92 protein-coding genes and 2 tRNA genes (1 of these 94 cut by a window edge) are annotated in these 94,201 nt (G+C 65.9%); 38 read left to right on the top strand and 56 right to left on the bottom strand.

Going from position 1 to position 94,201, the window contains the following annotated elements; all coding sequences use genetic code 11:
• Together AB4Z16_RS23355 and AB4Z16_RS23350 are read left to right on the top strand one after the other, a co-directional pair.
• Positions 1-1,009, top strand: a 1,009-nt coding sequence (locus AB4Z16_RS23355) for an ABC transporter permease (RefSeq protein WP_441513704.1), incomplete at its 5' end; no start/stop codon positions are given.
• Positions 1,010-1,099: 90 nt separating this feature from the next.
• Positions 1,100-2,410 (top strand): GGDEF domain-containing response regulator, encoded by a 1,311-nt coding sequence (locus AB4Z16_RS23350; RefSeq protein WP_441513703.1) that lies wholly within the window; start codon positions 1,100-1,102, stop codon positions 2,408-2,410.
• Between the two features lie 196 nt (positions 2,411-2,606).
• On the opposite strand, the gene AB4Z16_RS23345 is transcribed toward AB4Z16_RS23350, so the two are convergent.
• A complete protein-coding gene (locus tag AB4Z16_RS23345; RefSeq protein WP_441513702.1) occupies positions 2,607-3,536 on the bottom strand; it encodes a LysR family transcriptional regulator in 930 nt (309 codons plus the stop codon).
• Between the two features lie 123 nt (positions 3,537-3,659).
• Between AB4Z16_RS23345 and AB4Z16_RS23340 the strand changes: the two genes are divergently transcribed.
• The 7 genes from AB4Z16_RS23340 to AB4Z16_RS23310 all read left to right on the top strand — a co-directional run bounded on the left by AB4Z16_RS23340 (position 3,660) and on the right by AB4Z16_RS23310 (position 10,485).
• Positions 3,660-5,156: a CoA-acylating methylmalonate-semialdehyde dehydrogenase gene (locus tag AB4Z16_RS23340; RefSeq protein ID WP_441513701.1), complete on the top strand. Its 1,497-nt coding sequence runs from the start codon at positions 3,660-3,662 to the stop codon at positions 5,154-5,156.
• 222 nt (positions 5,157-5,378) lie between these two features.
• Positions 5,379-6,533 (top strand): isobutyryl-CoA dehydrogenase, encoded by a 1,155-nt coding sequence (locus tag AB4Z16_RS23335; protein WP_441513700.1) that lies wholly within the window; start codon positions 5,379-5,381, stop codon positions 6,531-6,533.
• A 117-nt stretch (positions 6,534-6,650) separates the two neighbouring features.
• A complete protein-coding gene (gene mmsB, locus AB4Z16_RS23330; RefSeq protein ID WP_441513699.1) occupies positions 6,651-7,538 on the top strand; it encodes a 3-hydroxyisobutyrate dehydrogenase in 888 nt (295 codons plus the stop codon).
• Between the two features lie 43 nt (positions 7,539-7,581).
• The gene (gene nudC, locus AB4Z16_RS23325; RefSeq protein ID WP_441513698.1) at positions 7,582-8,538 is read left to right on the top strand and encodes an NAD(+) diphosphatase; all 957 of its coding nucleotides are present in this window, start codon (positions 7,582-7,584) and stop codon (positions 8,536-8,538) included.
• A gap of 55 nt (positions 8,539-8,593) precedes the next feature.
• The gene (locus tag AB4Z16_RS23320) at positions 8,594-9,766 is read left to right on the top strand and encodes an amidase (RefSeq protein WP_441513697.1); all 1,173 of its coding nucleotides are present in this window, start codon (positions 8,594-8,596) and stop codon (positions 9,764-9,766) included.
• Positions 9,763-10,167 carry an oxalurate catabolism protein HpxZ gene (gene hpxZ, locus AB4Z16_RS23315; RefSeq protein ID WP_441513696.1) on the top strand — a complete coding sequence of 135 codons (405 nt, stop codon included), beginning with the start codon at positions 9,763-9,765 and terminating at the stop codon, positions 10,165-10,167. Before AB4Z16_RS23320 ends, hpxZ begins: the two co-directional genes overlap by 4 nt.
• 90 nt (positions 10,168-10,257) lie before the next feature.
• A complete protein-coding gene (locus AB4Z16_RS23310; protein WP_441513718.1) occupies positions 10,258-10,485 on the top strand; it encodes a helix-turn-helix domain-containing protein in 228 nt (75 codons plus the stop codon).
• A gap of 39 nt (positions 10,486-10,524) precedes the next feature.
• Here the strand turns inward: AB4Z16_RS23310 and AB4Z16_RS23305 are convergent, their stop codons facing one another.
• Together AB4Z16_RS23305 and AB4Z16_RS23300 are read right to left on the bottom strand one after the other, a co-directional pair.
• On the bottom strand, positions 10,525-11,379 hold the full coding sequence (locus AB4Z16_RS23305) for a prephenate dehydratase (protein ID WP_441513695.1): 855 nt from the start codon (positions 11,377-11,379) through the stop codon (positions 10,525-10,527).
• Positions 11,380-11,459: 80 nt separating this feature from the next.
• Positions 11,460-12,194, bottom strand: a complete 735-nt coding sequence (locus AB4Z16_RS23300; protein ID WP_441513694.1) for a 3-deoxy-manno-octulosonate cytidylyltransferase — start codon at positions 12,192-12,194, stop codon at positions 11,460-11,462.
• Positions 12,195-12,396: 202 nt separating this feature from the next.
• Between AB4Z16_RS23300 and AB4Z16_RS23295 the strand changes: the two genes are divergently transcribed.
• The 6 genes from AB4Z16_RS23295 (at position 12,397) to AB4Z16_RS23270 (ending at position 20,112) form a co-directional block, all read left to right on the top strand.
• Positions 12,397-12,939, top strand: coding sequence for a c-type cytochrome (locus AB4Z16_RS23295; protein ID WP_441513693.1), 543 nt, complete (start codon positions 12,397-12,399; stop codon positions 12,937-12,939).
• 188 nt (positions 12,940-13,127) lie between these two features.
• Positions 13,128-14,996, top strand: coding sequence for an extracellular solute-binding protein (locus AB4Z16_RS23290; RefSeq protein ID WP_441513692.1), 1,869 nt, complete (start codon positions 13,128-13,130; stop codon positions 14,994-14,996).
• 7 nt (positions 14,997-15,003) lie between these two features.
• A complete protein-coding gene (locus AB4Z16_RS23285) occupies positions 15,004-16,089 on the top strand; it encodes a microcin C ABC transporter permease YejB (RefSeq protein ID WP_441513691.1) in 1,086 nt (361 codons plus the stop codon).
• Between the two features lie 2 nt (positions 16,090-16,091).
• Positions 16,092-17,267 carry an ABC transporter permease gene (locus tag AB4Z16_RS23280; RefSeq protein WP_441513690.1) on the top strand — a complete coding sequence of 392 codons (1,176 nt, stop codon included), beginning with the start codon at positions 16,092-16,094 and terminating at the stop codon, positions 17,265-17,267.
• Positions 17,264-18,892: an ABC transporter ATP-binding protein gene (locus AB4Z16_RS23275; RefSeq protein ID WP_441513689.1), complete on the top strand. Its 1,629-nt coding sequence runs from the start codon at positions 17,264-17,266 to the stop codon at positions 18,890-18,892. The genes AB4Z16_RS23280 and AB4Z16_RS23275 overlap by 4 nt, the downstream gene beginning before the upstream one ends.
• Positions 18,893-18,894: 2 nt before the next feature.
• Complete coding sequence (locus AB4Z16_RS23270; protein WP_441513688.1) at positions 18,895-20,112, top strand: phosphopentomutase; 1,218 nt, start codon at positions 18,895-18,897, stop codon at positions 20,110-20,112.
• On the opposite strand, the gene AB4Z16_RS23265 is transcribed toward AB4Z16_RS23270, so the two are convergent.
• The 8 genes from AB4Z16_RS23265 to AB4Z16_RS23230 all read right to left on the bottom strand — a co-directional run bounded on the left by AB4Z16_RS23265 (position 20,113) and on the right by AB4Z16_RS23230 (position 26,688).
• Positions 20,113-21,570: a methyl-accepting chemotaxis protein gene (locus AB4Z16_RS23265; protein WP_441513687.1), complete on the bottom strand. Its 1,458-nt coding sequence runs from the start codon at positions 21,568-21,570 to the stop codon at positions 20,113-20,115. It abuts the gene before it with no gap.
• Positions 21,567-21,836: a hypothetical protein gene (locus AB4Z16_RS23260; protein ID WP_441513686.1), complete on the bottom strand. Its 270-nt coding sequence runs from the start codon at positions 21,834-21,836 to the stop codon at positions 21,567-21,569. The genes AB4Z16_RS23265 and AB4Z16_RS23260 overlap by 4 nt, the downstream gene beginning before the upstream one ends.
• Positions 21,837-22,156: 320 nt before the next feature.
• On the bottom strand, positions 22,157-22,561 hold the full coding sequence (locus AB4Z16_RS23255; protein WP_441513717.1) for an arsenate-mycothiol transferase ArsC: 405 nt from the start codon (positions 22,559-22,561) through the stop codon (positions 22,157-22,159).
• A 101-nt stretch (positions 22,562-22,662) separates the two neighbouring features.
• The gene (locus AB4Z16_RS23250; protein WP_441513685.1) at positions 22,663-23,151 is read right to left on the bottom strand and encodes a UPF0262 family protein; all 489 of its coding nucleotides are present in this window, start codon (positions 23,149-23,151) and stop codon (positions 22,663-22,665) included.
• Positions 23,152-23,188: 37 nt separating this feature from the next.
• Positions 23,189-24,481 carry a histidinol dehydrogenase gene (gene hisD / locus AB4Z16_RS23245; RefSeq protein WP_441513684.1) on the bottom strand — a complete coding sequence of 431 codons (1,293 nt, stop codon included), beginning with the start codon at positions 24,479-24,481 and terminating at the stop codon, positions 23,189-23,191.
• A gap of 208 nt (positions 24,482-24,689) precedes the next feature.
• On the bottom strand, positions 24,690-25,136 hold the full coding sequence (locus AB4Z16_RS23240; RefSeq protein ID WP_441513683.1) for a DUF2948 family protein: 447 nt from the start codon (positions 25,134-25,136) through the stop codon (positions 24,690-24,692).
• Between the two features lie 45 nt (positions 25,137-25,181).
• Complete coding sequence (murA, locus tag AB4Z16_RS23235; RefSeq protein WP_441513682.1) at positions 25,182-26,471, bottom strand: UDP-N-acetylglucosamine 1-carboxyvinyltransferase; 1,290 nt, start codon at positions 26,469-26,471, stop codon at positions 25,182-25,184.
• Between the two features lie 55 nt (positions 26,472-26,526).
• The gene (locus AB4Z16_RS23230; RefSeq protein WP_441513681.1) at positions 26,527-26,688 is read right to left on the bottom strand and encodes a hypothetical protein; all 162 of its coding nucleotides are present in this window, start codon (positions 26,686-26,688) and stop codon (positions 26,527-26,529) included.
• A gap of 446 nt (positions 26,689-27,134) precedes the next feature.
• On the opposite strand from AB4Z16_RS23230, the gene AB4Z16_RS23225 reads away from it, so the two are divergent.
• From AB4Z16_RS23225 to AB4Z16_RS23210, 4 genes are all read left to right on the top strand, one after another.
• Entirely contained in the window at positions 27,135-28,076 is a 942-nt protein-coding gene (locus tag AB4Z16_RS23225; RefSeq protein WP_441513680.1) for an enoyl-CoA hydratase-related protein, read from the top strand.
• A gap of 132 nt (positions 28,077-28,208) precedes the next feature.
• On the top strand, positions 28,209-30,539 hold the full coding sequence (locus tag AB4Z16_RS23220; RefSeq protein WP_441513679.1) for a putative bifunctional diguanylate cyclase/phosphodiesterase: 2,331 nt from the start codon (positions 28,209-28,211) through the stop codon (positions 30,537-30,539).
• Positions 30,540-30,641: 102 nt separating this feature from the next.
• Positions 30,642-32,093: an FAD-dependent oxidoreductase gene (locus AB4Z16_RS23215; RefSeq protein WP_441513678.1), complete on the top strand. Its 1,452-nt coding sequence runs from the start codon at positions 30,642-30,644 to the stop codon at positions 32,091-32,093.
• 11 nt (positions 32,094-32,104) lie between these two features.
• Positions 32,105-33,562 (top strand): sensor histidine kinase, encoded by a 1,458-nt coding sequence (locus AB4Z16_RS23210; RefSeq protein WP_441513677.1) that lies wholly within the window; start codon positions 32,105-32,107, stop codon positions 33,560-33,562.
• 20 nt (positions 33,563-33,582) lie between these two features.
• On the opposite strand, the gene AB4Z16_RS23205 is transcribed toward AB4Z16_RS23210, so the two are convergent.
• On the bottom strand, positions 33,583-34,212 hold the full coding sequence (locus tag AB4Z16_RS23205) for a S24 family peptidase (RefSeq protein ID WP_441513676.1): 630 nt from the start codon (positions 34,210-34,212) through the stop codon (positions 33,583-33,585).
• A 166-nt stretch (positions 34,213-34,378) separates the two neighbouring features.
• Between AB4Z16_RS23205 and AB4Z16_RS23200 the strand changes: the two genes are divergently transcribed.
• The gene (locus AB4Z16_RS23200) at positions 34,379-34,723 is read left to right on the top strand and encodes a DUF952 domain-containing protein (protein ID WP_441513716.1); all 345 of its coding nucleotides are present in this window, start codon (positions 34,379-34,381) and stop codon (positions 34,721-34,723) included.
• Positions 34,720-35,808 (top strand): quinone-dependent dihydroorotate dehydrogenase, encoded by a 1,089-nt coding sequence (locus AB4Z16_RS23195; RefSeq protein WP_441513675.1) that lies wholly within the window; start codon positions 34,720-34,722, stop codon positions 35,806-35,808. The genes AB4Z16_RS23200 and AB4Z16_RS23195 overlap by 4 nt, the downstream gene beginning before the upstream one ends.
• A gap of 95 nt (positions 35,809-35,903) precedes the next feature.
• Here AB4Z16_RS23195 and AB4Z16_RS23190 read toward each other — a convergent pair whose 3' ends face one another.
• The 3 genes from AB4Z16_RS23190 to AB4Z16_RS23180 form a co-directional block, all read right to left on the bottom strand.
• Positions 35,904-36,158: a DUF6460 domain-containing protein gene (locus AB4Z16_RS23190; RefSeq protein WP_441513674.1), complete on the bottom strand. Its 255-nt coding sequence runs from the start codon at positions 36,156-36,158 to the stop codon at positions 35,904-35,906.
• A gap of 214 nt (positions 36,159-36,372) precedes the next feature.
• Positions 36,373-37,053: a response regulator gene (locus AB4Z16_RS23185; protein WP_441513673.1), complete on the bottom strand. Its 681-nt coding sequence runs from the start codon at positions 37,051-37,053 to the stop codon at positions 36,373-36,375.
• 148 nt (positions 37,054-37,201) lie between these two features.
• A complete protein-coding gene (locus AB4Z16_RS23180; protein WP_441513672.1) occupies positions 37,202-38,839 on the bottom strand; it encodes a cisplatin damage response ATP-dependent DNA ligase in 1,638 nt (545 codons plus the stop codon).
• A 113-nt stretch (positions 38,840-38,952) separates the two neighbouring features.
• Between AB4Z16_RS23180 and AB4Z16_RS23175 the strand changes: the two genes are divergently transcribed.
• Entirely contained in the window at positions 38,953-39,723 is a 771-nt protein-coding gene (locus AB4Z16_RS23175) for an SGNH/GDSL hydrolase family protein (RefSeq protein WP_441513671.1), read from the top strand.
• A 139-nt stretch (positions 39,724-39,862) separates the two neighbouring features.
• On the opposite strand, the gene AB4Z16_RS23170 is transcribed toward AB4Z16_RS23175, so the two are convergent.
• Complete coding sequence (locus AB4Z16_RS23170; protein WP_441513670.1) at positions 39,863-40,933, bottom strand: ligase-associated DNA damage response exonuclease; 1,071 nt, start codon at positions 40,931-40,933, stop codon at positions 39,863-39,865.
• Between the two features lie 23 nt (positions 40,934-40,956).
• On the opposite strand from AB4Z16_RS23170, the gene AB4Z16_RS23165 reads away from it, so the two are divergent.
• Positions 40,957-41,916 carry a methyltransferase domain-containing protein gene (locus tag AB4Z16_RS23165; protein ID WP_441513669.1) on the top strand — a complete coding sequence of 320 codons (960 nt, stop codon included), beginning with the start codon at positions 40,957-40,959 and terminating at the stop codon, positions 41,914-41,916.
• 101 nt (positions 41,917-42,017) lie between these two features.
• Here AB4Z16_RS23165 and AB4Z16_RS23160 read toward each other — a convergent pair whose 3' ends face one another.
• Positions 42,018-42,566 (bottom strand): YqhA family protein, encoded by a 549-nt coding sequence (locus AB4Z16_RS23160; protein WP_441513668.1) that lies wholly within the window; start codon positions 42,564-42,566, stop codon positions 42,018-42,020.
• Between the two features lie 283 nt (positions 42,567-42,849).
• Positions 42,850-43,170: a hypothetical protein gene (locus AB4Z16_RS23155; RefSeq protein ID WP_441513667.1), complete on the bottom strand. Its 321-nt coding sequence runs from the start codon at positions 43,168-43,170 to the stop codon at positions 42,850-42,852.
• 565 nt (positions 43,171-43,735) lie between these two features.
• Between AB4Z16_RS23155 and AB4Z16_RS23150 the strand changes: the two genes are divergently transcribed.
• The 3 genes from AB4Z16_RS23150 (at position 43,736) to AB4Z16_RS23140 (ending at position 47,122) form a co-directional block, all read left to right on the top strand.
• Entirely contained in the window at positions 43,736-46,222 is a 2,487-nt protein-coding gene (locus AB4Z16_RS23150; protein WP_441513666.1) for a ligase-associated DNA damage response DEXH box helicase, read from the top strand.
• A gap of 53 nt (positions 46,223-46,275) precedes the next feature.
• A complete protein-coding gene (gene pdeM / locus AB4Z16_RS23145; protein ID WP_441513715.1) occupies positions 46,276-46,938 on the top strand; it encodes a ligase-associated DNA damage response endonuclease PdeM in 663 nt (220 codons plus the stop codon).
• 109 nt (positions 46,939-47,047) lie between these two features.
• Positions 47,048-47,122 (top strand) — tRNA-Thr (locus AB4Z16_RS23140).
• Positions 47,123-47,367: 245 nt separating this feature from the next.
• Here AB4Z16_RS23140 and AB4Z16_RS23135 read toward each other — a convergent pair.
• The 5 genes from AB4Z16_RS23135 to AB4Z16_RS23115 all read right to left on the bottom strand — a co-directional run bounded on the left by AB4Z16_RS23135 (position 47,368) and on the right by AB4Z16_RS23115 (position 53,473).
• The gene (locus AB4Z16_RS23135; protein ID WP_441513665.1) at positions 47,368-49,359 is read right to left on the bottom strand and encodes a dipeptide ABC transporter ATP-binding protein; all 1,992 of its coding nucleotides are present in this window, start codon (positions 49,357-49,359) and stop codon (positions 47,368-47,370) included.
• 3 nt (positions 49,360-49,362) lie between these two features.
• Positions 49,363-50,256: an ABC transporter permease gene (locus AB4Z16_RS23130; RefSeq protein WP_441513664.1), complete on the bottom strand. Its 894-nt coding sequence runs from the start codon at positions 50,254-50,256 to the stop codon at positions 49,363-49,365.
• Positions 50,253-51,206, bottom strand: coding sequence for an ABC transporter permease (locus AB4Z16_RS23125; protein ID WP_441513663.1), 954 nt, complete (start codon positions 51,204-51,206; stop codon positions 50,253-50,255). The genes AB4Z16_RS23130 and AB4Z16_RS23125 overlap by 4 nt, the downstream gene beginning before the upstream one ends.
• Complete coding sequence (locus AB4Z16_RS23120) at positions 51,203-51,847, bottom strand: dimethylsulfonioproprionate lyase family protein (RefSeq protein WP_441513662.1); 645 nt, start codon at positions 51,845-51,847, stop codon at positions 51,203-51,205. The genes AB4Z16_RS23125 and AB4Z16_RS23120 overlap by 4 nt, the downstream gene beginning before the upstream one ends.
• Before the next feature lie 99 nt (positions 51,848-51,946).
• The gene (locus tag AB4Z16_RS23115) at positions 51,947-53,473 is read right to left on the bottom strand and encodes an ABC transporter substrate-binding protein (RefSeq protein ID WP_441513661.1); all 1,527 of its coding nucleotides are present in this window, start codon (positions 53,471-53,473) and stop codon (positions 51,947-51,949) included.
• A gap of 80 nt (positions 53,474-53,553) precedes the next feature.
• Here AB4Z16_RS23115 and AB4Z16_RS23110 point away from each other — a divergent pair, with 80 nt between their 5' ends.
• Positions 53,554-54,459, top strand: coding sequence for a LysR substrate-binding domain-containing protein (locus AB4Z16_RS23110; protein WP_441513660.1), 906 nt, complete (start codon positions 53,554-53,556; stop codon positions 54,457-54,459).
• A gap of 108 nt (positions 54,460-54,567) precedes the next feature.
• Here the strand turns inward: AB4Z16_RS23110 and AB4Z16_RS23105 are convergent, their stop codons facing one another.
• From AB4Z16_RS23105 to AB4Z16_RS23095, 3 genes are all read right to left on the bottom strand, one after another.
• Complete coding sequence (locus tag AB4Z16_RS23105; RefSeq protein WP_441513714.1) at positions 54,568-56,169, bottom strand: HAL/PAL/TAL family ammonia-lyase; 1,602 nt, start codon at positions 56,167-56,169, stop codon at positions 54,568-54,570.
• Positions 56,170-56,401: 232 nt separating this feature from the next.
• Positions 56,402-56,698, bottom strand: a complete 297-nt coding sequence (locus AB4Z16_RS23100) for a PilZ domain-containing protein (RefSeq protein WP_441513659.1) — start codon at positions 56,696-56,698, stop codon at positions 56,402-56,404.
• 269 nt (positions 56,699-56,967) lie between these two features.
• Positions 56,968-57,903, bottom strand: coding sequence for a VOC family protein (locus tag AB4Z16_RS23095; RefSeq protein ID WP_441513658.1), 936 nt, complete (start codon positions 57,901-57,903; stop codon positions 56,968-56,970).
• Positions 57,904-58,308: 405 nt separating this feature from the next.
• On the opposite strand from AB4Z16_RS23095, the gene AB4Z16_RS23090 reads away from it, so the two are divergent.
• A tRNA-Gly gene (locus tag AB4Z16_RS23090) sits at positions 58,309-58,383 on the top strand.
• Positions 58,384-58,492: 109 nt separating this feature from the next.
• On the opposite strand, the gene AB4Z16_RS23085 is transcribed toward AB4Z16_RS23090, so the two are convergent.
• The 11 genes from AB4Z16_RS23085 to AB4Z16_RS23035 all read right to left on the bottom strand — a co-directional run bounded on the left by AB4Z16_RS23085 (position 58,493) and on the right by AB4Z16_RS23035 (position 70,082).
• The gene (locus AB4Z16_RS23085; RefSeq protein ID WP_441513713.1) at positions 58,493-58,966 is read right to left on the bottom strand and encodes a nucleoside deaminase; all 474 of its coding nucleotides are present in this window, start codon (positions 58,964-58,966) and stop codon (positions 58,493-58,495) included.
• A gap of 10 nt (positions 58,967-58,976) precedes the next feature.
• Complete coding sequence (locus AB4Z16_RS23080) at positions 58,977-59,570, bottom strand: ankyrin repeat domain-containing protein (protein ID WP_441513657.1); 594 nt, start codon at positions 59,568-59,570, stop codon at positions 58,977-58,979.
• Between the two features lie 244 nt (positions 59,571-59,814).
• On the bottom strand, positions 59,815-60,735 hold the full coding sequence (locus AB4Z16_RS23075) for a DMT family transporter (RefSeq protein WP_441513656.1): 921 nt from the start codon (positions 60,733-60,735) through the stop codon (positions 59,815-59,817).
• Positions 60,736-60,787: 52 nt separating this feature from the next.
• Positions 60,788-62,077 carry an ArgE/DapE family deacylase gene (locus tag AB4Z16_RS23070; RefSeq protein WP_441513655.1) on the bottom strand — a complete coding sequence of 430 codons (1,290 nt, stop codon included), beginning with the start codon at positions 62,075-62,077 and terminating at the stop codon, positions 60,788-60,790.
• A gap of 119 nt (positions 62,078-62,196) precedes the next feature.
• Positions 62,197-63,804, bottom strand: a complete 1,608-nt coding sequence (locus tag AB4Z16_RS23065) for an ABC transporter ATP-binding protein (RefSeq protein WP_441513654.1) — start codon at positions 63,802-63,804, stop codon at positions 62,197-62,199.
• 8 nt (positions 63,805-63,812) lie between these two features.
• Positions 63,813-64,649: an ABC transporter permease gene (locus AB4Z16_RS23060; RefSeq protein ID WP_441513653.1), complete on the bottom strand. Its 837-nt coding sequence runs from the start codon at positions 64,647-64,649 to the stop codon at positions 63,813-63,815.
• Positions 64,650-64,785: 136 nt separating this feature from the next.
• Positions 64,786-65,763, bottom strand: a complete 978-nt coding sequence (locus AB4Z16_RS23055; protein WP_441513652.1) for an ABC transporter permease — start codon at positions 65,761-65,763, stop codon at positions 64,786-64,788.
• A gap of 167 nt (positions 65,764-65,930) precedes the next feature.
• On the bottom strand, positions 65,931-67,487 hold the full coding sequence (locus tag AB4Z16_RS23050) for an ABC transporter substrate-binding protein (RefSeq protein ID WP_441513651.1): 1,557 nt from the start codon (positions 67,485-67,487) through the stop codon (positions 65,931-65,933).
• 141 nt (positions 67,488-67,628) lie between these two features.
• The gene (locus AB4Z16_RS23045; protein ID WP_441513650.1) at positions 67,629-68,423 is read right to left on the bottom strand and encodes a bestrophin-like domain; all 795 of its coding nucleotides are present in this window, start codon (positions 68,421-68,423) and stop codon (positions 67,629-67,631) included.
• Between the two features lie 116 nt (positions 68,424-68,539).
• Positions 68,540-69,145 (bottom strand): helix-turn-helix transcriptional regulator, encoded by a 606-nt coding sequence (locus tag AB4Z16_RS23040; RefSeq protein ID WP_441513649.1) that lies wholly within the window; start codon positions 69,143-69,145, stop codon positions 68,540-68,542.
• Positions 69,146-69,299: 154 nt separating this feature from the next.
• A complete protein-coding gene (locus AB4Z16_RS23035) occupies positions 69,300-70,082 on the bottom strand; it encodes a GntR family transcriptional regulator (protein ID WP_441513648.1) in 783 nt (260 codons plus the stop codon).
• A 50-nt stretch (positions 70,083-70,132) separates the two neighbouring features.
• Here AB4Z16_RS23035 and AB4Z16_RS23030 point away from each other — a divergent pair, with 50 nt between their 5' ends.
• Positions 70,133-71,104, top strand: a complete 972-nt coding sequence (locus tag AB4Z16_RS23030; RefSeq protein ID WP_441513647.1) for a PfkB family carbohydrate kinase — start codon at positions 70,133-70,135, stop codon at positions 71,102-71,104.
• A gap of 97 nt (positions 71,105-71,201) precedes the next feature.
• A complete protein-coding gene (locus AB4Z16_RS23025) occupies positions 71,202-72,341 on the top strand; it encodes a helix-turn-helix transcriptional regulator (RefSeq protein WP_441513646.1) in 1,140 nt (379 codons plus the stop codon).
• Between the two features lie 142 nt (positions 72,342-72,483).
• Here AB4Z16_RS23025 and AB4Z16_RS23020 read toward each other — a convergent pair whose 3' ends face one another.
• The 5 genes from AB4Z16_RS23020 to AB4Z16_RS23000 all read right to left on the bottom strand — a co-directional run bounded on the left by AB4Z16_RS23020 (position 72,484) and on the right by AB4Z16_RS23000 (position 75,432).
• Positions 72,484-73,608 carry an anhydro-N-acetylmuramic acid kinase gene (locus AB4Z16_RS23020; RefSeq protein WP_441513645.1) on the bottom strand — a complete coding sequence of 375 codons (1,125 nt, stop codon included), beginning with the start codon at positions 73,606-73,608 and terminating at the stop codon, positions 72,484-72,486.
• A complete protein-coding gene (locus AB4Z16_RS23015; RefSeq protein WP_441513644.1) occupies positions 73,605-73,916 on the bottom strand; it encodes a DUF1330 domain-containing protein in 312 nt (103 codons plus the stop codon). Before AB4Z16_RS23015 ends, AB4Z16_RS23020 begins: the two co-directional genes overlap by 4 nt.
• A 3-nt stretch (positions 73,917-73,919) precedes the next feature.
• Entirely contained in the window at positions 73,920-74,207 is a 288-nt protein-coding gene (locus tag AB4Z16_RS23010) for a DUF1330 domain-containing protein (RefSeq protein ID WP_441513643.1), read from the bottom strand.
• 38 nt (positions 74,208-74,245) lie between these two features.
• Entirely contained in the window at positions 74,246-74,953 is a 708-nt protein-coding gene (pyrF, locus tag AB4Z16_RS23005; RefSeq protein WP_441513642.1) for an orotidine-5'-phosphate decarboxylase, read from the bottom strand.
• Positions 74,954-75,096: 143 nt separating this feature from the next.
• Positions 75,097-75,432: a hypothetical protein gene (locus AB4Z16_RS23000; protein WP_441513641.1), complete on the bottom strand. Its 336-nt coding sequence runs from the start codon at positions 75,430-75,432 to the stop codon at positions 75,097-75,099.
• 666 nt (positions 75,433-76,098) lie between these two features.
• Between AB4Z16_RS23000 and AB4Z16_RS22995 the strand changes: the two genes are divergently transcribed.
• Positions 76,099-77,886 (top strand): peptide ABC transporter substrate-binding protein, encoded by a 1,788-nt coding sequence (locus tag AB4Z16_RS22995; RefSeq protein WP_441513640.1) that lies wholly within the window; start codon positions 76,099-76,101, stop codon positions 77,884-77,886.
• A gap of 174 nt (positions 77,887-78,060) precedes the next feature.
• Here the strand turns inward: AB4Z16_RS22995 and AB4Z16_RS22990 are convergent, their stop codons facing one another.
• Positions 78,061-78,402: a hypothetical protein gene (locus AB4Z16_RS22990; RefSeq protein WP_441513639.1), complete on the bottom strand. Its 342-nt coding sequence runs from the start codon at positions 78,400-78,402 to the stop codon at positions 78,061-78,063.
• Between the two features lie 274 nt (positions 78,403-78,676).
• Between AB4Z16_RS22990 and AB4Z16_RS22985 the strand changes: the two genes are divergently transcribed.
• The 3 genes from AB4Z16_RS22985 to AB4Z16_RS22975 all read left to right on the top strand — a co-directional run bounded on the left by AB4Z16_RS22985 (position 78,677) and on the right by AB4Z16_RS22975 (position 80,661).
• Positions 78,677-78,892, top strand: coding sequence for a hypothetical protein (locus AB4Z16_RS22985; protein WP_441513638.1), 216 nt, complete (start codon positions 78,677-78,679; stop codon positions 78,890-78,892).
• A 421-nt stretch (positions 78,893-79,313) separates the two neighbouring features.
• Complete coding sequence (locus tag AB4Z16_RS22980) at positions 79,314-79,682, top strand: hypothetical protein (RefSeq protein WP_441513637.1); 369 nt, start codon at positions 79,314-79,316, stop codon at positions 79,680-79,682.
• A gap of 214 nt (positions 79,683-79,896) precedes the next feature.
• Positions 79,897-80,661 carry a TSUP family transporter gene (locus AB4Z16_RS22975; RefSeq protein ID WP_441513636.1) on the top strand — a complete coding sequence of 255 codons (765 nt, stop codon included), beginning with the start codon at positions 79,897-79,899 and terminating at the stop codon, positions 80,659-80,661.
• 28 nt (positions 80,662-80,689) lie between these two features.
• Here the strand turns inward: AB4Z16_RS22975 and AB4Z16_RS22970 are convergent, their stop codons facing one another.
• The 3 genes from AB4Z16_RS22970 to epmA are packed head-to-tail and all read right to left on the bottom strand — an operon-like array spanning position 80,690 to position 83,497.
• Positions 80,690-81,400, bottom strand: a complete 711-nt coding sequence (locus AB4Z16_RS22970) for a DsbA family oxidoreductase (protein ID WP_441513635.1) — start codon at positions 81,398-81,400, stop codon at positions 80,690-80,692.
• On the bottom strand, positions 81,372-82,436 hold the full coding sequence (locus AB4Z16_RS22965) for a lysine-2,3-aminomutase-like protein (RefSeq protein WP_441513634.1): 1,065 nt from the start codon (positions 82,434-82,436) through the stop codon (positions 81,372-81,374). Before AB4Z16_RS22965 ends, AB4Z16_RS22970 begins: the two co-directional genes overlap by 29 nt.
• Entirely contained in the window at positions 82,433-83,497 is a 1,065-nt protein-coding gene (gene epmA / locus AB4Z16_RS22960; protein ID WP_441513633.1) for an EF-P lysine aminoacylase EpmA, read from the bottom strand. The genes AB4Z16_RS22965 and epmA overlap by 4 nt, the downstream gene beginning before the upstream one ends.
• Before the next feature lie 116 nt (positions 83,498-83,613).
• On the opposite strand from epmA, the gene efp reads away from it, so the two are divergent.
• The 4 genes from efp to AB4Z16_RS22940 all read left to right on the top strand — a co-directional run bounded on the left by efp (position 83,614) and on the right by AB4Z16_RS22940 (position 86,052).
• Complete coding sequence (gene efp / locus AB4Z16_RS22955) at positions 83,614-84,183, top strand: elongation factor P (RefSeq protein ID WP_441513632.1); 570 nt, start codon at positions 83,614-83,616, stop codon at positions 84,181-84,183.
• 90 nt (positions 84,184-84,273) lie between these two features.
• Positions 84,274-84,792, top strand: coding sequence for a DUF1993 domain-containing protein (locus AB4Z16_RS22950; protein ID WP_441513631.1), 519 nt, complete (start codon positions 84,274-84,276; stop codon positions 84,790-84,792).
• Between the two features lie 18 nt (positions 84,793-84,810).
• Positions 84,811-85,326, top strand: a complete 516-nt coding sequence (locus AB4Z16_RS22945; RefSeq protein WP_441513630.1) for a GNAT family N-acetyltransferase — start codon at positions 84,811-84,813, stop codon at positions 85,324-85,326.
• 246 nt (positions 85,327-85,572) lie between these two features.
• Positions 85,573-86,052, top strand: a complete 480-nt coding sequence (locus tag AB4Z16_RS22940) for a hypothetical protein (RefSeq protein ID WP_441513629.1) — start codon at positions 85,573-85,575, stop codon at positions 86,050-86,052.
• Here the strand turns inward: AB4Z16_RS22940 and AB4Z16_RS22935 are convergent.
• The 10 genes from AB4Z16_RS22935 to lptC all read right to left on the bottom strand — a co-directional run.
• A complete protein-coding gene (locus AB4Z16_RS22935; protein WP_441513628.1) occupies positions 86,016-86,351 on the bottom strand; it encodes a hypothetical protein in 336 nt (111 codons plus the stop codon). The genes AB4Z16_RS22940 and AB4Z16_RS22935 overlap by 37 nt on opposite strands.
• 143 nt (positions 86,352-86,494) lie before the next feature.
• Entirely contained in the window at positions 86,495-87,151 is a 657-nt protein-coding gene (locus AB4Z16_RS22930) for an MBL fold metallo-hydrolase (RefSeq protein WP_441513627.1), read from the bottom strand.
• Positions 87,152-87,186: 35 nt separating this feature from the next.
• Positions 87,187-87,513, bottom strand: coding sequence for a hypothetical protein (locus tag AB4Z16_RS22925; protein ID WP_441513626.1), 327 nt, complete (start codon positions 87,511-87,513; stop codon positions 87,187-87,189).
• Positions 87,510-89,126: a fumarate hydratase gene (locus AB4Z16_RS22920; protein WP_441513625.1), complete on the bottom strand. Its 1,617-nt coding sequence runs from the start codon at positions 89,124-89,126 to the stop codon at positions 87,510-87,512. The genes AB4Z16_RS22925 and AB4Z16_RS22920 overlap by 4 nt, the downstream gene beginning before the upstream one ends.
• A 167-nt stretch (positions 89,127-89,293) precedes the next feature.
• Complete coding sequence (gene ptsN, locus AB4Z16_RS22915) at positions 89,294-89,761, bottom strand: PTS IIA-like nitrogen regulatory protein PtsN (protein ID WP_441513624.1); 468 nt, start codon at positions 89,759-89,761, stop codon at positions 89,294-89,296.
• An 84-nt stretch (positions 89,762-89,845) separates the two neighbouring features.
• Positions 89,846-90,430, bottom strand: coding sequence for a ribosome hibernation-promoting factor, HPF/YfiA family (hpf, locus tag AB4Z16_RS22910; RefSeq protein WP_441513623.1), 585 nt, complete (start codon positions 90,428-90,430; stop codon positions 89,846-89,848).
• Positions 90,431-90,560: 130 nt separating this feature from the next.
• A complete protein-coding gene (gene rpoN, locus AB4Z16_RS22905) occupies positions 90,561-92,093 on the bottom strand; it encodes an RNA polymerase factor sigma-54 (RefSeq protein ID WP_441513712.1) in 1,533 nt (510 codons plus the stop codon).
• Positions 92,094-92,255: 162 nt separating this feature from the next.
• Positions 92,256-93,104, bottom strand: a complete 849-nt coding sequence (gene lptB / locus AB4Z16_RS22900) for an LPS export ABC transporter ATP-binding protein (RefSeq protein ID WP_441513711.1) — start codon at positions 93,102-93,104, stop codon at positions 92,256-92,258.
• 57 nt (positions 93,105-93,161) lie between these two features.
• Positions 93,162-93,860, bottom strand: a complete 699-nt coding sequence (locus tag AB4Z16_RS22895) for an LptA/OstA family protein (RefSeq protein WP_441513622.1) — start codon at positions 93,858-93,860, stop codon at positions 93,162-93,164.
• A 1-nt stretch (position 93,861) separates the two neighbouring features.
• Positions 93,862-94,201, bottom strand: the 3' end of a protein-coding gene (lptC, locus tag AB4Z16_RS22890) for an LPS export ABC transporter periplasmic protein LptC (RefSeq protein ID WP_441513621.1). The gene runs 437 nt beyond the window's last position; only the last 340 of its 777 coding nucleotides appear in the window; the start codon falls outside the window, past its right edge; the stop codon is at positions 93,862-93,864.

Below are 94,201 nucleotides of genomic sequence, written 5' to 3'. Positions count from 1 at the left end.
GACGCTGCCGACGCTGATCTATCGCCGGTTGTCGAGCTTCGGGCCGTCGAGCCTCGGCGAGACGGCGGCGCTCGCCGTGCTGGTCGGCGTCGTGGCGGCGCTCGGCATCGTCGCGGGCGCGCTGGTCGCCCGCCGCCAGCGCGGCAAGGTCGAGATCGAGCGCCCGCTGGAACCGTTCTGGCACCTCGGTGCCGCCCGGCCCTTCGTTGCGGCCGGACTCTGGCTGCTGCTGGCGCTGAAACTGGGCCTGCCGCTGCTCGCCTTGCTCAGCGAGGCCCTGACGCCGGCGCTCGGCGTCGCGCTGTCCTGGCAGACGCTGACCTTCGACAAATTCAGCGAGGTACTGTTCAGGCAGGCCGTGACGATTCGCGCCTTCCGCAATTCGCTGCTCTTCGCCGGCGCGGCCGCCGTGATCCTGGCCTTCGTCGCAATCGCTTTCGCCTATGCGCTGGAACGGCGAATGGGCAAGCTCAGGCGCCCGATCGAACTCATGATCGAACTGCCCTATGCGCTGCCGGGCGTGGTCCTCGCCATCGCCTGCATCCTGATCTTCCTGAAGCCATTGCCGCTGATCGGCGTGAGCATCTACGGCACGCCCTTCATCATCCTCTTCGCCTATCTCGCGCGCTTCCTGCCGCTGGCGCTGAAGGCGCCGGTCGCAGCCATGGCCCAGATCGAGGCGCATCACGAGGAGGCGGCGAAGCTCGACGGCGCCAGTCTCTGGCAGATGCTGCGCTTCATCGTGGCGCCGATCCTGGCCCCCGCAGCGGCCGTCTCGGCGCTCATGGTCTTCCTCGTCGCCTTCAACGAACTGACCGTCTCGGCGTTGCTTTGGTCCTCCGGCACGGAGACGCTCGGCGTCGTGCTGTTCAGCCTCAAGGAGGCGGGTCTCGCCGGCGAAGCGGCGGCCGTCGCCGTCAGCGCCTCCGCCATCATCCTGATCGCGATGCTGACCCTCGACCTGCTCGGGCGGCACTTGCCCCAAAACATCCTGCCCTGGCGCCTCTAGGACACCGCGGCAGGGCAACGCAGTCGCAGCCTGGCCGTGACGGAAAATTAAACTTGAGGACGCCCTAGATGAAGCATGGGTGCTCTTCCGATGCTTCAGTCCAGACAAGATCCGACCATCGACGACCGCAGGATTCTCGTCATCGAGGACTCCCGGACCTTCTCGCTCGCGCTACGTCAGTTTCTCGAAGCGCAGACCGGGTTGCCCGTCACGACCTGCGGCTCGCTCAAGGAGCTCAGCGAGATCATCGTCGCAGCCCCCGCTGCCTACGCGATCGCGGTCGTCGATCTCAACCTGCCCGATGCCCCCCGCGGCGAGGCGCTCGACTGGACGGTCACCCACGGCATTCCCTCGGTCGTCTTCACCGCCACCTTCGATCTCACCACGCGCGGGCGGATCATGGAGCGGGAGGTGATCGACTACGTCCTGAAAGACAACGAACTTGCCCTTCCCAATCTCGTCAACACGGTCAAAAGGGCGCTGAACAACCGAAACACCCGCATCCTCGTCGTCGACGACACACGCACGACCCGCAAGGTGCTGGCCCGGATGCTCGCGATCCAGCAATATGCGGTGGTCGAGGCCGGCTCCGGACAGGAGGCACTGACGATCCTGGAAGCCAATCCGGACATCCAGCTCGTGGTCAGCGACTACTACATGCCCGATATGGACGGCTTCGAATTGGCGCGCCGCATCCGGCGCCTCCATCCGCATGTGCGGCTTCTCGGCATCTCGTCCTCGACCGACCGCAAGACCTCCGCCGGCTTCCTGAAGGCAGGCGCCCATGATTTCGTCTCGCGCCCCTTCGTGCTCGAGGAATTGCAGTGCCGCATCGCCTCCAATGTCGAGACGCTGACGCAGCTGAGGCAGTTGCAGGACCTTGCCGCGCGCGACTTCCTGACCGGCCTGTTCAATCGCCGTCATTTCTTCGAGCGCGGCCGGACGCTGGTGGACGAGGCGCGCGAGATGGGCCTGCCTGTCTCGATCGCCATCCTCGACATCGACCATTTCAAGCGCCTGAACGACCGCTACGGCCATGATGGCGGCGACAGGGCGCTGGCAACCGTGGCACGTGGCCTGAGCGCCTCCGCCGAGCGCGGCTTCAACCTGCTTGCCCGCATCGGCGGCGAGGAATTCGCCATTCTCTTCCCGGGCGCGGAGCTCGCCGAGGCCACCCGGCTCTGCGACGATATCCGGGAGGCCATCGCTCGCGAGCCCCTCGTCGTCGACAACGAAACACTCGCCCTGACGGTTTCGCTCGGTGTGGCCCAGATCGGTGCCGGGGACGAGCTGGACGCCTGTCTCTGCGTGGCGGACCGGGCGCTCTATCTCGCCAAGCAGAACGGCCGGAACCGGGTCTGCGCCGACGCTTGCGAGCCCAGGCCGACCGCCTCTCAATAAGGCGACCCGGTGAAGGATCGTTCGCTTCAGGCGGCGTAACGACGCGCCGGCAGCCCTCGCGCCCGGTGTCGCGAAGGAGCTTGCCGGCTCTGGCCGAATTGATCGCGTCCGATCGTTTCCGCGACGCCTACCGCTGCGGCCGGCCTCTCGTGCCGTCGGACGACCACTGAAAAATCCGTGCGGCTCCCCGCGCCCGCTATTCGGCGGCTGCGCGGTGTTCCACGCGTTGCTCGCCCATCAGCAACGTCCGCGACGTTTTCGCCTCGCGCACGATGAAGTCGACGATGGCGCGTACGCGAGCGACATCCTTCAGATCGGCGTGGACGAGCAGCCAGAAGGAGCGCGTGATCTGCACAGTCGCCGGCAGCACCGGCACGAGACGCGGTTCGCCCTCCGCCATGAAATGATGGATCACGCCGATGCCGGCGCCCGCCACCACGGCATTCATCTGCGCGATGACACTGGAACTCTGGACATGGGCGCGCAGGCCCTTGGCGACCTCGTCGAGATAGTCGAGCTCGGGCGAGAAGATCAGGTCGTCGATATAGCCGATGATACGGTGCTCGAAGAGATCCTCCGGTGCGGTCACCGGCGGCATCGACGCCAGGTATTCCGGCGAGGCGTAGAGGCCGAGACGATAGTCGGAGAGCTTGCGAGCGACGACCTTGCCCTCCTTGGGCGGGGCCAGCGTGATCGCGACGTCGGCCTCGCGCTTCGACAGCGAAAGCAGGCGAGGCATGGCGATCAGCTGGATCTCCAGCCCGGGATAGGATTTCGCGAAGGTTGCCAGCCGTGGCGCCAGGAAGGCGGTGCCGAAGCCATCGGGCGCACCGATCCGGACCGTGCCGGACAAGGCCATGTCGGCGCCGCCGATATCGCTCTGGATCGCGAGCGCCTCGGTCTCCATGCTCTCGGCCTTGGCGAGCAGGCGCTCGCCGTGAGCGGTCAGAGTGTAGCCTTGCGGCCGGCGCTCGAAGAGCTTGGCCTTGAGCGCCTCCTCCAGCGAGGTGATGCGGCGCGAGACCGTGGCATGATCCGCTCCAAGCCGGCGGGCCGCTGCCGTCAGGCGCCCCGAGCGCGCCACGGCGAGAAAGAAGCGCAGATCGTCCCAGTCGAATCGCTCCAAGGCGCCCTCCCTGTATTTGTGTTTTCGCACGACCTACGTTCCACTATCGCTATAGTCGTGCGCAAACGAGAATGGTAGTGAGTCAGCAAGATCACGACACCAGCAATTCGTAGGGAGGGCGCCATGCGTCAGGTTGGACATTTCATCGGCGGCAAGCAGGTCGCCGGCACCTCGGGGCGCAGCTCCGACATCTTTCAGCCGATGGATGGCAGCGTGATCGGCAAGGTCGCGCTCGCTTCCGCCACCGAGCTCGATGCTGCCGTCAGGAACGCCGCCGAGGCGCAGCCGAAATGGGCCGCGGTCAACCCGCAGCGCCGCGCCCGCGTGCTGATGAAGTTCCTCGACCTCATCGCCCAGAACAATGACGAGCTCGCCGAGCTGCTCGCCCGCGAGCACGGCAAGACCATTCCCGACGCCAAGGGCGACATCCAGCGCGGTGTCGAGGTCGTCGAGTATTCGCTCGGCGTTCCCAGCCTGATGAAGGGCGAATTCACCGACGGCGCCGGCCCCGGCATCGACATCTACTCGCTGCGCCAGCCGCTCGGCGTCGTCGCCGGCATCACGCCGTTCAATTTCCCCGCGATGATTCCGCTCTGGAAGCTCGGCCCCGCCATCGCCTGCGGCAATGCCTTCATCCTGAAGCCTTCGGAGCGCGATCCCGGCGTGCCGATGCGCCTGGCCGAGCTCTTCGTCGAGGCGGGCGGGCCTCCCGGCATCCTCAACGTCGTCAACGGCGACAAGGAGGCGGTCGACGCCATCCTCGACCATCCCGAAATCAAGGCCGTCGGCTTCGTCGGCTCGACGCCGATCGCCGAATACATCTACGCTCGCGGCTGCGCGAACGGTAAGCGGGTGCAGTGCTTCGGCGGCGCCAAGAACCACATGGTCATCATGCCCGACGCCGACATGGACCAGGCGGTCGACGCACTGATCGGCGCCGGCTACGGCTCGGCCGGCGAGCGCTGCATGGCGATCTCGGTCGCGGTTCCCGTGGGCAAGGCCACCGCCGACGAGCTGGTGAAGCGCCTGATCCCGCGCGTCGAGAGCCTCAAGGTCGGCCCCTCGACCGATCTCACGGCCGATTACGGCCCGGTCGTCACCAAGGCGGCGATGGAGAAGATCAAGTCCTATGTCGACATCGGCGTGCAGGAAGGCGCGACGCTTGCCGTCGACGGACGCGGCTTCAAGATGCAGGGCTATGAGAACGGCTTCTATGTCGGCGGCTGCCTGTTCGACAACGTCACCAAGGACATGCGGATCTACAAGGAAGAGATCTTCGGGCCGGTACTCTCGGTCGTCCGCGCCGACAGCTATGACGAGGCGCTGAAGCTCACCAACGACCACGAATACGGCAACGGTACCGCGATCTATACCCGCGACGGCGATGCCGCGCGCGACTTCGCCTCGAAGGTGCAGGTCGGCATGGTCGGCATCAACGTGCCGATCCCGGTGCCGCTCGCCTACTACACCTTCGGCGGCTGGAAGCGCTCCGCCTTCGGGGACCTCAACCAGCACGGCCCGGATTCGATCCGCTTCTACACCAAGACCAAGACGGTGACCGCGCGCTGGCCGAGCGGCATCAAGGACGGCGCCAGCTTCGTCATCCCGACGATGAACTGACGCACGGCCGGCGGAGGGGGCGATGGAGCGAATGCTGCGGATCACCGCAACCTCGCTCCCCGCCTACCTTCGCGCGAGCAGGCCCGCCATCAATGCTGCCGGCGCATCGCGATCCGCCGACAGCCCTTCCTCGCTCCGATCCGACGCGAACAGGCCCGGCCTTTCGTCGTGATTGCGCGCGATGATGCGTCGGGACTATCTCACTGATCAGGAGGGCCAGCCTTGAACGCCTTTGCTCTCACCGAAGACCAGGTCGCCATCCGCGACATGGCCCAGGAGTTCGCCGCCGAGACGCTGGCGCCCCATGCCGCGCGCTGGGACGAGGAGAAGCATTTCCCGGTCGAGGAGATGCGCGCGGCCGCCGCACTCGGCATGGGCGGCATCTACATTCAGGAGGATGTCGGCGGCTCCGGCCTCTCGCGGCTCGATGCGGCGCTGATCTTCGAGGCGCTCTCGACCGGCTGCCCGACGGTCGCGGCCTATATCTCGATCCACAATATGTGCGCCTGGATGATCGACCGCTACGGTTCGGACGAGCAGCGCCAGCGCTTCCTGCCGAAGCTCTGCACCATGGAGCATCTCGCCAGCTATTGCCTGACCGAGCCCGGCGCCGGCTCCGACGCCGCCGCTCTGAAGACCAAGGCTGTGCTGGACGGCGACCATTACGTCCTTGACGGCCAGAAGCAGTTCATCTCGGGCGCCGGGGTCTCCGACGTTTATGTCGTGATGGCGCGGACCGGCGAATCCGGCCCTTCGGGCATCTCGACCATCGTGGTCGAGAAGGACACGCCCGGCCTCTCCTTCGGCGCCAATGAGAAGAAGATGGGCTGGAACGCCCAGCCGACGCGCGCCGTGATCTTCGAGAACTGCCGCGTGCCGGTGGCCAACCGGCTCGGCCCGGAGGGCATCGGCTTCAAGATCGCCATGGCCGGGCTCGATGGCGGGCGGCTCAATATCGGCGCCTGCTCGATCGGCGGCGCTCAGGGAGCACTCGACAAGGCGCTGAGCTATGCCAGGGAGCGCAGGGCTTTCGGCTCGGCCATCGCCGATTTCCAGGCGCTGCAGTTCAAGCTCGCCGACATGGCGACGGAGCTGGAGGCGGCCCGCAGCTTCCTCTGGCGCGCCGCGGCTGCGCTCGACGCCAAGACGCCGGACGCGACCAAGCTCTGCGCCATGGCCAAACGCGTCGCCACCGATACCGGCTTCGAAGTAGCGAACGATGCCCTGCAGATCCATGGCGGCTATGGCTACCTGGCCGATTACGGCATCGAGAAGATCGTCCGCGACCTGCGCGTCCACCAGATCCTCGAAGGCACCAACGAGGTGATGCGGATGATCGTGGCGCGCGGGCTGGTCGGCCGGGCGAAGGGCAATTGAGAGAAAACGTCATTCTCGGGAGAGAAGCGCAAACCCGAGGATCTCGTGACCAGAACTGGTTTCCGAGATGGTCGGCTCAAGGCCGACCATGACGACGAGCGAAGGGAGAGAACGACCATGACCAACATCGCCTTCATCGGCCTCGGCAATATGGGTGGCCCCATGGCCGGGAACCTCGTCAAGGCCGGGCACAGCGTCAAAGCCTTCGATCTGGTCGAGGCCTCGCGCAATGCCGCCGCCGAGCTCGGCGTCGGAATCTCCGGCTCGGCAAAGGACGCCGTGGCCGATGCGGAGATCGTGGTGACCATGCTGCCGGCCGGCAAGCATGTGCTCTCGGTCTGGGCCGACATCCTGCCGGTGGTGAAGCCCGGCACGCTGCTGATCGATTCCTCGACCATCGATGTCGAAAGCGCGCGCAAGGCGCATGCGCTGGCGGCCGAGCACGGCTGCCTCTCGCTGGACGCTCCCGTCTCTGGCGGCACCGGCGGCGCCAAGGGCGCAACGCTGACCTTCATGGTCGGCGGCGCGACCGACGCTTTCGACAAGGGCGAGCCGATCCTCGCCAAAATGGGCCGCAAGATCGTGCATTGTGGCGGCGCCGGAAACGGACAGGCCGCCAAGATCTGCAACAACATGATCTTGGGCATCTCGATGATCGGCGTCTCCGAGGCCTTCGTGCTGGCGGAGAAGCTCGGCCTGTCGCATCAGGCGCTGTTCGACGTGGCCTCGACCTCGTCGGGCCAGTGCTGGTCGCTGACGACCTATTGCCCGGTGCCGGGCCCAGTGCCGACCTCGCCCGCCAACAACGACTACAAGCCCGGCTTCGCCTCGGCGCTGATGCTGAAGGATCTGAAGCTGGCGCAGGAAGCCGCGCAGGCGGCCGGGGCCTCGACCCCGCTCGGCGCGGCGGCCGCCCAGCTCTTCGGCCTGCACAACGCCTGGGGCGAAGGCGGCACGGATTTCTCTGGGATCATCCATCTACTCCGCGGCCGCGGAGAGGCCTGAGAGGCGCTTGCGCGGCAGGGTGCCGCGGGTCTAGACCCAAGACATGAACGACGCCCCGCTCCGCCGCGAACGCTCCGCCCTCACCGGGTTCGCGATCAATCGGCTCGACCGGCGCGAGGATCTGCGCAGCAAGCATGATGCGGTGACGGCGCTGCGTCACCGCTCCGACACACGGATCGTGGCGGTGGCCGGCGAAACACCCGTCCTGAAGCGGCTCGAGGGCGAGGCGCTTTCGGTCTGGTTCACGCATGGTGAGACCGAAATGCTCGGCCCCGCCGCCGAGGAAATCTTCCTTGGCATGGCAGAGGACGGCGCGCCGCGCTTCGCCCGCCTGCTCGACAAGGCCCTGATCGAGCCGCTGAAGGAGCGGGCCGAGCTGCTCCTGACCGATCTTCGCTCGGTCGCGCTGAAGCGCATGGTGCCGGAGGAGGAGGTCGGGCCGCTCGGCGAAGCCAAGGCCGTGCTCGACTGGCACGCCCGCCACCGCTTCTGCGCACAATGCGGCGGGCCGGCCGTCGCCGGGGCTGCGGGCTGGCGGCGTGAATGCACCGCCTGCGGCGCGATGCATTTCCCGCGCACCGACCCCGTCGTGATCATGCTGGTCACACGCGGCGAGAACTGCCTGCTGGCACGGCAGGCCCGCTTCGCACCGGGCATGTATTCCTGCATCGCCGGCTTCGTCGAGCCGGGCGAAACGCTGGAGGATGCCGTGCGCCGCGAGAGCTGGGAGGAGGCCGGCCTGCGTGTCGGCAAGGTCCGCTACCTCGCCTCGCAGCCCTGGCCTTTCCCCTCCTCGATCATGGTCGGCTGCATCGCCGAGGCGCTCGGCGACGAGATCACCCTCGATATGACCGAGCTCGAAGCCGGGCGCTGGTTCCCGCGCGAAGAGGTGCTGCAGATGCTGGACGGCGCACATCCCGACGGCCTCGCCTGCCCGCAGCATATCGCCATCGCCAACACGCTGGTGCGGGCCTGGGCGCTCGAAGGCGAGCGGATCTGACACGCTGCGGGCCCTGCGCCATCTCGACTGACGAACAGCCTTTGCGGAGCCTTGGATGACGGACCCGGTCAACGCCTTCGTAGCCGGGCCGCGCGCCCGCATTGCCGGCGATTCCGGCGGCCCGCTGTCCGGACTGACCTTTGCAGTCAAGGATCTGTTCGACGTCGCCGGGCTGCCGACCGGCGGCGGCAATCACGACTGGGCCAAGGCGAACCCCATTCCGACACGCCATGCCTGGGCGGTGCAGGCGCTGCTGGATGCAGGGGCGGATTTCGTCGGCAAGACCATCACCGACGAGGTCTCGCTCGGCATCCTCGGCGAAAACGCGTTCGACGGCACGCCGACGAACAGCGCTGCGCCCGAGCGCGTGCCGGGCGGCTCCTCCTCGGGCTCGGCCGCCGCGGTCGCGGCAGGCCTGTGCGACACCGCGCTCGGAACCGACACGGGCGGCTCGGTGCGGGTGCCGTCGAGCTTCTGCGGGCTCTACGGCATCCGGCCGACGCATGGCCGGCTGGACCTGACCGGGTTGATGCCGCAGGCGCCCGGCTCGGATACGGCGGGCTGGTTCGCGCGCGATGCCGGGACCTTCGCGCGGGTGAGCAGCGTCATGCTGGGCGAAGCGCCCGGACCGCTACCGACGAAGCTCCTGCTCGCCGTCGATGCCTTCGGCTTCGCCGATCCTCAGGTGGCCGAGGCGCTGCGTCCGATGCTCCGGAAGCTTGAGCGGATCATCGGGCCGGCGCGCGAGGAGATCATGGCGCCGCAGGGGCTTTCGGTCTGGGCGCGGGCGCAGCGCAGCCTGCAGCCGGTCGAAGCCTGGCAGACCTTCAAGCCCTGGATCGAGCGGCACAATCCGCGCATGGCCTTCAGCGTCGCGGCCGGGCTGCTCGCCGGCTCGCAGGTGTCGATGAGCGAGCAAAACTGGGCGGCGCTGATGCGCGAAGAAGCGCGGGCGCGGCTGCGCTATCTGCTGCCGCCCGGCACGATCCTCTGCCTGCCGACGACGCCATTCCCGGCGCCGCTGCGCGGCCTGTCGATACCGCAGCTGCAGCCGATGCGCGACCGCATCACCTGTCTCTGCGCCCAGGGCGGACTCACCGGCTCGCCGCAGGTGAGCATCCCCGGCGCGACGGTGGATGGCGCTCCCATCGGTCTCTCGATCATCGGCGGGCGCGGCACCGATGCCAGCCTGATCGCCGTCGCCCAAGCCATGGAAGCAGCCTCGTGACTGACCTGACCCCGAACCGGCCCGAAATCGTCGCCGAGATCAGCGCATTGTTCGAGCGCTACGAACAGGCTCTCATCGACAAGGACGTCGACGTGCTCGACGCCTCCTTCTGGAACAGCCCCTACACCATCCGCTACGCGCTCGGCGAGAACGGCTACGGCTTCGAGGAGATCCACGGCCACCGCGTCGCGCGGCCGCCGGGACCGGGCATCAAGGAAAAGCGGATCCGGCTGGAGATTCTGACGCTGGGCCGCGACCTGGCCACGGTCAACCTCGAGTTCAAGGTGCGCGGGCGCGAAATCATCGGCCGCCAGAGCCAGACCTGGGTGCGTTTTCCCGATCTCGGCTGGAAGGTCGTCTCGGCCCATGTCTCGACGATGGAGGGCCCGCGCCCCTGGTAAAGTGGCGCCCGTCTTTACCACTCCTTAACCATCAAGGGCGCCCCCTTGCATGGTCCTGGGGCTTTGGGGGGCTCGGAAAGGACCGTGACCATGCACGACCTCGATCCTGAGCACGCCGCCGTGGAGCAGCTCGTCGGTCTGCCTGTCGCCGATGTCGAACGCGACCTGATTCTCGCCACGTTGCGGGAAACCGGCGGCAATCGCACGCATGCCGCCAATCTGCTCGGCATCGCGATCCGCACACTGCGCAACAAGATCAACAGCTATGGGGCGGAGGGCTACGAGGTGCCGGAGCCGCCCCAGGGCTCGGTTTCGTGAGCCCCCGGCGAAAGCGGGGGGCTCGCCGACCAGCGTTTCCTACTCCGCCGGTTCCTCGATGGTGGAGCGAAACTCGCTGGCGGGATAGACGCCCATGATCTTCATCTCCTTGGAGAAGAAGGTGAGTTCGTCGAGCGCGCGCCTCAGCGCCGGGTCGTCGGGATGGCCCTCGACATCGGCATAGAACATCGTCGCCGAGAACAGGCCGTCGACCATGTAGCTTTCCAGCTTGGTCATGTTGATGCCGTTGGTGGCGAAGCCGCCCATCGCCTTGTAGAGCGCGGCCGGGATGTTGCGGACGCGGAACATCAGCGTCGTCACGGTCTTGCCCGCGCCCTGGCGGGCATATTCCGGATATTTCGAAAGCACGACGAAGCGGGTGGTGTTGTGCTTCTCGTCCTCGATATCCTCCATCAGGATGTTGAGGCCGTAGACATCCGCCGCGATGCGGGGGGCGATCGCCGCGCGGGTCAGGTCCTTGGCCTCGGCGACCTGCCGGGCGGAGCCGGCGGTGTCGGCCGCAACCTCGGCCTTGAGGCCGAGCTTGCGGATGATCTTGCGGCACTGACCGAGCGCGTGGATATGGCTCTGTACGGTCTTCACCGTCGCCAGCGTCGCGCCCTCGACGCCCATCAGATGGAAGCGGATCGGCAGGAAATGCTCGCCGATGATGTGCAGGCCGGAACGCGGCAGCAGGTGATGGATATCGGCGACCCGGCCTGCGATCGAATTGTCGATCGGGATCATGCCGTAGCGCGCCTTGCCGTCGCTCACAGCGGCGAGAGCATCCTCGAAGGTAGCGCAAGGCAGAAGCTCGCAGTCCGGAAACACCTGGAGAGCCGCCTGCGAGGAGAAGGCTCCGGGCTCACCTTGGTAGGACACGACGAAGGACATGGGGACTCTCAGGCTCCTCAGCTTCTTGTTTTGACGCAATTCCGAACGCAAAGCCGCGATGCGGTCTTGCTGGAACGGCCTTAGCGGGACTTCAGGATCGCGCGGGCGCGATCGAGATCGGGGGGCGTGTCGACGCCGCGCGGCACATGGTCGATGACCATGACGTCGATGCGCATGCCGTCCTCGAGCGCGCGCAGCTGCTCGAGCTTCTCACGCAGTTCCAGCGGCGATTGCGGCAGGCTGACGAAGCGATCGAGTGCGGCACGGCGATAGGCGTAGAGGCCGACATGGTGATAGAGCGGCCCCTCTCCTGCCGGCGCGGTAGCGCGCGTAAAGTAAAGCGCACGCATGTGGCCCGGCGCGATCTCGCTGCCGATCAGCTTCACCACGCTCGGCGCGACCTTCTCTTCCTCGTCGGTGATCACGCCTGCAAGCGTCGCGATATCCACAGCCGGATCGGCGAGCGGCTTCACCGCCGCGGCGATGGCCGAGGGTTCCAGCGTCGGGAAATCGCCCTGCACGTTGACGATGATGTCGTAGCGCCGCTGCGGGTCGAGGATATCCGCGGCTTCCTTGATGCGGTCCGAGCCGGTCTGGTGGCCGGCGCTGGTCATCACCGCCTTGCCCCCGGCCGCCTCGACGGCGGCGGCGATCTCGGGCGCATCCGTCGCCACGGCGACGTCGCCGGCGCCGGATTCGATAGCCCGGCGCCAGACATGCACGATCATCGGCTCGCCGTTGATGTCGGCGAGCGGCTTGCCGGGCAAGCGCATTGCCTGCATGCGGGCGGGGATCAGGATCAGCGGATTCGACATGTTTGTGGGCGGGCTCGACAGGGAGGCTGCTGGTTGCGGCGGACGGCGTCAAAAAGTCTCAAAGCGGAGCGTGCTTATACGAGTTGCAATGAAGCGCGCAAAGCGGTTAAGCAACGGCGGAGGCTGGAGGCTTTCGAGACTCCGGCTATGCGCTACTCGTCTCCCGGGCCTCGGCCGCGGAGGGCACCAAGGTTCGGATACGATGAATATCGAAGCCAACAAGATCGCCGGCGCGGTTCTTTCCACGCTGCTTGTCGTGATGAGCCTCAACATGGCGGCGGGCATCGTCTTCGCGCCGAAGAAGCCGGCCGTTCCGGGCTTCGATCTGCCGAGCGAGGAGCCGGCCGCCGCGGGTGGTGGCGCCCCTGCAGCCGCCGCTGAGGAGCCGATCGCCGTTCGCCTCGTCAAGGCCGACCCGGCCAAGGGCGAGAAGGCCACCGGCGCCTGCAAGGCCTGCCACACCTTCGAGAAGGGCGGCGCCAACAAGGTCGGCCCGCATCTCTTCGGCGTCTTCGGCCGCAACGAGGGCTCCGTCGAGGGCTTCGGCTATTCGGCCGCGATGAAGGGCCGCAACGACAAGAACTGGGACGCCGACGCGCTCGACCACTTCCTGAAGAACCCGAAGGCTTACGTGCCCGGCACCGCCATGGCCTTCGCCGGCATCAGCAAGCCCGAGACCCGCGCCGACGTCGTCGCCTATCTGAATTCGCTGGCGGATTCGCCGCAGCCGCTGCCGAAGCCCTGATCGGCGGGAGCTGCGACCATTCGCTACGACAAGCCGGGCTTTTGCCCGGCTTTTTGTTTGGCCCTCGCCTTGCTCCCGCCTTCGGCTTGCCCGCACAATCCGGCTAATGCCGGCTCTTGCCGACCATTGCCGTAACCCTCGGCTCAGGCGAGATAGGACAACGGCGAATCAGACGGAGACGCGAAACGATGGCGATGCGCATCACACGCCGCAGATTGCTGGAAGCCGCAGGCACTGCTGCGGTCGCGGGCGCCCTGCCCGGCCTTTCCGGAGCGGCGCTGGCGCAGGACGCCGAATCGCACGGGCTTTCGACTTTCGGCGAGCTCGCCCTGCCGCCCGATTTTCCGCATTTCGCCTATGTGAACCCCAAGGCGCCGAAGGGTGGCCTGCTCACCGTCCAGATCAAGCGCGCAGGCGGAAACCAGAGCTTCGACACCTTCAACACGCTCAACACCTTCGTGCTGCAAGGCGATGGCGCGGCTGGCATGGATGCCTGCTTCGACAGCCTGATGGCGGGCTCGGGCGACGAGCCCGGCTCGCTCTACGGGCTGCTGGCCAAGAGCGTCGCAGTATCGCCGGACAAGCTGACCTATCGCTTTCGCCTGCGGCCGGAAGCGCGCTTCCATGACGGCTCACGCGTCACGGCGCGCGATGCCGCCTTCTCGATGAATATCCTGAAGGCCAAGGGCCATCCGTCTTACCGGCTCCTGCTCAACGAGCTCGCCTCGTCGCAAGCCGAGGGTGACGACATCCTCGTGGTGACGCTCTCGCCGAAGCGCGGACGCGACCTGCACCTCGTCGTCGCCGGCCTGCCGGTCTTCTCCGAGAAATACTGGTCGACGCGGGATTTCACAGCCTCGACCCTGGAGCCACCGCTGGGCTCGGGCGCCTACAAGGTCGGGCGCTTCGAGCAGGGCCGCTTCATCGAATTCGAACGCGTACCGGACTATTGGGGCAAGGATCTGCCGGTCAATATCGGCACCAACAATTTCGACCGGGTGCGCTGGGAGTATTTCCGCGACCGGCAAGTGGCTTTCGAGGCCTTCAAGGCAGGGGCCATCACCTTCCAGGAGGAATTCACCTCGCGCATCTGGGCCACGGGCTACGACTTCCCGGCAGTCCATGAAGGCAAGGTCAAGAAGGAGGCCCTGCCGAAAACCGAGCCCGTCGGCTCGCAGGGCTGGATCTACAATACGCGGCGCGAGAAATTCGCCGATCCGCGCATCCGCGAGGCGCTCGGCCTCGCCTTCGACTTCGAATGGACGCGCAAGACCATCATGTTCGGCTCCTATGAGCGCATGACGTCCTATTTCGAGAATTCGGATTCCAAGGCGGTCGGCAAGCCCTCGCCGGAGGAGTTGGCGCTGCTCGAGCCCTGGCGGGGCAAGGTGCCGAACGAGGTCTTCGGCGAGCCCTTCCTGCCGCCGGTCTCGGATGGCTCGGGCAGCGATCGCAACCTGCTGCGCAAGGCCGACGAAATGCTGCGCGCCGCCGGCTGCAAGCGCGACGGCAATGTGCTGAAGCTGCCGAACGGCCAGCCCTTCGAGATCGAGTTCCTCGACTCCTCCCCGGCGCTGCAGCCGCATACGCAGCCCTTCCAGGCCAATCTCAAGCGGCTCGGCATCAACGCCACCTCGCGCCTCGTCGATCCCGCGCAGTATCAGCGCCGCCTCGACGAGTTCGATTTCGACATCATCAGCCGGGCGCTTTCAGGCGGCGCGATCCCCAGCGACACGCTCAGCATCGTCTATGGCTCGGAAGCGGCGAAGACCAGAGGCTCGCGCAATGCCGCCGGCATCAGCGACCCCGCCATCGACGCGATGATCGAGAAGGTCGGCCAGGCCAAGAGCTATGCCGAGGTCGTCGTCACCGCCAAATGCCTCGACCGGCTGCTGCGGGCGGGGCGCTACTGGATTCCGATGTGGTGGAACGACGAGGAATGGCTGGCCTATTGGGACATGTACGACCGGCCGGCGACCAAGCCGAAATTCTCCTCCGGCGCGCCGGCGATCTGGTGGTACGATCCCGAGAAGGCCAAGCGGATCGGAAAGGCGTGACGCGGGCATGCTGAGCTATATCGTCCGGCGCCTCGCGCTGATGGTGCCAACGCTGTTCGGCATCCTGTTCGTCTCCTTCGTCATCGTGCAATTCGCGCCGGGCGGGCCGGTCGAGCGCGTGATCTCTCAGCTCCAGAACCCCAACAGCGGCGCGGCCGATCGTGTCGGCGGCGGCCAGATGGGCGATGCCGGCGCGCAAAGCGAGGCATCAGCCTATCGCGGAGCGCAGGGGCTCGACCCCGCCTTCATCAAGGAGTTGGAAAAGCAGTTCGGCTTCGACAAGCCGGCGCATGAGCGCTTCCTGAAGATGCTCGGCGACTATGCCCGCTTCGATTTCGGCCGCAGCTATTTTCGCGATGCCCCCGTACTGCAGCTGATCAAGGAGAAGCTGCCGGTCTCGATCACGCTCGGCCTGTGGATGACCCTGCTCTCCTATGCGATCTCGATCCCGCTCGGCATCCGCAAGGCCGTGAAGGAAGGCTCGCGCTTCGACACCTGGACGAGCGCCGTCGTCATCGTCGGCTATGCCATTCCGAGCTTCCTCTTCGCGATCCTCCTGATCGTGCTCTTCGCCGGCGGCTCCTTCTGGCAGATCTTCCCGCTCAGGGGCCTCACCTCCGACAACTGGGGGGAGCTCAGCCTCTTCGGGAAGGTGACGGACTATCTCTGGCACATCACGCTGCCGGTTCTGGCGATGGCGCTCGGTGCCTTCGCCACCTCGACGCTACTGACCAAGAACTCATTCCTCGACGAGATCAGGAAGCAATACGTCCTGACCGCGCGGATGAAGGGCCTCAGCGAGCGCGGCGTGCTCTACGGCCATGTCTTCCGCAATGCGATGCTGATCGTGATCGCCGGCTTCCCCGGTGCCTTCGTGCATGCGCTTTTCGCCGGTGCGCTCCTGATCGAGACGATCTTCTCGCTCGACGGGCTTGGGCTGCTGTCCTTCGAGGCGATCGTCAACCGCGACTATCCCGTCGTCTTCGCCAATCTCTACATCTTCTCGCTGATCGGCCTCGTCGTGCATCTGATCACCGACCTGACCTATAGCTGGGTCGATCCCCGCATCGATTTCGAGAGCCGGGAGGCGTGAGCATGAGCGACACGCTGATCGACGCCCCGCCCCCGGCCCTGCGCAGCGACATCCCGCTCGCGCCGGCCGAGGCGACGCAGGGCTGGCTCAAGCTCTCGCCGATCAACCGGCGCCGGCTCAACAACTTCAAGGCGAACAGGCGGGGCTGGTGGTCGCTCTGGCTCTTCCTCGCCCTGTTCCTGCTCTCGCTCGTCGCCGAGTTCATCGCCAACGACCGGCCGCTCGTCGTGCGCTACAAGGACGAATGGCTGTTCCCCATCGCGGTGAACTATCCCGAAGAGAAGTTCGGCGGCTTCCTCGCCACCACCGACTATCGCGACCCGGTCATCGCCAAGGAGATCGCGGCCAACGGCTTCGCGATCTGGCCGCCGATCCGCTACTCCTACCGCACGCATAATCTCGACCTGCCGGTGCCCGCCCCGGCCCCGCCGACCTGGATGCTCAAGGACGAGCAATGCAAGCCGATCGCGGAGCGCAATGGCGGTTCAACTTGCCGCGACCTCGAATGGAACTGGCTCGGCACCGACGATCAGGGCCGGGACGTGGTCGCGCGGCTGATCTACGGCTTCCGCATCTCCGTGCTGTTCGGCCTCATTCTCTGTGCCTTCTCGTCGGTGATCGGCATCGCGGCAGGCGCGATACAGGGCTATTTCGGCGGCTGGACCGACCTGATCTTCCAGCGCCTGATCGAGATCTGGACCTCGATACCCGCGCTCTATTTGCTGATCATCGTGGCCGCGATCATCACGCCCGGCTTCTTCGTGCTGCTCGGCATCCTCCTGCTGTTCTCCTGGGTCGCCCTGGTCGGCGTCGTGCGCGCCGAGTTCCTGCGGGCGCGCAATTTCGAATATGTACGGGCGGCGCGCGCACTCGGACTCTCCAACCGCACCATCATGTGGCGCCACCTGCTGCCCAACGCCATGGTCGCTACGCTGACCTTCCTGCCCTTCATCCTCAACGGCTCGATCACCACCCTGACCTCGCTCGACTTCCTCGGCTTCGGCCTGCCGCCGGGCTCCCCTTCGCTGGGCGAGCTGCTGGCACAAGGCAAGGCGAACCTTCAGGCGCCCTGGCTCGGCCTCTCCGGCTTCATGGTGATCGCACTGATGCTGTCGCTGCTGATCTTCATCGGCGAAGCCGTGCGCGACGCCTTCGACCCGCGGAAGACCTTCGCATGAGCGCGCCGCTTCTCTCCGTCGAGGACCTCTCTGTCGCCTTTCGCCAGGGCGGGCGGGAGACGCTCGCGGTCGATCATGTCTCCTTCTCTATCGCCAAGGGCGAGACGCTGGCGCTGGTCGGGGAATCCGGCTCCGGCAAGTCGGTCTCGGCCCTGTCGATCCTGAAGCTCCTGAACTATCCGGCGGCGCATCACCCCTCGGGCAAGGTGCTGTTCAACGGACAGGACCTGATCGCCGCCGACGAAGACGCGATGCGCAAGGTGCGCGGCAACGACATCACGATGGTGTTCCAGGAGCCGATGACCTCGCTCAACCCGCTGCACAGCATCGAGCGCCAGATCGGCGAGATCCTCGAACTGCACAAGGGCTTACGCGGAGAGAAGGCCCGCGCCCGCACCCTGGAGCTGCTGGAACTGGTCGGCATCCGCGACGCGCGGAGCCGGCTGGACGCCTATCCGCACCAGCTCTCCGGCGGCCAGCGCCAGCGCGTGATGATCGCGATGGCGCTCGCCAACGAGCCGGAGTTGCTGATCGCCGACGAGCCGACCACGGCGCTCGACGTCACCGTGCAGGCCCAGATCCTGAAGCTGCTCAAGGAGCTTCAGGCACGGCTGGGCATGGCGATGCTGTTCATCACCCATGATCTCGGCATCGTCCGCCGCATCGCCGACCGGGTCTGCGTGATGCTGAAGGGCAAGATCGTCGAGCAGGGACCGGTCAGCGAGATCTTCGCCAATCCGCAGCACGACTATACCAAGCGCCTGCTCGCCGCAGAGCCGAAGGGACGCCCCTCCCCTGTCCCGACGGACGCTGCGACGCTGCTCGAAGCCGGGCCGGTCAAGGTCTGGTTCCCGATCAAGTCCGGCATGCTGCGCCGCGTGACCGGCCATGTGAAGGCGGTCGACGGCATCTCGGTAAAGGTCCGCGAGGGTGAGACGCTGGGCATCGTCGGGGAATCCGGCTCGGGGAAGACCACACTGGGGCTGGCGATCCTCCGACTGATCGCCTCTGAGGGGCCGATCGTCTTCCTCGGCGACCGCATCGACGGGCTCTCAAGCGAGCAGGTGCGGCCGAAGCGCAAGAACCTCCAGGTCGTCTTCCAGGACCCCTACGGCTCGCTCTCGCCGCGCATGTCGGTGGCGGAGATCGTCGCTGAGGGGCTCGCCATCCAGCAACCCGACCTCACCTATCAGCGCCGCCGCGAGATCGTGGCGCAGGCGCTCGCCGATGTGGGCTTGGATCCGGCGGCGATGGACCGCTATCCGCACGAGTTCTCCGGCGGCCAGCGCCAGCGCATCGCCATTGCGCGGGCCATGGCGCTCGATCCGAAATTCGTGGTGTTAGACGAGCCGACCTCGGCACTCGACATGTCCGTGCAGGCTCAGATCGTCGAATTGCTGCGCGGCCTGCAAACTAGGCGCAAACTGGGCTATCTCTTCATCAGCCACGACCTCAAGGTCGTGCGGGCGCTGTCGCATCGGGTGGTGGTGATGCAGAACGGCAAGGTGGTCGAGGAAGGCCCGGCAGAGGCGATCTTCGCCCAGCCGCGCGAGGCCTATACGCAGGCGCTGCTGGCGGCCGCGCTCAACCTCGATACCGCCAATGGCGGCTCGGTGAGGGACTGACCATGGCTCGTGCCCTCCTGATCGTGCTGGATTCGGTCGGCTGCGGCGGCGCGGCCGATGCAGCCGTCTATGGCGATGCCGGCTCCGATACGCTCGGCCATATCGCCGAAGCCTGCGCGGACGGGCGGGGCGACCGCGAAGGACTGCGCAGCGGTCCATTGCAGCTGCCGAACCTCGTGAGGCTCGGCCTCGCTCATGCCTGCGAAGCTTCGACCGGCCGCCCGCTCGCCGGCGCCGCCAAGCCGGCGCGACCGGAGGGCCGCTGGGGCTATGGCGTCGAGGTCAGCCAGGGCAAGGACACGCCGTCCGGCCATTGGGAGATCGCCGGTTGCCCTGTGCCGTTCCAATGGGGCTATTTCACAGACCTTGAGAACTCCTTTCCGCCGGAGCTGATCGCCGGCATCGTCAAGGAAGGCGCGCTGCCCGGCATCCTCGGCAGCAAGCACGCCTCTGGCACGGTGATCATCGAGGAGCTTGGAGCCGAGCATATCCGGACGGGCAAGCCGATCTGCTACACTTCGGTCGATTCCGTTCTCCAGATCGCGGCGCACGAGGAGCATTTCGGGCTCGACCGGCTCTATGCGCTCTGCAAGGTCGTGCGCGGTCTCGTCGATCCGCTGCGGATCGGGCGCGTGATCGCGCGGCCCTTCATCGGCTCGCCGGAAGAGGGCTTCACCCGCACGGGCAACCGCAAGGACTTCGCCATCCCGCCGCCGGATGAGACACTTCTCGATCGACTGACGGCGCAGGGTCGCACGGTCGTCACCATCGGCAAGATCGGCGACATCTTCGCCCATCGCGCTACCGGCACCGAGATCAAGCCCTTCGGCAATGCGGCCATGGTCGAGGCGGCGCTCGAAGCCTGGGACGGGCTGCACGATGGCGGCTTCTGTTTCGTGAACCTCGTCGATTTCGACACCGAATACGGCCATCGGCGCGACATTCCGGGCTATGCGGCGGCGCTGGAAGCCTTCGACCGGCTTCTGCCCCATATCGAAGCCGCGCTGAGGCCGGGCGACATCGCCGTCATCACAGCCGACCACGGCAACGATCCGAGCTGGCCCGGCACCGACCATACCCGCGAGCACGTGCCGATCCTCGCCTTCGGGCCAGGTATCGCGCCGGAGCCGCTCGGTCGGCGCGAAAGCTTCGCCGATATCGCGGCGAGCCTTGGCGTCTTCCTCGGCGTCGGACCGGTCGGGCCCGGCCGCCACTGGTAGTCAGGCAGCGGCGACCCGATTGCAGAAGCTCGCGACCTCGCGGCGGATATCCTGCGCCTGCTGAGCCAGCACGTTCGCGGCACCCTGAAGCTGCTGAGCGGCGCCATGGGTCTGTTGCGTCATGACCTCGAAGCCGCCGGCGACGTCGGCGCTTTGCTGTGCTCCCTGGAAGGACAGCCGCACCTGATGCGCGATTTCGGCGGTTGCCCGGCTTTGCTCGCCGACGGAAAGCGCGATCGCATCGGCGACGCTCTCGACCTCGCCGATCGACTCGACGATCTCGCGGATGGCCTTGAGCGAACGCTGTGAAGCCTGCTGCATCGCGCCGATCTGGTGCGAGATCTCGTCGGTCGCCTTCGCGGTCTGGGAAGAGAGCGTCTTCACCTCGCTGGCGACGACTGCGAAACCGCGCCCCATCTCTCCGGCACGCGCCGCCTCGATCGTAGCATTGAGCGCGAGCATGCTGGTTTGTGCCGCGATGCCGCGAATGATCTCGACCACGGCGCCGACATTCTCGCTGCTATGCGCGAGATTCTCGATTTCCGCACTGGCATGGCGCGCCAGCGAGGCGGCCGATTTCGCGCCATCGGCGGAATGGCCGGCGTTGCGGCCGATCTCGCCGATCGAGGCGACGAGCTCCGTGCTCGCCGCCGAGAGATGCTCGATGCTCTCCATCGTACCCGCCGCCGAGGCGGAAACCAGCGCGGTCTGCCGCCGTACCTGATCGGAGGTGCTGGTCAAGGCGCCGGCCTCGGTCTTCATCGCGACAGCGGAATGATCGAGCACCGCCATGGCCTGCTCCATCTGGACATGAAAACCAGATACGACATCGCGCAGTTTTCCGGCCCGGCGACCCAGCTCTTCCGCCAGATTGCGTTCCTTCTCGCCTGCGACGCGCTCGCGCTCGGCCACAGCTTCGGCCCGCGCGAGATTCGCCTCGTTCATCGTGAACATGCGCTGCAGGATCACCGCCAACATAGCAAGGAAGGACGTTTCGATGACGACGATCACTGCATGCAGCAGAACCCTGAGCAAGCTGCCGCCCTGATAGAACACCGCAGCCGGCAAGACATATTGCAGGACGAGATGATGCAGCGCCGTCAGCAAGGCGCCCAACACGATCGGCCGCCAGTCGCAGAACCCTGCGAGCAAAGCCAGGATCGCGAAATAGTACATATGCATGTCCGGCTGCCAGGAATTGCCGGCAAAGCTGAAGACCAGCATCGAGACCTGCCCGATCAACATCGTCGCGATGACGAGCTGGGTCACGATCGCCGGCCCGTTCAGGCGGTAGCACGCCAGCGCCAGAAGAGCGGCCAAAGCCGCTACCGCGACGGAAACGAGCCCGGTCTCGTCATGGGCCCAGAAAGCCAGCGCGAGAAGCGGCACATGCAGGAATCCGAGCGCGAGCAGGACCTGCGCTACCCTGCGGCGAACGGTGGAAAGCGACCATATCATCGCGAGGGTTCCATCGCGGCGGAGGCATCGAGGCAGCCGGCCAGGCCTGTCAGAACAAGCGAGAACCAGGCGCCCGGCGGGAGCGCGGCCGCAACATCGGCCGGGGCCGTGGGCGCGACCACGACGATCGAAGGCAGCCGCCCGCTGCGCAGGACGCGATGACCCGTCGCAAGGCTGAGGGAAATCGCTTCGGCCGCACTGACCCAGGGCGGAAAGACGATCGCCCCGGGCACTTTGCCGTCCTGCGCGCGCGGCAGGCTTGCCATGGCTCCGACGCTGACGATCAGGCAAAGGCAGACAACCGCGAGGCCACCGGAAAACGACAGCCTATCCTCGCGCGACGCGCAAGGCTCCGGGACGGGGACTGAAGGCATAGGCTGGAACCAATGTGAGACGGCCGCTCGCCGGAACCCAAGCGGAACTGCGTAAAATTTCACTTAAACGCTTCATCTGCTTGCGATGAGGGGCGGCGCCGGCACGGGCGCGGCCGCCCGCTCGACCTGATCCTCAATGGGTTGCGCGCAGCCTCGACCTGGCTAGACGGATCGGCCGAGGCGCATGCGCTGCGGGGCAGCGCATGCGCCTCTTAGCGCTGGAGACGCTGCTTGATCCGCTTGATCAGCGTGTCGCGGACTTCGCGATAGGCTTCGAGCTTCTGCTCGCGCGAGCCCTGGAACACCGTCGGATCGACGGTCGGCCAGTATTCGACCTCGGCGGCGTGGGTGCGGGTGAGCTCCAGCGCCTTGTGATGCGCCTCGGGCGAGAGCGAGATGATCAGGTCGAAGTTGAGCCCTTCCCACTCCTCCAGCTCCTCGACCGATTTCGGCTTGTGGCGGCTGAGATCGATGCCGATCTCGTCGAGAACCGCGAGCGCGAACCCATCGGGTTCGCCTTTGCGGGCACCGGCCGACTGGACATAGATCGACTTTCCGAAGAAGTGCTTGGCCAGCGCCTCGGCCATGGGCGAGCGCACGGCGTTCATCGCACACATGAACAGCACGCTCTGGATCTTGCGCGGCAGGCCCTGCGCCGCATCGTCTTCACGCGAACCGGCTTCCACCTCGCCTGAAGAGATCCTGTGCTCCAAGCGCGTCAGCCCTTCCAGTGGAGGGCATAGATCAGCGTGAAGAGGCGGCGGGCCGTGTCGAAATCGATCTCCACCTTGTTGGCGAGTCGCTCGGCCAGGATGCCGGCCGCCTCGTCGTGGAGGCCGCGCCGGCCCATGTCGATCGCCTCGATCTGCGTCGGCGTCGCCGTGCGGATCGCGGCGTAGTAGCTCTCGCAGATCAGCTCGTAGTCCTTGATGATGCGCCGGAACGGGCTGAGCGAGAGATGGTGGGTAACGACGGCCGCGCCGTCCGCTTCCTTGACCTCGAAGACGAGGCGCCGCTCGACCATGGCGAGATGGGCGAGATAGGGCCCGCCATCATGCTCCGGCACGACGAAGCGGTTGCGCTCGATCAGGTCGTAGATCGCGACCGCGCGCTCATGCTCCTGATCGGGCGAGCCGCGCCCCAGCGAGTTCTCGTCGAGTGTGACGCCGACAAGGCACTGCTTGTTGGAAGTCGAAACGTCGGGCATCGCCCCTCCCGCTGCGGCGTCGCTCAGTGACCGACGCTCAGAGATTGAGCCTGATCGTCACGGATCGGCCATGCGCCTGCAACCCCTCCGATTCGGCGAGTTGCGTCGCGGCCGAAGCCAGGGCCCGCAGGCCATCGGGGCCGCATTTCAGCAGCGAGGTTCGCTTCATGAAGTCGCCGACGCCGAGGCCCGATGAGAAGCGCGCCGAGCGCGCCGTCGGCAGCACATGGTTGGGGCCGCCGACATAGTCGCCGATCGCCTCGGGCGTATGACCGCCGAGAAAGATCGCCCCGGCATTGCGGATGAGGCCGGCCAGGCGCTCGGGCTCGGCCGTCATGATCTCGAGATGCTCGGGCGCGATGCGGTCCACCAGCGGCACGGCCGCTTCGAGATCGGCGACCAGCAGGATGGCACCGAATTCCTGCCAGCTCCTGCCGGCGATCTCGGCGCGCGGCAGCGTCGCGAGCTGGGCCGCGACCGCCTTCTCGACCTCGGCAGCGAGCGCGGCATCGTCCGTCATCAGGATCGACTGGGCCGAGACGTCATGCTCGGCCTGCGCCAGCAGATCGGCCGCGATCCAGTCCGGATTGGCGGTGCGATCGGCGATCACCAGCACTTCGGACGGGCCGGCGATCATATCGATACCGACCTGGCCGAAGACGCGGCGCTTGGCTGCCGCGACATAGGCGTTGCCGGGGCCGACGATCTTGGCGACCGGCGCGATGCTTTCCGTGCCATAGGCGAGCGCCGCGACGGCCTGAGCACCGCCGATGCGATAGATCTCGTCGACACCGGCGAGCCGCGCAGCCGCGAGCACGAGCGGATTGGTTTCGCCGCGCGGTGTCGGGGCGACCATGACGATGCGCGGCACGCCGGCGACTTTGGCGGGGATCGCGTTCATCAGCACCGAAGATGGGTAACTCGCCGTGCCACCGGGCACATAGAGACCGACCGCCTCGATCGCGCTCCAGCGCCAGCCGGCTTCGACGCCCGCGGCATCCTTGACCCAGGAATCCGTCGGCTTCTGGCGTTCGTGGTAGGTGGCGATGCGTTCGCGGGCGGTCTCCAGCGCCACGAGCAATTCGGCGGAGCAGGCAGCAACTGCGGCGTCGATCTCGGCTTCGTCGACGCGCAGTGTCCCCGGTGTGAGGTCCAGCTTATCGAAGCGGCTGGTGTAACCGATGAGCGCGGCGTCGCCCTTTGCGCGCACCTCGGCGATCATATCGGCCGCGATCCGATCGACCTCCTCAGAGACCTCACGCTTGGCGGACAGCAGAGCGGCGAAGCCTTCTGCGAAACCTGCGTCCCTGTCGTCGAGCCTGATCGGCATTGGCATCCTCGGGCTTATCCGGATTTATAGCCGTCATTCCGGGCGTAGCGCAGCACAAGCCCGGAATCCATCATGGCAGCCCAGGCCTTCGACGGATCCTCGGTCGGCGCCGCTTGGCGGCCTGTCCAGGATGACGGCGCGTTCTTAGACGAAGGCTGTCGCGGCTTGAAGCCGGCAGGGCCGGAAAACTGGCGAGCGAGCCGCCTCGTCAGGCGCCGTTGGGATGGCCGGGCGTCGCCACGGCTTCCCAGACCGGCCCGAGGTCCTTCATCTGGGCCTCCACGCATTCGACGGAGAGGCGGATCGCGGCGCCTTCGGAGAAATTCAGCGTTACGTCACCAGCGGGATCATCACCCTGGTCGAAGGTGATGGCGAGAAGGTTCAGCACCTTGTCCGGATCGTTCTTGTCGAGCTTGGCGCTGCGCACCGAGAGCACCCGGTCGAAATGCAGCGCCGCCAGCCGGCGACGGCGCTTGCCGTGCTGCGCCCCCTCCCAGTCGAACCGGCGCAAAGCGAGCGCAAAGCGCTTCTCGGCCGGCAGGTAGCGAAGATCGGCGGCCTTCAGCACCGCGTCCTGAAGATGCGCCGAGACGACCGCGAGATCGTCTGCATCGAGCGCGATGAGCTTAAGTGGATCGGCGGCATCGTCTGACATGATCGTGTTCTGCCGAGCCGCCTCGAGAAAATCAACAGTCCAGAATCAACTGCTGATGCGCTCAACCACCGCGCCGCAGCGCGTGAGCTTGGCCTCAAGGGCCTCGAAGCCGCGGTCGAGATGATAGACGCGGTTGATGGTGGTGTCGCCTTCGGCGGCGAGGCCGCCGATGACGAGCGAGACCGAAGCACGCAGATCGGTCGCCATCACCGGCGCGCCGGTGAGCTTCTCGACACCCTCGACATGGGCGACGTCGCCGTCGAGCCGGATCTTCGCGCCGAGCCGGGCGAGTTCCTGCACATGCATGAAGCGGTTTTCGAAGATGGTCTCGCGAATGCGCGAGGTGCCCTTGGCCTTGGTCATCAGCGCCATGAACTGCGCCTGCAGATCGGTTGGGAAGCCGGGGAAGGGATCGGTATCGACATCGACCGCCTCGATGCCGCGGCCGTTGCGGCGCACGCGAATGCCTTCATTGGTCTCATCCACCTCGACACCGGCCTTGGTCAGCACGTCGAGCGCGGACTGAAGCAGGTCGGCGCGCGCGCCCTCCAGCACGACATCGCCGCCGGTCATGGCCACCGCCATGGCATAGGTGCCGGTCTCGATGCGGTCCGGCAGGACGGTGTGGTGTGCGCCGCCGAGGCGAGAAACGCCAGTCACGACGATCCGCGAGCTACCGGCACCCTCGATCTTGGCACCCATCTTGACGAGGCAGGCGGCGAGGTCGGTGACTTCGGGCTCGCGCGCAGCATTCTCGATCACAGTGGTGCCGTCAGCAAGGACCGCGGCCATCAAGGCGGTGTGCGTGCCGCCGACCGTGACCTTCGGGAAGACGATCTCGCCACCCTTCAGCCCCTTGGGCGCACGCGCCAGCGCGTAGCCATTCTCGATCACGATCTCGGCGCCGAGCTTCTCCAGGGCCATGAGCAGCAGATCGACCGGCCGCGTGCCAATGGCGCAGCCGCCCGGCAGCGAGATCTTGGCCTCGCCCATGCGGGCAAGGATCGGCGCGATCACCCAGAAGCTCGCCCGCATGGTCGAAACCAGTTCGTAGGGCGCGCAGGTATCGACGATCTGACGCGCTGTCAGCGAGATGTTCTGGCCGGTCTCGGCGGACTGGCCGATGCGCTTGCCGGCGACGGTGCGATCGACGCCGTGATTGGACAGGATGCGCGAGAGGGCGGTGACGTCCGAGAGGCGCGGCACATTGGTCAGCGTCAAGGTCTCGTCGGTCAGCAGGCTCGCGATCATCAGCGGCAAGGCGGCGTTCTTGGCGCCCGAAATCGGAATCGCGCCATTGAGGCGCTGGCCGCCGGTGATGCGGATCTTGTCCATCGTCAGGTCCTGCTCGGCCGCACGGAAACCCGGCAGCCCATGTGAGTAAGGGAGGTCAGGACCGGGGAGGTTCGGCCTGAGCGGGCGGCGCCGGCTTCTGCGTCCCCGCCTCCTCCGAGCGGCGAGCGCGAGCCTGGGCCTTGCGGCGCTTCAGGTTCTCGCGGAGCGCGGCGGCAAGGCGCGCCTGCTTCTCGTCCTCGGCTGTCTGGCGGGTCACGGCATCAGCTCGGCGGTGTTTTGCAACTTGGCTGTTTGAACGCGGGAACGCGGCGAATTCGCGGCGCCATGGTTACCCCCACATCCGCCTTCGGACAAGCGCCGCCACACCGGGACACCGTTTCAGGATGCGGCAAAGCACTGTGCCATTGCGGATCAGGAAAAGCCCGACCCGGAAGCCCCTGGATCGATCATCCCGCACGCGCCGCCGATCCCAGCAATTTCTTTCCCGATATCACGCCCCATCGAAATTTCCTGCTCCCCCCGCCCCCTCCGCAAAGGCCCGCCTCTTGCCTCGACAGGGCGCCTCCCCGCTCCGAGACCGGCGGCATGACGCTTGGTCACCGGAAAAAACTTAACGCTATTAACCATTTCCGGGAGTTTCCGTTTACAGTTTGTTAAGCTCGTTTAGTCTGCACGACATCAGGCAGTTCCGGGGGTGGCGTCGTGTTGCAGTCCTTGAAGATCGGAGCAGAAACCGTTTCGCCGGCCCTGCTCGAAAGCTGCGAGGTCATCGACGCGATCCGCTACAAGGCCGGCTTCCTGCCGGAGGTGGAGATCGCCTACGAGCCGGACATCAAGACGCTCTGGGTCACGATCCGGCCCGAGCTGAAGCCGGTCTTCACGCTGCAGCTGCTCGACAGCCTGGTGAAGATTCAGAGCGCGATCGTGGCCCTCTGGGGAGCGCCGGACCAGTATCACCGCGCTCCGGTGCGCTTCCTCGCCTTCCGCGGCGCTGGCCCGTTCTTCACGCTCGGTGGTGATCTCGATTTCTATCTCGACTGCCTGGCCAAGAACGACCGCGCCGCGCTCGCCGAATATGCACGGCTGTCAGCGGAAGGGGCGATCTGGAATTCGGGCGGCCTCAACGGGCTGGTCATCACCCTCTCGACCATCCACGCCAAGGCGATCGGCGGCGGCATCGACGCGCCGCGCTCGTGCAATGTGATGATCGCCGAAGAGCAGGCCTCGTTCGTCTACCCGGAGATCAAGTTCAACCACTTCCCGATCACCGCGGTCGCGATCCTGTCGCGCCGGATGGGCCAGCGTGCGGCGGAGCAGATGCTGCTCTCCGGCGAGGAGATGAGCGCGCAGGAGTTCATGGCGGCGGGCGGCCTCGAGGCGGTCGTCCCGACCGGCACCGGCGAAGCCTGGATCCGCAAATATTGCTCCGATGCCCTGCCGATCCACGCAGCCAAGACGGCGCTCTTTTCGGCCTTCAATCGCCGCTCCGGCGACCTGCGCGAAGAACTCGGCCATCTCGGCCAAATCTGGACCGACTGCATGCTGCGGCTCAGCCCCAGCGCGATCTCGAAGTTGCAGCGCATCGCACAGACGCAGGACCGCATGTTAGCGCGCGTTTACCAAAGACACCTGGCACCGGTCTGAATGCGGCTGGATCGTCCCGTACGGCACTAGAGTCACACGAAGCATTTACCTCTGCTCCCATAGAAACCTTTGATGATGCGCTAGGTTTGAGCCTAGCGTGCATGATCGCGCTCGCGGCAAAGGCAGGAGTAGATGTCGGGCACGCTGAAGCGATTGATGGCAGCTGGCGGGCGCGAGAAGGCCGACGATGTCGACCTGACCGGCTACACGCTGCTGGTCAGCTCGCTTTTCTCGTCGCCGGCGTCGATCATTCCCGGCGGTATCGCCGGTATTCTCACCCCGTTCTTGTGCTGGCTTTCGACCGGCATGGACATCTTCATGGGCCTCACCCTGCTGGTGACGCTCATCGTCGTCCTGCGTCTCCTCACCGTCGTGGCCTATCGCCGACGGAACCACGCCCACGACAGTTACGCCCAGACTCGCCGCTGGGATCGCGACTACTTCCTCGGCGCCACGATTTTCAGCGCTGTGCTGGGCTACAGCTGCTATGTCGCGCTGGTTCACGCGAACGACCCAGCCGCGCACATCACCTCGGTCGCGTCCACGATCGCCCTGGCTTCCGGCTACGTCGCGCGCAATGCGGGCCGCCCCAAATTCGTCGCGGTGCAGCTCATGACCTTCTGCATCCCGATGGCGATCGGGCTGATCGCGGCGCAGAACCCCTATTACCGCTATATCGGCTATTTCGCCTTCCTCTACGTGGCCGCGAACATCGCGATCACCAACTCGCTGCATCGGAACCTGCTGGCTCTCAGCGATGCGACGAAGCATTCAAAGGCGCTCGCCTCGGCACTGCACTCGCAGAACCTCACTCTCGACGCCGCCCTGAACACGATGATCGACGGGCTGGCGATGTTCGACCGCAATCTCAAGCTGGCAGTCGGCAACAGGCCGCACAGCACGCTTTACGGCCTGCCCGAGACGCTGGCCCTGCCCGGCACGCCGCTGACGGCGATCGCGCGCTTCCTGGTCGAGCGCCAGGTGATCAGCCAAGAGCAACTGCGCGAGATCCGCATGGCCCTGACCATGGTCCAGAGCACCCAGCAAGCAGCGAGCCACGAGGTCGTGACGCGCAGCGGGCTCGTGCTGGTTGTGACCTTCGCGCCGGCTGCCGAAGGCGGCATCCTCATGCTGACCGAGGACGCCACGGAGCGGAAGGCAACCGAGGCGCGCATCGAGCAGATGGCACGCTTCGACGAGCTGACAGGGCTCGCCAACCGGTTCGAGTACAACACGCAGATCGCCGAGGCCTTCGCGCGGCTCGACCGCACCGGCGAGGCCTTCGCGCTGCTCTATCTCGACCTCGACGGCTTCAAGCAGGTCAATGACAGCCTGGGCCACGACATCGGCGACCACGTGCTGATGGAGACTGCCAGCCGCCTGCGCGGCGCGATCCGCAGCAACGACATGCTGGCCCGCTTCGGCGGCGATGAGTTCCTGCTGGTCCTGCCCTCCGCCGAACACACCATCGTCACGGCGATCGCGCAGCGCATGATCAATGCGATGACCCGCGCCTTCGATGTCGAGGGCAAGACGGTCTATGTGACCGCGAGCGTCGGTATCGCCATGGCGCCGCATGACGGAAGCACCCCGGCCGATCTCCTGCGCCATGCCGATACCGCGCTCTACAAGGCGAAGTCCGCCGGTCGGAACACACTGATGTTCTTCAACCCGACCATGGCCGAGGAAATGCTCGAGCGGCATGAGATCGAGGTCGATCTGCGCAAGGCCTGCGCGGATGGCACGCTCGAACTCTATTACCAGCCGATCATCGACCTGAAGACGCAGGAGATCGTCTCGCGCGAGGCGCTGATGCGCTGGCGCCATCCGACCCGCGGCATGGTGCCGCCTGGCGTTTTCATTCCGATCGCCGAGCAATCCGGCCTGATCGCCTCAATGGGCGATTGGGCGATCCGGCAGGCCTGCAAGGATGCCGCGAGTTGGGAACCGGGCATCAGCGTCTCGGTGAACGTCTCGCCGCTGCAGTTCCGCGAGCCCCGCCGCATCGTCGAGACGGTCAAAAGCGCGCTCCTCTCTTCGCATCTCGAATCGCGGCGGCTGATGCTCGAAGTCACGGAATCGCTGCTGATCGAGGACGACAAGCTGGCGCTTTCGGTGCTCGACGAATTGCGGGCGCTCGGCGTGACCTTCGCGCTCGACGATTTCGGAACCGGCTACTCCTCGCTCGCCTATCTCTCGACCTACCCGTTCGCGCAGGTGAAGATCGACCAGAGCTTCGCCCGCGAGGTGCACACCAACGAAGCTTCCAAGGCCGTTATCGAAGCGGTGTGCCAGCTCGCTCGCCGGCTCCATATGAACGTCGTGGTCGAGGGCATCGAAACCGAGCAGCAGCGCATCGCCGTCCAGTTGCTCGGGGCCCACCGCGCCCAGGGCTTCCTGTTCGGCCGGCCCGAACCTCTCGCGACCATCAATGGCAGAGGCGGGAACCGCAGCGTCGCTTGAGCCTTATGCGGGCAATCCCGCGTGATCGGAGCGCGCCGGCCTTGATTCCGTCGGCCGGACAACGCATCAGCGATCGAGGATGAGAGCGAAGCGGGACATCCGGTGAGCGACGGCACGGCCAAGGCGGCGAACCCCGCCGCGTTGACACCCGACATCTGCGTCATCGGCGCAGGCGGCAACGGCATAGCGCTGGCCACGGCTGCCGCGGCCTTCGGCGTGTCCGTGGTTCTCATCGAGCGAAGTGCGTTGGGTGGCAGTTCCGGCCCGCTGGCCATGAAAGCGCTGATCGAAGCGGGGGCGGCCGCGCAGGCGATGCGCGAAGCCGGCCGCTTCGGACTCAAGACTGGCGATCCGCAGGCCAGCCCGGCGCAGCTTCACGACCATATTCAGCGTACGCTGGCCGCAGAGGCCGCGAATCATGCCGAGGAACGGCTGAAGGCCCTCGGGATCATCATTTTGAGAGGCGAGGCACGCTTCGCCAGCCGGAGCACGGTCCGCGCGGGCGCGCAAGCGATCAAGGCCCGGCGTTTCGTCATCGCCACCGGCGCACGCGCGCCTCGCCCGGAACTGCCGGGCCTCGAGACGGTGCCGCTGATTGATCCGGACGAACTATCCGAACTGACCCGCCTGCCCGAACGTCCTGTCATCCTCGGCGGCGGTGCGACCGGCGCGGCACTGGCACAGGCCCTGCGACGCCTCGGAAGCACGGCGACGCTCGTCGCCCCGGAAGGATTGCTGCCCGACCATGATGCGGAAGCGGCGCTGCTGGTTCGCCGGCGTCTGCTGCGCGAGGGGCTTGTGGTGCACGAGGGCGCCACACCCATCCGAGGCGAACGCAGCCGATCCGGATTTCGCCTCGTTCTCGCTCGCGATGGGAGCGAAACCGTCGTCGAGGGCTCACATCTGCTGTCGGCCGGACCGCGCCGGCCGGAGATCGCCGCGCTCGATCTCGACCTCGGCGGCATCAGCCATGACGCCTCCGGCATCATCGTCGACAAGGGCCTGCGGACAAGCAATCGCCGCGTCTACGCCCTGGGGGGCTGTGCCGGCGGAGCGGCGGCGCCAGCGACCGACCAGGCCGGCGATGACCACGCCGGCGTGGCGCTGCGCAGCATCCTGTTTCGCCAGCCCGCCCGCATTGACCCGGCGAATTACCCTCGCGTCGGCTGGTGCCAGCCGGAGATCGCAGCGATCGGCCTGTCCGAAGCCGCAGCAAGAGCCAAGGCCGGCGCGATCCAGGTGCTGCGCTGGCCTTTTGCCGAAGTCGCCGATGCCCGCGCCGCCGGCTCGACCGAGGGCTTCGTCAAGCTCGTCACCGACCGCAAAGGCCGCATCCTCGGTGTCACCATTGTGGGTGCCGGTGCCGCCGAGTTGATCGCGCCATGGTGTGTCGCAGCCAAGGCTGGGCTCGCGGCTTCCGATATGGCGGCGGTGGTGGCGCCCACATTTGCTCGTTCGGACGGCTCGCGCAGGGCGGCGCTCTCGTTCCATGTCCCGTCGACTGCAAATCCTCGCCTGCGCCGCTTGATCGGCTTTCTGCGGCGCTTCGGGTAAGATTGGCTTCAATGCATCACCCCGCCCTGCCCAGGAACGATCTGTCGATCAGTCAGCCACGCGGCCTGACGCGCCTTGGCCTGTCCGCAAAACTGCTGCTCTTCACCGTGCTCTTCGTCATGCTGGCGGAGGTCGTGATCTACCTGCCCTCCATCGCGAATTTCCGGCGGAACTGGCTGCATGACCGGATCGCTGCAGCGCAGGTCGCCGCCCTGGTGCTGGAGGGCGCGCCGGAGGACGGACTGCCGGAAGGCAGCGAGAACCGGCTGCTGATGGGCGTCGGCGCCCGATCGATCGCCGCCCGCGTCGGCGGCGCACGCCGGCTGCTCAGCCTCGACTCGATGCCGCCGCCGGAAGTCTCGCGCTCGATCGACCTGCGGAATCTCTCCTGGATCAACGCGATCGAGGAAGCGGTCGCGGTGCTCGTCTCTCCCGCCACCATGCCGATCCGGGTGGTCGGCGAAGCGGTCGGCGGTGCCGATTTCGTCGAGATCGTCATCGACGAGGCGCCTCTGCGCCGCGCGATGCTGAAATTCTCCTGGAGCCTGCTGCTGATCTCGCTGCTGATCACCGGGCTGACGGCGCTTGCGGTCTATATCGCCCTCAACGCCCTGATCATCGGGCCGATCCGGCGTCTGGCAGCGAACGTCATGGAGTTCGAGGCCGACCCCGAGAACCCCCAGCGCATCATCGAGCCAACCTTGCGCGCCGACGAGATTGGCGAGGCGGAGCGCGCGCTCGCCCGCATGCAGGAAACGCTCGCCGACGAACTGCGCACGAAGAAGCACCTCGCCGAGCTCGGCCTCGCCGTCTCCAAGATCAACCACGACCTACGCAACATGCTGGCGGCGGCACAGCTCATGTCGGACCAACTCATCGAGACCCGCGACGCCAAGATCCGCCGCTTCGCACCGCGGCTGATCGCGACGCTGGGGCGTGCCATCGAATTCTGCCAGGCCACTCTCGCCTATGGCCGCGCAGCGGAGGCGCCGCCGGTTCTCCGCGAGGTCGCCCTGCGGCAACTCGTCACGGAGCAGGCGGAGATGCTCGGCCTGCCCGGTGACGGGCGGCTGCGCTTCGAGAACCGCGTCCCTGCCGAACTGATAGCGCCCTGCGACCCCGACCAGATGGCACGGGTGCTGACCAACCTGATGCGCAATTCCGTCCAGGCCCTGACCCAGGCCGGGGCGGAAGCCGACGCCCAGCCGCTGTTGGCGGTGACCGCAGGGCCGGTGAACGGCTCGGTAGCCCTGCGTGTCATCGATAACGGGCCAGGCGTGCCCGAACGTGCGCGGGCCAATCTCTTCCAGGCCTTCCGCGGCTCGGTGACGCCAGGCGGCACGGGGCTCGGGCTTGCCGTGGCGGCCGAACTGGTCCGGTTGCATGGCGGCGCGATCGAGCTCGAGCCCTGCCCCGCCGGCGCCGTGTTCAAGGTCACCCTGCCGCTGCGTCGGAGCAACGGCCACTGACGAGCCCCGGCGCCAAGCGCCTACTGGCTCGCCCAGATCACTCGCGCCATGAAGGCGATGTCGGCGTGATTCAGGACCCGGTCGGGGTGTTCCGGATTAAGCGAGGCGAGTTCGATCGTTTTCGCGGTCTGGCGCTTGAGCTGCTTGGCCAGCACCTCCCCCTCCACCGTCTTGACCACGACGCGGTCACCGCGCCTCACGGTCGCTGTCGGCGAGACAATGATGGTGTCGCCGTCGCGGTAGAGCGGCAGTATCGAATCGCCGGAAATCTCGAGCGCATAGGCCTTCTCGTCGGCCACGCCCGGAAAAGCGACCTCCTCCCAGCCGGTACCGGCTGGAAAGCCGCCATCGTCGAAAAAACCGCCGGAACCTGCCTGGGCGAAGCCGATCAGCGGGATGGTGCGCGCCGGCGCGGGCTCCCGCCGCAATACGGTGCTCATGAACTCGTCGAGGGAGGCGCCCGTCGCGGCCAGAATCTTGGCGATCGACTCCGTCGAGGGCCAGCGCTCGCGCCCATCCGGAGCCACACGCTTGGAACGATTGAAGGTGGTGGCGTCGAGGCCAGCCTTGCGCGCCAACCCCGAGGCGGTGAAACCGTAGCGCTGGGCGAGCATATCGATCGCCCCCCAGATCTGGTCATGTGACAGCATCGCGCAGACCTCGCATTGCTCTTGTCGCCGGGCGGGGATTGAGCATAGGAAATATCCCCTATCTCCTAAGATTTCAATCCAATTCTTGCCGCAATCCGGCTAACGCTTGCGGAATCCTCCCGCCAGGGATTAAGCCGTGGCCCGACCTGTTTCCGAGAGACTGCCGGTGCCTCTGATCTACAAGATATGCCCCGCCCCGCTCTGGCGCGAAGCGGAGCGGAATGGACGCTTCGATGGCGCGCCCGTCGACCTCGCGGACGGCTACATCCATTTCTCAACGGCAGCCCAGCTTGCGGAAACGGCAGCAAAGCACTTTGCCGGACAGGACGGACTCCTGCTCATCGCGGTCGAAGATTCGCGCCTCGGCCCGGCCTTGCGCTACGAGCCCTCTCGCGGCGGAGCGCTGTTCCCACATCTCTACGCTGCCCTCGATCCGAAGGCCGTGCGCTGGGTAGCGCCGCTGCCGCTCGGGATCGACGGCGGCCACACCATCCCGGAGGATCTGGCATGATCGGCAGCCTGTTTAACCTCGCCCGGCCGCTGATCCACCGCATGGATGCGGAGACGGCGCATCGGCTCGCCGTCACGGCGCTGGCCGCGGCCCCCGCGCTGAAGCCCGGATCGGACGACCCCGTGCTGGCGACGGAGGCATTCGGCCTGACCTTCCCGAACCCCGTCGGGCTCGCGGCTGGCTTCGACAAGAATGCCGAGGCGATTGACGGCGCGCTGGGCCTGGGCTTCGGCTTCGTCGAGGTCGGCGGGGTGACGCCGCTGCCGCAGCCCGGCAATTCGCGTCCCCGCGTCTTCCGACTGATCGAGGATGAGGCCGTCATCAATCGCTACGGCCTGAACAGCGAGGGCATGGAGGCTGTCGCCGCCCGGCTAACGGCCAGGCGCGGCCGCGGCGGGCTCGTCGGCGTCAATCTCGGTGCCAACAAGGAATCGGCCGACCGCGCGGCCGACTATGCCACGCTCGCTCGCAGGCTGGCACCGCTCGCCGATTTCCTGACGATCAACGTATCCTCGCCGAACACGCCCGGCCTGCGCGACCTCCAGGCGGAAGCTGCGCTCGACGACCTCGTGGCGCGTACGCTCGCAGCACGGGACGACGTAGCCGGCAGCGGCCGGCGCACGCCGATCCTCGTCAAGATCGCGCCTGACCTGACCATGCCCGAGCTCGACGGCATGATCGCAGTCGCCCGCAAGCGCGGCATCGACGGGTTGATCGTCTCCAACACCACGGTCACGCGCCCGGCGAGCTTGCGCAGCGCCGCCAAGGCCGAGACCGGCGGGCTCTCCGGCAAGCCGCTCTTCACCGCCTCGACCCGCATCCTGGCCGAGGCCTTCCTGCGCGTCGAAGGGCAGTTCCCGCTGATCGGCGTTGGCGGCGTCGATTCGGCCGAGACGGCCTTCGCCAAGATCCGCGCCGGCGCGACGCTGGTGCAATTCTACTCCGCGATGGTCTTCAAGGGGCCGGGGCTAGCGAAGGAGATCAAGGCCGGACTTGCGGCCCAGGCGCGACGCGCCGGCCTCACCCGCCTCACCGCCCTGATCGGGCGCGATGCGGCCGCGATCGCCCGCGGCGAGAGTCTGTAACTAGACGTCAACGCCCCGAACATCTCGGAAACCCGAGACTTCTCGTCATGCGATTCTCGGGTCGAAGCGTTGCTTCGCCCGAGATTGAAGGCAGCTTACTTCCGCGCCGCGAAGAGCCGCACCAGCAGCCACAGGGGCACGACGATCAGGGCGCCGGCGATTATCCACTGGCCGACCTCGCGCACCGCGCCGAAGCCGAGCCCGGTGATCGAGCGGATGAAGCGTGCCCCCGCCTCGTAGAGGCTCTGCGGCGACAGGCCGAGGAATGCCATCGCTGCCCCGACCAGCAGCGAAATGAAGATCAGGCGGACGAGGACGCTGAGGGGCGAGCCGCCGAGAAACCGTTCCATGGAAGCAATCGTCATCCTGTTGCGCCCCAAGTCGATCCGGGGCGCTTCCGCGCTGTCTTAACCTGAAACAGGCTGCGCTTGAACCGGGACTGAACGCTGCCTCGTTTGAGGCCATGCTTGCCCGCATAAAACGCGGGTCAGGGAAGCGGAGATCCGCGACCTATCCCGACGGTCGATGTTCTCGGAGACAGCTCGGCCTGTGAGGAAGCGCTCATCAGGCCGTGGCCGAGGCTCCCGCCGTCGCCCAGGCCGTGCCGGCGATCTTTGAGGCAGCGATGACCGCCTGAGTGCGACTGTCGACGTCGAGCTTGGTCAGGATCGCCGAAACATGGGCTTTGACCGTCGCCTCGGAGACGCCGAGCTCATAGGCGATCTGCTTGTTGAGAAGTCCCTCGGACAGCATCATCAGCACACGCACCTGCTGGGGCGTCAGCGTCGAGAGACGGCGGACCATGTCGGCGATCTCGGCATCGACCGGCGCCGACAAATCGACACCTGGCGGGGTCCAGACGCCGCCGTCGAGCACGGCGCGGATCGCCTCGCCCATCTGCGCGACGTCGGCCGTCTTCGGCAGGAAACCGAGCGCGCCAAACTCGATGCAGCGGCGAATCACCGCCGGATCGTCATTCGCGGAGACGACGATCACCGGGATTTCCGGATGGTCGGCCCGCAGGAAGAGCAAGCCCGAGAAGCCCTGCACCCCCGGCATGGTGAGGTCGAGCAATACGAGATCGGCGTCGCCGCCACTGGCCAGCGCTTCGGTCAGGGCTTCCAGGGAGCCGACCTCGCTGACCTCGGCGCCGCCGATCGCGTGCGAGACCGCCTGGCGCAGCGCGCCGCGAAACAGCGGATGATCGTCCGCGATGACGATCCGCGTCGAAGGCTGCTTGCTCATCGCCACCACTCCCTAATGTCTGCATCGGCTCTGTCCGAAAACCGCATTCCGCTTTTCGGGTCGATGCTCTTATCCGGCCCGGACATTTTGCCTCAGGCGGGGAAGCGATCACAAGCACCCTGAGCGCAAGGTCGCAACCCGTTGCGCCTCAGCCATTGGTCGGCAACAGCGCTTCCAGCACCTCGATATGATCGGCCTCGCGCGGCGGCTTGTCCCAGCGAATGCGGTTGATCCGGGGAAAACGCATGGCGAGACCGGATTTGTGGCGGGTCGAGCGCTGCAGCCCCTCGAACGCAACCTCGAAGACGAGGCCGGCCTGCGCTTCATGCGTGACCTCCCGCACCGGTCCGAAGCGGTTTACCGTGTTCTTGCGCACGAATTTGTCGAGTTCGATGAGTTCCTCGTCGGTGAAGCCGAAATAGGCCTTGCCGACCGGCACCAGTTCCTCGCCGCCATCCTCGCCCACGCGCCAGACGCCGAATGTGTAGTCGGAGTAGAAGGATGAGCGCTTGCCGTGGCCGCGCTGGGCATACATCAGCACGCAGTCGACGAGCCGCGCATCGCGCTTCCATTTCCACCAATAGCCCTTGGGGCGGCCGGGCAGATACGGCGAGTCGTGCCGCTTGATCATACAGCCCTCGACAGCCTCGGCATCGGCGCCGGCGCCCGCCGCGGCTGGATCGGCACGAGCCGCCGTCAGCTCTTCCCATGAAGCGAAGGGAATCGTGGGCGAAAGGTCGAAACGGACACTGCCGAGGCGCGAAAGAAAAACATCGAGACGCTTCCGCCGCTCCTCAAAAGGCAGATGGCGGATATCCTCCTCGCCATCGACGAGCAGGTCGTAGACGCGAATATGGGCAGGGAACTCGCCCAGCATCTTCGCGGTGACGGTCTTGCGGTTGAGTCGCTGCTGCAGGGTGTTGAAGCTCAGCACGGAGCTCTCGCGCATCACCAGCAACTCGCCGTCGAGCGCTCCGTCCTGCGTCAACCCCTCGACGAGATCAGGAAAGGCAGCGGCGATGTCCTCGCCGGTCCGTGAATAGAGCCGCGTGACGCGTGTCCCATCCGCCTTGCGGCCACTGACGGCCTGGACGCGGATGCCGTCCCATTTCCATTCGGCTGAGAATTCGGCCGGGTCGAGCTTGTCGAAATCGCCGCCCTCGATCGGGTGCGAGAGCATGACCGGGCGGAAGGGCGCGGGATCGCGCGCTTCGGGCCGCGGCCCCCGCCCCTCCAGCCAGGCGAAGAGCTCGGCATAGGGCGGCTCCAGCCCGTGCCAGACCTGCTCGACCTCGTCGGGCGGCACGCCGCCGAGGCTCGCGGCGGCTGTCTTGGCGAGGCGAGCTGAAACGCCGATGCGCAGCGCGCCGGTGATGAGCTTGAGCAGGGCCCAGCGGCCGGTTTCGTCGAGCGCGTCGAGCCAGGAGGCAATGAGCCGTGGCAGATCGGTCTTGCCGGCCTCGCGCAGGCTTTCGACCACCTCCGGCAGATGCGGCACCGCATTGGCGCCGTGCCGAGCCGGCCACATCAGCGCGACCGTCTCGGAGAGGTCGCCGACATAATCGTAGGACAGTGCGAACAGGACGGGATCGGTGCGCTCGGTGATCAGTGCGCGGATCAGCCCCGCCTTGGCGTTACGGAAGACGAGTCCGCCCGTCATCGCCGCCAGCGCATAGCCGCGGTCGGGATCGGGCGTGGTGCGCAAATAATCCGCGATCAGCGCCAGCTTCGCGTTACGGCGCGGTTCATAGGCAAGGCGGTCGAGCAGCCAGGCGAAGCGGTTCATGCTGTCGCTTCTCCGCCACCATGCGTCCGTTTCGTCGTGTTGCACCGCATCGTTCAGACACCGTTCATGAAGCAAACCTTAACGGCAGCAAGGTAGCCAGGAGATAGACGCCGATGCGTGCCGCGATGCGGTTCCTTGCCTTGCCTGTCATCGCTGCGACGCTTTCGGCCGGAGCCCCCGCGCAGGCGGCGAGCTTCTCCTGCCGCGAGACGCCGATCGTGCGCTCGAACGCCACGCTCGCCTCGCTCTCCGCCAAGGTTGCGCAGGGCCAGTCTCTCGCGATCCTCGCCATCGGCTCCTCCTCGACGGAAGGCATCGGCGCCAGCGCCAAGGACAAGACCTATCCCGCGCGCCTGCAGGCGCTGCTCGCCAAAGCCTGGCCGAAGTCGCAGATCGAGATCGTCAATGCCGGCATCGGCGGCGAGACCGCACCGCAGACCCTCGCCCGCCTGAAGACCGCGCTGACCGCACGCAGCTACGACCTCGTGATCTGGCAGGTCGGCACCAACGACGCCGTCACCGGCGGCGATCTCGACGCCTTCAGGACGATGGTCGCCGACGGCATCGCGATGGTGCGCGAGGCCGGCCCGGCGCTCGCCATCCTCGATCCCCAGTACTTCCCCTCCTTTCGCGACCCACAGCGCTATGGCGCCTATGTCGAGGCGGTTGGTGATGTAGCCCGGCGCGAGGCCGTGCCCGTCTTCGCCCGCTATGCGGCGATGCGCGAATGGCACCGCACCGACGCCGAGGCCTTCAAGGCCGCGCTGTGGACGGACGGCTTCCATATGAGCGATACTGGCTATGACTGCCTCGCGCGCGACATGGCGAACGCCATGGTCGGCATGGCCGCTCCGTCGCACCAAGTCGTCGCGTCGTCGCGCTAAATCCCCGTCCGAGCCCTCATCCTGAGGAGCCATTCCGCGAGAAATGGAGTCTAGAGGGATGCTCCAGACGCCTCCGGGAGCTCCTGGAGCATCCTTCGAGACGCGGCTGCGCGGCTCCTCAGGATGAGGGCTGACACAATCAGCCGACAGCCGCATCGGCGCCCTCCCCGGCCGGATCAGCCTCGCCCTCGTCGCCATAGCCGACGAGGTGCAGCGGCCTAGCCTTCAGCCCAGCCGTGCCGCACCAGTGGACGAGGGCGTCGGCCTCGCCATGCGTCACCCAGATCTCGCCGGCTTCGACCTCGCGGATCGTCGCCAGCAGATCGTCCCAATCGGCATGGTCGGAAATAACGAGCGGCAGCTCGACACCCTTCTGGCGGGCCCGGGCTCGTATCCGCATCCAGCCCGAGGCGAAGGCGGTGACGGGATCGGGAAAACGGCGCGCCCAGAGATCCTGCGTCGCGCTCGGCGGGCAGAGGACAATCTCGCCGCCCAGCGTCTTGCGGTCGGTGTCGGCGACCATGCGGATCTCCCCGAGCGGAATGCCTTCGGACTGGTAGAACCCGGTGATCTTCTCGACGGCGCCGTGGATGTAGATCGGACGTTCGTAACCGGCCTCGCGGATCAGGGCCATGACGCGCTGCGCCTTCCCGAGCGAGTAGGCCCCGACGATATGCGTGCGCTCCGGGAAGAGGCTGACGGATTCGAGCAGCTTGGCCACCTCCCCCGCCGCAGGTGGATGGCGGAAGACCGGCAGGCCGAATGTCGCCTCGGTGATGAAGATATCGCAGGGCACGACCTCGAAGGGCGCGCAGGTCGGGTCGCGTTCGCGCTTGTAGTCGCCGGAGGCGACGATGCGGAGCCCCCGGCTCTCGACCGCGATCTGGGCGGAGCCGAGGACATGGCCTGCGGGGGCGAAGCGGAACTCGACCTCGCCCATGCGGATCGGCTCGCCGGGCACCGCCACCTGCTGCGAGCCGGCGAAGCCCTCGCCATAACGCAACGCCATGATGGCCAGTGTCTCGCGTGTCGCAAGCACGGCACCATGGCCGGCGCGGGCATGGTCGGAATGGCCGTGGGTGACGAGGGCCCGCGCCACGGGGCGGACGGGATCGATATGGACATCGGCCGGCGGGCAGTAGAGCCCCGCAGGCGTCGGCAGCAGCAATTCGGAAGGGCGCCAGCGGGCGCTTTGTCTGGCCAGCGTCATGCTCCTCGGCTAGACCCGCAATCATGACCGAAAAGGGCCAGACCACGTATTTCGCGAGTTCCGGCGACCCGGTGCTCGACCGCCGCTATGGCTGGGCCGAGGCTGCGCTGAAGGAGGGCGACGCGCAAGCCGCCGTCGAGATCCTCGACCAGACGCTGGCGCAGGCCTACCACTTCACCGCCGCCTGGCACCTCTACGGGCTGGCGCAGGAAGCCCTCGGCCACAAGGAGGACGCCGCCACGGCCTGGCGGCAATGCCTCGACCTGGACCCCAACGATCATTTCGGGGCGCGGCTCGACCTCGCCCGCATCGGAGCGATCCCGGCCGAACAGGCGACGTCCGAGAACTTCTCGGGCGCGCTCTTCGACGCCTATGCCGACCGTTTCGACAGCCATCTCACCGAGACCCTGCAATACAACGCCCCTGCCCTGCTGAAGGCGGCGCTCGTGCGCTGCTGCAGCAACGCCGGCCGGCCCTTCCGGTTCGACACGGTCTACGATCTCGGCTGCGGCACCGGGCTGATGGGCGAGGCGATCCACGAGCAAAGCGGCTTCATCGCCGGCTGCGATCTCTCGCCGCGCATGATCGAACGGGCGCGGGCCAAGATGGCTCCCGACGGGACGCCGCTCTACGACAAGCTCGCCGTCGCGGGGCTGACGAGCTTCCTGGCCAGCCGGCCGGACGCTTCCGCCGACCTCGTCGTCGCCGCCGATGTCTTCGTCTATCTCGGCGATCTCGCGCCCTGCTTCGCCCAGAGCGCGCGCGTGCTGGAGCCGGGCGGCCTGCTCGCCTTCACAGTGCAGACGCATCCCGGCGAGGGCGTGGTCGTGGGCGATGATCGAAGGTTCGCGCATGCGGAGGGCTGGCTGCGGCAGAGGCTGGATGAAGCAGGTCTTGTCCCGCTACTCGTCGAGCCCGCCAGCACGCGGCAGGATCGCGGAGCCCCCGTGCCGGGGCTGCTGGTCGTGGCGGAGCGGCGATAAGGGAAGGTTTGCTGCGGGGCGCCAACGGACCGCTCGCTTCGCACCTCGGCAGATTTCGGACGATGTCGAACGACAAGGCTCCGTAGAGTGCCTTGCGCGGATTACGGCCGCTCTCCGGTGATCTTCGCGCGTCCTTCATCCTTTGGCGGCTCAACCTCTCCGACGCGATCCGCGATCGCCATGAGCAGCATGGTCAGCGCAAAGCCCAACATGATCGCGATGAGCCATCCGAGCTTGATGCTATCCGCGCTGTTCTCGATATCCAGGAACCATTCGAGGACGTTCACCGCCGCGATCGCTACGATCGACGCAAGCAGCCTTTGCTTCAGGCCCGAAAATCCGACATTTGCCAGACTCATTGGCCATGCAGGGCGTTGCTGCACGTTGATCGGCGCCAAGAAATTCTCGTAGCTTGAGCAAATCACGATGACGATCAGGTTCGCCGTGAGGGCAATGTCGACCAGCTTCAAGCTGCCAACGATGATTTCGGACGGGTCGGAAATCTGTGCGCGCGTGAAAAATTCGAACAGCTTGATCGCGAAATTGAAGAGCAGCGCCGCGAGGGTGAGTATCAGACCGAGGAGAAATGGAGCAAGGAACCAACGGGAATTTGCGATGATGGCTTCAAGCGTCAAACGCAAGCGATCCATGACGAACTCCCTGCGGCTTCTGACCCCGGGCGGACTTCGCGAAGGCTCAAATTGCCAGAATTGCCCGGTCACGCCAATCACAAGGTGATTTGCGATGGAATGCGGCCGTCAGGGTCACCATGCTTGTCGCAGCGCCCACGAGCCCGCACGCTGCCAACAAAGATTTGGTACCCCGTGTGGCCGAGCGCTCTGAAAACAGACGCTCTCGACGCCCGGAATGGCCAGCCTGCCAAACTGCCCGACACCGGACCTTCCCCGAGCGCGCTCCGGGTCGGAAACGGACCTAAATGCCCATGATACTGAGCACGAAATTTGCAGCAAATAAAAGCGCAGACAAACCAGAAATAAATGTCTTCTTAGGCGTAAAGAGAGGGTCTTTTCGAAATCGCGGTAGCGGAATATTCCATACTGGAACGCGGAAGAATTGCGATGCCCACATTCCGCTGCACATCAAAACCGCTCCCAATCTGACGAAATGCATCGAATCGGACACTGAAATAAGATTAGCCAAGGTCAGTGCCAGTGCGGTCAGCGGCATTACCAGACCCAGCCATGCCAGTGCGCTGATCACCAGGAAGGAGGAAAAACCGCGCGAGGCTTGCATGGTTGTCTCATGAGGAGGTTAGCGACATGACGAGCAGCCAATCTGCCTGTGGGGCGAGTGTCTGCAACGGGACGGGAACTGCCGCCACGTTAGGGTTAGGACTTCGTCTGCGTTCGATACCTATGAGAAAACCAATAAGGAGCAAATATGGACAATGGGAACAGAAGGAACATAACCGCCCTTCCCAATTGATCGAACTGAGACGCGGCGCAGAAAAGCAATAATACCCAACCTAAGCCGCAGACCAAAAGAGAACGAAATACGACACTCCCGAGGGTATGGACGTCGCAGAAGAATTTCTCGATTGCATCCCAGATCGCAAGCACGTCGAGAACTCCATAAGTGTCGCTCGAAGCCTAGCCCGGAAGCGTAAACGAACAATTCTCCGCGATATGCTATATTCGCGGAACGCGTCACAGGCTGAGGCTTGATGACGTCAGCTACGGAGCGGAACCAGCCATTCCGACCTCTCTCAGTGAACCGGCGCCAGCTTCGCTGCCAGCAGCAGCGATAGCCTCTTTATTCCCCTTTCGTTCCCCCTCGCCTCGCCCTATCTTCGACCGGTATGGCCGCGCCCTCCCCGCTCCCTTCCGCCTTCGAGGCCTGGTTCGCCAGCCGCGGCTGGAGCGTGCGGCCGCATCAGCTCGCGCTGCTGGAAGAAGCCCGCGCCGGTCGCTCGACGCTCTTGGTCGCGCCGACCGGCGCCGGCAAGACGCTCGCCGGCTTCCTGCCCTCGCTGGTCGAACTCGCCGAACGCGACGGCAAGCATGACGGGCTGCACACGCTCTATATCTCGCCGCTGAAGGCGCTGGCCGTCGACATCGCCCGCAATCTCGAAGCACCCGTGCGCGAGATGGGGCTACCGATCACCATCGAGACGCGCACCGGCGACACCTCGGCGGCCAAGCGGGTGCGCCAGATCCAGCGCCCGCCCGACATTCTGCTGACGACGCCGGAGCAGCTCGCTCTGCTGGTCTCGCATCGCGACGCCGCGCCCTTCTTCTCCAACTTGCGTCGCATCGTGCTCGACGAGCTGCACGCGCTGGTCACCTCCAAGCGCGGCGATTTGCTTGCGCTCGATTTGGCGCGGCTCAAGGCGCTGGCGCCGCAAGTCTCCGCGGTCGGCCTCTCGGCGACGGTTCGCGAACCGGCCGATCTGCAACGCTATCTCGGCGGCAGCGAAACGCCGGCCGGGCTCGTCACCGTCGCGGGTGGCGCGAAGCCGCGCATCGGCATTCTCGACACTGAGCGGAACCTGCCGATCGCCGGCCACACCACGCTGCATGCGATGGCCGAGGTCTATCAGGCCATCCGCACGCACAAGCTGACGCTCGTCTTCGTCAACACGCGCATGCAGGCGGAATTCGCCTTCCAGGCGCTGTGGAACCTCAACGACGACAATCTGCCGATCGCGCTGCATCACGGCTCGCTCGACGCCCAGCAGCGCCGCAAGGTCGAGGCGGCGATGGCGGATGGGCGCCTCAAGGCCGTGGTCTGCACCGCGACGCTCGATCTCGGCATCGACTGGGGCGATGTCGACCTTGTCGTCAATCTCGGCGCACCGAAGGGCGCAAGCCGGCTGATCCAACGCATCGGCCGCTCCAACCACCGCATGGACGAGCCCTCGGAGGCGCTATTGGTGCCCTCCAACCGCTTCGAACTGCTGGAATGCCGCGCCGCGCTCGAAGCTGTCCACGAAGCCGCGCAGGACACGCCGCCCCCACGCATCGGCGCGCTCGACGTGCTCGCCCAACATGTCCTCGGCGTCGCCTGCTCCGATGGGTTCGAAGCCGATGCGCTCTACGAGGAGGTCCGGACCGCCTCCCCTTATGCCGGTCTCGCCCGCGACGATTTCGACGCCGTCGTCAATTTCGTCGCGACCGGCGGCTATGCGCTGAAGAGCTATGAGCGCTTCGCCAAACTCCGGCAGGACAAGGCCGGCCTGTGGCGCGCCAGCAATGCGCGCGTCATCCAGCAATACCGCATGAATGTCGGCACGATCGTCGAGGCGACGATGCTGAAGGTCCGGCTCGGCCGGGCAAGAGCGGGCAAGCCCGGCCAGAGCGGCACGATCACGCGCGGCGGCCGCGTGCTGGGCGAGATCGAGGAGTATTTCGCCGAAACCATGGTGGCGGGCGACACCTTCGTCTTCGCCGGGCAGGTGTTGCGCTTCGAGGGCATCGTCGAGAACGAGGCCGTCTGTTCACGCGCCGCCGCCGGCACCGATCCGAAGATCCCCTCCTATGACGGCGGCAAGTTCCCGCTCTCGACCTTTCTCGCTGCGCGCGTGCGCGCCATCCTGGCCTCGCCCAGTCTCTGGCATACGCTGCCGGAGGAGGTTTCAGCGTGGCTGCATGCGCAGAAGCGGAAATCGCGCCTGCCCAAGCCCGGCGAACTCCTGGTCGAGACATTTCCGCGCGGCGGGCGCTTCTATCTCGTCGCCTACCCGTTCGAGGGCCGCCTCGCCCATCAGACGCTCGGCATGCTGCTGACGCGGCGGCTGGAGCGCGCCCGGATGCGCCCGCTCGGCTTCGTCTGCAACGACTACGGCATGGCCTGCTGGACGCTCGCCGACATGTCGGCGGCGATCGCGCGCGGAGCGCTCAGCCTCGATGATTTGTTTGCACAGGACATGCTCGGCGACGACCTTGAAGACTGGCTGGCGGAATCAGCGCTGTTGAAGCGCACCTTCCGCTCCTGCGCGATCATCGGCGGGCTGATCGAGCGCCGCTTCCCCGGACAGGAGAAGAGCGGGCGGCAGGTGACGATCTCGACCGACCTCGTCTACGATGTGCTGCGCCGGCACGAGCCCGATCATATCCTGCTCAAGGCCACCCGCGCCGATGCGGCGACAGGCCTGCTCGACATTCGCCGTCTCGGTGAGATGCTGACACGGATCAGCGGGCGAATCGTGCATCAGCCGCTCGATCATGTCTCGCCGCTCGGCGTCTCGGTGATGCTCGAGATCGGGCGCGAGGCGGTGTTTGGCGAGGCGGCGGACGAGATCCTGGCGGAGGCGGAGGCGATGCTGACCGAAGAGGCGATGGCGTGACGGTTGCCGCTCCAGGGCTGGACAGGGCGCTGTCGAAGGCGAACGAAGCCTTCATGCTGGGCCGGCTCGCGATCGTGCCCGATCTCTCCGGCGCGCTCTGGCTGCCGGAGGAGCGCACGCTCGTCGTCGCCGACCTCCATCTCGAAAAGGGGTCCGCCTATGCGGCGCGCGGCGTGATGCTGCCCCCCTATGATTCGACCGCGACACTGACCGCCCTTGCCACGGTGGTACGGCGCCATCAGCCGGCGCGCCTCATCGCGCTCGGCGACAGCTTCCACGACCGCAAGGCCGAAGCCAGGCTCGCCCACGCAACGCTCGCCTCGCTGCGCGAATTGCAACGAGGCCGCGACTGGCTCTGGATCACCGGCAACCACGACCCGGCGATCAGCCACGCCATGGGCGGCAACAGCGCCGAGACGGTCATGCTGTCCGGCGTAACGCTCCGCCATGAGCCGGATAGCGCCGCGACCGGGCCGGAGATCGCCGGGCACCTCCACCCGACCGCGAAAGTGCGGCTGCGTGGACGGGCTTTGCGGCGCCGCTGCTTCGCCTTGTCGCCGCGCCGCTGCGTGATGCCGGCGATGGGCGCCTATGCCGGCGGTCTCAACCTGCGCGACATCGCATTCCGGCCCTTGTTCCGCGATGGCTTGAGCGCGCATCTCCTCGGCGACGGCCGGCTCTTCCGAATTGATCCACGGTTATTGTTGCCGGATTGAAAGAGCGGGTTGCGCCCGTCACCTGGTTGTGGCATCAGGGCGCCGCTTCGCAACGAAGCCGCGCCGCCAAACGCCTCCGGGCTAGCGTCGCGGGTTGGCTGACGATCCTGCTGCCGTAGCTCAGTGGTAGAGCACTCCCTTGGTAAGGGAGAGGTCGAGAGTTCGATCCTCTCTGGCAGCACCAGCCTGAAGCATCCGAAACTTCGGAAAATCGTTGCGCCGCCAGGGCTCGCCGGCCCGGCTTCGAGACGAACAGCGCTTCAAGCCGCCAAGCGCGAGCGCCCCAAGCTTCTTTCTCGACCACGGCAAACGCCGGGCGGAGCGCCGCGATTGCGGCGTCCTGGACCACAAGATGGCGCGGGCTCGCTGCGGACGGCACCTCGCCCTGCCTCCGGCAGCGCGCCCTGGCCTTGCTTGCGATGGAACCTGCTAGCCTGCCGCTGCCATGAGCTGAGCCGAAGGTATGTGGCAGCGGATGAAACCATCTGCCATGCGTTGAACTGGCGGGCGGCTTTGTGCGCATCGATCGTCGACCTGGCGCGGACAGCGGCCCGCCAAGGCGCATCCCTTGCCTTGCACAGCGACGGATTGGGGCATCGCCGGGGGCATCGGCCGATAGTCATCCCTGCGCAGATCCGGCGCGGCACGCAGCAGCATTTCCGTATAGGGGTGCCAGGGCGAGCTGAAGAGGGCGTCGGTCCGGCTGACCTGCATGAGTTCGCCGAGATAGAGGACGGCCACCCGGTCGGCCAATTGGCGCACCACGGCCAGATCATGCGAGATGAACAGCATGGCAACGGCATGCTGCGCCTTCAAGGAGGCCAGCAGCTCAACAATCTTCGCCTGCACGGAAACGTCGAGCGCAGACAGAATCTCGTCGCAGATCAACAGCTGCGGCTTAACGAGCAATGCGCGCGCGATCGCAACGCGCTGGCGTTCGCCGCCGGACAATTGCTCGGGAAAGCGCTCCAGATAATTGGCGTGAAGACCGACGCTTTCCAGGGCGTTTTCGAGCGCCGCGGCATCGAAATCGATGCCGAAATGATCGAGCGGGCGCTCAAGGATGGCCCGAACCCTGCGGCGCGGGTTCAGCGATGCGTCCGGGTTCTGGAAAATGTACTGGATCTGCCGCAATTGCTCGCGTGAACGGCGGGACAGCCCCGGCTCCAGCTGTTCACCGGACAGGCATATCGACCCTGACAGGGGCGCCAATCGACCGCTGATGGCGCGAGCGATCGTCGACTTGCCGCTGCCGGATTCGCCGACCAGAGCCACGATCTCGCCGGCATTCAGCTCGATCTCGATCTCGCGCGCGGTGATTTTCTCCTCACCGCCGAACAGGGTTTTCAGCCAGCCGGGCCGTGCGTAGGAGAGCGTCAGATCCTGCAGCGACAGCAGATTGCCGGTCGCACTGCCGGCGCCGTCCGGGACCTTGCCGAGCCGCGGCGGCGGCGCGGGTGGCGCAAGCTCGTTCCAGCGCATGCAGGCCACGGCATGGCCGGCATCCACATTTCTGAGGGACTGAGGCGCCGAGCGGCACGCTTCAACGGCCGCATCGCAGCGCGGCTGGAACTTGCAGCCATCCGGCATCTGGTCGCGGCTCAACACTCCCTTGAGGCCTGTGGCGCCGAGAGTGGCGTGCCGGATCGTGGGTATGGAGGCGATCAGCCCCCGCGAATAGGGGTGCAGAGGCCGGGACAGCAGGGTTTCGCAACCGGCGGTCTCGACCAATCTGCCCGCATACATGACGCCGACCCGGTCGGCGATCTGGGCCAGCAGGGCAAGATCATGGGTAACATAGAGCATTGCCATGCCGATCCGGCGTCGGAGCGCTGACAGCAAGCCGACGATCTGACGCTGGGTCGTGACGTCCAGACCGGTCGTCGGTTCGTCCAGGACGAGAAGATCGGGATTGCAGGCGACCGCCATCGCGATGGTGACGCGCTGCTGCTGGCCGCCGGAGAGCTCGTGGGGATAGCGCCGGCCAACGTCCGGAAGCCCCACCAAGCCAAAGAGCTCCCGCAGCCGGTCGTCCATGGCGACATCGTCTGCCAGGGCCCGATGGGCCGAGATCATCTCGCGTATCTGCGATCCGATGCGCATGCCCGGGCTCAAGGCCGTGGTGGGGTTCTGCGGCACGAAGGCAATCCTTCGTCCGCGCAGTGCGGCCAGCGATGGCGCATCCAGCTGCAGCAGATCGGTCCCATCGAAAAGGACCCGGCCCGTCTGGACCCGGCTGCCGGGCGTCTGGTAGCCGAGCAGCCGATAGGCCACCGTCGACTTGCCCGAACCGGATTCTCCGACGAGCCCGAAGGCTTCTCCACGCGCAATGTCGAAGGAGACGCCTTCGACGACATTCGTCCATCCTGCCGGGCCCGCATAGGCGATCGACAGATTGTCGACGGCGATCAGCTTCGTCATGGTTCAGGCTCCAACCATCGGGCGCTGGCCGAGCATGCGCGACAGGCCATCGGTGAACAGATTGAGGCCGATGACCAGCGACGCGAGGCCGAGGCCGGGGCCGAACACCGTTGCGGGCGAAGCAATCAGGAGATTGCGATTTTCACTGATCATCAGCCCCCATTCGGGCGTGGGCGGCCTGATGCCGAAGCCCAGGAAGCCGAGCGCCCCGATGAGGATGGGCGCATAGCTCAGGCGCAACGAGAACTCGACCAAGAGGACGTTCGCGGCGTTGGGGAGGATTTCGCGCAGGACGATCGACCACAGGCCCTCGCCGCGAAGCTGGGCTATGGCGACATATTCGCGCGTGGCGATCTCCATCGCCGCCGCTCTGGCGATGCGGGCGATGCGAGGCGTGTAGACCAGGCCGACCACGAAGACGATCAAGAGCGGGTTTCCCGACAGGGACGGACCTGCGGCAATGATGACGACGAGCGCCAGGGCCAGAAACGGGATGCTGATCATCGCCTCGACAAGGCGTTGTGCGATCTCGTCGAACCAGCCTCCGACATAGCCGGAAACCAGGCCCAGGATCGTGCCGGCGACCATGCCGAGGATTGTGCCGGCGCAGGCGAGGAAGAGCACGATGTGGGCGCCGTACATGAACCGGCTGAAGACATCGCGCCCGATCTGATCGACCCCCATCGGATGCAGCCAGGACATGCCCGATAAGGGCATGCCCGTCGCCATCTCGGCATAGCCGAAGGGCGTCCACAGGGCGCCGACACAGGCGAACAGCAAATGGGCGGCGAGGATCGCCGTGCCGACCCGGAAGGCGCCGGGCGTGTCGCGCCAGCTCCAGCCGCCGATGCGCAGCGTCCGGCGTCCCTGGCGGCTATCGAGCCTGATGAATGTCATGAAGCTGTCCTCAAGCGGGGTTGCAGGAGGGTGGCGCCGAGATCCGCAAGCAGATTTGCGGTGATGTAGACGGCCGCGCTGATCAGCACCGTCGCCTTGATCAGCGGGATGTCGCGCAGTTGCAGGGCGTCGATCAGAAGCGTGCCGAAGCCGGGATAGGAGAACACCCGCTCCACGATGACGACGCCGCCGATCAGAAAGCCGAGATTGAGCGCGGTAACGTTCAAGGCCGGCACGATCGCATTCGGCAGGGCGTGGCGCCAAAGCACGGCACGCGGCCGCAGGCCCTTCAGCTCCGCCAGGCGGACATAATCGGAGCGCAGTACCTCGATCAGGCTGTCGCGCAGGACCCGGATTGCATAGCTGGCCATCATGATGGCCAGCGTGACAGCCGGCAGAACCATGGCGCGCAGCGTGTCCGCCCAGCTGCTGGTCTCCGATATCGTCGACAAGGCCGGCAGGATCGGCAATGCCACCGCGAAAACGAAGAGCAGGATGGTTGCCAGCAAGAAGTCCGGCAAGGACAGCAGCAGCAAGGTGATCACGGAGATCACATTATCGGCGATGCCGCCTCGCCGGGTCGCCTGGACGATGGCCGGGATGATCGCGAGCACGACATAGATGGCGAATGCGAGCGAGGACAGCAGCAGCGTGTTGACGATGCGCGGGGCCAACACGTCTGCGATCGGCCTGCCGGTGGCGAGCGAAGTTCCGAGATTGCCGTGCAGGAGATCGGTGAGCCAGGTCAGGTACCGGCTCCAGGCCGGCTCATCGAGATGCAATTGCTGGCGCAGCGCGTCGAGCGCCTTCTGGGTGGCATCGCGCCCGAGAATGCGCGTGGCGGCGTCTCCCGGCAGGGCCTCCAGGATGAGGAAGATCAGGAGAGACACCAGCAACAAGGTGAAGACCGACAAGCAGACCCTGGCCAAGACGAGGCGAAGAACCTTCATGGCAGCGCGCTCCCCTTTGCTTTCTGCGGCGCGGGCGTGACGGACGATGCCGGCAGGAAGGCTGAATCGGTGTGCAGGTCGCCCTCCCAAACATAGAGCAGCACCAGGGGCCTGTCGGCGGACAATGTCGCGTGGGGGAGCCAGGAGGGGTGGTGAATGATCTCGCCGGCCTGCCGCTGGACCCAGGGCGAGACTCCCGCTTGCCAGAACGAAGGGCCGGTCAGGGGATAGTAGATTTCGTCGGCCGGGTGGTGGTGGAGCGGGTAATGCGTTCGTGGGCCGAGGAACATCAAGCCGAAGGCAATCTCGCTGTCCGTCAGCAGCGTGGGAGGCCCGTTCTGCGGGCCGCAGATGACGGCATAGCCGTAATTATCCGCAAAGCTCGAGCTGGGCGGTGCGGCGAGATAGCTGGGACTGCGCGTAACGTGGACAAAGGGCAAGAGGTCAAGGAGGGCCCTTGCCAGCGGCGAGCGATCGCCTTCGGCCATCAGTTCGGCTTCGCAGGCGGCCTGGATCGGCGTGCGTGCCCCCGGGACGCTGCGGCTCGTCGCCAGCTCCTCTGCCAGGTTCCGCAGGCGAGCGGCATGGGCCGAGGCCACCGGATGTTGCGGCTGATCGAGGCCATCCGCGAAGCGGAGCATGAATGTCTTCAAACGATTAAGCGGCATGAGAAGGCCTTTCTCAGGAGCTGGCGGCTCCCGAGGCTGGGATTGGATCTGAAATGGCGTCGAAGAGCGGGGCTACTCGGTGCAGCTCAGTTCGGCATAGTCGATACGATTGACGTCGACATGGGGCGCGTAGCCGCTGCAGCCCTTGCGAAGCCCGGCCACAGCCGAGGTGAAGATCGGCAGGATCATGCCGCCCTCTTCGGCCACAATGCGCTGGGCGTCACGATAGAGCGCCGTGCGTTGCGACGGGTCGGCGGTTTGTCCGGCCTTTGCGACCAGGGCGTCGAAATCGGGCCGATACCAATGCGTCTCGTTCCACTCCGACTTGCTGTTTAGCGAGAGCGTCAGGGCTTCGGCCGGCGGGCGTGCGCTGGTGTAGGAGATCACGGCCGACTTCTTCCGCCAGATCGTGTCCCAATAGCCTTCGGCGGGCGCGGTGATGACATTGACCTTGATGCCGGCGGGCTTTGCCATCTGCGCGTAGACCTGGGCGAGAAGAAGCATGCCTGGATAGGAATCTGACGTATAGAGATCGAAGGTAATGCCGTTTGGATGGCCGGCTTCGGCGAGCAACGCCTTGGCTTTCGTCACGTCGGCCGCTTTGGGCGGCGTGGCAAGACCGAAGGGAGAGCTTGGCGGGATGGGCGTGTCGCCGCCGGTTTCGCCGTAACCCAGGAGCACGGTCTCGAGGATCTTCTGGCGATCCATCACCAGCTTCAGGGCCTGTCGAACGCGCAGATCGTTGAAGGGCGCGGTGTCCGTCCAAACCGCAAGATAGAGCGAGGTGGCGCCGGGGGTCGAAGCGAGCGAGACCGCGGGATTGTTTTTCAAGGTGATGAGACTGACCGGATCGACCGCCAGCGACAGGTCGACCGAGCCCGAAAGCAGGGCCGAAAGGCGCGAGGTCGATTCCAGGCTCGTGGTGATCTGCAGGCATTCGGCCTTGGGCAGCCCGGCCCGCCAATACTGGGCGTTGCGACGCATCACCCGCACCGGACCGTTGATGGAAAAGGTCTCCTGCCGGAAGGGGCCGGTGCCATTGCCCTTGATTTTCAGGTCCTCGCTCTTGGCGCCGTCCCGCACCATCAGGGCATATTTCGTGGCGATCAGCATCGGCAGTTCCACGACCGGCTGCTTGACCTTGAAGCGCACCGTGTGGGCATCGACCGCCGTGATGCCATCTGCATCCAGGAAGGCGAGCGTCGAAAATCCGCCAGGCGAAACGGCCGGGTCGAGCAGACGGCGATAGGAGTAGACCACGTCGGCCGCACCGAAATCCGAGCCGTCATGGAATTTGACGTCCGGCCTCAGATGGAAGGTCCATTCGGTGGCATCGGCGTTGGATTCCCAGGACTGGGCCAGGACCGGAATGGGCTCCATGGCATTGCTGCGGCCGACGAGGGGCTCGTAGACGGCGCGGATGTGATAGGCGCTGTCGGTGCCGATCAGCGCAGCCGGGTCCATGGTTTGCTTTTCGCCGTCGGATTCATAACCGAGCACACGAATGCATTTGCCCGCGGCAACCGCATTCCCCGCCGAAAACATGCTTGCTCCAAGCGTCAGCGCCAGGATGGAGCACTTTCCGAATTTCTTCGTCATCTGCGATCCCCTTTTTGTCATTTGCGTGAATGCTAATGAGCCGCGTCGGCGTCTTGCAAATGACAAGAATTTTCCGCTAGATGAATGAGATTCATGCGGCAGCGCCCAACGTGATCCGACGAACGCTCCCTCCCCTCGCCACTTTGCGCGTGTTCGAAGCGGCGGGCCGGCTGTGCAGTTTCAAGAATGCCGCACTGGAGCTGAACCTCACGCAATCCGCCATCAGCCACCAGATCGCGTCGCTCGAGCGCAATCTCGGCACCCAGCTCTTCATCAGGAAGCCGGGGCGGGTCGAATTGAGCCAGAAGGGGACATTGTATCTGTCCGTCATCCAGGACGCCCTGGATCGCATCTCCCTGACCACGGACCTCATCCGAGAGGCGCCGGCCAAGGGATCACTCACCGTGCAGGTCTATGTCACGGTCGCCGTTCGCTGGCTCATACCCAGGCTGCATCACTTCAACGAAGTCTCGCCGGAGGTGACAGTCAGCCTGAATGCCGGCCTTCTCGATTGGGATTTCAATCCCGATCATGCCGATGTCGGATTGGTTTATTCCCGCACACCCGAACGTGCGCGGGTGAGTTACACCTTGTTGAGAAAGGAACGGCTCGTCGCTGTTTGTTCGCAAACGATTGCTGAGGCGATCTCATCACCTCAGGACTTGTCGCATTTCCCCTTTTTGTCGATAGCCGGTGCGGCCGAGGATACAGCGATATGGGCTCAGAGCCTTGGCTTGCCCGCCCTGCTGCACAAGAGCGCGCCGCGCTACGACAGCACCCTGCTGGCGATCGAGGCAGCGATGAACGGCCAGGGCCTGGTGGTGGTTCCCCATTTCCTGGTCGAAGCGGACCTGCGCAGCGGCAATCTGACGATCCCCGTGCCGGCCGATGTGATGCAACCCGGCGGCTGGTATCTCGCGCATCTGCAAAGGCGCGGCAATGAAAGGCCAATTCGGGAGTTTCTGCGCTGGATTCAGTCCCAGTAGATTGCCATCCCCTAGGCTTTCGAGCGTAACAGTGATCGATTTTACAAAACAGATCTGCCGCCACGCCAGGTGACGGCAGAGAGTTTATCGAGCGATGTCGGGAAGGGCTCAATCTCGACGTTGCTGCCAGTCCTTCAAGAAGGATGCGGCCACCGCAACGTCGGGGGAGAGCGCACGGTCCTTATCGAGGAACGGCACTTTCTTGCGAAAGGCCTGCTTGAAAGTGGTCGTCGCGGCCGATAGCGGCCGGTCTTGATGCTCGGCCAGGCGCAGGTCCACAGCCTGGGCCGCCTGGATCAATTCGATGCCGAGAATTGCGAAGCTGTTGTCGATCTGCGCACGCACCCTGCTGACGACCAGGGGAGCATTCGTGCCGACATCCTCCACCCCGCCGGCGATGGGCCGCGAGTCGAATGAGGTGGGCTGCGCCAGCGCCCGGGTTTCCGTTGCAATCGCCATCAGCGGAGCTTCGACGACCAGGAAGGCATGCTGCGCCTCGCCGGCCGCGAGGTAGCGAGGCAGCTTGGAGTGCTGGGGGTTATTCAGCTTCAAGGTGCGCTCGGACGAAGCCGTCGCGTGATGAGCCAGGACGATGCCCAATTCCTCGAAGGAGATGACCCAGGGCAGCGGGTCGAAATTGGCGGTCGGCAGGACGGCGCCGCCCTCGACATAGCCGCGCTTGGCCTGCGGCAGATCCGAGCTCGGGCGTACCCCGAGCGCGACGCCCGGGTTGTCGTCGGAAGAGTTGATCTGGATCTGGAGGAGAGATTTGGTCCGCGCAATGCTGTCAGCCATGCTGCCGAACAGGTAGGGAGCCGTACGATAACTCAAAGGATCCTGGAGGATGCGCTTGTCGTCCTGTTGCCAGAGATAGCTGCCTGCCAGCAAGGTTCTGAGTTTTTTGGCTGCGCCGATATAGCTGGGAAAGGGCCTCAATGCGGCGACATCATCGAGCAGCGGCGAGATGTTCCCGTTCAGCCCCTCCAGGCTCAGCGCATAGACCATCTCGGAGCTTGCCATCATCTGCTCCGCATCATGGATCGCCAGCGCGCCAAGGCCGGCGGCATAGGCATTGGAACTGAGGATGGCCAAGCCATCCTTGCCGAAGGGCTTCAGCCGCTCGATCTTGGCCGCCTGCAAAGCCTCGGCGGCAGGCACGCGCTTGTCTTTGTAATCGACCTCCCCTTCACCCAGCATCGCCAATCCCACATGGCTGAGCAGGGTCATGTCCGCTTGTCCGACGGAGCCGCGCGAGGGCATGATCGGTGTGATCTGCTCGTTGAGAAATGCAAGCAGCATGTCGGCCACGCTCTTCTGCACGCCCGGGCCGCCGGTCAGGATGTTGTTGAGGCGCACCGCCATCGCTGCGCGGACAACATCCAGTTCGGTGTCCGGGCCGACACCGACGGAATGGGCGCGCAGCAACCCTTCGTTGAAGCGGCGCGACGCTTCCAGCAGCTCGGGCGTCAGCTCGCCCTTCGCATCCACCGTCTTGCGGTCCTTGTTCCAGCCGACGCCGACCGTAAGACCGTAGATGTCCTGCCCTTCCTTGGCGCCGAGCAGCAAAATATCGAACGCCTTCGAAACTCTTTGGAGGCTCTCGGAAGGAACGACGACCTTTTCTCCCCTCGCCACCCGCACGATCATCTCGGGCGTCGTATCGCGCCCCGTCAAGATTACATCAGCGTGCGCCGCGGATGCCAACAACATACAACTTCCGGCAATACACGATAGAAGGCTATATTTTGACATTTCTCTTCCCCATGATGTAGAGAAAGAGCTTGGTAATTTCGATATACGTTCGCAAATGATGAAAAATTACGTGCGCGTGAATCGTATTCATGCGCCGCGCATGCCGATGGCCGAAGGGCAAGCCGACCTCCGATCGACCATCGCCGCTTGTCCGGAATGACTTCCCGTTTCCGGGGAAGAACGGCACGGCCTAGCTGGCGGCCAGCTTCTCGAAGGCGATTCCGATCGAGGTACAGTCCTGCCACATCACCTGCGCAATGCGCTCGGGGCCCGTGAGGGCTGAGGTCAGACGAATCTGCCCTTCCAGCTCCAGGCCAGCCGGCACCCGCAGCTTGGCTCCCCCATCCGATATATCGCGGATGATGCAGCTGTAGATGACTCCGCTGCTCGTCTGAATCTTGGCCGTCTCCACCAACCGTCGACGTTCGGAGCGGCGCGTTTGGGATGTCGTCATGGGCGGGCTGATATCAAGCTGTTCGTTGTTCAAGGATGAACCGGTTCGTTTGCATTCGACCAGCGCTGCCTCATCCCGTCCTTATCCACAAGGGGTTCGGCGGCGGCGATCGATGATAGGACAACGCTACCAGCATCCCTTCCCCGCATAAAGCGGCAGCTCATGCCGGCGATGACAAACCGCATTTTCTGAAAGTGCGGCATGGCGTGGGCCGCCTGCGACAGCAAGATCGCAGCTCGCGGGATCGCAGGCTCATAGCTGGCAAGCAGGTCGAAGACACAGGTTGGTTCCTTTCGGCGAGGCTAGCCGAACCGGCCGAGTGGCGGAAGGATGCGGAGCAGTTCCTCCTGCCGGTCCTGCAAGCCAGGGGGAAAGACCAGCCGCGTTCCCAGATTCTCGCGCGTTTCGTCGATCAGAAGGCCGGGATTGTCCGTCGCGACTTCGATCAGCAGTCCGTCCGGGCCGCGAAAGTAAATCGAACGAAAGTAATGGCGGTCCTTGATCGGGCTGGTGTCGATTCCGAAGCGCTTCTTGAGCGCTGTCGCCATGCTAGCCAGGTCAGCCTCGTCCCTAGCCCGGAAGGCGACATGATGGATCGCTCCCGCTCCAAGTCTGGGGCGCTGCCGATCGTTCCGCCGATGGAGGCAGAACCAGCCGCCGGCATCCCCGTGCGCAGAGAACTCTATCCAATCGGCTTGGCGCCGCATTTCGGCGAACCCCAGAATCTCCGTGAGTATTCGCGTCATCAGCGCCGTCCCGCGCAGGCTCAGTGACACGCCGCGCAGCGCGCTGACTGCGAAAGGCGCTGGGATATCGGGCGGCGACCAGAGCGCTGCGGCAGCGGGCTCCGAAGCCACCAGCGCCAGCGGCGCGTGGTCGGGATCCTGGAAGCTCAGTTGAGCGGCTCCGCCTGGCGCCCGCTCGCGTCGGAATGAGACGCCGGACGCAATAAGCCGTCTCTCCCACCAAGCGACCGCCCCCGGAGCAATGGCGAAGGAAATGCGTTCGCCGCCGTCTGGCCGTTCGCTGGCCGCGGCCGCGCTCGACCACGAAAAGAACGAAAGGGCGCCGCCCGGTTCGCCATCCGCTTTGCCGTAGATGAGGTGATAGGCGCCGGGGTCCTCATGCGTCACCGTCCGCTTTACCAAGCGGAGGCCGAGTACCCGCGAATAGAAATCGAGGTTGCGCTCCGCATCCGTCGCGATCGCCGTGACATGATGCAATCCTCGCCCGGTCATGCCTGCGATCCTCCGCCAGAACGGTGTCGCTCCTCTGAAGCACGAGCCCGGTTGCGTCTTGATTTCTGATCCGTCGCCCGCATGGCGATCCGAAGGCACTTTCTGGTAGACGTCTTGGACAATGGCGCGGTCATTTGGACGGGAGCGTCGGAAACGCCCTCTGTTGGAAAATGCTAGCCTAAAACCGCCGAACGGCTCAATCGCATCGGCATTCCCGCGCGATGTCCGGCCCCATCGTGGGCCGCACCGGCCGCGGCAGCCTATGACGCCGCAGAGCCGGCGAGAATTTCTGCACGGTTTGGCCGGCTCGCGACTCCGACCCGCAGAATGCGGGATGACACGGGGTTTGCAAGACGCTAAGAACGCTTCGCTGCGACGCATCGGGTCTCGATCGCAAGACAGCATGCGGGCGTAGTTCAGTGGTAGAACGTCAGCTTCCCAAGCTGAATGTCGTCGGTTCGATCCCGATCGCCCGCTCCATCTTTTCAATGGTCAGGCCCATATCTCAGACATCTCGCGACGCGAGCGACGCCAGGCCCCGCCCGGCGGCAAGCGCGAGATGCGGGCGAACAGCGTCGCGACGCTGAACCTAGCCCGGCGCCGCCTGCCGTCGCTTCCACTCTGCATAGAGATCAGCCCCATCGCCGAGACGGACGGGCACGTGGCTGATCTTCATCGACTGCTCGGCGAATGGCTTCGCGAGATCGGCATAGATCGCGGCCGTCGAAAGCCCATAGGGCGCTCCGTCATCGTTCGAATAAGCGAAATAGACCTCGCCCACGCCGGCGAGCCGCATCGCGGCCATGCACATCGGGCAGGGATGACCGCTGGCGTAGACCACGCAGCCTGAGAGATTCGGCGATCCCAGCTTGCGGCTCGCGGCGCGCAACGCCGTCAGCTCGGCATGGGCGGTCGGATCGTTCGTCGCGACGATCTCGTTGACGCCCGTGGCTACCACCTCGCCGCCCTGCGCCACGACGGCACCGAAGGGCCGGCCACCCGTCTCCATATTGGCCTTGGCGAGTTCGATCGCCTCGCAGAGAAAGCGCTGGACCTCACTCATCATCGCCCCCTCACCGGGCGCCGGCGGCATGCAGAATCTGCTCGATCCTGGCATAACCGCGGCTACGTGCGTGCTGGAGCGGCGTGACGCCGTCGCGATCTGCGAGGTTCGCGTTCGCCCCGGCCGCGATCAGATCCGCAACAATCTGCTGATGCGCCTGCCCGCCATCGCTGGGGATGATCGCCTCGAGCAGCCCGGTCCAGCCGAGATTGTTGACGTGGTCGACGTCGACACCCGCGGCGATGAGGGTGCGAACGGTCTCGACATGGCCGCGCTCGCAAGCCGGGATCAGGGCCGTGCCACCGTAGCGGTTGGTGCTCCTGAGGTCCGCGCCATGCGCCAGCGTCAGCTTCAGGATGGCGAGATGGCCGCGAGCTCCCGCATAGAGATAAGGGCTGTCGTTGATCGCGTCCTTGGCGTTCACATTCGCCCCGGCCTCGATCAGCACTTTGGCCGCGTCGGCATGGTTCTCATGCGTCGCGACCAGCAATGCGGTGCGCCCACGCGCATCGCGCGCGTCGATGGCAGCGCCTCCGGCAACAAGGCGCTTGATCGCGGCGGTATCGTCGCGGGCGGCGGCGGCGTGAAGGCTCGTATCTGTCATGGTCTGTCCGAAGGCGATCCGCGGGCAGAACGCCAGCAGGAGAAGCATGAAGGCAATGATTGGCGACGATCTGGACAAGCGGTGATCTCCTTGCCGTGCCGGGCATCGCGCTCTACGACGCGCACCTCTCCGAAGCCGATCTCGACGCAGATTGCAGCCTGCTTCAGATAGAAACCAGGCCGCCCATCCGGAAATTAATTATGCGGATACTGCCCAGTGGTTCTTCGAATGGATGTCCGAAGAGTCAGGCACGACGCGCCGGGACCATGATCGCCCCCGAGGCCGCGATCACCAGTGCCAGGCCGAACCAATCTGTCGCCGTCGGTCGCTCGCCCAGCAGCAGCACCGAGCCGAGCACGCCGACCGCCGGTACCATCAGCGTGCCCAGGCTCGCGATGCCGGCCGGCAGGCGCGCCACCACCGTGAACCAGAGGAAATAGGCGAGCGCCTGGGCGCCGATGATGTGGAAGCTCAACGCCGTCAGCACGCGCGGCGACAGCAGCTTCGGCACGGGCAGGCCTTCGAAGACGAGCATGCCGATGCCGGCGATGCAGCCGCCGATCAGCAATTGCCAGGCGGCAATCGCGAGCGCCGGGGCCGAGACCGGCCAGCGCTTGGTCACGATCGTGCCCAAAGCCCAGCTCACCGCAGCGCAGAGCGCCAGCATCAGGCCGAAAGAGAGCTGTCCGGCGAGGATCAGCGGCAGGCCGAGGCAGATCAGGCCGGCGATACCCAGCGCAAGCCCCGCCAGGCGCCGACCGTCGAAAGCCTCACCCAGCACGAAGCGCGCGAGCAGCGTTGCCCAGATCGGCATGGTGAAGGTCAGGATGGCGGCGCGCGAGGTCGGCGCGGCGAGCTGCGCGAAGGCGAGCAGCACATTGAAGGCGGCGATCGAGAGGAAACCGGCGACGACCAGCCGCGGCCACTGCGCGCGGGGCACTGCGAGCGGGACACCGCGCACCAGCGCAACCGCGACGAGGACAAGCCCGGCGAAGCTCATGCCGGCAGCGCGCAAGGTCCAGGGCGCGATCTCGGTCAGCGAGATCCGCACGGCCGGCCAGTTGAAGCCCCAGAGAAGCCCAAGCAGCGGAACGAGCAGCAGTGCCCGGCCGGATCGTCCCGCGTCCTCTCGGACGCGCGACGATCCCGTTTCTTGCTTCAGCATCGGATACTCCGAAAGCCGGTTCCCACTTTTCGGTCCGATGCTCGGGCCGCACTCACCCCTCGATGCTTTCGAGCCCGCACCATTCGGCGACGAAGAGCGCCATGGCGCCGGTGATGCGCTTCACGGAGGCAAGGCTGACGCGCTCGTCGAAGGCGTGGATATTCTCGCCCATCGGGCCGTAGCAGAGCGCCGGAATCTTGTCGTAAAGCGCGTGCACGCGGGTATCGAGATAGGCGGCCGTCATGAAGCTCTTCAGCGGCTTGCCCAGCGCCGCCTCATGGGCGCAGGCGAGCACGGCCTCGGCCTCGCTGCCGGGCTCCAGCACATAGCCCTCGGCCCAGAAGCCGTTGAAGGTGACCTTCGGCGGATTGTTCGCGAGGAAGGAATCGCCGCGCGCGGCGTCGCGGATGCAATCCTCGATGCGCTGCGCCGTCTCCTTGGCGGTGACGCCGGGATAGAGGCCGACGCGGCAATCGACCCGGCACCAGCACGGCACCGAAGAGGCCCAGTCGCCGCCCTCGATCTTGCCGATATTCAGGTTGATGGGATGCGGATCATCCTCGAAATGCTCGCGGCCGGCCTTCTCGATATTGAACTGTTCCTCGAGCTTGCGCAAAGCCGCGACGACACGATAGGCGGCATCGATCGCGTTGGCGCCGGTGCCCATCTCGCGGACATGGGCGGGGATGCCGCGCACCTCGAACTGGAACCAGAGCACGCCGGCATTGGCGCGCGCCAGCATCTCATATTCCGGCTCGGGAATCAGCGCGGCCTCGGCGCGATAGCCGCGCAGATGCGTCATCAGCGCGCCGTTGCCGGTCGATTCCTCCTCCACGACGGATTCGACATAGACCGTCGCCGCGGGCTGCATGCCGATGCGGCGGAGCGCATCGAGGCAGAAGAGATTGGCGGCGGCGCCCGCCTTCATGTCGGCGCTGCCGCGGCCGTACATCCAGTCGCCCTCGATCACGGGGTCGAAGGGCGCGTGCTTCCATTGATCGGCGGGACCGGCCGGGACGACGTCGACATGGGCCTGGAGGATCAGCGAGCGGCCCTTCTCCTCGCGCGGGTGATGGATGCCGACGACGATCGGCGCATCGGAATGCGTGTCGGAGAAGGGCGCACCGCCGGGATGGGCCGCGATCGCCTCCTTGTCCATGGCGAAACGGTCCATGGTGAAGCCGCGCTGCTTCATCGCGCGGAAGATGAAGTCCTGGACCGTATGCTCCTGCCCGCGTGTCGAAGCGAAGCGGACCAGTTCCTGCGTATAGGCGACCTGCTCGTCGAAGCCCGCCTCGACGGCGGCGAGGATCTTGTCACGCAAGGCGGGATCGAGAGGCATGGGTATTCCTATCCAGCGTCATGCTCGGGTGACCCGAGCATCTCGGAAACCAGTGTCATCTCGTTACGAGATTCTCGGGTCTGCGCTTCGCTCGCCCGAGAATGACGGCGAGAACACCATTAGTGCCCGAAGCGCGCGCCGCCCGGCACTGCCGCCAACAGCTGCCGCGTATACTCGTGCCGCGGGGCGGTGAAGATCGCGGCTGTCGGCCCGCTTTCGACAATCCGTCCGCGCTGCATCACGGCGATGCGGTCGCAGATTTGCGCGGCGACGCGCAGGTCGTGCGTGACGAAGAGGATGGCGAGGCCGAGCCGGCTCTGGATGTCCTTGATCAGCTTGAGGATCTGCGCCTGCACGGAGACGTCGAGCGCGGAGACAGCCTCGTCCGCGACCAGTACGTCCGGTTCGAGCGCCAGAGCCCTGGCGATGCCGACGCGCTGGCGCTGGCCGCCCGAGAATTCATGCGGATAGCGGTCGATGGCGTTGGCGGAGAGACCGACAAGCTCCAGCAATTCCTTCGCCCGCGCTAAGGCCTCCTTGCGGGGCGTGCCATGGGCGACCGGGCCGTCCGAGATGATGCGGCCGACGGTCTGGCGCGGATTGAGCGAGGCGAAGGGGTCCTGGAAGACCATCTGGATGCGCTTGCGCTGGCGGCGCAATTCGGCCGGCTTCAGCTCGGAGAGCACGAGGTCTCCCAGAGCGATGCGGCCGCGGTCGGGCTCGATCAGGCGCAGGCAGCAGCGCCCGACCGTCGACTTGCCCGAGCCGGATTCGCCGACGAGGCCGAGCGTCTCCCCGCGGACGAGCGCGAAGGAGATGTCGTCGGCCGCCTTGACCTCGCGCGCGACGCCGAAGAGCGAGCGCTTGCGATAGGTCTTGCCGAGCCCCTCGACACTGATGACCGGAGCAGTGTCCGGCAGCGGCGGCAGCACGGCCGGCGTCAGCGACGGCACGGCGGCAAGCAGCTTCTGCGTATAGGGATGGCGCGGAGAGCCGAGCACCTGATCGGCCGTGCCCTCCTCGACCAGCACGCCCTTCTCCAGCACGGCGATGCGGTCGGCGATCTCGGCGACCACGCCCATGTCATGGGTGATGAAGAGCACGGCCGTGCCGTGGCGATGGCGCAGATTGTCGATGAGCTTGAGGATCTGCGCCTGCGTGGTGACGTCGAGAGCGGTTGTCGGCTCGTCGGCGATCAGGAGCTTCGGTTCGAGCGCGAGTGCCATCGCGATCATCACGCGCTGACGCTGGCCGCCCGAAAGCTCATGCGGATAGGCCTTGGCGAGGCGCGGCGGATCGGGCAGGCCGACTTCGGTCAGCAGATCGATGGCGCGGGTCCGACGCGTTGCCCTGTCGTGGAGACCATGAGCCTCGAAAGTCTCGACGATCTGGTCGGAGATGCGCATGACCGGATTGAGCGAGGTCATTGGCTCCTGGAAGATCATGCCGACCTCGCGGCCACGCACATCCTGCATGGCTTGTTCGTCGAGGGCGAGGATGTCGCGACCGGCGAGCCTGATCGCGCCAGCAACCGGCTTCACCGCCTTGGGCAGCAGGCCCATCACGGCATGGGCGATCATCGACTTGCCCGAGCCGGATTCGCCGACGACGCAGAGCGTCTCGCCGGGCTGGATGGCGAGCGTGACCTTTTCGACCGCGTTGGCGCGGTCTGCCATCGCCGGTAATGCCAGCGTAAGGCCTTCGATGGAGAGCGCGGGAGCGGTCATTCGCGCCATCATTCCCGCCCCCTGGCCAGACGCGGGTTCAGGGCATCGTTCAGCCCCTCGCCGGCGAGGTTGAGGGCGAGCACGGTTAGGAAGATCGCGAAGCCCGGGAAGAACGAAATCCACCAGGCGTCGAGCAGGCGCGTGCGGCCGGCGCCGACCATGTAGCCCCAGCTCATCAGGTTGGGATCGCCCAGGCCAAGGAAGGAGAGCGAGGATTCCAGCAGGATCGCCGAGCCGATCATCAGCGAGCCCATGACGATGATCGGCGCGATGGTGTTGGGCAGGACCTGACTGAAGATGATCCGCGGCGTCGACTGGCCGATGGTGACGGCGGCCTGAACATATTCGCGACTTCGCAGCGAGAGCACCTCGCCGCGCACCAGCCGCGCCACGGGCGGCCAACTGACCACCCCGATCGCGAGCACGATCGAACCGAGCTGCGGCTGCAGGATCGCCACCAGCACGATGGCGAGCGCGAAGGAGGGAATGGTCTGGAAGAATTCGGTGAAGCGCATCAGCGCGTCATCGACGAAGCCACCGGCATAGCCCGCCATCGCGCCAAGCGGCACGCCGATCACCAGCGCGACCAGCGTCGAGACCACGCCGATCATCAGCGAGACGCGTGCGCCATGGACGAGGCCGGAGGCAAGGTTGCGGCCGAGCGTGTCGGTGCCGAGCGGGAAGCGCTCGTTGACGAAGGGCGCGAGGAAGGGCCGCGCCACCGGGCGCCAGGGCGATTGCGGATAGAGCGTCGGCGCCAGGATCGCGAAGGCGACGACGGCGAGCAGGATGAGGATGCCGATGACGGCGCCGCGATTGCGGGCGAAGCGCTTGAGGAAGTTCAAGAAAGCGCCTCCGACATTACGATGCACTCGACGTCATGCTCGCCCTTGTGGCGAGCATCCACGTCTTGAACACGGCCTTCGACCAGCGAAGACGTGGATGGTCGGGACAAGCCCGACCATGACGGAAAGGGCCTGTTCATGCGTGCGCCTCGATGCGCGGATCGACGATCCGGTAGACCAGATCGGTCGCGATATTGAAGCAGACGACCATCGCCGAGGAGATGAAGAAGACGCCGAGCAGGACGGAATAGTCGCGCTGGACCAGCGCATCGAACATCAGCCGGCCGATACCGGGCCAGGCGAAGACGGTCTCGGTCAGCACCGCGCCACCGACGAGCTGACCCGCCTGCAGGCCGGCCAGCGTCACCACCGGCAGGATCGCGTTGCGGGCGACGTGCCGGCGCCAGACTGTGGACTGCGAGACGCCCTTGGCGCGCGCCGTCTTGACGAAATCGGCACCCGCGACCTCCAGCATCGAGGCGCGCATCATTCGGGCGTAGAGTGCTGTGAAGAACAGGCCGAGCGTCAGCGAGGGCAGGATGAGGTGCTGGGCGATGTCGAGCGCCCGCGCCAGACCGGTATAGTTCGCGCCGATCGTCTCGTAGCCGACATTGGGGACGAGCCCCAGCTTCAGCGCGAAGACGATCTGGCTCATCAGCGCGACCCAGAACAGCGGCGTGGCATAGAACATCAGCGCCAACGTGGTGATCAGGCTGTCCGACCATTTGCCGGCCCGGCGCGCGGCGAGCGCGCCCATCGCGGTGCCAACGACGAGCGAGACGAGGAAGGCCGCGCCGGTCAAAAGCAGGGTCGCCGGCAGGCGCTCCATGATCAGGCTCAGCACTGGCTGCTGCTGGCGGTAGCTGAATCCGAGATCGAAGGTCAGATAGCCCTTCAAATAGATCCAGAGCTGCATCAGGAAGGGCTGGTCGAGGCCGAAACGTGCGCGCAACTGCTCAAGCAATTGCGCGTCGGCGGCGCCGGCCTCGCCGGCAAGCACCTGCGCGGGGTCGCCGGGCGCGGCGCGGATCAGCAGGAAATTCAGCACGGCGATGGCGAAGAGGACGATGATCCCCTTCACGAGCCGGCCGGCGAGGAATTGCGCGAGGTTCATTCAATCCTGTTCCCGATGGCAGCAGCTCCCCGTCATGCTCGCCCTTGTGGCGAGCATCCACGTCTGGAACACCGTCCCCGACGACTGAAGACGTGGATGGTCGGGACAAGCCCGACCATGACGAGAAGCGCGCAGGCGCCTGTTCGTGAAGGGCCGGCGAGCTGCCCTCACTCCTTCCAGGCGTCGCGGAAGCCGTCGTCGACGCCGATGCCGGTGGTGACGAGATTCTTGACGTTGCAGCGGTAGATGGTCGGGAAGTCCATCTCCAGCAGCCAGAGCACCGGCAGCTCGTCGGCCAGGATCTTCTGGATCTTGGTGTAGAGTTCCTGGCGCTCCTTGTCGGTCGGCGCGATCGCCGCGTCGGCGAAGAGCTTGTCGACCTCCGGATTGGAGTAGCCGCCGACATTGGCGAAGGGATTGCCCTTGGCGATGTTGGCCGTGATGTAGGAACGGGCGACGCCCATGGCGGGATCGCCGAGCTGGTAGAGGAAGTTGAAGTTCAGGTCGAAATCCCAGTTCGACGCCTTCTGCGTCCAGCCGGGCACGTCGGTGTTCTCGATCTGAACCTTGACGCCGACATCCTCGAGGTTCTGCTTGATCGCCTCGGACCAGCGGCTCCAGGTCTCGCCATAAGGCAGGTTCAGGAGCTTGATGGTCTCCCCCTTGTAGCCGGAGGCCTTGATCAGCTCCTTCGCCTTGGCGGGGTCATAGGTGTATTTCGGCACGTCGGACGAATAGAACTTGGTCTTGGACGAGATCGGCCCGGTCGGCAGCTTGCCGAGGCCGCCCCAGACCACGTCCTTCCCGAATTCGCGGTCGATCGCGTACATCAGCCCCTGGCGGAATTGCTTGTTGCCGAGGATGCCGTTGCGCACGTTCGGCGTGATCCAGGCATGGGGGGCGAACATCTCCCAGCCCTTGGTGGTCACGCAGGTATTGGGCAGCTTCGACAAACGCGCGACGTCGTAGACATCGACCGAGCCGCCGGTCAGCACGTCGACCTTGCCTGTCTCATAGGCAACGGCGCGGGCGGCTGCATCGGGAATGATCTGCCAGTAGATCTCGTCGAGGTTCGGCTTGCCCTTCAGCCAGTAGTCCTCGTTCTTGACGAGGTGGATATAGGAGCCCTTCTTCCACTCCTTGAGCTTGAAGGGGCCGGTGCCGATCGGCGTGTTGTTGGCGGGGTTCGCGCGATAATCCGTACCGTCATAGATGTGCTTGGGGATCATCGGCGCGGAGGCGACCTCCTGCGTCATGATCATCGGGCCGAAAGGCTGCTTCAGCGTGATCTTGACCGTGAGGTCGTCCACCTTCTCGATCTTCTCGACCTGCGCATTGACGATCGGGCGCCAGCGCGGGTGCACTTCGCGCAGGAACTTGTCGAGGGTGAAGACGACGTCGTCGGCCGTGAACGGCTTGCCGTCGTGCCATTTCACGCCTTCCTGCAAGTGGAAGATGTAGGTCTTCGCGTCCGGCGAGATTTCCCAGCTCTTGGCGAGCGAGGGCTGCGGCTCGAGCTTCTCGTTATAGCGCAGCAGCGACTCGTAGATATTGCCGGCGACCATGTTGGTCGGGCCGTTCTGGTTGAGGCCCTGCATCAGCATCGGCGGCTCGGGCTGGACCACGACATGGACCGTACCGCCCTTCTTCGGCTCCTGCGCCTGCGCCGCCCCTAGCGCGAGGACCGACGCCGCAAGCGCCAAGCCGAACCGCCATCCCGTCATCCTGGCCTTCATTTGCTGTTCCCCTGCCTCGTACCGAGATCGTATCGTTTGAATCGGGCCGCGCGGACCGGATCGGTGCCATCGCACCCGATCACGTCGCTCTTGGCAAGCGCCGCGCCAACCGATCGGCAGGGTCCCGGATCAGCGGGCCATGGCCGCCAGAGCATCGCGCATCGCCAGGCTCGGGATGCCGAACAGGCCGTCATAATGCGTCTCGAGATCGCTGATCACGAACATCACCGTCGAGATCGAGATGACACCGATGGCCAGCACGATCGCGGCGACGCGCTTGCGCGGCGTCTGAATGCCGAAGCTCAGGAACACCGGCATCAGCCAGAAGGTCACGACACTGGTGAAAAGCGGCGAAATCGGCCCATGCACATCCTCGATGACGGCCCAGCGCCGCTGCTGCAGCTGGAGATAGGCCGACCGGCACTCGGCCGCGATGTTGGCACGGAGCGTGTCTGTCGAGGGCAGGCCGCTGATGGCGCGCCCGATGCCGTTGAGCAGAGCTCCGAGCGAGGGATCGGCTCCTTCGCGAGCCATGGCGGATGTATCGGGCAGCACCATTCCGACAGGCTTCGGCTCGCGGGGCCAGGTACTGGCAATGACCGCAGCCGTGTAGGTACGCAGCGCGAGACGGGTTGGGTCGGCCTCCGGCCCGTAGTTGCGCAGGCATTCGTCGAGCTGGGCGAGCTGCGCGGCGTCGGCGCTGCGGTCGCGATAGGCCTTGTCGAAGCTTGCCTTCACGTTCGAGAGCTGAAGGCTGAGTACCAGAGCAGCAAAGGTGACGAGCAGGCTGGTCACGAGGCGCAGCGCCTCCATGGTGCGCTCGGGGAGATTTTCTTCCGACAGCCAGCCGCGCATTTTCATGCCCAGAACCGCGCTGGCGCTCAGCAGCAGGCAGAAAGTGAAGGCTGAAACGGTCTCGGGCATGGCCGCGGTCGCTCCCGGCAAAGTGCGGGCATACGCACGCTGCTTCAGAGACTTAAGATGATCAGCGGTGTCAATATCCGGCGACGATCAAACTGCCGACGTGCTGCAGAACGCGTTCAGCGCGCATCCTCGACATAGGTGGCGACGAAGCGGACGAGTTCGCTCTGCCGCGCCGTTCCGGTCTTGGTGAACAGGCGCTGGAGGTGGGTGCGTGCGGTCGTCGGCGCGATGCCGAGCCGCTTCGCAGCGACGATCGTGTCCAGCCCTTCGGCGACGAGCCCCAGCATGCGCTCCTCCGTCGGCGTCAGCCCGCAGGCTTCGCTGACCTGGGCGACGTTCCGCTCCATGGCGCTTTCGGGGTCGTCGACCGTCAGGACGAAGAGGTCGATGCACGCCAGATGAACGGCGTCGATCGCGACCTGTCGCCCGCAGCGCAGCGCCAGCGGCAGCCGCGTCTCGCCGACCGCGCTGCCGCAGCGGCTGCGCTTCATCCAGAGCTGAAGCCGCGCCAGGAAATCCTTGTCGCAGGCGGTGAAACGATCGGCGTCGCCCAACCCGTTCCGCATCAGCGCGGCCGCGGAGCGATTGCTGAAGCGCATGCTCAGGCCGGCATCGATGACGAAGACAGGCTTCGACGCTCCATCAGCGGCCTCCGGAGCCAGCCGGCGCGGCGGCATTGGCGAGAAATCGGCCCTGCCTATGACCGAAACATGGAATGACATCGCAACATCCATCTCCGCAATCCAGGGATCGCCGCGCACATGCAAGGAGACAACCCCGCACATGCTTCGGTTTCCATTCGTCGCAGGAGGATGGAGATCGGTTCAAATTCGCGCAGATGCGGACCGGGGGGTTGGCAAGAGCGCGGCCGCCAAATCAGGCCTTCAGCGCCAGCCGATAGGTGTAGGTGTCGCCACGGAACAGGCCCTCGACATATTCCAGCATGACGCCGTCCGCGCCGTAGCTGCGCCGTTTGATCAGCAGGCAGGGCACCGGCCGCCGGAATCCGAAGATCGCGCATTCCTCGTCGCTCGGGGCCGCCGCCTCTATGGTCTGATCACAGCGGACCAGCGGGAATCCGAATGCGGCGAGGGCGGCATAGACGGAGCCCGACAGTTCGGCCCGCGCCAGCTCAGGAACCCGCTCCAGATTGTACCAGGCGCATTCGCGCGACATCGGAACGTCGTCGCCGGAGCGAACACGGACGAGCTTGAGGAAGCTGGCATGCGACGGCTCGCCGAAGATCGAGGCAATCGCGCGGTCCTGCACTACCGTCCGCTCGAGGATGCGGGAGGACGGGACCCGGCCGAGCTCGTGCATCTCCTCGGTGAAGCCCTTGAGCCGGTCCATGCCCGAATGCAGACGACGCCCCGGCCCCTGCACGATCGACCCCAACCGGCCCTGCGCGCTCAGCAGCTTTCGCTGTCGCAGCGCATTGTAGGAGCGTTGTACGGTGGTGCGGCTGATGCTGAGCCGCTCGGCCAGCTCACGTTCCGCCGGCAGGGTCGTGCCCGGCGGGAGGATGCCGTCGCCGATCAGTCGCGTCAGTTGATCCTCAAGCTGCTTATAGAGCGGCTTGGCGGTATCGCTGCGCAGCTCCAGCAGTTCCTGGAACGGCGGCTTCGGATTGGTAGGCTTGGGCACTGTCGTCAGTTGCATGATCGTGACACAACCCGCGTAGCAGCTCGTGGATAGGAAAATCAAACCCTATGCTCGACAAACCGATCTTCATTCTGGGAAGCTTCGTCCTCGCCTGCTCGGCAAAGGTCGGGCGTTTTCCGCGGCCGGGGGAATCGATCGCCGCCGAGCGCGTGACCATCGAGCCCGGCGGCAAGGGTCTGAACCAGGCGATCATGGCACGCCGCCTTGGTGCCGCGGTGGACGGGGTCCTCGCGGTCGGCGACGATCTGGCTGCCAGCTTCGCCCCCGCGGCGCTGGCACGCGCCGATCTGCCGGAGGGGATGCTCGTGCGCCTGGAGGGACGGACCGGGAGCGGCGTCGCCTTCGTCGACGCGGCCGGCGAGACCAGCCTTGCCATCGCGCCGGGGGCCAATCTCGCCGTTTCGGAAGCGCATGTCCGGGACAAAGCCGAAGCCATCGCGGGAGCCGCGCTGGTCGCAGCGCAATTCGAGATTTCGGACGCCCCGATCCGCGCGGCTTTCGCCCTGGCGCATCGAGCGGGCGTGCCGACCCTGCTCAACCCCTCGCCGTTCCGGCCGGTGCCGGACGACATCCTGCGCTCGACCTCGTTTCTCATCGTCAACGAAACCGAAGCCGGCGGCCTCGCGGCGACATTCGGCTGGCAGGACGCGGACATCGCCACGCCCGGGCGCTTCGCCGTAGAACTCGGCCCGGCGATCCTCAAACGCGGTCCGAAGCTCGTCGTACTGACCCGCGGCGCAGCCGGCGCCATCGCAGTCGCGGCCGGTAAGCAACCGGTCCTGCAAGCCAGTTTTCCCGTCGAAACGGTCGATGCGCTGGGCGCCGGCGATGCCTTTGCCGCGACACTCGGCGTTCGCCTCGCCGAGGGGCGCGCCCTCTCCGAGGCGCTGCGCCACGCGGCTGCCGCCGGCGCGCTGACGACGACGCGGCACGGTGTCTTCGATGCCCTGCCGCGGCCCGCCGAAATCACCCAACTCGCGGAAGCACACATTGGCGGGAAGCCGCCGCAAACTGCATAAAGATCTTTGGATTGCTTTTGGACTTTTCGCGACCCAGCCATGCTGCTAACCTGACCCGGGCAAGATCAGACTTGGTCCATCGCAATTGGGGGGGGGCATGGCGCATCCCGATGTCGATACCGTCATGACCGCGATCGACCAGCTGCTGGCCGGTGCGATGGACGAGCAGCAGATGCCGGTCGCCGCCGAGACGATGCGCCGGCTCTTCGACGGCTCCAAAGCCTGTTTCGCCAGCATCGGCCCCGACCCGGAGGACTGGATCGCCTACGCCACCAATCCCGACGAAGCCTTGCAGGAACATTGCTTCGGCGAGTTGGCGCCGGAATTCGTCGAGATGGGCCAGGCGCTGCACGGTATCCCGCTCGGGGAAGTCTATCGGGATCATCAGGTCTACGGCGCAGAGTCCCTGCGGCGCTCGCGCGTCTGGCAGGAGTGGATGCGACCGCAGGACATGTATGGCGGCATGGCCTGCCGCTTGTCGGAAAAGGGGCAGGCGTTCTGGTTCTTCGACGTGCAGCGCGGCCGCAGCCAGGACGGGTTCGACGACCAGGACGCCGCCCTGCTGGGCAGGCTCTACCCGGTGCTCCGCCGGGTGGTGGAACTGCGCCGTCATATCGGCCGCGTCACCATCCAACGCGACGAGGCGCGCGGCGCGCTCGACCGGCTGGCCCTCGGAATCGCGATCCTCGATGCGGAGATGCGGATTTCCTATGCCAATGAGGGCGCCGACGAGATCCTGGCCGAGCCGGACGGGCCGATCGGGTTGCGGCAGGGGCGCCTCTACGCCCGCCAGCCGGGCGACCAGCGCCGGCTCCGCCAACTGGTGGAGGGAGCCCTGCACTGCTCCCGCGATCCGCTCGCAAACCATCAGGCAAGCATGATCCTGCATGGTGGCGACGGCGGTCATTCGCTTTCGGCCTGCGTCATGCCTGCGGCGCCCTCCCCGGCGCTCCACGGGCCACACGGTCTGATCATGATCGCGCTCAGGCGCCTTGAGACGGCGAGCGACATCGTCGCCTGCACGCGCCAGCTGTTCGATTTGACCGATACCGAAGCCAAGTTCGCGTCCGCTCTGGCGAGCGGTCTCTCTCTGACGGAAGCGGCCATGGCCCAGGGCGTGCGCATCTCGACCGCCCGCACGCATTTGGCGCGGATTTTCCAGAAGACCAACACCCGCCAGCAAAGCCAGCTCGTCTCGCTGCTGCGCAGCGCGGTTCTGCCCCTTCAGCCGCGCTGAGTTCGGCTCTCGCCCGGCAGGGCCCGACCCTGCCAGCTCCCCCCCTGCGACGAGGTTTCCTCTCGCCGCTGACCCGGCGCGCATCTAGGCAGAGCTTGCCGGACTCCTCATCCTTCAAATGACGGAGGCATGACGGCCATGCTCAATTGTGCGCCATGGGCCGGCGAAGCTCGCCGCCCGTCATCGCCAGCGGGACGCCTGTCGTCGAGGGCAGGCTGAGCGGTAGCCCCTTGACCGAACGGATCGCGAAATAGGCGAAGATCTGCGCTTCGAGCGCGTCGCCGTCCCAGCCTACAACCTCGACAGGGTCGACGGGCACGCCGAGCCGCTGGCCCAGCCGCGCCATGAAATGCCGGTTCAGCCGTCCGCCGCCGCCGACGAGCCAGCGCTTGGGCGCACGCGGCACATGGCGCAGCGCCGACACCAGGCTCTCGATGGTGAATGCGGCAAGCGTGGCCGCGCCATCGGCATCGGACAAGGCCTCGACGACCTGGGCGCGGCGGTGGAAATCGTTGCGATCGAGCGATTTCGGCGCTGGCCTGTCGAAATAGGGGTTGGCCATGAAGCCGGCGACGAGGTCGTCATGAACGCGGCCGCTCGCTGCCAGCGCACCGTCCGCATCATAGGGACGCCCAAGGCGGCGCAAGACGAAATCATCGAGAATCGCGCTCGCCGGGCCGGTATCGAAGGCGATGACGGTCTCGCCGTCGATATAGGTGACGTTGCCGACGCCGCCGAGGTTCAGCACCATCACCGGCTGCTCCAGCCGCTGCGCGAGGGCCCGGTGATAGAGCGGCGCAAAAGGCGCCCCCTCGCCACCGGCTGCGACATCGGCATGGCGGAAGCGGTCGACGGCGGGAATGCCGAGCGCATCGGCCACGGCCTGCCCGTCGATGAGCTGGCGCGTGAAGCGCCGTTCCGGCCGATGATAGATGGTCTGGCCATGCAGGCCGACGAGATCGATGCTCGCCCAGTCGAAGTTCTGGGCGGAAACGTAGCTGCGGATGGCTGAAAGGTGGTCGGCAGTCACAGCGGCTTCGAGCTCGATGAGCGGCTCGGCCGAGGCTCGCTCGGCATCGGCGATGACCGCCTGCAGCGCGCGACGCGTCTCTTCGCGATAGGGATAGGAGGCGCCTGCCCCGAAAGCGACGGCGTCGCGTCCGTCGCTCGTCACCAGCGACACGTCGATGGCGTCCATCGACGTGCCGCTGATCACGCCGATCGCGGTCAGCGGCCCGCATGCGAGATCGCGTTCGGGCGAGCTCATTCGCCCGGCTGCGGGCCTTCATAGCCGCCGATGATGATAAGATCGGACTTCCCGGCAGCGCTCAGGTGTTTCATCGCCTCCTGGTATTCCGGCGATGCGTAGCAGGAGCGCGCCGTCGCCTCGTCCTTGAACTCGATGACGACGTTGTGCTTGCGGCCCTCACCGCGGGCGAGCTTGTATTCGCCGCCGCGGACGATGAACTTCGCGCCGTATTTGGCGAAGGCGACGGCGTTCAGCGAACGATAGCGGGCATAGGCCTCCTCGTTCTCGACATCGACGCGCGCGATCCAATAGCCCTTGGCGGCCATGGCTCAGACCCCCTCGACGGCGACGAGATCGATCTCGCCGGCGCCCTCACGCAGCTTGCGGGCCTCGGCATATTCCGGCGAGAAGAGATAGGCCTTGGCCGTCTCGAAATCCTTGAACTCGAGGACGATGTTGCGCGCGCGCCCCTCGCCCTCGCCGACCGTCATCTGCCCGCCGCGCACGACCGGCACGCCGCCGAACTGCTTGATCACTTCGGTGGAACGAGCGGCGTAGGCCCCCCATTTGGTCGCGTCGGTGACCTTGGCGCGGCCGATGACATATCCCTTGGGCATGGTTCTATCCGTTCGCTGAATCGGTTCCGGGCAGGAGCTTACGAAGCCGCGACGATCTCGTCCATGACCGCGCCCGCCGCGGCGCGCGGGTCGGCCGCGCGGATGATGGGACGCCCGACGACGAGATGGTCGGCGCCGATGCGGATCGCCTCGGCCGGGGTCAGCGTGCGCTTCTGGTCACCCGCCGCGCTGCCGGAGGGGCGGATGCCGGGTGTGACGATGACCATGTCGGGACCGATGACCTCGCGCACGATCTCCGTCTCTGCGGCCGAGCAGACGATGCCGTCGATGCCGGCCGTGCGGGCCTGCTCGGCGCGCAGGCGCACGAGATCGCGCACCGCCAGCCCGTAGCCGGCATCGCGCAGGTCGCCGTCATCATAGGAGGTCAGCGCCGTGACCGCGAGCAGCTTGAGGGCCGCATCGCCACGGCCCTCGACGGCGCCGCGCATGGTCTGCGGATAGGCGTGGACAGTGAGGAAGGTGACGCCGAGCTTGGTCAGCGAGTCCACGCCCTCGGTCACGGTGTTGCCGATGTCGTGGAGCTTGAGGTCGAGGAAGACCTTCTTGCCCTCGGTGACGAGCTGGCGTGCGAGATCGAGCCCGCCGGCGAAGGCGAGGCGATAGCCGATCTTGTAGAAGGTGACGTCGTCGCCGAGCGTCGAGACGAGGCGGTAGGCATCCCACACGGTGGGCACGTCGAGGGCGACGATCAGGCGGTCGCGGACATCGTTGATCTTCTGCATCATCCACCGGCTCCCTGCGTTTTGCGGGAAGGCGCACGATTCGAAGCCAGATGCAAGTGAGGCCACCGGGTCGCGCCGGCCCCGCGCCGGAAGCGGCGCGGAGGGTCAATTCCCTCCGCGCGGGAGCCCCAGTTGGAGGCTATCGATCACCAACGCTCGTAGCCGCGACGATAGCCATAACCGGGACGCGGGCCAGGACGGGGGCCATAGCCTGGGCCGTAGCCCGGGTGAGGCCGCGGGCCGTAGCCGCGCCCGTATCCGGGCCTACCGCGGCCATGCTGCTGCTGGCGCATGGTTTCCTGCATGATCATCAGCCTGCGCTCCTTGGCGGCGGTCATGCTGTACTCGACCGGCTGCCTATCGAGGCCGGCGGCAACGCCCGCAGGCAAATCCTGGGCGCCGGCCGCCACGGGCGAGGCGATCACGGCGCCGGCGATCGCGAAGGCACCGGCAATAGTCAAAAAATAGGTCGCTTGCTTCATCTGGTATCCAATCCTCAGGCCGCGTTGCGGCGAACCGCACCAACGTAGTCCTAGCTGGATTGTTCCAACATTGTTGGCAACCCACCCATGTCACTCGCGCCTTGTGCGCTGCAACATAAATGCCCATATTCGTGAAGCCCAAGGCACCCTCCCTCACAAACTGAAAGGAGAGATCTGATGCTGGAACGGCACGATTCCGACTGCGCATGCGAGACACAAAGCGAGCATCGGGATGATCGCGAGGAACAGCGGGACGACAAGGAGTTCTCGCCTCGCAGCTATCAAGAAGGCTTCTGGAGCTAAGCTTCCATGACAAAAGCGGAGGGCTGAGCGGCCCTCCGCCGGTGTGCCGGAACCGAGATTTCCGACCCACTGCCGGTACTGGCGCCCTGCCTCTCCGTCAGATTATGTCCCTCCGTCGCTAATGACATCCCCGAGCCCGAGCTTCGCCGCATCGGGCATGACACCCGCGAGAATGCGGATGGCCGCCATGCGCCGTAAACAACCCTACCATCCCATCAAAACGCCTTAAGGTGGGCTTAAGGTGACGCGCCCTACGAGGTGAGTCGCGACCAAGGCATTACCGTGCCTTGTTTGCAGTAAAAACAAGGCTGATACTGATCTACTTCTGGTCGATATCTAGCCGGCGCAATGCGAAGGTCAGTTATGAGCAGTCAATATATCCAGGGAATGGTCGATAACCTGAAAGAGGGCCGCCTGTCGCGGCGTTCCTTCATGCAGCGGATGGCTGCGCTGGGCATCGCCGCCCCGATCGCGAGCCAGATCCTGGCATGGAACGATGTGGCGATGGCGAATGCCACGCTCGAATACAAGCCGACCAAGGCCGGTGGCGGCGGTCCGCTGAAGATGCTGCTCTGGCAGGCCCCGACCCTGCTCAACCCGCATTTCGCCTCCGGCACCAAGGACCAGATCGCCTCGCGCGTCTTCTACGAGCCGCTCGCCGGCTGGGACAAGGAAGGCAATCTCACCCCGCAGCTCGCGGCGGAAGTGCCGACCCGCGCCAACGGCGGCCTCTCCGAGGACGGCACGACCGTCACCTGGAAGCTGAAGCCGGGCGTGAAGTGGCATGACGGCAAGCCGCTCACCGCCGACGACGTCGTCTTCACCTGGGAATATGCCGCCGACCCGGCGACAGCCGCCTACACCACCGGCGCCTACAAGGACATCAAGGTCGAGAAGGTCGACGATCTCACCGTCAAGGTGATCTTCGCCAAGCCGACGCCGTTCTGGGCCGATCCCTTCGTCGGCGTCGCCGGCATGATCATCCCGAAGCACCATTTCGGCGAATACAAGGGCGCGAAGTCGCGCGAGGCACCGGCGAACCTGAAGCCGGTCGGCACCGGCCCCTACAAGTTCGCGGACTTCAAGCCCGGCGACATCCTGACCGGGACCATCAACACCGACTACCACGTCAAGAACCAGCCGCATTTCGACACGTTCGAGATCAAGGGCGGCGGTGACGCGGTTTCGGCGGCGCGCGCAGTGCTGCAGACCGGCGAATACGACTATGCCTGGGACACGCTGGTCGAGGACGAGGTCCTCAAGCGCATGGAGACCGGCGGACGCGGCAAGATCAGCGCAGCGGCTGCCGGCGACATCGAGTTCATCACCCTCAACACGACCGATCCGTGGACCGAGGTCGACGGCGAGCGCTCGAGCGTCAAGACCAAGCACCCGACCCTGTCGGACCCGGCCGTGCGCCAGGCGATCAACCTGCTGATCGACCGCGACTCGATCCAGAAGTTCATCTATGGCCGCGCCGGCAGCGCGACGGCGAGCTTCGTCAACGAGCCCAAGCAGTTCAAGTCGCAGAAGCTGAAATACGAGTTCAACATCGAGAAGGCCAACAAGATCCTCGACGAGGCCGGCTGGAAGAAGGGCTCGGACGGCATCCGCGAGAAGGACGGCAAGAAGCTCAAATACGTCTACCAGACTTCGATCAACGCCCCGCGCCAAAAGGTCCAGGCCATCATCAAGCAGGCCTGCCAGCGCGCCGGCATCGACCTCGAGCTCAAGTCGGTCACGGCGTCGGTGTTCTTCTCGTCGGACGTCGCCAACCCGGACACCTACACCAAGCTCTATGTCGACATGGAGATGTATACGACCACGCAGCCGCAGCCTGATCCGGAGCGCTTCCTCAACCAGTTCGTTTCCTGGGAAGTCGCCAACAAGGAGAACAAGTGGCTGGGCCGCAACGTCTCGCGCTATACCGATCCGGCTGCCGACGAGGCCTACAAGGCCGCGCAGAAGGAGCTCGATCCGGCCAAGCGCGCCGCGCTGCTGATCAAGGTCAACGAGATCTTCTGCGAGGCCAACGTCATCCTGCCGATCCTGTCGCGCAAGAAGGTCGTCGCCGCGGCGAACAACCTCTCCCACGACCATTCCGGCTGGGACGTCGATACCTGGAACCTCGCGGCCTGGTATCGCAGCTAAGAGCTCAGCAGCCGCTCGCGGAGAGATAGTCTCCGTGAAGGCCTGCCGATAAATCGATGCCCCGCCAGCGCATGCCGGCGGGGCTTTTCTATGGGTGGCAGGAGTCGAGACGCCCGATGCGGCGAGTGGCCCGGTCAAGTGGACGCGGGCATCGCAAGTCGGGACCGGGCCTCCTCAAAGGAAGAAGTGAAACCCAAAGCCCAAGATGGCAAAGCCGGTGCCGACGACGAGTGCAACGAATTGGGGCTGAAGACGCGACCGCTGCTCCTCGAACAGGTTGGCCTTCTCTGATCGCGACATGCGGTCGCGGGCTTTGAACTGCTCGGCGAGCACTGAAGGATGGACTCCGCCTGGGCCATCCTTCTCCAAATCCATGCGGACTATGATAAAAACGATGACGAGGCCCAGTACCCCGAGTCCGAAGAAGCCGACGAGCCGCAGGGCGCCGTAGAAGACCCCGATGCACAGGGCAGCGAGAAATGGAAACGCGATGTAGTCCCACTTCGTGAACCGCATGACGACATCTTGCGGGCCTGCAGAGCGCCTGTCCAGCACCGAAGGCCGCCTCTGCTGCGGGGCACGAGCTTCCTGTCGCGCCAGGTGTCCGACTTCCCTGCGACGTCGACGATTCAGCCGCTTCATGATTGGGCCTGACGAGATATGGCCCGCACGAAGTGACGTGACCGTCGACCTTTCAATCCACCTCGATCTCGCCACTCTTTTTCTTGCTTGCGGACCGCGATCCGGCTCCTAAATCTGTTGGCATCGAGGACTTGGGGGGAGCAGGAGCGTGCCATTCTCATCGCTGAACGACCCTGTCGACCTCGCTCGGGCGCAGGCAGCGCTGGAAGCTGCGTGGAAGGACGTCAAACCGGCGGATATCGACGTGTTTGACGAGCGAGAGCGGACAAGACTGGCCTATATCGTCGCGGCGCTCGTCGCGGTCGCGGAAGACGAGGACGATTTGAAACGGCGGGCGGTCGAGCGATATCGCCAATCGGCCTGATCATCACCGCCACCCTTGCCCGGCCGTCGTCGGGAGCGGCTGTGCTATGCGCGCTGGAAAGTGCAGGGATACCGCACCCACAAGAGCGACCAGCCCGATGACCGCGAGCCAAAGCCAAAAATCCAGCGGCGGTTTCTTGCGAGCAGGCATGTCCTAGGAAGCCCGGACCGCGCCGGTTGTTCCTTATCGAACGACTGCGTCGTTGGGGAGGAATTGCCCGTCCCTCGCCCATGTGCCGATCGGAGGCCACACTTCAGGCCGAGCGAGGCTCGAATCCCGAGCAGCCCGTCACTCGACCGGCGTGCATTCCATCCGCACACGCTCCCCGGGCTGGCTCGCGGTCTGACAGCTCACTCTGGCGGGCAGCAGCGGAGACCCCGATTGTGCAGGCGTTGGGACTGGCGTCACAGCAGCGGCCGGGATGATGGCGGCGGCCGGCGCCGGGGTCACAGGCCGGGTCCGCGATGAGGCCAGCTGCGGCGTGCGGTGGACCACGGGCTTTGACTGCTGCGGCCCGATTGCCGGCCGCAGCGGAGGCGCTGGCGGCTCCTCTATCGGCTCGATGACCGGAGGCGGATTTTGCGCCGCAACAACCACCGGCGGGGGCTGCTCAGGTGACGCGCGCCAAGGCGTCCACGAGCTCAGCCGCGTGAAGGCTTCCATGGTCGGCCGAGTGATCGTCTCGGCGGTCGGCATCGACTGCATGCAGCCGGAAAGCGCAAAGCCGAAAAAGCATACGGCTGCGCGGTTCGGGATCGACAGCATCTTCGCCGCTCCTGCTGTGGATTGATCGCGAGCGGGCCGATGGTGCCCGCTCTGCCCCGGGCGAGTCAACCTTTGGCCGCATTCGCGGAGAGCTGAACAGCCCCAGGCGTGGCCTGATCGCAACGCGAGCGCGACAGACCCATGACACGTCAACGCACATCAGCTTTGCCGGAAAATGGATTCCGGCGGCTGCGCCGATGTTCTACGGCTCACGCTCACTTCTTCGGAGACGACCGACGATGTCTGTGGCCGCGCTGATCGGCTTCCTCCTACTGACAGGCGTGGCCGCCTATGCCCAGACGCTGACCGGCTTCGCCTTCGGCCTGATCACCATGGGAGGCGTCGGGCTGTCCGGGCTGATCTCGTTGCCCGATGCGGCGATGCTCGTCAGCCTGCTGACCCTGGTCAACGCGACGCAGATGCTGCTGAAGGGCTGGCGCGACGTTGCCTGGCGCGAATTCCGGCTGGTGATGGCGGCGAGCCTGCCGGCCCTGTTCATCGGCTATCGGCTGCTGGAATGGCTCGCCGACAGCCAGGCCGACCTGCTGCGGCTGGCGCTCGGCTTCGTCATCATCGTCTCCAGCCTGCAGCTCGCGCGCAAGCCGCAGCCTCTCGCGCAGCGTTCCGGCGCGCCGAGCTTCCTCTTCTTCGGCAGCGTCGCCGGGCTGATGGGCGGGATGTTCTCGACCTCCGGGCCGCCACTGGTCTACCATTTCTACCGGCAGCCGATGACGCTGTTGACGATCCGGGAAACGCTGGTGACGGTCTTCGCGCTCAATGCGCTCTGCCGCACCGGGCTGGTGGCCGCATCAGGCCAAATTCCGTCCGCATCGGTGCTTTCGGGGCTGCTGGCGGTGCCCGTCGTCATGGCGGCGACGCATCTCGCTCGGCGACGCCCGCCGGCCATCTCCCCGATGGCGCTGCGGCGGATCGTCTTCGTCCTGCTGTTCCTGTCGGGCGTCGCGCTCGCGGCGCCCGCCGTAATCCATCTGATCAGCGCCTGACCGCGCGCCGAGATCGCCCGCGCTCAGATCAGAACTGCGGCATCTCCGGCTGCTGATGGGCTGCCAGAACCTGCTGGAAGGCCTGGGACCAGACCTCCGGCGGCTGCGCGCCCGAGATCGCGAGCTTGCCGTCGACGATGAAGAACGGCACGCCGTTGACGCCGACCTTGCGGGCATGATCCTCCAGCCCGATCACGGTCTCGCGCAGCTCGTCATTGGCGAGTTCGTCGCGGGCGGCCTGTTCGTCGAAACCCTGCTCGACGGCGATCTGGACCAGCGTCTCGATGTCGCCGATGTCGCGCCCGTCCTGCCAATAGGCCTTGAAGAGAGCCGTCGTCATGTCGCCGCCGCGCTGCACCGTCGAGGCGGCCGCGATCAGCATATGCGCCATGCGCGTGTTGACGCTCTTCGTCACCTTCGCCCAGTTGAAGGTTACGCCGCTCTCCAGCGCCGCTTCCGACAGCTTCAGCTCGATTTCCTTGCGCTTGCCCGGACCGAACTTGGCCTCGAGATACTGGGTGCGATCCATGCCCTCCTCCGGCATTTCCGGATTCAACTCATAGGGTAGCCAGGTGATGGCGAAGCGCTCATTGAGACCGTAGCGCTCCAGAGCCGTCTCCAGCCGCGTCTTGCCGATGAAGCACCATGGACAGGCAATGTCCGAAACGATCACGAGCGGCAGCTTGTCCTGCATGTCGATGTCCTTCGTATCAGGCGGGATAGAGATGCTGCCCGCCATGCCGGTCTTCGGCGATCGCTTCCGCGCCCGGCGTCTCGCAACCGGAGAGGAAGGAGGGGCCGACCGGAATCTTGCCGGCACCGCCGGGAATGTCGAGGATATAGGTCGGCTGGCACAGCCCCGAAAGGTGGCCGCGCAGGCTTTTGACCAGCGCCTGCCCCTCCTCCAGCGTCAGCCGGAAATGCGAGGTGCCGGGCGCGAGATCGGGATGGTGCAGATAATAGGGCTTGATGCGGTTCTCGACGAAGGCGCGCATCAGGGCCCCGAGCGTTTCGACATCGGCATTGACGCCCTTGAGCAGCACGGACTGGCTCAACAAGACATGGCCGGCATCGGCGAGCGTCGCGATCGCCGCGCGTGCGTCGTCGGTGAACTCGCGCGGATGGTTGGCATGGATGGCGATATAGCTCGCCTTGCCGGGAATGCGCAGCGCCCGGGCATAGTCCGGCGTGATCCGGCCGGGATCGACCACCGGGACGCGGGTGTGCCAGCGCGCGACCTTGATATGCGAGATCGCGGCCAGACGCTTCGCCACTTCGCGGATGCGGCGGGCGGAGAGGATGAAGGGATCGCCGCCCGTCATGATCACCTCCCAGATCTCGGGACGGGAAGCGAGATAGGCGAGCGCGGCGTCGAGCTTCTGGCCAGTCAGCGCATCGCCGCCGGGGCCGACCATCTCGCGGCGGAAGCAGAAGCGGCAATAGACCGGGCAGGCATGGACGAGCTTGAGCAGGGCGCGGTCGGGATAGCGATGGACCACACCCTCGACCGGAGAATGGGTGTCGTCGCCGATCGGATCGGCCAGCTCCTGCGGGAGCGTCACGAGTTCGGCCGCATCAGGGACGAACTGGCGCGCGATCGGATCGGCCGGATCGGCCGGGTCGATCAACCCGGCGACGGCCGATGTCACCGAGACGGCATAGCGCTCCGCCACCTTCTGCAGCGCCTCGCGGCGCGCGGGCGCGGCAAGCCCCGCTTCGACGAGCGCGTCGATGCTGCGCAGCGGCTGGCCGCCGGGGGGCAGGTGAACGGTCATGCCCTTCCCCTGCCCGCTTCCGCGACCGGCGTCCAGAGCACATCCTCGATCCGGCGCGCGCCCACGCAGAGCATCACGAGGCGGTCGAAGCCGAGCGCGATGCCGGACGCCGCCGGCATGCTCGCCAGCGCCTCCAGGAAATCGCCATCGATCGGATAGCGCTCGCCATAGATGCGCTCCTTCTCGTCCATGTCGGCCTCGAAACGGCGGCGCTGCTCGGCCGGGTCGGTGAGTTCGCCGAAGGCGTTGGCGAGTTCGACGCCGCAGGCATAGAGCTCGAAGCGCTCGGCCACGCGCGGATCGCCGGGCTTGGGCCGGGCGAGCGCGGCCTCGCTGATCGGGTATTCGCAGAGGATCGTGGCACGGCCGCGGCCGAGATGCGGCTCGATGCGCTCGGAGAGCACGCGGCTGAAGATATCCGACCATGTGTCGTCCGGAGCGACCCGGATGCCGGCCTCGATCGCATCGGCGGCAAGCCCGCCCCGATCGACATCGTGATCGGCAGTGACCGTGCGCAGCAGGTCGATCCCGGCATGGCGCTTGAACGCCTCCTGCAAGGTCAGGCGCTCGGGCTCCGCGAAGGGGTCGGCTTCGACATCGCGCCAGCGCAGCATGGTGGCGCCGGCGGCACGGGCAGCCTCAGCCATCAGCGCCGCGCAATCCTGCATCAGCACCTGATAGTCCTCGCCGGCGCGATACCATTCGAGCATGGTGAATTCGGGGTGGTGCAGCGCCGTGCGCTCGCGGTTGCGGAAGACGCGGGCGAAATCGAAGATGCGGGTTTCGCCGGCCGCGAGCAGCTTCTTGGCCGCGAATTCCGGCGACGTGTGCAAGTAATAGGGGTGCGACTGCGCGGCGTTGTCGACCAGCGTCGTGGCAAAGCCGTGCAGATGCGTCTCATTGCCGGGTGAGAGCTGCAGGATCGCCGCCTCGACCTCGGTGAAGTCATCAGCCTCGAACCAGCGCCGCAACGCCGCCTTGATCCGCCCGCGGGCGAGAAGCGCCGGGCGGCGGTCGGCATGGACATCGGGCCGCCAGAACGGCGTCGGGGAGGAGCTCATCGAATCTCGCACCGGATACGTCGGAAAGCTTTCGTTTCGCGCGCGAATGCGGTAGTTGCGCGGCAATCGAATTCGCATAGCGCGCGGGCGCGCCGCGCACCAGTAAGGACATTCACGTGGTCAAGGTCATCGCTTCCTCCGTCCGCAAGGGCAACGTCCTCGAGCTCGACGGGCATCTCTGCACCGTCATCTCGGCCGAGAGCTTCTTCCCCGGCAAGGGCACGCCGACGACGCAGATCGACATGCGCCGCATCGCCGACGGCGTGAAGATGACGCAGCGCTACAAGACGACCGAGCAGGTCGAGCGCGCCTATGTCGAGGACCGCGACTTCACCTATCTCTATCAGGACGGCGAGCAGTACGTCTTCATGAACCCGGAGACCTTCGACCAGATCCATGTCGACAAGGACGTCGTCGGCGACTCCGCCCCCTATCTTCAGGAAAACATGAAGGTCTCGCTCTCGGTGTTCGAGGACAAGGCCGTGGCGATCGAGCTGCCGCAGCGCGTCACGCTCGAGGTCGCCGAGACCGAGCCGGTGACGAAGGGCCAGACCGCCTCTTCGTCCTACAAGCCGGCGATCCTGTCGAACGGCGTGCGCAGCGCCGTGCCGCCGCATGTCGGCGTCGGCACCCGCATCGTCGTGATGACGGCCGACGGCTCCTATGTCGAGCGCGCGAAAGATTGATCTGCCGAGGCACGCGCCGCGGAACAATCTCCTCTATAGCTAACGCAGCGGGCCCTTTCCGGGCCCGTTGTCGTTTCGAGGTTTCTTCTCATGCCGCTCACAGTCCAGGCCGCCGCCCTTTCCGGCTTCGTGCAGACGCTCAAGGCGCTCGACGCCATTCTCGACAAGGCCCTGGAGCAGGCCGAGACCCGCAAGATCCAACCGGAAGTGCTCCTGACGGCGCGTCTCGCGCCCGACATGCTGGCCTTCACCCGCCAGATCCAGCTCTGCTGCGACTTCGCCAAGAATGCGGTGGCGCGGCTTTCCGGCGGCGAGAACCCGCGCTTCCCCGACGAGGAGAAGAGCTTCCCCGAGTTGAAGGAGCGCATCGCCAAGACGCTCGCCTTCGTCGCGGCCGCCGATGGCGCGGCCCTCGACGCCGGGCTTTCCCGCGAGGTTACCTTCCCGCGCGGCCCGTCGGCGACGGTGACAATGACGGGCGAGGCCTATCTCACCCGCTTCGCCATCCCGAACTTCTATTTCCACGCCACGACGGCTTACGACATCCTGCGCGAGAACGGCTTCCAGATCGGCAAGCAGGACTTCCTGCGCGGCGTCTTCGACGCCTGAGGGAGAACGGGCCGGGGCATGGCCGCGGCGCCTGCGATCACGATCGAACGCGCCTCTCCCCGGGATGCCGGGGAGATCGCCTCGCTCTATCTGGCCTCACGCACCGAAGCGCTGCCCTATCTGCGCCGCTGCCACAGCGACGACGAGGTGCGGGACTGGATCGAGTCCGTCAGGCTCGCCCGCGGAGAGACCTGGGTCGCACGCGAGGCTGGGCGCATCCTCGGCTTCATGTCGCTCGACGGCGAGGAACTCGACCAGCTCTATCTGCTGCCCGGGCATTTCAGGCGCGGCATCGGCTCGCTGCTGCTCGCCAGAGCCAGGGCGCGCTGCCCCACCCGCCTCAGCCTGTTCACCTTCCAGCGGAACACGGCAGCTCGGGCCTTCTATGAGCGACACGACTTCCGTCTCGTCGACCTCAATGACGGCACGCGCAACGAGGAAGGGGAGCCGGACGCGCTTTACGAATGGCGCAAATCTGTTTCCACCGAGGGCTTGCAATCGGCGACCACGCTTCCCATTTCAGGGTCACGATGATGTATCGAGGGCGTTCCACCGCCTTCCATCATCGTTGAAGACGGCCATGAGCCGAACGTGTGACGCCGGATGTACGCGCGCCCGTTATGGACATGGCCGTTGGCTTTTCGATGCCCGTAGCGCCTTGGCGCTGCGGGCATTTTCTTTGCGCCCGGCCAACGGAAGCGCAATCAATGTTCATTGTATGTTCATATCAAAAGGCGCAGATTGAGCGCAAGGCGAGGCTCATGTGATGGGAGGTTCGTCATGATCTCAACCTTCAGCAGCAATAAGATGGTTGCCACGGCTTTCGCCGCGGCAGCGATCTCGATGGGCGTCATCGCATGGTCGGCCCCCGCCGAGGCACGCTTCGGGGGTGGCGGCTTCGGTGGCGGCGGCATGGCGTTCCATGGCGGCGGTGGCTTCCATGGCGGCGGCATGGCCTTCCGCGGCGGCGGCGTCCCGATGGGCGGCTTCCGGGGCGGCGGATTCGCACGTCCCGGTTTCGCCCGCCCGGCATTCGTTGGGCCCGGCTTCGTCCGGCCAGGCTTTGCCAACCAAGCGGTGTTCTTCCACGACCGGCGGTTCCACAATAACCGCTTCTTCTTCGGTCCGGCTTTCGCGCTGGGCGTAGGCGCGCCCTATTACTACAACAGCTATTACGGCGATGACTGCTACTATGTGTGGCGGCGCAGTTTCGACCCGTGGGGCTATGTCGTCTCCCGCCGTGTGCTGGTCTGCCAGTGACGTGTCGCGTCACGGAGCCTGACAGCTTCAGCAGCGACCGGCTGCGCCGCCATGAGGATGGCGCCGCGCGGTTCCAGGGCAGCGCGCAGCATGGCCAGGCCACACCAGTCCGTTGCACCGGCAAAGGCCAGCATCGCCCCCATGATCCCGGCAATGGCGAAAGCCACGGTCAAACAGGCAAAGCCGGCGAGGACCAGAAGCGCGACCATGGCTCCGTCGATCAGCTGAACCTGCCGAAAGATCGACAGGCGCGGGCCGGAGTTGCCGACGATCGGTAAGCCAGCGGCCCGCCAAGCCACGACACAGCCGTCGAGGGCTGACGCTCTCTGCTCGCTGGGCGGCAAGCGCACAGGCCGGGCGCTTCGCATGCCGCCCGTCCTGAGGAGCCGTTACAGCAGGAGCGGCATCTCGAAGGATGCGGGCTCACATTCCCAGACTGACGCTAACCCAGCAGGAACGGATTGTTCCGCCGTTCCTCGCCCAGCGTGCTGGCCGGGCCATGGCCGGGCAGGAACTGGACGTCGTCGCCGAGCGGCAGCAGCTTCGTCTTGATCCCCGAGATCAGCGTCTCGTGATCGCCATAGGGGAAATCGGTCCGCCCCACGGAACCGGCGAAGACGGTATCGCCCGCCAGCAGGAAGCGTAGATCCTTCTGGAAGAAGGTGACATGGCCGGGCGTGTGGCCGGGGACGTGCTGAACCGAGAAGGTCAGGCCTCCCAGCGAGACTTCGTCGCCTTCCTTCAGCCAGCGCGTCGGCTTCACCGCCTTCATGTCGAGGATGTCGAAGCGCAGGCCCTGCTCCGGCAAGCCGTCGAGCAGGAACTTGTCGCCTTCATGCGGTCCGATGATTGGCAGCGAGAGCGCCTCGGCGAGCTCGGTGGCGCCGCCGGCATGGTCGAGATGGCCATGCGTCAGCCAGATCGCGACCGGGGTGACGCCGAGTTCCTTCAGGGCTTCCTGCAAGCGGGGCGCGTCGCCGCCGGGATCGACGATGGCCGCCTGCTTCGTCTCGGGATCCCAGAGGATCGAGCAGTTCTGCTGGAATGGCGTCACCGGCACGACGGCGATCTGGAGCGGCGCTTCGGGCTGGTCGGTCATGCCATTGCCTTTGGTTCGAGCAATATGAAAGAGCCTCACCGCCCGCCGCAGCGATTGGCAATGAGCGCGCGGTAGTTCGTCAGCTCGGAATCCATCTCCGCGACATTGCGTTCGCGCTCCGCCCCGCTCTGGCAGGCGGCGAAAACCGAGCGCGCCTTCTGCAGGTAGCCGACATGCTCGCGAAAGGTCCGGCACTGAGTCGCCTGATCGGCGCTAGCCGCGGCAGAGAGCCGGGTCTGCTGCAAGCGGAAGCCGGCCTCGTTCTGGAAGAGGTCGCGCGAGCAGGTCGCCGGGCGCGGCTGCTGGCCGAGCGCGGAGCCGGCCAGCAACAGCATCGTCGCAACGGTCAGTGCGAGCCTCATCCGAGGTTCAGCTCCTTGAAGAAGTCGTTGCCCTTGTCGTCGATGACGATGAAGGCCGGGAAATCCTCGACCTCGATCTTCCACACGGCTTCCATCCCGAGTTCCGGATATTCCAGGACCTCGACCTTGCGAATGCAATCCTGCGCGAGGCGCGCCGCCGGGCCGCCGATCGAGCCGAGATAGAAGCCGCCATGGGCTTTGCATGCCTCCCGAACCGCTGCAGACCTGTTGCCCTTGGCCAGCATCACCATGGAGCCGCCGAAGGACTGGAACTGGTCGACGAAGGAATCCATGCGGCCGGCCGTGGTCGGGCCGAAGGAGCCCGAGGCGAAGCCTTCCGGCGTCTTGGCCGGGCCAGCGTAGTAGACCGGGTGGTTCTTGAAATAGTCGGGCATGCCCTCGCCGCGCTCCAGCCGTTCACGGATCTTGGCATGAGCGAGGTCGCGGGCGACGACGATGGTGCCGGTCAGCGACAGGCGCGTCTTGACGGGATGCTTCGACAGCGTCGCCAGGATCTGGCTCATCGGCCGATTGAGATCGATCTTGACGACATCGCCGCCGAGCTTCGCCTCGTCGACATCCGGCAGATACTTCGATGGATCGGCTTCGAGCGCCTCGAGGAAGATCCCGTCCTTGGTGATCTTGCCCTTGGCCTGACGGTCGGCCGAGCAGGAGACGCCGAGCCCGATCGGCAGCGACGCCCCGTGACGCGGCAGGCGGATGATGCGAACGTCGTGGCAGAAATACTTGCCGCCGAACTGCGCGCCGACGCCGAGCGCCTGCGTCATCTTGTGGACCTCCTCCTCCATCTCGATATCGCGGAAGGCGTGGCCCGAGGGCGAGCCCTCCGTCGGCAGCGCGTCGAGATAGCGGGTCGAGGCCAGCTTCACCGTCTTCAGGTTCTGCTCGGCCGAGGTACCGCCGATGACGATGGCAAGGTGGTAGGGCGGGCAGGCCGCGGTGCCTAGCGTCAGGATCTTCTCCTTCAGGAACGCCATCATGCGGTCCTTGGTGAGAAGCGACGGCGTCACCTGGTAGAGGAAGGTCTTGTTGGCCGAGCCGCCGCCCTTGCAGACGAAGAGGAACTTATAGGCGTCCTCACCCTCGGCGTAGATGTCGATCTGCGCCGGCAGGTTGGTGGCGGTGTTCTTCTCCTCGAACATCGAGAGCGGCGCGAGCTGGGAATAGCGCAGGTTGCGCTTGAGGTAGGCGTCATGGACGCCCTCGCCCAGAGCCGACTCGTCGTCGCCGTCAGTCCAGACCTTGCGGCCCTTCTTGCCCATGATGATGGCGGTGCCGGTATCCTGACACATCGGCAGCACGCCGCCGGCGGCGATATTGGCGTTCTTCAGCAGGTCATAGGCGACGAACTTGTCGTTCGAGGTCGCCTCGGGATCGACGAGAATCTTGGCGAGCTGAGCGAGATGGCCCGGGCGCAGCAGATGATTGATGTCGATGAAGGCCTGTTCGGAGAGCTTGCGGATCGCCTCGCGGGAGACGCTCAGGACCTCGCGATCCCCGATTTTCTCGACGCTGACGCCTTCGCTTCCGAGCTTGCGATAGGGCGTCTTGTCCTCCCCGAGCGGGAAGAGATCGACATGCGTATAGGCCATGATCAGCGGCTCCGAAGCGATGAAGCGCCGCGCTCTCGATTTGGGACAGAGACTGCTCCACCGACAGGCTCGCTGTGGATCAGAACGGTCTCCAGCCGGACGCGCGGCGCCGTATGGCCGGCGTCATAGCCCGTCGACCGGCGTCGTCCAAGCAGTCTTTAATGAGTTTAAGCGCAGGCAGCCTGAGTGGCCGACTCGGCAAGGATGGCGTAGATCGCCGCGGGGTCACGAATCTTGCGGACCTGCTCAAGCACCGACTGGTTGCGAAGCACGCGCGCAACGCGGGCCAGCGCCTTGAGATGGTCGGCGCCAGCGCCCTCCGGCGCGATCAGCACGAAGATGATGTCGACGGGCTGGCCGTCGAGCGCGTCGAAATCGATCGGCTTTTCGGTGCGGGCGAACAGGCCGACCAGGCGGTCAATGCCCGGCATGCGACCGTGGGGGATGGCGATGCCGTCGCCGATGCCGGTCGAGCCGAGCCGTTCACGCTGGAGCAGCGCCTCGAAGATCTCGCGGTCGGGCAAGCCCGTCAGGGCGGCGGCATGCTGGGCAAGCTCCTGCAGAGCCTGCTTCTTGCCATTGGCCCGTAGTGGCGAAATCACCGCGGCGGGGCTCAGGAGATCGGTCAGCGTCATTCGCCCGTCCATGCATGTCCCATGCCGGCCGAAACGCCGTCGGCATGGGTCAGGTTCGAGGGCCGGGGCGGTCGCCCGCCGGCCTCAGGACAGCGATGCCGGCGGGTCGATCCAGCCGATATTACCGTCGCGGCGGCGGTATACGATGTTCATCCGGCCATTGCCAGCATGGCGGAAGACGATGACGGGCGAACCAGTCATGTCGAGCTCCGCGACCGCATCGCTGACCGTCAGAACATGCAGCGATTTGGTGGTTTCGGCCACGGTCACCGGGTGATCGCCGGTGGAAACACCGTCGAACTCCTCGATATCGTCATCCGGAGCCGCAATCACATAGCTGGGGATTTCGATTCCGGCGTCGCGTCCGTTGGCCGTCGAACGGTCCTTCAGCCGGCGCTTGTAGCGTCGCAACCGCTTCTCGATCCGCTCAGCCATCTTATCGAGGCTGGCATAGGCATCATGGGCGGTGGCCGAGGCTTCCAGCGTGATCCCCGAAGAGAGGTGAATGACGGTGTCGGTGCGGAAGGCCGTACCGTCCTTGTCGACCGTGACGTGCCCCTGATAGCCGCCCTCGTAATATTTGCTGACGGCTGCAGCGACCCGCTCTTCGGCCTGGCCGCGCAGGGCCTCGCCGACATCGAGATTCTTGCCGGAGATTCGCAAGCTCATGGACTGCTTCCCCTTGTTTAGCCATGGCCAGTGGTTGGCCATCATCCAGAGCTAAGAACCGCGAGTCCGGGATGTCAATGTGACAAGGGAAGCATGGCGCCGATGCGCCAGCGTTTTGGAACCAAATTGCTCAACGCCCTGCGGCCGCCATCGCAACCTTCTCCCGCCGACGCTCCATCGACGAAGGAATGCGCAGCGATTCCCGGTATTTCGCGACGGTGCGCCGGGCGATGTCGATGCCGGTGGCCTTGAGCCTGGTGACAATGGCATCGTCGGAAAGCACGTCGCCCGGACTTTCGTCGTCGATCATCTGCTTGATGCGGAAGCGCACGGCCTCGGCCGAATGCGCCTCGCCATAGCCGGTCGCCGCGATCGCCGCCGAGAAAAAGTACTTCATCTCGAAGACGCCGCGCGAGCAGGTCAGGTACTTGTTCGAGGTGACGCGCGAGACGGTCGATTCGTGCATGCCGATGGCATCGGCGACCGTCTTAAGGTTGAGCGGGCGCAGATGCTCGACGCCATAGGCGAAAAAGCCGTCCTGCTGGCGCACGATTTCGCTGGCGACCTTCAGGATCGTGCGTGCCCGCTGCTCGAGCGAACGCGTGAGCCAGTTCGCGGTCTGCAGGCATTCGGCGATGAAGGCCTTCTCCTCGTCGTTGCGCGCCGCCCTGGAAACACGGGCATGATAGGTCTGATTGACGAGCAGGCGCGGCAAGGTGTCCGGGTTGAGATCGATCAGCCAGGAGCCATCGGGCGCGGCGCGGATGAAGACATCCGGAACGACCGTCTCCGCCGCCCCGCCGCCGAAGGCCCGACCGGGCTTGGGATCGAGCCGGCGGATCTCGGCGACCATGTCGGCGACATCTTCATCATCGACGCCGCAGACGCGTTTCAGCGCGGCAAAATCGCGCTTGGCGACGAGATGGAGGTTCGCCACCAGAGCCTGCATCGCCGGATCGAAGCGGTCGCGGTCTCGCAGCTGGATCGCGAGGCATTCGGCGACGTCGCGTGCAGCGACCCCCGATGGATCGAAGCTCTGGACGATACGCAGCACGGCTTCCACCCGCTCGATACCGATGCCGAGACGTTCGGCGATGTCCGGAACGGGTTCGGCGAGATAGCCGCTGTCATCCACCGCATCGATGAGGTGCCGGCCGATGATGCGCTCTGCCGGGTCGGTGACGGCGAGGTCGAGCTGGGCACTGAGATGGTCGTGCAGCGAGGCTTCCGCCGTCAGCCCGCTCTCGAAGCCTTCGGGCCCGTCTTCGAAGGAGCCGCCGCGGGAGCCATAGGCTCCGCCGATGACCGGAAGACTGTCGGCGCCGCCTGAATCGCTGCGCGCCGCGCTCGGCTGCTCGCTCTGAAAGACATTGTCGAGGCCGGTGCCGAGCCGGCCTTCCATGCCCTCCTGGGTATGCAGGCTTTCGGCGCGGGCAAAGCTCTCGGGATCGGCGGCGTGCGGGCTCTCGGCCTCCGCACCGCCGCCTGGGGGGACTTCCGGGCCGTCGTTCCGCTCGAGCAGCGGGTTCCGCTCAAGCTCGCCGTCGACGAAGTTCTGGAGTTCCAGATGCGAGAGCTGCAGGAGCTTGATCGCCTGCAGCAGCTGCGGCGTCATCACCAGGGACTGGCCCTGACGCAACTCCATGCGCGGCATCATCGCCATGCGCGAAAGGCCCTTCTCGATCGCGCGCCACACGGCACGCTTCTTGCTTGTGAGAAGACCCTAGCGCCTGCTCAGCGCCGCGTCAAAGCCCATGCCTCGTTTGCAGGCAGGAAATTTGATGCACCGCAACAAACCGACGGAAATCGAGGCAGACGCCGCCGATCAGAGGCGGAAATCCTCGCCGAGATAGACACGGCGGACATCGGGATTGGCGATAATCTCGGCCGGCGAGCCTTCCGTCAGCACCCGGCCGGAATGGATGATATAGGCGCGGTCGACGAGGCCGAGCGTCTCGCGGACGTTGTGGTCGGTGATGAGCACGCCGATGCCGCGGTCGGTCAGCTGGCGCACCAACGCCTGAATGTCCCCCACCGCGATCGGATCGATGCCCGCGAAGGGCTCGTCGAGCAGGATGAAGGAGGGCTTTCCGGCGAGCGCGCGGGCGATCTCGCAGCGGCGGCGCTCGCCGCCGGAGAGCGCGATCGACGGCGCCTTGCGCAGCCGCGAAATGGTGAATTCCTCAAGCAGCTGGTCGAGCTGACGCTCGCGCGCCTTGCGGTCAGGCTCGACCACCTCGAGCACGGCGCGGATGTTGTCCTCAACGGAGAGCCCGCGGAAGATCGAGGCCTCCTGCGGCAGATAGCCGATGCCGAGCCGGGCGCGCTGGTACATGGGCAGCCCGGTGATGTCGTTGCCCTCGAGCGAAATGACACCGAAATCGGCCCCGACCAGACCGGTGATCATGTAGAAGATCGTGGTCTTGCCGGCGCCGTTCGGGCCGAGCAGGCCGACCGCCTCCCCCTGACGCAGATAGAGGCTGGCGTCCGACACCACGGTGCGGCCGCCATAACTCTTGCGCAGATTGCTGACTGCGAGAATCCCCGGCCCGCCGATCTCGGCGGCCGTCGAGCGCATCGCACCCTCGCCTGCGGCGCGCCTTCCGCTGCCAAAAAGCCCACGCAGGCGGCCGAAGACTCCACCCGGACTCGGAGCCTGGGTGCGTGCGGGCATGGCGGCGGGGCGAGGCGCTTCGGAGACAGTCACTGCGGGCACGGTCGCTTGTTGAGCTCAGTTGGTGGGCTTGGGGGCCGGCTTGGCGCCAGGCTTGGTCGCGTCCGGCTTGTTCGTTTCCGAGTTCGGCACGAAGAAGCCCTGGACGCGTCCGCCCTTGGTGGTCTCGACATTCGCGACGCCGGTCACCGTATTGTAGGTCAGCTTCTCGCCGCGGGTGATGTTCGGTCCGTCATTCAAGGCGACATTGCCCGTCATGATCACGACATTGTTTGCGCGGTCGAACTCGGCATTGTCCGAGGTCGCAGCCTGGGTCTTGGAGACGACCGTCACCGGCCCCTTGCAGAGGATGCGCTTGATCGAGCTGTCATTGCCGTTCGGCGCGGCCGGAGTCGCGGCTGCCGGCTTGGCAGCGCCGGCGCCTCCCTGCCCGCCATTGCGTCCCTCATAGAGCACGGTCATCACGGTGCAGCGCACCGTGGTCTCGCCCTGGACCGCGACGACATTGCCGGTGAAGACGGCCTTGTTCTCCTTGTCGAGCACATCGAGCTTGTCAGCATCGATCTTGATGGGCTCCTTGCTGTCGCCGCCGAGACCGCCGAGCGGGGACGAGGCATTGCCGCCGCGCGCCTTGCCCTGCGCGGCCTGCGCAAACGCCGTTTGCGGAGCCGCGGCCAAAACCACGCCCGCCGCCAGCAGCAGAGCGGCGCCGCGGAACCCCTTGGCGAAACGGAAACTGTGGCTTGCCGTGCTCATGTCACTGTCTCTTCCCGTTGCCAGCATCGTTGGCGGGCGTGTCGCCTGCCGGAGCAGCCCGATTCGCGTTCAGCAGTTCCGGCATCGGCGTGCTGCCCTCGCGCTCGGGCCCGGCGATCGTACCTGCTGGCGCGTTCCTGATGAAGACCCGGACCCGCCCCTCGAATGCGATCAACTCGCCATTGTTCTTCACGTCAAGCGTGTTGGCGTCCACAGTCGTCTCGCCGAGCGAGACCTTGACCGGTTCCGTCGAAGTCACGGCGCCGGATTTGAAGTCGACATCGGCCGTCCTCATCTGCATGTCGTGGCCGCTCTCGGTCCGAACCTTCACATCGTCGACG

Origin of the sequence: Allobosea sp. TAF32, assembly GCF_052113585.1 — a bacterium.
Taxonomy (GTDB): domain Bacteria; phylum Pseudomonadota; class Alphaproteobacteria; order Rhizobiales; family Beijerinckiaceae; genus Allobosea.
The sequence above is the reverse complement of the archived record's forward strand: the minus strand, read 5'-3'. Positions and strand labels throughout refer to the sequence as shown.

Bases quoted from the DNA above. Each gene is read 5' to 3' on its own strand.
- AB4Z16_RS23110 (WP_441513660.1), top strand. From the start codon at position 53,554: ATGAATGAGATTCATGCGGCAGCGCCCAACGTGATCCGACGAACGCTC.
- AB4Z16_RS23035 (WP_441513648.1), bottom strand. From the start codon at position 70,082: ATGCAACTGACGACAGTGCCCAAGCCTACCAATCCGAAGCCGCCGTTC.
- AB4Z16_RS23025 (WP_441513646.1), top strand. From the start codon at position 71,202: ATGGCGCATCCCGATGTCGATACCGTCATGACCGCGATCGACCAGCTG.
- AB4Z16_RS23300 (WP_441513694.1), bottom strand. From the start codon at position 12,194: ATGTCGAATCCGCTGATCCTGATCCCCGCCCGCATGCAGGCAATGCGC.
- AB4Z16_RS23350 (WP_441513703.1), top strand. From the start codon at position 1,100: ATGCTTCAGTCCAGACAAGATCCGACCATCGACGACCGCAGGATTCTC.
- pdeM (WP_441513715.1), top strand. From the start codon at position 46,276: ATGCTGGGCCGGCTCGCGATCGTGCCCGATCTCTCCGGCGCGCTCTGG.
- AB4Z16_RS23240 (WP_441513683.1), bottom strand. From the start codon at position 25,136: ATGTCAGACGATGCCGCCGATCCACTTAAGCTCATCGCGCTCGATGCA.
- AB4Z16_RS22925 (WP_441513626.1), bottom strand. From the start codon at position 87,513: ATGAGGCTCGCACTGACCGTTGCGACGATGCTGTTGCTGGCCGGCTCC.
- AB4Z16_RS23175 (WP_441513671.1), top strand. From the start codon at position 38,953: ATGCGTGCCGCGATGCGGTTCCTTGCCTTGCCTGTCATCGCTGCGACG.
- AB4Z16_RS22940 (WP_441513629.1), top strand. From the start codon at position 85,573: ATGATCTCAACCTTCAGCAGCAATAAGATGGTTGCCACGGCTTTCGCC.
- AB4Z16_RS23310 (WP_441513718.1), top strand. From the start codon at position 10,258: ATGCACGACCTCGATCCTGAGCACGCCGCCGTGGAGCAGCTCGTCGGT.
- AB4Z16_RS23340 (WP_441513701.1), top strand. From the start codon at position 3,660: ATGCGTCAGGTTGGACATTTCATCGGCGGCAAGCAGGTCGCCGGCACC.
- AB4Z16_RS23260 (WP_441513686.1), bottom strand. From the start codon at position 21,836: ATGGCAAGCCTGCCGCGCGCGCAGGACGGCAAAGTGCCCGGGGCGATC.
- epmA (WP_441513633.1), bottom strand. From the start codon at position 83,497: ATGAGCTCCTCCCCGACGCCGTTCTGGCGGCCCGATGTCCATGCCGAC.
- nudC (WP_441513698.1), top strand. From the start codon at position 7,582: ATGAACGACGCCCCGCTCCGCCGCGAACGCTCCGCCCTCACCGGGTTC.
- AB4Z16_RS23015 (WP_441513644.1), bottom strand. From the start codon at position 73,916: ATGGCCGCCAAGGGCTATTGGATCGCGCGCGTCGATGTCGAGAACGAG.
- AB4Z16_RS23275 (WP_441513689.1), top strand. From the start codon at position 17,264: ATGAGCGCGCCGCTTCTCTCCGTCGAGGACCTCTCTGTCGCCTTTCGC.
- AB4Z16_RS22995 (WP_441513640.1), top strand. From the start codon at position 76,099: ATGAGCAGTCAATATATCCAGGGAATGGTCGATAACCTGAAAGAGGGC.
- AB4Z16_RS23065 (WP_441513654.1), bottom strand. From the start codon at position 63,804: ATGACCGCTCCCGCGCTCTCCATCGAAGGCCTTACGCTGGCATTACCG.
- AB4Z16_RS23120 (WP_441513662.1), bottom strand. From the start codon at position 51,847: ATGCTCCGCTTCGCGGATGGCCTCGATCAGCCGCAACATCCGGTGGCC.
- AB4Z16_RS22930 (WP_441513627.1), bottom strand. From the start codon at position 87,151: ATGACCGACCAGCCCGAAGCGCCGCTCCAGATCGCCGTCGTGCCGGTG.
- AB4Z16_RS23205 (WP_441513676.1), bottom strand. From the start codon at position 34,212: ATGCTGTCACATGACCAGATCTGGGGGGCGATCGATATGCTCGCCCAG.
- AB4Z16_RS23190 (WP_441513674.1), bottom strand. From the start codon at position 36,158: ATGGAACGGTTTCTCGGCGGCTCGCCCCTCAGCGTCCTCGTCCGCCTG.
- AB4Z16_RS22990 (WP_441513639.1), bottom strand. From the start codon at position 78,402: ATGCGGTTCACGAAGTGGGACTACATCGCGTTTCCATTTCTCGCTGCC.
- AB4Z16_RS23270 (WP_441513688.1), top strand. From the start codon at position 18,895: ATGGCTCGTGCCCTCCTGATCGTGCTGGATTCGGTCGGCTGCGGCGGC.
- AB4Z16_RS23070 (WP_441513655.1), bottom strand. From the start codon at position 62,077: ATGCCTCTCGATCCCGCCTTGCGTGACAAGATCCTCGCCGCCGTCGAG.
- AB4Z16_RS23075 (WP_441513656.1), bottom strand. From the start codon at position 60,735: ATGCTGAAGCAAGAAACGGGATCGTCGCGCGTCCGAGAGGACGCGGGA.
- AB4Z16_RS23280 (WP_441513690.1), top strand. From the start codon at position 16,092: ATGAGCGACACGCTGATCGACGCCCCGCCCCCGGCCCTGCGCAGCGAC.
- AB4Z16_RS23255 (WP_441513717.1), bottom strand. From the start codon at position 22,561: ATGTGTGCGATGAACGCCGTGCGCTCGCCCATGGCCGAGGCGCTGGCC.
- AB4Z16_RS22965 (WP_441513634.1), bottom strand. From the start codon at position 82,436: ATGACCGTTCACCTGCCCCCCGGCGGCCAGCCGCTGCGCAGCATCGAC.
- AB4Z16_RS23045 (WP_441513650.1), bottom strand. From the start codon at position 68,423: ATGCCCGAGACCGTTTCAGCCTTCACTTTCTGCCTGCTGCTGAGCGCC.
- AB4Z16_RS23195 (WP_441513675.1), top strand. From the start codon at position 34,720: ATGATCGGCAGCCTGTTTAACCTCGCCCGGCCGCTGATCCACCGCATG.
- AB4Z16_RS22895 (WP_441513622.1), bottom strand. From the start codon at position 93,860: ATGAGCACGGCAAGCCACAGTTTCCGTTTCGCCAAGGGGTTCCGCGGC.
- AB4Z16_RS23210 (WP_441513677.1), top strand. From the start codon at position 32,105: ATGCATCACCCCGCCCTGCCCAGGAACGATCTGTCGATCAGTCAGCCA.
- AB4Z16_RS23250 (WP_441513685.1), bottom strand. From the start codon at position 23,151: ATGCCCGACGTTTCGACTTCCAACAAGCAGTGCCTTGTCGGCGTCACA.
- AB4Z16_RS23040 (WP_441513649.1), bottom strand. From the start codon at position 69,145: ATGTCATTCCATGTTTCGGTCATAGGCAGGGCCGATTTCTCGCCAATG.
- AB4Z16_RS22980 (WP_441513637.1), top strand. From the start codon at position 79,314: ATGATGGCGGCGGCCGGCGCCGGGGTCACAGGCCGGGTCCGCGATGAG.
- pyrF (WP_441513642.1), bottom strand. From the start codon at position 74,953: ATGATGCAGAAGATCAACGATGTCCGCGACCGCCTGATCGTCGCCCTC.
- AB4Z16_RS23160 (WP_441513668.1), bottom strand. From the start codon at position 42,566: ATGGATCGCTTGCGTTTGACGCTTGAAGCCATCATCGCAAATTCCCGT.
- AB4Z16_RS23290 (WP_441513692.1), top strand. From the start codon at position 13,128: ATGGCGATGCGCATCACACGCCGCAGATTGCTGGAAGCCGCAGGCACT.
- AB4Z16_RS22975 (WP_441513636.1), top strand. From the start codon at position 79,897: ATGTCTGTGGCCGCGCTGATCGGCTTCCTCCTACTGACAGGCGTGGCC.
- AB4Z16_RS23150 (WP_441513666.1), top strand. From the start codon at position 43,736: ATGGCCGCGCCCTCCCCGCTCCCTTCCGCCTTCGAGGCCTGGTTCGCC.
- AB4Z16_RS23305 (WP_441513695.1), bottom strand. From the start codon at position 11,379: ATGTCCTTCGTCGTGTCCTACCAAGGTGAGCCCGGAGCCTTCTCCTCG.
- AB4Z16_RS23000 (WP_441513641.1), bottom strand. From the start codon at position 75,432: ATGAAGCAAGCGACCTATTTTTTGACTATTGCCGGTGCCTTCGCGATC.
- mmsB (WP_441513699.1), top strand. From the start codon at position 6,651: ATGACCAACATCGCCTTCATCGGCCTCGGCAATATGGGTGGCCCCATG.
- AB4Z16_RS22950 (WP_441513631.1), top strand. From the start codon at position 84,274: ATGCCGCTCACAGTCCAGGCCGCCGCCCTTTCCGGCTTCGTGCAGACG.
- AB4Z16_RS23180 (WP_441513672.1), bottom strand. From the start codon at position 38,839: ATGAACCGCTTCGCCTGGCTGCTCGACCGCCTTGCCTATGAACCGCGC.
- AB4Z16_RS22970 (WP_441513635.1), bottom strand. From the start codon at position 81,400: ATGGCGGGCAGCATCTCTATCCCGCCTGATACGAAGGACATCGACATG.
- AB4Z16_RS23135 (WP_441513665.1), bottom strand. From the start codon at position 49,359: ATGACGAAGCTGATCGCCGTCGACAATCTGTCGATCGCCTATGCGGGC.
- AB4Z16_RS23095 (WP_441513658.1), bottom strand. From the start codon at position 57,903: ATGACCGGGCGAGGATTGCATCATGTCACGGCGATCGCGACGGATGCG.
- AB4Z16_RS23155 (WP_441513667.1), bottom strand. From the start codon at position 43,170: ATGCAAGCCTCGCGCGGTTTTTCCTCCTTCCTGGTGATCAGCGCACTG.
- hpf (WP_441513623.1), bottom strand. From the start codon at position 90,430: ATGAGCTTGCGAATCTCCGGCAAGAATCTCGATGTCGGCGAGGCCCTG.
- AB4Z16_RS23295 (WP_441513693.1), top strand. From the start codon at position 12,397: ATGAATATCGAAGCCAACAAGATCGCCGGCGCGGTTCTTTCCACGCTG.
- AB4Z16_RS23130 (WP_441513664.1), bottom strand. From the start codon at position 50,256: ATGACATTCATCAGGCTCGATAGCCGCCAGGGACGCCGGACGCTGCGC.
- AB4Z16_RS22920 (WP_441513625.1), bottom strand. From the start codon at position 89,126: ATGGCCTATACGCATGTCGATCTCTTCCCGCTCGGGGAGGACAAGACG.
- hisD (WP_441513684.1), bottom strand. From the start codon at position 24,481: ATGCCGATCAGGCTCGACGACAGGGACGCAGGTTTCGCAGAAGGCTTC.
- murA (WP_441513682.1), bottom strand. From the start codon at position 26,471: ATGGACAAGATCCGCATCACCGGCGGCCAGCGCCTCAATGGCGCGATT.
- ptsN (WP_441513624.1), bottom strand. From the start codon at position 89,761: ATGACGCTGACCGATCTCCTGAGCCCCGCCGCGGTGATTTCGCCACTA.
- AB4Z16_RS23165 (WP_441513669.1), top strand. From the start codon at position 40,957: ATGACCGAAAAGGGCCAGACCACGTATTTCGCGAGTTCCGGCGACCCG.
- AB4Z16_RS23170 (WP_441513670.1), bottom strand. From the start codon at position 40,933: ATGACGCTGGCCAGACAAAGCGCCCGCTGGCGCCCTTCCGAATTGCTG.
- lptB (WP_441513711.1), bottom strand. From the start codon at position 93,104: ATGCCCGCACGCACCCAGGCTCCGAGTCCGGGTGGAGTCTTCGGCCGC.
- AB4Z16_RS23030 (WP_441513647.1), top strand. From the start codon at position 70,133: ATGCTCGACAAACCGATCTTCATTCTGGGAAGCTTCGTCCTCGCCTGC.
- AB4Z16_RS23020 (WP_441513645.1), bottom strand. From the start codon at position 73,608: ATGAGCTCGCCCGAACGCGATCTCGCATGCGGGCCGCTGACCGCGATC.
- AB4Z16_RS23050 (WP_441513651.1), bottom strand. From the start codon at position 67,487: ATGACGGGATGGCGGTTCGGCTTGGCGCTTGCGGCGTCGGTCCTCGCG.
- rpoN (WP_441513712.1), bottom strand. From the start codon at position 92,093: ATGGCGATGATGCCGCGCATGGAGTTGCGTCAGGGCCAGTCCCTGGTG.
- AB4Z16_RS23220 (WP_441513679.1), top strand. From the start codon at position 28,209: ATGTCGGGCACGCTGAAGCGATTGATGGCAGCTGGCGGGCGCGAGAAG.
- AB4Z16_RS22945 (WP_441513630.1), top strand. From the start codon at position 84,811: ATGGCCGCGGCGCCTGCGATCACGATCGAACGCGCCTCTCCCCGGGAT.
- AB4Z16_RS23115 (WP_441513661.1), bottom strand. From the start codon at position 53,473: ATGACGAAGAAATTCGGAAAGTGCTCCATCCTGGCGCTGACGCTTGGA.
- AB4Z16_RS23265 (WP_441513687.1), bottom strand. From the start codon at position 21,570: ATGATATGGTCGCTTTCCACCGTTCGCCGCAGGGTAGCGCAGGTCCTG.
- AB4Z16_RS23185 (WP_441513673.1), bottom strand. From the start codon at position 37,053: ATGAGCAAGCAGCCTTCGACGCGGATCGTCATCGCGGACGATCATCCG.
- AB4Z16_RS23285 (WP_441513691.1), top strand. From the start codon at position 15,004: ATGCTGAGCTATATCGTCCGGCGCCTCGCGCTGATGGTGCCAACGCTG.
- AB4Z16_RS23010 (WP_441513643.1), bottom strand. From the start codon at position 74,207: ATGCCCAAGGGATATGTCATCGGCCGCGCCAAGGTCACCGACGCGACC.
- AB4Z16_RS23085 (WP_441513713.1), bottom strand. From the start codon at position 58,966: ATGAGTGAGGTCCAGCGCTTTCTCTGCGAGGCGATCGAACTCGCCAAG.
- AB4Z16_RS23055 (WP_441513652.1), bottom strand. From the start codon at position 65,763: ATGAACCTCGCGCAATTCCTCGCCGGCCGGCTCGTGAAGGGGATCATC.
- AB4Z16_RS23105 (WP_441513714.1), bottom strand. From the start codon at position 56,169: ATGTTGTTGGCATCCGCGGCGCACGCTGATGTAATCTTGACGGGGCGC.
- AB4Z16_RS23125 (WP_441513663.1), bottom strand. From the start codon at position 51,206: ATGAAGGTTCTTCGCCTCGTCTTGGCCAGGGTCTGCTTGTCGGTCTTC.
- AB4Z16_RS23080 (WP_441513657.1), bottom strand. From the start codon at position 59,570: ATGACAGATACGAGCCTTCACGCCGCCGCCGCCCGCGACGATACCGCC.
- AB4Z16_RS23320 (WP_441513697.1), top strand. From the start codon at position 8,594: ATGACGGACCCGGTCAACGCCTTCGTAGCCGGGCCGCGCGCCCGCATT.